94 protein-coding genes and 3 pseudogenes (1 of these 97 running past the window's edge) are annotated in these 115,343 nt (G+C 41.9%); 45 read left to right on the forward strand and 52 right to left on the reverse strand.

Annotated features, from left to right (window positions below):
* Both Xets_RS22575 and Xets_RS10630 read left to right on the forward strand, forming a co-directional pair.
* Positions 1–237 (forward strand): hypothetical protein (locus Xets_RS22575; RefSeq protein WP_222941566.1); only part of this gene is annotated, 237 nt, incomplete at its 5' end.
* A gap of 90 nt (positions 238–327) precedes the next feature.
* Complete coding sequence (locus Xets_RS10630) at positions 328–465, forward strand: hypothetical protein (protein ID WP_187651631.1); 138 nt, start codon at positions 328–330, stop codon at positions 463–465.
* 376 nt (positions 466–841) lie between these two features.
* Here Xets_RS10630 and Xets_RS10635 read toward each other — a convergent pair whose 3' ends face one another.
* Positions 842–1,876 (reverse strand): tyrosine-type recombinase/integrase, encoded by a 1,035-nt coding sequence (locus Xets_RS10635; RefSeq protein ID WP_187651632.1) that lies wholly within the window; start codon positions 1,874–1,876, stop codon positions 842–844.
* 1,307 nt (positions 1,877–3,183) lie between these two features.
* Between Xets_RS10635 and Xets_RS10640 the strand changes: the two genes are divergently transcribed.
* Positions 3,184–3,896, forward strand: a protein-coding gene (locus Xets_RS10640) for an IS1 family transposase (protein ID WP_222941567.1) whose coding sequence is annotated in 2 segments (ribosomal slippage) — positions 3,184–3,436 and positions 3,436–3,896 — 714 coding nt in all. Because the reading frame shifts where the segments join, the coding sequence is not laid out codon by codon here.
* A 593-nt stretch (positions 3,897–4,489) separates the two neighbouring features.
* Here Xets_RS10640 and Xets_RS10645 read toward each other — a convergent pair.
* The 7 genes and pseudogenes from Xets_RS10645 to Xets_RS10675 all read right to left on the reverse strand — a co-directional run bounded on the left by Xets_RS10645 (position 4,490) and on the right by Xets_RS10675 (position 9,669).
* Positions 4,490–4,831, reverse strand: coding sequence for a type II toxin-antitoxin system HicB family antitoxin (locus Xets_RS10645; protein ID WP_187651633.1), 342 nt, complete (start codon positions 4,829–4,831; stop codon positions 4,490–4,492).
* The gene (locus tag Xets_RS10650) at positions 4,828–5,076 is read right to left on the reverse strand and encodes a type II toxin-antitoxin system HicA family toxin (RefSeq protein WP_187651634.1); all 249 of its coding nucleotides are present in this window, start codon (positions 5,074–5,076) and stop codon (positions 4,828–4,830) included. The genes Xets_RS10645 and Xets_RS10650 overlap by 4 nt, the downstream gene beginning before the upstream one ends.
* 221 nt (positions 5,077–5,297) lie before the next feature.
* Positions 5,298–5,723: pseudogene (locus Xets_RS10655) on the reverse strand (IS6 family transposase); the annotation flags it as partial.
* Between the two features lie 54 nt (positions 5,724–5,777).
* Positions 5,778–6,230: pseudogene (locus tag Xets_RS10660) on the reverse strand (IS6 family transposase); the annotation flags it as partial.
* A 111-nt stretch (positions 6,231–6,341) separates the two neighbouring features.
* Positions 6,342–7,412, reverse strand: coding sequence for a UvrD-helicase domain-containing protein (locus tag Xets_RS10665; protein ID WP_187651635.1), 1,071 nt, complete (start codon positions 7,410–7,412; stop codon positions 6,342–6,344).
* Complete coding sequence (locus Xets_RS10670) at positions 7,405–9,006, reverse strand: ATP-dependent endonuclease (RefSeq protein WP_038221668.1); 1,602 nt, start codon at positions 9,004–9,006, stop codon at positions 7,405–7,407. Before Xets_RS10670 ends, Xets_RS10665 begins: the two co-directional genes overlap by 8 nt.
* Positions 9,007–9,033: 27 nt before the next feature.
* Positions 9,034–9,669: a recombinase family protein gene (locus tag Xets_RS10675; RefSeq protein ID WP_038221667.1), complete on the reverse strand. Its 636-nt coding sequence runs from the start codon at positions 9,667–9,669 to the stop codon at positions 9,034–9,036.
* Between the two features lie 120 nt (positions 9,670–9,789).
* Here Xets_RS10675 and Xets_RS10680 point away from each other — a divergent pair, with 120 nt between their 5' ends.
* Positions 9,790–12,768, forward strand: coding sequence for a Tn3 family transposase (locus Xets_RS10680; protein WP_187651636.1), 2,979 nt, complete (start codon positions 9,790–9,792; stop codon positions 12,766–12,768).
* Between the two features lie 61 nt (positions 12,769–12,829).
* On the opposite strand, the gene Xets_RS10685 is transcribed toward Xets_RS10680, so the two are convergent.
* The 10 genes from Xets_RS10685 to Xets_RS10730 form a co-directional block, all read right to left on the reverse strand.
* Complete coding sequence (locus tag Xets_RS10685; protein WP_255430607.1) at positions 12,830–13,210, reverse strand: hypothetical protein; 381 nt, start codon at positions 13,208–13,210, stop codon at positions 12,830–12,832.
* Between the two features lie 49 nt (positions 13,211–13,259).
* Positions 13,260–14,219: a fatty acid desaturase gene (locus Xets_RS10690; RefSeq protein ID WP_187651637.1), complete on the reverse strand. Its 960-nt coding sequence runs from the start codon at positions 14,217–14,219 to the stop codon at positions 13,260–13,262.
* A 128-nt stretch (positions 14,220–14,347) separates the two neighbouring features.
* A complete protein-coding gene (locus Xets_RS10695) occupies positions 14,348–15,439 on the reverse strand; it encodes an amidinotransferase (protein WP_099132204.1) in 1,092 nt (363 codons plus the stop codon).
* Between the two features lie 151 nt (positions 15,440–15,590).
* Complete coding sequence (locus Xets_RS10700; RefSeq protein ID WP_187651639.1) at positions 15,591–16,481, reverse strand: DMT family transporter; 891 nt, start codon at positions 16,479–16,481, stop codon at positions 15,591–15,593.
* Between the two features lie 119 nt (positions 16,482–16,600).
* Positions 16,601–17,524: a tyrosine-type recombinase/integrase gene (locus Xets_RS10705; RefSeq protein ID WP_370588227.1), complete on the reverse strand. Its 924-nt coding sequence runs from the start codon at positions 17,522–17,524 to the stop codon at positions 16,601–16,603.
* 484 nt (positions 17,525–18,008) lie between these two features.
* Complete coding sequence (locus Xets_RS10710; RefSeq protein WP_370588225.1) at positions 18,009–18,137, reverse strand: IS1-like element transposase; 129 nt, start codon at positions 18,135–18,137, stop codon at positions 18,009–18,011.
* Positions 18,121–19,356 (reverse strand): HlyD family secretion protein, encoded by a 1,236-nt coding sequence (locus Xets_RS10715; protein WP_187651641.1) that lies wholly within the window; start codon positions 19,354–19,356, stop codon positions 18,121–18,123. Before Xets_RS10715 ends, Xets_RS10710 begins: the two co-directional genes overlap by 17 nt.
* On the reverse strand, positions 19,349–20,800 hold the full coding sequence (locus tag Xets_RS10720) for a TolC family protein (RefSeq protein WP_187651642.1): 1,452 nt from the start codon (positions 20,798–20,800) through the stop codon (positions 19,349–19,351). The genes Xets_RS10715 and Xets_RS10720 overlap by 8 nt, the downstream gene beginning before the upstream one ends.
* A complete protein-coding gene (locus tag Xets_RS10725) occupies positions 20,793–21,989 on the reverse strand; it encodes an ABC transporter permease (RefSeq protein ID WP_099132209.1) in 1,197 nt (398 codons plus the stop codon). The genes Xets_RS10720 and Xets_RS10725 overlap by 8 nt, the downstream gene beginning before the upstream one ends.
* On the reverse strand, positions 21,982–22,719 hold the full coding sequence (locus tag Xets_RS10730; protein WP_187651643.1) for an ABC transporter ATP-binding protein: 738 nt from the start codon (positions 22,717–22,719) through the stop codon (positions 21,982–21,984). Before Xets_RS10730 ends, Xets_RS10725 begins: the two co-directional genes overlap by 8 nt.
* Before the next feature lie 356 nt (positions 22,720–23,075).
* Here Xets_RS10730 and Xets_RS10735 point away from each other — a divergent pair, with 356 nt between their 5' ends.
* Positions 23,076–23,351, forward strand: a complete 276-nt coding sequence (locus tag Xets_RS10735) for an LCI fold-containing protein (protein ID WP_187651644.1) — start codon at positions 23,076–23,078, stop codon at positions 23,349–23,351.
* A gap of 425 nt (positions 23,352–23,776) precedes the next feature.
* Positions 23,777–24,457 carry a M91 family zinc metallopeptidase gene (locus Xets_RS10740; RefSeq protein WP_187651645.1) on the forward strand — a complete coding sequence of 227 codons (681 nt, stop codon included), beginning with the start codon at positions 23,777–23,779 and terminating at the stop codon, positions 24,455–24,457.
* Between the two features lie 153 nt (positions 24,458–24,610).
* Here Xets_RS10740 and pntB read toward each other — a convergent pair whose 3' ends face one another.
* Together pntB and pntA are read right to left on the reverse strand one after the other, a co-directional pair.
* A complete protein-coding gene (gene pntB / locus Xets_RS10745) occupies positions 24,611–25,999 on the reverse strand; it encodes a Re/Si-specific NAD(P)(+) transhydrogenase subunit beta (protein WP_187651681.1) in 1,389 nt (462 codons plus the stop codon).
* Between the two features lie 27 nt (positions 26,000–26,026).
* Positions 26,027–27,562: a Re/Si-specific NAD(P)(+) transhydrogenase subunit alpha gene (gene pntA / locus Xets_RS10750; protein WP_187651646.1), complete on the reverse strand. Its 1,536-nt coding sequence runs from the start codon at positions 27,560–27,562 to the stop codon at positions 26,027–26,029.
* A gap of 386 nt (positions 27,563–27,948) precedes the next feature.
* Here pntA and ydgH point away from each other — a divergent pair, with 386 nt between their 5' ends.
* The 6 genes from ydgH (at position 27,949) to Xets_RS10780 (ending at position 36,645) form a co-directional block, all read left to right on the forward strand.
* Positions 27,949–28,902 (forward strand): DUF1471 family protein YdgH, encoded by a 954-nt coding sequence (gene ydgH, locus Xets_RS10755; RefSeq protein WP_187651647.1) that lies wholly within the window; start codon positions 27,949–27,951, stop codon positions 28,900–28,902.
* 548 nt (positions 28,903–29,450) lie between these two features.
* The gene (locus Xets_RS10760; protein ID WP_099132214.1) at positions 29,451–30,842 is read left to right on the forward strand and encodes a basic amino acid/polyamine antiporter; all 1,392 of its coding nucleotides are present in this window, start codon (positions 29,451–29,453) and stop codon (positions 30,840–30,842) included.
* Between the two features lie 853 nt (positions 30,843–31,695).
* Positions 31,696–32,226, forward strand: coding sequence for a fimbrial protein (locus Xets_RS10765; RefSeq protein ID WP_099132215.1), 531 nt, complete (start codon positions 31,696–31,698; stop codon positions 32,224–32,226).
* Positions 32,227–32,288: 62 nt separating this feature from the next.
* Positions 32,289–32,993, forward strand: coding sequence for a molecular chaperone (locus Xets_RS10770; protein ID WP_255430609.1), 705 nt, complete (start codon positions 32,289–32,291; stop codon positions 32,991–32,993).
* Between the two features lie 137 nt (positions 32,994–33,130).
* Complete coding sequence (locus Xets_RS10775) at positions 33,131–35,581, forward strand: fimbria/pilus outer membrane usher protein (RefSeq protein ID WP_255430610.1); 2,451 nt, start codon at positions 33,131–33,133, stop codon at positions 35,579–35,581.
* A gap of 65 nt (positions 35,582–35,646) precedes the next feature.
* Positions 35,647–36,645 (forward strand): fimbrial protein, encoded by a 999-nt coding sequence (locus Xets_RS10780; protein ID WP_187651649.1) that lies wholly within the window; start codon positions 35,647–35,649, stop codon positions 36,643–36,645.
* Positions 36,646–36,789: 144 nt separating this feature from the next.
* Here Xets_RS10780 and hrpA read toward each other — a convergent pair whose 3' ends face one another.
* Positions 36,790–40,710: an ATP-dependent RNA helicase HrpA gene (gene hrpA, locus Xets_RS10785; protein ID WP_099132218.1), complete on the reverse strand. Its 3,921-nt coding sequence runs from the start codon at positions 40,708–40,710 to the stop codon at positions 36,790–36,792.
* Positions 40,711–41,007: 297 nt separating this feature from the next.
* Here hrpA and Xets_RS10790 point away from each other — a divergent pair, with 297 nt between their 5' ends.
* A complete protein-coding gene (locus Xets_RS10790) occupies positions 41,008–41,646 on the forward strand; it encodes an FMN-dependent NADH-azoreductase (RefSeq protein WP_187651650.1) in 639 nt (212 codons plus the stop codon).
* A gap of 240 nt (positions 41,647–41,886) precedes the next feature.
* Here the strand turns inward: Xets_RS10790 and Xets_RS10795 are convergent, their stop codons facing one another.
* From Xets_RS10795 to Xets_RS10810, 4 genes are all read right to left on the reverse strand, one after another.
* The gene (locus Xets_RS10795) at positions 41,887–42,969 is read right to left on the reverse strand and encodes a hypothetical protein (protein WP_187651651.1); all 1,083 of its coding nucleotides are present in this window, start codon (positions 42,967–42,969) and stop codon (positions 41,887–41,889) included.
* A gap of 782 nt (positions 42,970–43,751) precedes the next feature.
* Positions 43,752–44,072 carry a YdbL family protein gene (locus Xets_RS10800; protein WP_099132227.1) on the reverse strand — a complete coding sequence of 107 codons (321 nt, stop codon included), beginning with the start codon at positions 44,070–44,072 and terminating at the stop codon, positions 43,752–43,754.
* A gap of 10 nt (positions 44,073–44,082) precedes the next feature.
* Entirely contained in the window at positions 44,083–44,268 is a 186-nt protein-coding gene (locus Xets_RS10805) for a YnbE family lipoprotein (RefSeq protein ID WP_099132317.1), read from the reverse strand.
* 35 nt (positions 44,269–44,303) lie between these two features.
* The gene (locus Xets_RS10810) at positions 44,304–46,928 is read right to left on the reverse strand and encodes a YdbH family protein (RefSeq protein WP_099132228.1); all 2,625 of its coding nucleotides are present in this window, start codon (positions 46,926–46,928) and stop codon (positions 44,304–44,306) included.
* Positions 46,929–47,156: 228 nt separating this feature from the next.
* On the opposite strand from Xets_RS10810, the gene Xets_RS10815 reads away from it, so the two are divergent.
* A complete protein-coding gene (locus tag Xets_RS10815) occupies positions 47,157–48,152 on the forward strand; it encodes a 2-hydroxyacid dehydrogenase (protein ID WP_099132229.1) in 996 nt (331 codons plus the stop codon).
* A gap of 142 nt (positions 48,153–48,294) precedes the next feature.
* Here Xets_RS10815 and Xets_RS10820 read toward each other — a convergent pair whose 3' ends face one another.
* The 5 genes from Xets_RS10820 to Xets_RS10840 form a co-directional block, all read right to left on the reverse strand.
* Positions 48,295–49,614: a phosphatidylinositol-specific phospholipase C gene (locus Xets_RS10820; protein WP_099132230.1), complete on the reverse strand. Its 1,320-nt coding sequence runs from the start codon at positions 49,612–49,614 to the stop codon at positions 48,295–48,297.
* Between the two features lie 511 nt (positions 49,615–50,125).
* Positions 50,126–50,563, reverse strand: a complete 438-nt coding sequence (locus Xets_RS10825) for a YcgN family cysteine cluster protein (protein WP_208638583.1) — start codon at positions 50,561–50,563, stop codon at positions 50,126–50,128.
* 18 nt (positions 50,564–50,581) lie between these two features.
* A complete protein-coding gene (locus Xets_RS10830; protein ID WP_187651653.1) occupies positions 50,582–51,238 on the reverse strand; it encodes a fumarylacetoacetate hydrolase family protein in 657 nt (218 codons plus the stop codon).
* A 37-nt stretch (positions 51,239–51,275) separates the two neighbouring features.
* Positions 51,276–52,361 (reverse strand): lytic transglycosylase domain-containing protein, encoded by a 1,086-nt coding sequence (locus Xets_RS10835; protein ID WP_099132233.1) that lies wholly within the window; start codon positions 52,359–52,361, stop codon positions 51,276–51,278.
* 46 nt (positions 52,362–52,407) lie between these two features.
* A complete protein-coding gene (locus tag Xets_RS10840) occupies positions 52,408–52,689 on the reverse strand; it encodes a YcgL domain-containing protein (RefSeq protein WP_099132234.1) in 282 nt (93 codons plus the stop codon).
* A 159-nt stretch (positions 52,690–52,848) separates the two neighbouring features.
* On the opposite strand from Xets_RS10840, the gene minC reads away from it, so the two are divergent.
* From minC to minE, 3 genes are read left to right on the forward strand one after another with little or no spacing between them, the layout of a single operon-like run.
* Complete coding sequence (minC, locus tag Xets_RS10845; protein WP_099132235.1) at positions 52,849–53,532, forward strand: septum site-determining protein MinC; 684 nt, start codon at positions 52,849–52,851, stop codon at positions 53,530–53,532.
* Positions 53,533–53,555: 23 nt separating this feature from the next.
* Positions 53,556–54,368 (forward strand): septum site-determining protein MinD, encoded by an 813-nt coding sequence (gene minD / locus Xets_RS10850; RefSeq protein ID WP_099132236.1) that lies wholly within the window; start codon positions 53,556–53,558, stop codon positions 54,366–54,368.
* A 3-nt stretch (positions 54,369–54,371) separates the two neighbouring features.
* Positions 54,372–54,641 carry a cell division topological specificity factor MinE gene (gene minE / locus Xets_RS10855; protein ID WP_047770052.1) on the forward strand — a complete coding sequence of 90 codons (270 nt, stop codon included), beginning with the start codon at positions 54,372–54,374 and terminating at the stop codon, positions 54,639–54,641.
* 178 nt (positions 54,642–54,819) lie between these two features.
* Here minE and rnd read toward each other — a convergent pair whose 3' ends face one another.
* The 5 genes from rnd to Xets_RS10880 form a co-directional block, all read right to left on the reverse strand.
* Positions 54,820–55,950, reverse strand: coding sequence for a ribonuclease D (gene rnd, locus Xets_RS10860; RefSeq protein ID WP_187651654.1), 1,131 nt, complete (start codon positions 55,948–55,950; stop codon positions 54,820–54,822).
* Between the two features lie 102 nt (positions 55,951–56,052).
* The gene (gene fadD / locus Xets_RS10865) at positions 56,053–57,744 is read right to left on the reverse strand and encodes a long-chain-fatty-acid--CoA ligase FadD (protein ID WP_099132238.1); all 1,692 of its coding nucleotides are present in this window, start codon (positions 57,742–57,744) and stop codon (positions 56,053–56,055) included.
* Positions 57,745–58,218: 474 nt separating this feature from the next.
* Positions 58,219–58,803 (reverse strand): Slp family lipoprotein, encoded by a 585-nt coding sequence (locus tag Xets_RS10870; RefSeq protein ID WP_099132239.1) that lies wholly within the window; start codon positions 58,801–58,803, stop codon positions 58,219–58,221.
* Between the two features lie 120 nt (positions 58,804–58,923).
* Positions 58,924–59,619, reverse strand: a complete 696-nt coding sequence (gene tsaB / locus Xets_RS10875) for a tRNA (adenosine(37)-N6)-threonylcarbamoyltransferase complex dimerization subunit type 1 TsaB (protein ID WP_099132240.1) — start codon at positions 59,617–59,619, stop codon at positions 58,924–58,926.
* 80 nt (positions 59,620–59,699) lie between these two features.
* Positions 59,700–61,616: an ATP-dependent DNA helicase gene (locus Xets_RS10880; protein ID WP_187651655.1), complete on the reverse strand. Its 1,917-nt coding sequence runs from the start codon at positions 61,614–61,616 to the stop codon at positions 59,700–59,702.
* Positions 61,617–61,718: 102 nt separating this feature from the next.
* Here Xets_RS10880 and Xets_RS10885 point away from each other — a divergent pair, with 102 nt between their 5' ends.
* Positions 61,719–62,063, forward strand: a complete 345-nt coding sequence (locus Xets_RS10885) for a RidA family protein (RefSeq protein ID WP_187651656.1) — start codon at positions 61,719–61,721, stop codon at positions 62,061–62,063.
* Between the two features lie 93 nt (positions 62,064–62,156).
* On the opposite strand, the gene mdtI is transcribed toward Xets_RS10885, so the two are convergent.
* From mdtI to zwf, 3 genes are all read right to left on the reverse strand, one after another.
* Positions 62,157–62,489 carry a multidrug/spermidine efflux SMR transporter subunit MdtI gene (mdtI, locus tag Xets_RS10890; protein ID WP_099132243.1) on the reverse strand — a complete coding sequence of 111 codons (333 nt, stop codon included), beginning with the start codon at positions 62,487–62,489 and terminating at the stop codon, positions 62,157–62,159.
* A 1-nt stretch (position 62,490) separates the two neighbouring features.
* Positions 62,491–62,916, reverse strand: a complete 426-nt coding sequence (gene mdtJ, locus Xets_RS10895) for a multidrug/spermidine efflux SMR transporter subunit MdtJ (protein ID WP_099132244.1) — start codon at positions 62,914–62,916, stop codon at positions 62,491–62,493.
* A gap of 659 nt (positions 62,917–63,575) precedes the next feature.
* Entirely contained in the window at positions 63,576–65,051 is a 1,476-nt protein-coding gene (gene zwf, locus Xets_RS10900; protein ID WP_099132245.1) for a glucose-6-phosphate dehydrogenase, read from the reverse strand.
* A 471-nt stretch (positions 65,052–65,522) separates the two neighbouring features.
* Here zwf and Xets_RS10905 point away from each other — a divergent pair, with 471 nt between their 5' ends.
* The 3 genes and pseudogenes from Xets_RS10905 (at position 65,523) to Xets_RS10915 (ending at position 68,497) form a co-directional block, all read left to right on the forward strand.
* Positions 65,523–66,371 carry a MurR/RpiR family transcriptional regulator gene (locus Xets_RS10905; protein WP_187651657.1) on the forward strand — a complete coding sequence of 283 codons (849 nt, stop codon included), beginning with the start codon at positions 65,523–65,525 and terminating at the stop codon, positions 66,369–66,371.
* A gap of 231 nt (positions 66,372–66,602) precedes the next feature.
* Positions 66,603–68,045 carry a pyruvate kinase gene (gene pyk, locus Xets_RS10910; RefSeq protein WP_099132246.1) on the forward strand — a complete coding sequence of 481 codons (1,443 nt, stop codon included), beginning with the start codon at positions 66,603–66,605 and terminating at the stop codon, positions 68,043–68,045.
* Positions 68,046–68,169: 124 nt separating this feature from the next.
* Positions 68,170–68,497, forward strand: a pseudogene (locus Xets_RS10915) (IS1 family transposase).
* Between the two features lie 130 nt (positions 68,498–68,627).
* Here the strand turns inward: Xets_RS10915 and lpxM are convergent.
* The 3 genes from lpxM to znuA all read right to left on the reverse strand — a co-directional run bounded on the left by lpxM (position 68,628) and on the right by znuA (position 72,016).
* Entirely contained in the window at positions 68,628–69,596 is a 969-nt protein-coding gene (gene lpxM, locus Xets_RS10920; protein ID WP_187651658.1) for a lauroyl-Kdo(2)-lipid IV(A) myristoyltransferase, read from the reverse strand.
* 123 nt (positions 69,597–69,719) lie between these two features.
* Positions 69,720–71,036, reverse strand: coding sequence for a murein DD-endopeptidase MepM (gene mepM / locus Xets_RS10925; RefSeq protein WP_187651659.1), 1,317 nt, complete (start codon positions 71,034–71,036; stop codon positions 69,720–69,722).
* 20 nt (positions 71,037–71,056) lie between these two features.
* Entirely contained in the window at positions 71,057–72,016 is a 960-nt protein-coding gene (gene znuA / locus Xets_RS10930) for a zinc ABC transporter substrate-binding protein ZnuA (RefSeq protein ID WP_099132318.1), read from the reverse strand.
* A 52-nt stretch (positions 72,017–72,068) separates the two neighbouring features.
* Between znuA and znuC the strand changes: the two genes are divergently transcribed.
* Positions 72,069–72,851: a zinc ABC transporter ATP-binding protein ZnuC gene (gene znuC, locus Xets_RS10935; RefSeq protein ID WP_099132249.1), complete on the forward strand. Its 783-nt coding sequence runs from the start codon at positions 72,069–72,071 to the stop codon at positions 72,849–72,851.
* Positions 72,848–73,633, forward strand: coding sequence for a zinc ABC transporter permease subunit ZnuB (gene znuB / locus Xets_RS10940; protein WP_099132250.1), 786 nt, complete (start codon positions 72,848–72,850; stop codon positions 73,631–73,633). The genes znuC and znuB overlap by 4 nt, the downstream gene beginning before the upstream one ends.
* A 233-nt stretch (positions 73,634–73,866) precedes the next feature.
* On the opposite strand, the gene ruvB is transcribed toward znuB, so the two are convergent.
* From ruvB to Xets_RS24660, 8 genes are all read right to left on the reverse strand, one after another.
* Positions 73,867–74,874 carry a Holliday junction branch migration DNA helicase RuvB gene (gene ruvB, locus Xets_RS10945; protein WP_099132251.1) on the reverse strand — a complete coding sequence of 336 codons (1,008 nt, stop codon included), beginning with the start codon at positions 74,872–74,874 and terminating at the stop codon, positions 73,867–73,869.
* Positions 74,875–74,890: 16 nt separating this feature from the next.
* Positions 74,891–75,508, reverse strand: a complete 618-nt coding sequence (gene ruvA / locus Xets_RS10950) for a Holliday junction branch migration protein RuvA (RefSeq protein WP_099132252.1) — start codon at positions 75,506–75,508, stop codon at positions 74,891–74,893.
* Positions 75,509–75,586: 78 nt separating this feature from the next.
* Positions 75,587–76,108 carry a crossover junction endodeoxyribonuclease RuvC gene (gene ruvC / locus Xets_RS10955; RefSeq protein ID WP_099132253.1) on the reverse strand — a complete coding sequence of 174 codons (522 nt, stop codon included), beginning with the start codon at positions 76,106–76,108 and terminating at the stop codon, positions 75,587–75,589.
* Positions 76,109–76,227: 119 nt separating this feature from the next.
* A complete protein-coding gene (locus Xets_RS10960; RefSeq protein ID WP_099132254.1) occupies positions 76,228–76,971 on the reverse strand; it encodes a YebC/PmpR family DNA-binding transcriptional regulator in 744 nt (247 codons plus the stop codon).
* A gap of 30 nt (positions 76,972–77,001) precedes the next feature.
* The gene (nudB, locus tag Xets_RS10965; protein WP_099132255.1) at positions 77,002–77,436 is read right to left on the reverse strand and encodes a dihydroneopterin triphosphate diphosphatase; all 435 of its coding nucleotides are present in this window, start codon (positions 77,434–77,436) and stop codon (positions 77,002–77,004) included.
* Positions 77,436–79,205, reverse strand: a complete 1,770-nt coding sequence (gene aspS / locus Xets_RS10970; RefSeq protein ID WP_099132256.1) for an aspartate--tRNA ligase — start codon at positions 79,203–79,205, stop codon at positions 77,436–77,438. Before aspS ends, nudB begins: the two co-directional genes overlap by 1 nt.
* A 499-nt stretch (positions 79,206–79,704) precedes the next feature.
* Entirely contained in the window at positions 79,705–80,283 is a 579-nt protein-coding gene (locus tag Xets_RS10975; RefSeq protein WP_187651660.1) for a hypothetical protein, read from the reverse strand.
* 489 nt (positions 80,284–80,772) lie between these two features.
* Positions 80,773–80,904 (reverse strand): hypothetical protein, encoded by a 132-nt coding sequence (locus Xets_RS24660; protein WP_255430612.1) that lies wholly within the window; start codon positions 80,902–80,904, stop codon positions 80,773–80,775.
* Positions 80,905–81,265: 361 nt separating this feature from the next.
* Between Xets_RS24660 and Xets_RS10980 the strand changes: the two genes are divergently transcribed.
* From Xets_RS10980 to cmoB, 3 genes are all read left to right on the forward strand, one after another.
* A complete protein-coding gene (locus Xets_RS10980) occupies positions 81,266–81,664 on the forward strand; it encodes an MAPEG family protein (RefSeq protein ID WP_099132258.1) in 399 nt (132 codons plus the stop codon).
* A 208-nt stretch (positions 81,665–81,872) separates the two neighbouring features.
* Positions 81,873–82,658, forward strand: a complete 786-nt coding sequence (cmoA, locus tag Xets_RS10985) for a carboxy-S-adenosyl-L-methionine synthase CmoA (protein ID WP_099132259.1) — start codon at positions 81,873–81,875, stop codon at positions 82,656–82,658.
* Positions 82,655–83,626, forward strand: coding sequence for a tRNA 5-methoxyuridine(34)/uridine 5-oxyacetic acid(34) synthase CmoB (cmoB, locus tag Xets_RS10990; protein WP_187651661.1), 972 nt, complete (start codon positions 82,655–82,657; stop codon positions 83,624–83,626). Before cmoA ends, cmoB begins: the two co-directional genes overlap by 4 nt.
* A gap of 102 nt (positions 83,627–83,728) precedes the next feature.
* On the opposite strand, the gene cutC is transcribed toward cmoB, so the two are convergent.
* Together cutC and Xets_RS11000 are read right to left on the reverse strand one after the other, a co-directional pair.
* On the reverse strand, positions 83,729–84,481 hold the full coding sequence (gene cutC, locus Xets_RS10995; RefSeq protein ID WP_099132261.1) for a copper homeostasis protein CutC: 753 nt from the start codon (positions 84,479–84,481) through the stop codon (positions 83,729–83,731).
* A gap of 110 nt (positions 84,482–84,591) precedes the next feature.
* Positions 84,592–85,146, reverse strand: coding sequence for a VOC family protein (locus tag Xets_RS11000; RefSeq protein WP_099132262.1), 555 nt, complete (start codon positions 85,144–85,146; stop codon positions 84,592–84,594).
* 191 nt (positions 85,147–85,337) lie between these two features.
* Between Xets_RS11000 and argS the strand changes: the two genes are divergently transcribed.
* A complete protein-coding gene (argS, locus tag Xets_RS11005; protein ID WP_187651662.1) occupies positions 85,338–87,068 on the forward strand; it encodes an arginine--tRNA ligase in 1,731 nt (576 codons plus the stop codon).
* A 152-nt stretch (positions 87,069–87,220) separates the two neighbouring features.
* Here the strand turns inward: argS and murJ are convergent, their stop codons facing one another.
* Positions 87,221–88,759 carry a murein biosynthesis integral membrane protein MurJ gene (gene murJ, locus Xets_RS11010; protein WP_187651663.1) on the reverse strand — a complete coding sequence of 513 codons (1,539 nt, stop codon included), beginning with the start codon at positions 88,757–88,759 and terminating at the stop codon, positions 87,221–87,223.
* A gap of 1,305 nt (positions 88,760–90,064) precedes the next feature.
* Here murJ and Xets_RS11015 point away from each other — a divergent pair.
* The 18 genes from Xets_RS11015 to tssH all read left to right on the forward strand — a co-directional run.
* Positions 90,065–92,275, forward strand: a complete 2,211-nt coding sequence (locus tag Xets_RS11015; protein WP_187651664.1) for a type VI secretion system Vgr family protein — start codon at positions 90,065–90,067, stop codon at positions 92,273–92,275.
* A gap of 56 nt (positions 92,276–92,331) precedes the next feature.
* The gene (locus Xets_RS11020) at positions 92,332–94,917 is read left to right on the forward strand and encodes a DUF2169 domain-containing protein (RefSeq protein WP_099132266.1); all 2,586 of its coding nucleotides are present in this window, start codon (positions 92,332–92,334) and stop codon (positions 94,915–94,917) included.
* On the forward strand, positions 94,914–95,999 hold the full coding sequence (locus Xets_RS11025; RefSeq protein WP_099132267.1) for a pentapeptide repeat-containing protein: 1,086 nt from the start codon (positions 94,914–94,916) through the stop codon (positions 95,997–95,999). Before Xets_RS11020 ends, Xets_RS11025 begins: the two co-directional genes overlap by 4 nt.
* Positions 95,996–96,616 (forward strand): DUF3540 domain-containing protein, encoded by a 621-nt coding sequence (locus tag Xets_RS11030; protein ID WP_099132268.1) that lies wholly within the window; start codon positions 95,996–95,998, stop codon positions 96,614–96,616. The genes Xets_RS11025 and Xets_RS11030 overlap by 4 nt, the downstream gene beginning before the upstream one ends.
* A 12-nt stretch (positions 96,617–96,628) precedes the next feature.
* Positions 96,629–97,021 carry a DUF4150 domain-containing protein gene (locus Xets_RS11035; RefSeq protein WP_099132269.1) on the forward strand — a complete coding sequence of 131 codons (393 nt, stop codon included), beginning with the start codon at positions 96,629–96,631 and terminating at the stop codon, positions 97,019–97,021.
* A gap of 33 nt (positions 97,022–97,054) precedes the next feature.
* Positions 97,055–97,633: a type VI secretion system lipoprotein TssJ gene (gene tssJ / locus Xets_RS11040; RefSeq protein WP_244208718.1), complete on the forward strand. Its 579-nt coding sequence runs from the start codon at positions 97,055–97,057 to the stop codon at positions 97,631–97,633.
* 4 nt (positions 97,634–97,637) lie between these two features.
* Positions 97,638–98,984, forward strand: a complete 1,347-nt coding sequence (gene tssK / locus Xets_RS11045) for a type VI secretion system baseplate subunit TssK (protein WP_099132270.1) — start codon at positions 97,638–97,640, stop codon at positions 98,982–98,984.
* An 8-nt stretch (positions 98,985–98,992) separates the two neighbouring features.
* Positions 98,993–100,213 carry a DotU family type VI secretion system protein gene (locus Xets_RS11050; RefSeq protein WP_099132271.1) on the forward strand — a complete coding sequence of 407 codons (1,221 nt, stop codon included), beginning with the start codon at positions 98,993–98,995 and terminating at the stop codon, positions 100,211–100,213.
* Between the two features lie 12 nt (positions 100,214–100,225).
* A complete protein-coding gene (gene tssM / locus Xets_RS11055; protein ID WP_187651665.1) occupies positions 100,226–103,897 on the forward strand; it encodes a type VI secretion system membrane subunit TssM in 3,672 nt (1,223 codons plus the stop codon).
* Positions 103,898–103,946: 49 nt separating this feature from the next.
* Positions 103,947–105,029, forward strand: coding sequence for a type VI secretion system protein TssA (tssA, locus tag Xets_RS11060; protein WP_099132273.1), 1,083 nt, complete (start codon positions 103,947–103,949; stop codon positions 105,027–105,029).
* Between the two features lie 95 nt (positions 105,030–105,124).
* Positions 105,125–105,655: a type VI secretion system contractile sheath small subunit gene (tssB, locus tag Xets_RS11065; protein ID WP_099132274.1), complete on the forward strand. Its 531-nt coding sequence runs from the start codon at positions 105,125–105,127 to the stop codon at positions 105,653–105,655.
* Positions 105,656–105,658: 3 nt separating this feature from the next.
* On the forward strand, positions 105,659–107,161 hold the full coding sequence (gene tssC, locus Xets_RS11070; protein ID WP_099132275.1) for a type VI secretion system contractile sheath large subunit: 1,503 nt from the start codon (positions 105,659–105,661) through the stop codon (positions 107,159–107,161).
* 168 nt (positions 107,162–107,329) lie between these two features.
* Positions 107,330–107,821 (forward strand): type VI secretion system tube protein Hcp, encoded by a 492-nt coding sequence (locus Xets_RS11075; protein WP_099132276.1) that lies wholly within the window; start codon positions 107,330–107,332, stop codon positions 107,819–107,821.
* Positions 107,822–107,952: 131 nt separating this feature from the next.
* Entirely contained in the window at positions 107,953–109,518 is a 1,566-nt protein-coding gene (locus tag Xets_RS11080) for a type VI secretion system-associated FHA domain protein (protein ID WP_099132277.1), read from the forward strand.
* A 17-nt stretch (positions 109,519–109,535) separates the two neighbouring features.
* Positions 109,536–110,090 (forward strand): type VI secretion system baseplate subunit TssE, encoded by a 555-nt coding sequence (locus Xets_RS11085; protein ID WP_187651666.1) that lies wholly within the window; start codon positions 109,536–109,538, stop codon positions 110,088–110,090.
* A 144-nt stretch (positions 110,091–110,234) separates the two neighbouring features.
* Complete coding sequence (gene tssF / locus Xets_RS11090) at positions 110,235–112,112, forward strand: type VI secretion system baseplate subunit TssF (protein ID WP_099132279.1); 1,878 nt, start codon at positions 110,235–110,237, stop codon at positions 112,110–112,112.
* Positions 112,113–112,122: 10 nt separating this feature from the next.
* Complete coding sequence (gene tssG / locus Xets_RS11095; RefSeq protein ID WP_370588226.1) at positions 112,123–113,178, forward strand: type VI secretion system baseplate subunit TssG; 1,056 nt, start codon at positions 112,123–112,125, stop codon at positions 113,176–113,178.
* Between the two features lie 63 nt (positions 113,179–113,241).
* On the forward strand, positions 113,242–115,343 hold the 5' portion of the coding sequence (tssH, locus tag Xets_RS11100; RefSeq protein ID WP_099132281.1) for a type VI secretion system ATPase TssH. Its footprint extends 535 nt past the window's final position; the window shows 2,102 of its 2,637 coding nt (coding positions 1–2,102); its start codon is at positions 113,242–113,244; the stop codon falls past the right edge of the window.

The raw sequence follows: 115,343 nt of genomic DNA on the forward strand, positions 1-115,343 counted from the left end.
ATCACCCTGAAAATGGCGACCATGGAAAGGATTCATACGCCGCTCCTTCGGAAAAATGGGTATCTTAGCTTACTACCATCGACTATTTGCAACAGTGCCCGATGCAGCGTGTCGCATTTGTCGCTGTTAGGCCAGGAGCCTGGCGATTATATCTGGCGTAACCACCGGACACCGGCTTCCGATAAGTTTCGCCGCCTGCGGCCAGCTAAAGTCGAAAAGTACAAAAAACAGGCTTAACGAATGAAAGGGACTTCCCCTCGATGGGGTTACTGTCTTGATTTTCCGTGCCATCATGGGGAGTCACCAAACTATGACAGGGGCATGATTATGACCATCGTAACTATTGGTGTTTTTGATACAGGAATGCACAATGACTGGTCGCAGCGCGAAAAGCATACAGGGTGTTCCAGCAGGAATTGGGGGCGGCATTGGGGATTAATCCTGTACAGGCTATTGGCCGGATGAGTCGGTATGAGCGGGGGGGGTCAACGCCTGCACCCAAAATCGTCCGTCAGGTAGCCCAGATTTTGAAGATGCCCTCGTGGTATTTTTATCCTGAAGGGGATGATTTTGCTGAACGGGTCCTTATCCTATACAGAGAAAGCCATCCTAACCGGCTTTTAATCCCCCCACGACAAGAACAAGGACGGGCACCCGAGTATCAAGCGTATACGGCGACGCCCAAAGAGAGACCGGAGATTGTCCGTTCTCAAAAAAACCGTTACTTTATCGCATGATTTATGGTCATTCCGTGTTTTTATTGAGAAAGTTAATTTAACTCCCTCCGCCTCCTATCTACCACTCGGGCCAGAATGACCGGCCCGGCCGGCCTTCACCCTGTTCAGCCCACGAGATCCATCATCACGCTCTTTTTCGCCTCAAGATGGCGGATATAGCCCAGGACCGTCTCCGGTTTTTTCCAGGTGCCCTCGTGCATGATCTGCGCCAGCGAATAACCCGATTCTGTCATGTCCTGCGCCGCTCCCACCCGCGCACTGTGGCCGGTCCAGGTGGTGTACCGCCCTTTATTGCCTTTCATCCGGGTATCCCCGTGCACCTGCCCCCACGCCTCCGCAAAAATCCGTTCGACATGCCAGCCCGATAAGGGCGCGTCCGTCCCGACGCGCGCGTGATTCCAGCGGTTCACCGGGCAGAACAGGTAAGCGTCGGGATGGTCCAGCAAACCGGACACGTGGAGCCACTGTAACAGACGGGCGGAGGCCCGGGGACTCAGGGCTTTGGTGAGGCCGTGCCCGTCCACAATAGTTTTGGTGTAACCCACGTTCAGCAGCACACTGCCATCCCGGTTAAGCACCACATCCCTGACTTTCAGCCGGGCAATATTGGACAGCCGCAGCAGGGTATTGTAGGCCACAAACAGGAAGGCCAGATTGCGGAGCTCTTTCAGCCGGCCTGAGGTTTTCCAGGCGGTATCCATCTGATCCAGATCGGCAATCCGAAAGGGGATGGCCTGCCCCACGGTTTCGCCCTGCAGGAGGGCGGTGCGGTGAATTTTTTTCAGCGCCCGTTTCACGGTCTGGCTGTGACCCGCCGGGATTAAGCCGGCCTGGCGGTGCAACAAATTCAGCATCGCCACACTGTTACTGATCGTGGCCGGGGCCCGCCCGTTGTCATGCAGCTCCAGCAGGTAATCCCGCAGGGAGTCCGGGTCCACCGGCAGATAAGGGCGCCCCTTGGCCACACACCAGCGGCCCCATTGGCGCAAGACCTTGGTCAACTGTAGCCAGGTGTTGTCCGCAAACGCCTCTTTGTCCTTGATAAACGCATTCAGATTCCTGAGGATTTCCTCATTCAGATCCGGGTTATCGGGGATCAGGGCCGCATCGCGACCCACCCGCGCCAGTCCGCCTGCCATAAAAAACCTCTCTGTCTGTTGGTCGCGCTACGTGAAAAGTCGGGCACTGTGCCCCACAAAACGTCGCAGATTTCACGTAGACGCATCATTCATTAAAACCGCCTGCAACTCATCACTGCAGTAACGATATTCGGCTGTTATCAATAAAGAGCCCTCTTAGTGATGATCACGACGGTAACTCTCACCCCCTCCGGGACGCACGTCTCGTGCCGATCCTCAGTCTAGCACAGTCAGAGTGGGATAACGCTAATTTATCCCACCCTGATAGGTTCAGGCCCGGCTTGAGAAACGTTGAACCGTTTTTATTTCGCCGGGTGGCCCAACACCCTGCAATAGGTACGAGCCCTAAAGGTTAGTTTCCAACTGGTTGGTAACTTATTGGTGTCAATCCGGCGTGACGAACCGCGTTCAGTTTACAACGTGATTGTCACTCTCAGGTTTTGACCAACGGGAAAGCGCGGCCTGTAGGCCGATCCAGTTAACCCCTTAACCTTGGTGACTATTTTGTCCTGCCACCGCGGCGGATTGGGGTGATCTAGACCGTCCGGTTTTTCGGTTCAGCTAACTATGCCTCACTTATTTATGAAAAAACACAATGACGTAATGCAGAAAAAAATGAAAAAAGATAATGAGGAATAATGATATTAAAATAACTGAGAACAGCGAGAGAATAACGACAAAAACAGCACTTAATTTAAACTATTCTTTATAATCATTTCTGTTTTTTGATTGAATGCTCATCTGTTTTTTATTTGGTTTTTTTTCCAAAATAGAAAATAATGTGAGCAAAAATGAGACAATCATCAATATAGTGGGTGATACACTAAATAGTATTTCATAATGCTGCTACACATAGTGCCTTCAACCATTTGAATACAAATGGCTTACGTTATACAAGGTGTAGCACTATTTTGGAATGTTATTTAGGAAAGATCAGCTTACCTAATATTAAAATCAAAAGTAAACCACCTAAAAATATATTAATAATACATAGGGCAATGCTTTTGTTATTCATTCTATAATATCCACAATTCTTTCTACGATACCAAACAGCGCCACTACGAGAGAAAATAACCATATTTTATCTTTTTGTAATAACTAACGATAATAATGGCTAATAAAGATAAAACAACCAACCAAATAATATTCAACATTTTAAAATCCCTTCCCAAATTGATGACATAATTAATTATACACCCTAAGTTGTTGTGGCACCTTAATTTTAGGGTTCTGTTGCATTAACAAAGAAAGGTCATGACTTCAAAGCGTTAATTTGATATTCTTGTATTTTTTAATGGGATATCATCATGACTGTTACGATAGAAGTGACTTGTCGATATTGCGACCAAGCTGAACCTGTACGCAAACACGGAACAGGTAAGGCTGGCTTCCCTCGCTACTATTGCAAAGACTGCCAAAGAACCTTTCAACTCAACTATTGTTACAACGGCCATAAACCGGGTATGAAAGAAAAAATTGTGGATATGGCCATGAATGGCTCTGGCGTGAGAGACACAGGCCGTGTGTTAGGTCTCGGTATCAATACGGTGATGCGGACATTAAAAAACTCTCGCCAAAACAAGTAACATCGCGACAGATCGCTTATGACGATGTCACACTTATCTGTGAATTGGATGAGCAAGGGTCTTTTGTAGGCAATAAAAAACAATGTCATTGGCTTTGGTATACTTTTGATACGATAAGGAAACAAGTCATCGCCCATGTCTTTGGCCCCCGAACGGATGCAACCTGCCGAAAATTGCTCAACTTATTAGCGCCTTTTAATATTCGTTTCATCACGACCGATAACTGGGGAAGTTATGCCAGAGAAGGGGTGCCGGAAAAGCCTCTGGTAGGCAAAATTTTTACCCAACGTATAGAGCGGCATAATCTCAATCTGCGAATTCATATCAAGAGGTTGGCAAGAAGAACAATTTGTTACTCACGTTCAATGGAAATCCACGAAAAACTCATTGGCGCATATATTGAAAAACATCATTACAACCCTTTGGAGTCATGACCTGATAGGAATATCATAAAAACAAATCCTCCCCTACCAATTTTTATCTCAAAGGATAAGGTTGGATTAGGACTATTTAAAACATCATTAAACAACTTATTTAAGTTTGTAAGATTAAACATTCAATCACCACATGAGTTATTAGAGAATTTGAATTTATTTTTCATAGCATTAAATCAGTTCCTTAAATCTAATCCACTAACTGGCTGTTGATTAAACTTAAATTCTTTTCCTAAGTTAGTGATCTGTTGTTTGGTTCCCATTCCATCGAAAAGCTCCAAAAAATTCCTGTACGGGCTGAAACTAAACTTTAGAGACAGAAAAAATGAGCATTTAGAACCAAAAGAGATGATTTTTTTCATTTGCAATTAATGTAAGCCGAAAAATAGGTTTTGATAGGTTAGTTTACAAATTTAGAAAGGGCTAACAGGTCCCTATTTTGTCCCTATTAAAAGGGGTAGACCCAACAGTCGTGTCACTAGCCGCCACTTAGTGAATATGGATCAGAATTGTAAATGGGTGGACTATATAAGTTTTGCTTGAAAGGTGACTGATCCCCGCCCGCACTGGGCGAGGTTTTACGGCTAATTTTGTTAACGGACGTATCTACTTATCTCATTCTCAAGAGCTTTATTCACCACAGCATTGATGGTCAAACCGCTTTCATCCGCGATTTCTGCAAGATGACGGTGCATCTCAGGATGAACCCTCACATTAAATGAGCCTTTAAACGGAGTATCCGGTTTTTTATTCAATTCCTGGCAGTCTTCGAGATACAGCTCAATGGATTTTTTGAATTCATCTTCTAGTTCTTTAATTGTCGTCGCTTGATAAGTGACTAAATCACGGATATATGCCAGCTTTCCGAAAAGATAATTATCCTCGACATCAAATTCAATCGTTCCGATATAACCTTTATAAGTAAGGTGTTTCATAGCAAACCTACCTCTTTTAATGTGTCTTTCACCGCTTTAAGTGTCCCGCCCTTAATATAATTTTCAGGATGTGGGCGATGCATCATAATGGTGTGATTGATTTCCTTGTTGTAAAAGCGTACCCGTGAACCCTGCATTTCTTTTTTTTCATAGCCCAGCTGATTAAGTAATGACACCAGTTCTGACCATGCAAATGTTTTTCGGCTCAGTAAAAATGTCTCTTTCAATTTGTCCAGCTTACCCATTAGTACGCCCTCCTTTTGTGACTAATTTTAGTTGCAAAGGTCTGGGAGGTCAAGATCCTGAACTCAATCTTTTTACTTATAGTTTGAACATTATCTGATAATGACTCTATTCCTCAGCTAATAGCGTTTCTTCCTCTAGACCATTAGTAGACTCGTGATCACATTTTCCGGTTCTGTCGCATTAACAGAGAGATCGCGAGCAAAATCATCTTGAGTGATTTTTACGCAGTGAGTTGATAGAAAAAAGCGGCAGGTGAAATTGGGTATTCCGGTTCTTGTGGGTATTGTCCCTTACGCAACATACTGACCCGTTCAATCCCGGCTAACAGGGTCTGAGTCCCCCTAAAGTTTTTGAATCCCAGCATAGGACGTGTTCGCCGTTTGACGTTGCGATGATCCTGTTCAATCAGGTTATTAAGGTACTTATTCTGTCTGATATTAATCGGCTTATTTTTCGGTTTTTCTTTGTTTATTTCGTCCAATGCCGCTTTATTGGCACCGCTTTTATCAAGAGTTACCACGTCAGGTTGTCCAAGTTGACGCATCGCCTTTTTGAAGAAACGCAATGCCGCTTTTTTATCCCGATGGGCGGTCAGCAAAAATTCAACCGTATTACCATCTGAGTCTACAGCCCGGTAGAGGTAACGCCGGTTCTGTCGCATTAACGACGGCAAATTAGCAAAAATTGCGGTGATTATTTTTTAGGCGAGCAGTAGATAGAAGTATTCCGCGGGAGAAATCGAGATCCCGTACTGTTGCACATACTGACCTTTGCTGAGCATGCAAAGCAATTCTATACCCGCCAGCAGGGTCTGTGCCCGCCGAAAATTTTTGAACCCCAGCATCAGGCGGATACGCCGTTTAATCCGCCGATGATCCTGCTCTATCAGGTTATTCAGGTATTTGCTTTGCCGAATTTTGATACGATTTTTCTTCGGCTTGCCCGCATTGAGGCCAGCCAGCGCCGCTTTGTTGGCACCGCTTTTATCAAGAGTTACCCCGTCAGGTTGTCCATGTTGACGAATGCCCTTGTTGAAAAAGCGACGGGCGGCATCGGCATCCCGGTTGGCGGTCAACAGGAAGTCTACCGTATTGCCGGCCGAATCCACCGCCCGGTAAAGATAGCGCCACTGGCCTTTAATTTTGATAGAGGTTGGCTAGGCGTAAGGATTCGTGCGTAAATGTGTAAGATCGTGCTCTAGCCCTTGCCATATCTACGTTGCCAAAATCTAACTTCATATAACTGGCAGTATCAATATATGAGTTTATGGTCGCCAACACGGAAGTAATGAGTTGCCAGGCTTATCGACCACAATAGCTACACTCTGTTTCGCCCTTGTGACTGCTACATAAAAACTTGCCGCGGGCCCAGGTCCCAGAGGATCACCTGTTTGAATAAACTTGAGAATCCCTGCCGTAGGCACGATTAGTACCCGCTCATGTGTTGAACCCTTGGAAATTTTAAAATTCATGAAGTTAAGATAAAATTCTTTTCCTGAGCTGGCCGTATTCCGCAAACACTGAGGTTGATATTTTGCAACATAATCGGCAACGTACCTTTTAGGCACAAGGAATACACCATCATGACCTGTGACTATCTCGTTCCTAGAGTCAGTTGTAGGAAACAGCCAGCTTTTATCAAAAATAGTGTCAGAGAATGCAGCAATATTGGGATGGCAACGCCATGTCGTGGCACTCTCTGTAATATTTATTAGTCCTTTGGCTTGGCGTTCACGAAACCATGTTATTACTTCTGCATAAGCGTATTTTTTATTTTTTGAGCTGCGTGGATTAGTCGAGAGTACAGATTGGCGAATATCGCCAACCATTCGAATATCAACCGATGAGCTAAGACACACATCGATAATTTCCCAATCATGACTGCTAAGATCTTGTACTTCGTCGATCAGAATTTCATCATATAAACATTCCAGTCTATGTATTAACGCTCCTTCACTTTCTGAAACAAGTTCGTGAGCAAGACGACCAAGCTCACATGCATAAACTGCTCCGCTTGAATCTAAAAACCGGTTAACCCCTCTAGCCTTCATCATTGGCCTACCATCAAAGTTGAACCCAAGAACGCGTTTGCTCGGAAATTTAAATGGTAGGAAAGGTTTGGCGAAATGGCGAAGTAGAAATGTATACCAACCCATTACTTCTATTGCTGTATGATCACCTGCAGAGTTTGCCAGACGACGACTTAACTCATCTTGGTTCGTTTTAGTATATGTCACTACCAATGCCCGCCGAGTTTTTGGCAAACAGGTGCAATGATCAACGATTCCTTGAGTTTTACGAGAACCTGCAACAGCAAGTGTTAGATAGTTAGCCATGAATGAACCTTGCAGCATCTTGCATATAATCGGGAGGAGTAATGCTTTGAGAAGCACTTGCAATGCGAAGTGCAGTTTCCGTTTTTTCCCGATTCATCCATATTGTTAAATCTGCAGCTTGAGTTATTCCCAAAATTGCCCGAATGCTAGTTTCACTATTGTGGTGTACCAGCTGAGGTTCAAGGGTTGTCCCACTTTCCACGCTGCCAATAAAAAGCTCTCTTCGACCCGCAGCAAGCCAATTTGCTACTGGCTCACGTAATAAAATAGGGTCAATGCCATCATTATCTCGGAGAACTGCCACATTTTTGTCGAGCGCTGCGCATAATTCTAAACAACGGCCTAAAGATAAGCCTCGCATACTAATAACATCAACGCCAAACTCCATTGGGCGCTTTCCATATAGGTCCTGAAAAATTCGTTCAAATACAATCTCATCAGAGGGCCCCTCGACGAGGACAACTTTATTTGCCAATGCCATTCTAAGAGTGTCATATCCTGGAAGCTTCTGAAAATATGATACTGTATCAGGATCCAGCTCAGATATTTTACTCACGGAGTCGTGCCCAATAAGTAGCAGGGAACCCAGCCCTAGCCTATTGAGTACAAAGGTGCTGTGAGTTGTGATGAATAATTGTTGTTGTTCACCTGCTAGAGTTTCTAGGCGAGACAAAAGAATCGTCAGACTTGTATGAGAAAGGTGATTTTCAGGTTCTTCAATCATCACAAAATTTGCCTGCCCTGAGTGACGACTCATTGCTAGTGATATCTTAATTGATGCCTGTTGGCCCTGCCCTGACATTGAGAATGGGACGTTATTGACATGTGGAGTAACGGCCGCTTCCCATGAGGTTCGTGAACTTTGATCCATTGCTAAAGCAATTGACTGATCATATAAAGATGCATGTAGTGTACCTATGCGTTTGTTTACATCCTCTAGCGCAGTATCGGACATTGACGCTTTTATTTCTCGATATAAAAGAGAAATTGAGGCTTTCTCGGCAGGTTCAAGGTGATCACTAAGGATCTGGCGTAGATGAAAGTCGATACCAGATGACGAGCGGACTGTTCGGGAGTCAATTATCGCAGTCACAAGTTGTTTTGGTCGATTGGTGAGCTTGTTGTCTGCAAAAGAACGCCAGTCCACAGAATAATATTCAACTGGAAGTAATGGCGAAGGGTTTTTCATCCATTCATCTAATTCGTCAGCGTATTCTGGGTTAGGAATAATATTTAACGACACACCAGGACAAGCATTTGTTGGCACATCACTGTTAATTGCCCCGCACAATATCTGTAATTCAGATCTATTCTCAAAGAAAAGTTCAATACGAATTTCAGGTAAAGCTACACGTTGACCGCAAGCACGCTTATGTAAAAACTCTGAAATTAAGTTAGTATTAAACCAGTATGAATTGAGTTCTTCGGATGCACTCCGTCCATTAATTCTTCCTGTTAACGCAAGAGTAATGGCTTCCATGAGTGTTGACTTTCCAGCTTCGTTTCCCCCCACAATAATATTCATTCTTGGATTAGGCGTTAGCATGAGTTCTTTATAGATCCGATAGCCATGTATTTTTATCTTTGTTATCATCGTAAATTACCCTTTAAATTAACGATATTAGAGTCCGCTATTTTTAATTAACATACTTTCAACTTTTTCTCGTTCTCGTTTGACTATTGCCATCACAGTATTTTTGCTCAAGTCTAACTGCCGCCCAATTTGTCTGTAGGAACAACCTTCAGCTATAAGAGCTAATACTTTAGGTGTTAGCTTCTCTGATTTTATCCGCTGCCCAGGCCTTCGCCCAAAAATGACGCCCCTGGCTTGCGCTGCCTGGACACCAGACCGGACACGTTCCCTCAGTAAATCCCGTTCAAATTCGGCAAAGCCTGACATCAGGGTAGCAATCAGCTTTCCCTGTGGAGTGGATAAATCAAACTGTAAGCCTGTTTGGGCAATAAGTCCGACGCCCCAGGATTGCAGGTCATTCAGTGTATGAAACAAATCCAGCGTCGAGCGGCTCCACCGGGTCAGTTCCGTCACCAGAACCAGGTCAATTTTTCTAGCCTGCGCCATATTCAAAATTTTTTGACGTTGCTGGCGATCGCTTTTACTACCGGAGGCAGTTTCTTTCCAGATACCGGCTATGGTATAGCCAGCTTTACCGGCCAGCGCGAGAAGCTCCGTTTCCTGACGCTGACAATCCTGATCGCCCGTCGACACGCGGCAATATATCGCTGCAATCTGTCCCAATTGAACCCTCCTCACAAAACTGGCCTGCAACCCGCATTCCAGCGTGACAGAATGGCGGTACTTTTATAGATTACTTTAAATGATACACGGAAGACCCTTTTCGACAAGGAGTCAAAACACGTGCAACCCCACGATACGGCTTACCCCCGGTTCAAAAGTCGCCTGACGGCGTCAGAGCTGGAGCGGTTTTATACGCCAACTGAAGATGAACTGGCATTTTGTGCCACGGCGGCGCGTTCACCAACCACGCGTCTGGGTTTCGTCGTTTTGCTGAAAACGTTTCAACGGCTCGGATATTCTGTTCTGTCCAGCCAGGTTCCTGAGCCACTCATCAGACATATCGCTCAGTCCATCAGGCGTAATGCCGACCTCAGAAATTTAAACCACTATGATAAATCGGAAGCCCGGCGAAAACATGTCGGTATAATACGTCGCTTTCTCGATGTAAATCCGTTCTCTGCAACAGGTAAATCGCTACTTAGAAACACATTCATCGATGCCGCACTGATTAAGGAAGATGTCGCTGATATTATCAATGTGGGCATTGAAGTACTGATACGCCACCGCTATGAATTACCCGCCTTTGATTCTCTGGTACGGACTGCCCGCTCAGCGCGTGCAGAGGCTAATCAGGCACTGTATTCGCAAGTGCAGACTGCGGTAGGTGAAGAGGGGGCCGCCTTTCTTGACGCTCTGTTTATCGTCGGGGACGATCCCAGGCGGGTTAGTGCCTGGAATGACCTGAAGCAAGACCCGGCCAGACCTACCGTTTATGGTATGAGAGATTTGTTGGCTCGCTTTAAGCTTTTAACTGATCTGGCGGGTTACAACCGGGCGCTTAAAACCATTCCTGTCGTCAAAGTCAGCCAGTGGGCGCTGGAAGGCAATGCGCTCGATGCTGCCAGTATGGCAGATCTGGTGCCTGCAAGACGGTATGCGATAACACTGGCGGTGATCCAGCAACGTCTCGGCGTGGTAACGGATGACTTATGCGATATTTTCTGTAAACAAATGAATAAGGTATCCCGCGTAGCAGAGGCTGAATTACAACAGTATCTTGATGATAACCAGGGGAAAACTGACGAGATCCTCCGCCGCTATGCTTTACTTAACACCGTACTTCATTCGACTGAATCTGCAGATAATCAGTTAAAGATAATTCGTGAAACGGTATCTTCCCGCCCTGACTTGTATGAATTTTCACGTCTTCATATTGAGTTCGGCGGCAAGAACGAATGCCGGTTTATGCTGAAGGCGTTCAGTCAGCGTCGGGCTGAATTATTACGCATTCTGTCTACGCTGAATTTTGTCTCAACCAGTCAGGATACAAGCTTCGAACGGGCTTTGGCATTGATGTTGTTGCAACGCCGAGGTCGCACTGAGTGGATCACACTGAAAAAAGGAACGGAAAGCGATCTCAGTTTATCTGACCTTTCGTGGGTTCCTGATAAATGGTGGAAATTAATCACAGGCGATCAGCAAAGAAAAGCACCTGAACAGCTTTCTCGCCGGCAATTTGAGGTCTGTGTCTGTACGCAGATGGTCCGCGAATTGAAATCAGGTGATCTGTGCGTGACAGGCGCGAACGTTTACTCCGATTACCGTGATGAGCTGGTCCCTCTAACGGAGTGTGCCGAAACCCGGGATACCTATGGTCAGGAAGTGGGCCTGCCTCTTGAAACCGACGCCTTCATTGAGCATGTTCAGGATCTCCTGATCACTGCGGCTCAAAAAGCAGATAATTTCTATCCGGATAATCCCTTTTTCCAGATTATTAATGGTCGCCCCAAGCTGGCTACGTTAAAGAAAAAGCCCATTCCTGATGGGTTTAAGGCGCTGGATGCCGCCGTCGGAAAAAAACTTAATAAACTGGGACTGTCTTTGCTGGATATCATTTCTGATACCACCCAGTGGCTTCACTGGGATAAGCATATTGGCCCACTGAGTGGACATAAGGGAAAATTAAAAAAATCGACGCGCAGAAAAATCATCACAACCTTTGCTTATGCCACAGGCCTTGGTCCAATGCAGACATCCCGTACTATCGCCGATATCAGCGCCCGACAAATTTCGTTTGTTGACCAGCGGCAGGTGACGACGGAAAAGCTGGAAGCGGCAACAGTTGACATAATTAATGGTTATAACCAGTTCCAGTTGCCCCGGTATTGGGGAGAGACAAAACGTGCTGCTGCAGACGGAACTCAGTGGAATCTGTATGAAAACAACCTGTTATCCGAACGGCATATTCGCTACGGAGGTTATGGAGGCATTGCTTATTATCACGTCAGTGATACTTATATTGCCTTATTTTCACATTTTATTCCGTGCGGTGCGTGGGAAGCAATCTACATTCTGGATGGGCTCACCAAAAATAAGTCAAATATTCAGCCCGATATTTTACACGGTGATACACAGGCGCAGAGCGCCCCTGTTTACGGGCTGGCTTTCCTGTTAGGTATTAAACTGATGCCCAGAGTTCGGAACTGGAAAGATTTGAAATGGTTTAAAGCTACACCAGATGAAATTTATCAGCATATCGAGACACTATTCAGTAAAGAGGTCATAGACTGGGCGCTGATTTCCTGCCACTTACCCGATATGTTGCAGGTTGCCCAATCCATCAGGGCTGGGCGGCTTTCGCCTTCAACTATTCTGCGAAAACTGGGCACTGCCAGTCGGAAAAACAAACTGTACTTTGCATTTCGCGAACTTGGTCGGGTGATCAGAACGCTGTTCCTGCTGGAATATATTGGTGATGACGAACTGCGCCGTGTTATTCAGGCAGCGCAAAACAAATGTGAAGGATTTAACCAGTTCACCCAATGGGTTCATTTTGGGGCCGATAAAATCACGGATAACGTACGTGATGAACAGCTGAAGGTAATAAAATATAATCATTTGGTCGCTAACCTTGTGATTTTTCACAATTGCCAGACGCTTACACAGGTTCTGAAAGAGCTGGAAGCTGAGGGGATGGTTTTAACCCCCGAACTTCTGGCCACATTTAGCCCGTACCGTACACATCATATCAATCGCTTTGGTTTATCCGAGGTAAAAGAGCGTCATCCCCCACCTGCTAGCTATGACATTAAATTCTGACAGAGCAGATGGGGCAAGGGCTTACAGGCGATCTTACACATTTACGTACGAATCCTTACGCCTAGCCATTTAATTGCGCTATAAAATACGCCTGAGGATTAAGCGTCCCCTGAAAAAGTTGAGTAATTGCTGGACGAAAATATTCAACCTCTTTGAAATACTCAAGCGTTGTTTTTTCTATGTGAGAAGCACCAAGGAAATACCCCTCTACTCCATCTATTCCGTCACCATATCGGGGTTTTCTTGCTGTAGATAACCAAAAATTATCAATGATTTTTTGTCGTTGTTCCCACGGTAAGAAATGACGGATTCGACATGCTGCAAGATGACCATCCAGAAGAGCATCAACAGCACTTTTTTCTATGCGGCCTTCAGTTTCATGTATAACAAATTCTGACTCTTCCAGCTTCACTCCTGAGAGTGATAAATTTTTGTGCGTCATGACTATTCCTTCAATATATTAAATTATATTTCGTTTAATTTATTTTTGGTTATTTTGGAATTCTCGCTTTTATCTCTTGAGTTTTATGTAACATTTTCCGTTTCCTATGCAAAAAGCCTACAATTGCAGGAACAGGACTTACTATTCTCTCCTGTTCTTTAAACTTAGAAGCATATCTTTCCCGCAATTTAGGCAGAAGACTCCAGTGTGTGCTACCTGAAATATGGTGTTCTTGATGGTGACCATCATTAAATGTTAATAAATTGTACAATCTCCCATAATAACTGACTGAATTGGAAAATTGATTTTCTGGATTTGCTCCATAATGTTCATAATAGTTTTGAATATTAACAAAAATAAAAGCGACTAATAACGATGGTAAATAACAAAGCAATGTCCATTGCCAAGATAAGATAAAGAAAAAAACTAGTCCAACAAACATAGCAAGCCGATCCAAACGCAATTGGATAAGTTCTTTCTTCTTATTAATTTCAATTTTTGAAATTAATTTTTCAAAACCACGATCATATTGACTGAAAGGTTTTCTCCATGAAAACATTGCCCATAACATATGAGGAATTATTTTATAAAGGGTATTGAATCCACCTAAGATAGCATAATTCAATAATGTATTATGTTTCCCATCTTTACCACCCAAAAATGTTGACGAACTATCCTGAATAGGATCACTATTATCATTATGATATTTATGGTGATTTCTAACATGTGTAAATTTATAAGCTTGGATTGATTGCCCTATATTGATAGAGTTGAGCATAGAAACAAAACCATTCATAGTTGGCGATATAAACCATGGCGTATGACTAAAGAAATGTGAAATCACTATAATATTGTATGTGGCTATAAATGAAAGAATAGCCATATTAAATAGCCAATTTGAAATTGAAAAACCACTCCAATATAATGCCAACATTATACTTACAATGATATTTAACAAGCTAAAAATAAACATGATGGAATCTTTAGTGGAATATTTCCAGATTTTCATATTTACCTCATTGTGAAAATTTCAACAATGAATATACTTTGACATTAATACTTAATTGTAAAAAATATGATGATTTATTTTTCAATATATTCACTGTCAATGATTTTTTATTAGGGGTTTGTTGATTATTAAAAATAAGATTGCAAACTGCCTCGGCGCCTGACATCTAATGTTGCACAATGGAAAGAACCACCAAAGCTATTGAAGTTTCTGAAATTACAAGGGATAGGCGTGAACCCCCAACGTTTCATTGCGGCTATCATGGGTTCATCTTGCTTTTCTACGATCACTCGATTTTCATCCAACATTAGGATATTCATATTAATCCATTTACTGGTCATATATAAAGGATGAGAATCTGGAATAATCGGTTTTGGTGCATGTAATACGTCCCAGCCTTTAAATAACTCTGGAATTTTCGATACTTTTTCAGGGTTAATCAGTAACTTCCCTGGTGCAATAGGAACAAAAGTTGCGTCAATATGCATTGGGTTTGGATCATCAAATTCAAAAACATGTATACGATATTCATCTCCAATATGTCTTCTTAGCCATTCAATTCCAAAATCATTTGTTACATGGCTTTTCTGAGCAATTATATCTCTGCCACAACGATAAAAATCAGCCGCGTCAAAAGTGGGTTCAAACTCTGTTATTGCAAGAACGAATTTTTGTTGTTCTATACTCTCTTTTTCCCAATTAAAATTATATTGTTCATCAGTCAATTGCGGTTTAGGGGCAGCACTCCATTTAGCACCAGCCTTAAAATATTCTTTCAGCAAAGATTTATAGGCCGATGCTTCAAAATAACGAGAACGCCATGCCAATGGGCATTCGATAATATTATCACCAATAACAAAAAGTATATCCCTAGGCATGGCACAATATAATCCTGTACTTGCCCATCCTGGTGCACCGAATACTTGTGATTGATCTTGAGCATCAGGACGACGAACTTTGACTCCTTCACTTGCAAGAATATGAACAAATTCTTCTAACTCTCTAGAAGCTGCTTCAATACGTTCTTTAGGAAAAGAACGTCCCGCATTCCTTTGGAAATTAACAACCTGATTATCTGGTAATACAGGTTCTAGTGCCATATGCCATGTAGGAAACCTGGCACCATCAACAATACCAACAATCACTTCTTCAAGTGGATCCCACTCGGTAAATGCATTGACGGGTGACTTAGGTGATTCTAAATGAGATAATTTTTTCATGTTGCCCCCCATTTTGTTATTTAATGTTATTCATTATTTCCGCCTGTTGAGATTAATCAAATTTTAAAAATTAGCAACTCTGGTGATCTTTAGTTATTTTATTATTGTTAGCCTGCAACATAATAATCCATATAAATAGTAATGATTTTAGTCATTTGAATTTATTTGAGATTATTAATTTCATTTGCTTTTTTTTACGAAAAACCAGAGCCAAACCGGTTATTATCGCGAACATCCCAATGATACTTAAAATAGATAACGCATTACCTAAAAATAAGTAATCCATTATTGCTGTTACCCCTGGAACAAGGTAAAACAAACTAGTGACATTAACTAAATTACCTGTTCTGATAAGTCTATAAAGTAATAATTGAGCTACTACAGAAATCACTAAACCAAGCCATAATGCAGGTACAATAAAACCAATGACAGGTTCAATATGGAAGGGTTTGAAAGGTATAAATAACAGGCAAAGCAATAAACTTACACCATATTGTAATGGTAATACTTCGGAGGGCGCTTGCTGGATTTGTTTCTGAAAGATGGCTCCGATGCTCATACAAGTCAGTGCAGCTAAAGCAAAAAAAGTCCCTGAAAAAGAAAACTTCGTCAAAACCAATCCTTGAAATACAACAAGCACTAATCCGATGAACGACAGGAACAATCCTATTAAACGGCGAGCTGTGAAATTTCTTTCCATCACCCAAAGTGTAATAATTGGCTGAATCCCCATTACCGTAGCCAAGATGCCGGGGGTTATTCCATTTTCTAACGCCAGAAAATAAAAAATCGAATATCCTCCAATGATCAATAATCCCACCGCAGCAACTTTATTCCTACTTCCATAAGCTGGAAGGAAACGTTTTTTGAACATGCATAATGCTAACAAAAATAGAAATGCAATCGCAAAACGCACGGCCAAAATAGCAAAAGAAGAACTATGATCCAATCCCCAACGAGAAAAGATTGCGCCACTACTCCATAATAAAACGAAAAGGGAAGTTGAACCGTAAGCACTCCAAAGTGTTGTTTTTGAGGCCATACAAATACACCTGTCATAGTTATTTAAGAAAGGTAAATAATTAACATTGAATGAAGCAATCTGTCGAACAATATTTATTTGCTCGCAAAAATAGAGCAGTATAACGGCGATCTTCCCTGTCAAAAATTCAGATTTCTGGCGGCATTTCTTAGACGTTCATCTCCACGTCGATCATACTTTTGGGTTGTCGTAATGCTTGAATGTCCCATCGCATCTTTGACTGTTACGATATCTTCACCATTGTCCAGCATGGCTGACGCAAAAGTCCTGCGCAGATCATGCGGGGCAAATTTTTCCAATCCGCTTTCTATTCTGCGTGTTTCAAGAATGTGATAGATGGCTTGATCTGATAAACGGTTATCAGTGACATCATCATGACGACGAATTCGGGTAAAAAGTGGGCCAGAATGATCTCCACGCACTTCATCTACCCAACGATTTAAACGTTCCCATGTTCCTTCCGGCATATAGGACAACCGCTCTTTATTACCTTTTCCCATCACTCTTAATGCTTGCTCGCGACGAATAATGTGCTTCATATCGAGTGAAACAATTTCTGAACGACGAAGCCCGCACCCCACAAGCACACCAATGATAGCTGCATCACGTAACCCTTTTGTGCTGATATCATTTTCGCAGGTAAAGAATAAAGTTTTTATTTCATAACGCTCAAGTGCCCTGCCCTTTGGCAATCGATTTCCTCTGACAGATCGCACCTGTTTTATATGTTGAAAATTGTCGGTGTCGAGTTGTTGCATTGACCATGCTTCCAACGCAACTCCTTTCAAGGCAGAAAGATAAATATTAATTGTTGCGGGAGCTTTACCCGAATCTGAAAGCATTTCCATAATTGCTTGAACATGGTGGCGACGAAGTGCTTGCCAAGTACAGTCTTGTACATTTTGGTATCCCAACATTTTTGCCACTATATCCAGAAATGATTTCATAGTTTGGCGACTGCGTTTTGAACCAAGGCTGACAAGATAGGCAATTGCGGGATTGTCATATATCTGTCTTCCCGCTGCTGGCAGCGACATCAGCATACCCTGTTCTTGTTGAGAATCGTTCGGCACAATCAATGATTGTTTATCTCTGTTATTTTCATGGTCGAACGGAACAGACATTTTCATTTTCCTTATGGTTTATTTTTGTTCAATTTGGAGGGGCTTTGATAGTTGCGCTCTGTAAAAATTACGGCTAATTACCCACGCCATCTTATTCAATGAATCTTACTTTTTCAAATGTATATTTTAATAAGTAGAAGGGTTGTGATAAAAATCACTTAACTAATCACGCATAACCATTTGATATTGTTGTATTATTTTCAGATCACAAAAACTGCTGGGTCAGCGTAGTTTGTTTTGATTGTTTGTTTTGATTAGGAGATCAGCCTATTTTGGGGTAAAAATTATTTTACTCGCAGGGCAATTATCTGACTTGATGCTATATGTAATTGCACAGGTATAACAGTCCAGACTACAACCTTCCCCAGCCATCCATTGATTGCCGCCTGCATTTGGCGGGGATTTACAGGTAAGCACGGTCAGTATCACAAATACTTGAGTTGTTCATAGCAAGATCAACGAATTGTTCTTTTATACCCGCCTGACACGCTCGATAGGCGTATACGGCTGAAAAATCAACGCGGCAGTGCAATAAATCCCTCTTCTAGCCCATGGACCTCTATACCTTCTGGCATAGCTTCCCCAACGGTTATCTGACGGGATATAGCCTGACGTTTTAAATCCGGGCGCCAATTTATTGTTAATTGTCCATTGCTAGCGCGAGTTAGCGCTGCTTCTGGTACAACAATTCCTTGTTCATTGCGATAAATAACAATATTGACTTTGGCACTCATTCCAGGTCTGATGGGATGACTTTGATTCATGGATGAAGTCACTTTAATCACAACATCATAATAAATTGCTGATCCTGGTTTATCCGTACTCACGCTTTGCATCGCAATGGTTTCAATTTCTCCATCCAGAGGGTTCTCAGAAAACCCTTCACCACTGATTTTTACTGCCTGCCCTTCTTTAATTTTGGCGAGATCGGTTTCTTCTACCTGCGCCAGTACCTGATATTGGGTTGTGTCCATAATTTCCAGCAATGGCATCCCTTCGGTCACTCTAACTCCTGTCTGAATCGTCAAGAGTTTCTTACTTTCTCCCTGTGCAGCCCTAAGTATGACACCCGAAAATGGCGCTTTGATTTCTTTATGCAAGTATTGTTCTTGTAACGCCTGATAACGGCTTGTTGCATTCTGAAGCTCCATTTCTGCAACGCGCACGTTATTAATGCTTCCTTTTTGTCGAATGGATGCAAGATCGTCCTGTACTGAAGCAAGTTCCGTTAGTTGTCGGCGAAGTTGCTGCTGGAGGGTTTCCACTTCCATTTTTGGCACAATGCCCCGTGAAAACAGAGCTTGTGTTTTGGCGAGATTATTTTTTAGTTCTATAACCATGTGGTTTGCATTTTCGACATTTCTTCTGGCTCGGATGACCTCCTGGCTGTTCTCCCAGTCATGTAATTGGTCAACGATTGATGAGGCTTTGATCATTTCAACTTGCGCTTGCCGAAGATCAATATCAATCTTTCGGGTATCAAGCGTCACTAATGTCTGACCAGCTTTTACCCACTGTCCTTCTTTAACCAAAACTTGTTTGATAATTGCATCAAATGGAGCAGGTATAGTTTCAAGACGTGCAGATTGTAGATGGCCGACCAAACCAAGTCGTTTTTCTATAACAGCTCGTTTTACCTCAATCCATTGTACTGACTCCTGAGCTGGTGGTTGCTTTAAGGATAAAAAGGTAAAAAAACAAGCCGCCACAACAAGTATGCCAGCGATGGCCCATCGATAACGTTTAATCATTGAGTGTTATCTCCCAACTTTCCAGTGTTGTGCCAAGAAGGTGATCCAGTTCAGCCTGAGCATTGAGATACTGAATAAGTGTATTCAGGCGTGCATTTTCGGCATTTCTTAGGTCGGTTTCAAAACTCAGAACTTGAAAGTTGCTGGATAGGCCAGCCTGTAATTTTTCCTGTTCAATTTCGAGTTTTTTCTGAGAAAGTGAACTGGCTTTTATCGCTAATTGATATTCCTGCCAGCGTGATTCTGTATCACGGATTGCATTGATTATTTTTTGTTCCAAATTTGTTTTTGCCTCTTCCAGGTGTAAGGCTTGTTTCTGGACATTTACTTTAGCTTGAACTTCTGCTTGTTTCTGGGTCATATCTCCGATTGGAATATCCAGTTTTATACCTACAAAATTTTCCCAGTTTCGGGTTTCAGAAGATGATGAACGTTGCTGAGATACACCGCCAACCAATGATAAATCCCACAGCCGATTATTTCGGGCTTGCAATAATTGAATGTCTGCTGTTTTTGCAGAAAGTAATTGAATAAGGTAATCAGGCTGTTGTGCTTGCGCCTTTGCAATTGATTGTTCGATATTCAGACTTATATGCGTTCCTTTTAGCGTATCTGTAGCATAGATGGGAGTTTTATGGTTTAGAGCGAGTAACTTAAGTAATGCCAGCTTCGTGGAATGTACATTATTTTCTGCCTCTTTTGCCGAAAGCTCCTGCATGGCCAGATCAGCCTGCGTTTGTATTATATCTGTCTGGGCCATCCTGCCTGCATCAATCAACTCTTTATTAATCTCGACTAATTTTTGCATACGCTTAAGGGAAGCGACTGATAATGATTGTTGCTCCTGAGCACGGAGTAACGCATGGTATGCGAAGATAATTTGCGTGATTGAATCGGAAATAGTCGCTTTTAAATTCAGTCGATTGATTTGTTCCTGGAGTTTAGCCAATAAGATCGGAGCATTATTAACATCGGTTCCTGCTCCTCGTAAGAGAGGCTGTATCACAGTAATACTTGCACCATCATTGTGAAAGTTATTTACCCTAGATCTCGTGTTTTCACGAGTCCAAGAAAGAGTAAAACTCGTTCCCAAAGGAGTAAGCAGTGTGGCATTCGGGGAAAGTTCAGTTTTCCTGAAAGTTGCATCCTGATTTTTGCCCGCAGTGTAACGCCCGCTTAGCTGTAGCTTTGGTGTAAATCGATCTTCTGCCACCCGTAAATCAAATTTCTGGGCGATACGATCCAGATAAACACTACGTATCGCATAGTTATTTCTTAAACCAAGCGATATTGCATCACTTAACGACAAGCCTATAGCCTCTCCTGAGGCTTCCCACCGCAAACTGTAATCAGGTTTTCGTTCCTGTTCAGATACAGGCAGTCCTGTTTGAGGAAAAAGGAGAAACAAGGTCAGAGAGCCATAAAGAAAATATTTTTTAATCATCACGTAATGCCTGTACGGGTTCCATTTGAGAGGCTTTATGTGCGGGATAAAAACCGGAGATAAGTCCCGCCATGATTGAACTACCTATCCCTAGAGGAATAGATAAAGGGGCTAAAGAAAATGACCAGCCAGAATAAAGGACAAAAAGAAAGGAGACGATAATACCTGTCAGTGTACCAAGGATTGCACCGGCTAAAGTCAATGCAGCGGCTTCATACAAAAAAAGGCGCCGGATATCCTGAGTTCTTGCGCCTAAAGCCATACGTAACCCGATCTCTTTTCGTCGGGCTGAAACGTTCATCAACATCACATTTGAAATTGCAATGCCGCCGGTAAGCAGCGAAATTCCCGCCAACCCGATCAACATAAAAGAAAAGGTTTTACTTTGTTCTGTCTGCCCTTTCAGTAATTGCTGGGCTACCCGAACATCAATATCAACCGCCGGAAACTTGTGTTTGAGCAACGCCAATAAATCCTTCGCATCGCTCTCTGTGGTTGCGGTCGTTATAGTGCGAGCGATGATGCCATTCAGATCGGTATTAGGTGAGATTTTCCGCATGGCATTGATAGGTGCAATCATCACCGAATCCAACGAAAAAGGAAAGATAGGGTTTTGCCCTTTTATATCGAAAATGCCAATCACGGTGTATAAATAATTGCCAAGCTGAATCTGCTTGCCAAGTATACGGGATGGCTCCCCTTCACCAAGGGTAACGGCGACTTCATTACCAATAACCACATAAGGAGAGTGCTGATCATAATCAGTGATAAATCGGCCATAACGAAGTCGCAATTGCATGACTTCTTCAAGTTCCGCAGAGGAGCCTATCATGGTAAACGTTTCTGTTTTTCCGTTATAGCGCCCAGGAGAAGGATAATAGATCCAGGGGGCGGCGGAAGATAAACCAGGAATCGCTGTTGTCAGGTCGGCCATTTTAATTGACTGATTATCAACGCCATGATTATAGGAGTTCAAGTCTGCTGTAATGACATTGATATCAAGCCCGCTGAACATCTTCAACGCAGCAAGTGTAGCGTTATGTCCGGTATTAACAAATGCCACAACAGAAGCGCAACCAATAGCAATACCCGATAAAGCAAGTAGAGTACTTCTCCCCGTTGCCATTAAATTACGCCAGGCTTCTCTCCAGATCATTAATATCGACATGCCATAGTTGCTATCATGCATGTATTGTCATCCCTCTGGTTTCATGCAACTGACCGTCAATGATGCGTAATTCACGCTGCATATGGTTCGCAACCATAGCATCATGGGTTATTACGACCAGCGTCATCGCTTTGTCTGTATGAAGAGAAGAAAGTAGCAATAAAATTTCTTCTGCTGTTTGTCGATCCAGATTGCCGGTAGGTTCATCAGCCAGTAGTAACGAGGGTTCTCCGGCCAATGCTCTGGCGAGTGCCACTCGTTGTCGCTGCCCGCCGGATAAGTCTGCGGGATAGTGAGCTGCACGATGTGATAGGCCAACCAAATGTAGTTTTTCTCTGGCAATTTTATAGGCTTGTGAGGCAGAAATACCGCGGTAAAGAAGCGGCAGGGCGACGTTCTCTGTCGCTGTCATTCCGGCTAATAAATGAAAACTTTGAAAAACAAAACCAATTTCTTTATTGCGCATTCTGGCTCTGAGGTCAGTATCTGCTGTTGACATATCAACACCACAAAGAAAATACTCACCTGAGGTGGGCTTATCCAGTAAGCCAAGGATATTCAATAAGGTGCTTTTACCTGAACCTGATGTTCCGACAATAGCACAGCTTTGACCAGCATAAATTTGTGCCGTTATATTTTTTAGAATCGGGACTTCCCCCTCTCCACCCTGTTGATAAACACGGGTTAATCGCTGCATATTGATAACCGGCGATATTGGTATTGTGGGATAAATCGAATTTATAGTATCCATTATTTTTATAATATCCCCTTGCTTTAATATCTATCTTTATAAAATAGATCCAATTTTCAACTTAATTAATAAGCGGATAATTAGATTGCATTAAATAAATATTGTTATTGTACATGACATTGCAATTACCAATAATTTATTCTCCTCATGAAAATAATAGCCAAATAATTATTGATCATAAATTATGATAATAGAGATTATATTTCTAATCCAGAATATAAAAATATAATCAGTTTTTAAATTTTGAAATTGCAATGTCATCAGGTGGTGATTTAGATTTAGTGTGCGTTATCAAATAAGACTTCATAAGTAATGTATTTAAATAGCAAATTCTAAAATATTACAGGAGAATGTTTATGTTTAAGAAATTATTGACGGTTGGGGCGTTGGCCGCAGGTGTTTTGTTGAGTAGTAATGCAATGGCATTAAGTAAATGTGAGAATGCAGAAAGACCAGTAAATATTGGTGGTAACCTGTATCAAATGTATGTTGTTAATCCTACAAGTAATTTTGCAAATTACTTTGAAAAGTATGGTATTAAATGGTATTTTAAAGGAAAAGTCGGACAAACTGGGGCGTGTGAATATAATGGAAAGACAGCCTATCAAGCTTATTATGAAGGAAGAAAATAAATTAATTCTCTAGAAAAAATTATTATAATGGTAATGCATTAGCATGCGAAAAATTATTTTTTTAGGAGAAATCATATAGTATTCTGGTATATTTGAGGTATGTAGTTAATCCTCAAGATGCTTTTGTTAATATATGTAATATGCGCTACATTCAATATATGAATGTAGCGCATTACATTTCAATTCTTATAAAAAAACTCCATTTACAGAGTAACACCAGATACCCAAACGATTTTGATGGCCGAACAGAGCTAATATTTTTTGGTCACACCAATTTTTTTGAACTGGGTCTAAGTAAAAGTTACACACCTATGACATCCTAGTTGATATTTTTGTAATATTGGATAAAAAATATTAAAAATCAATTAAATAAAAGAAAATTTCGTTCCACCCAGAATTTGGGGTAGTTAAGGAGACACATATATATGCAACGTCCTACTGTTTTGAAATTATCATTGCAACCGCACGAGAATGAAATTCATCATCAAGAAAGATTCAGGATGAAGTGGTTTTATAATAATCAAGGTGTTTCTTTTGTTAGCTATAATAATGAACAAATGAAGTGGCTTAATGAGGCAATGGAAGAAATAGAATCATCGTTGACAGGCCGTCAGTTGCTTCAGCGTATCGACGCAGCATTAAGAAGTAAACAGCTCAAGTTATCTATTCATCTCAGTACCCAGGATACAGGCGTTAAAGCACATAAAGATCATTACGCTGACAGTTATCTGGGAACGGGATCTGATTTTTATTGCAATCTTAGACAAAATAATCAAATGCGAGAGAACGAAAGGATAAGAGAAAATGCATGTATTGTATTTCATGAGCTGCTCCATGCTCTTCATAATCTAGAAGGAAGACGTCTCAAAAACAACGAGTTAGATCAAGGTTTCCACCCTCTCCTGCTTGAGGAAGCAAAAACAGTTGGCTTAGGGAAATACTCTGCTGAAAACCTTTCAGAAAACGCATTCAGATATGAAAAGGGATATCCCCGCAGAACCTTTTATCAACATTATAATGATATTACTATAAATGACGATGGTACTGTAAGAAAAGGACCAGGCAATCATATATCCAAATTACCACCTCTTTACTTTAAAAAGTAGATATTTAATCTTTGAAATGACTCATTATTATTTGATATCCCGTTAATACGACAGAACTGCAATAAGTACACCAACGCCTACATTTCAACTTCAATCAAGGAAAAGAGCTTCGTGTTATAACACGAAGCTCTTAGGATTTTGAGATTGTTTGAATTATAAAGCCCGAAGGATGGCTTCTACACTATCTTTCGCATCACCAAACAACATTTGAGTATTATCTTTAAAGAATAATGGATTTTGTACTCCGGCATATCCCGTATTCATCGAACGTTTAAATACGATGACATTTTGTGCTTTCCAAACCTCCAAAACTGGCATGCCAGCAATAAGGCTTGAAGGATCTTCCTGAGCGGCTGGGTTTACGGTGTCATTGGCTCCTATCACTAAAACCGTATCCGTTTCAGAAAAGTCGTCGTTAATTTCATCCATTTCCAAGACAATATCGTAAGGAACTTTAGCTTCAGCAAGTAATACGTTCATATGACCTGGCAACCGTCCCGCAACGGGGTGAATGCCAAAGCGAACATTTATGCCCTTCTCTCGTAATTTGGCTGTAATGTCATGCACAGGATACTGCGCTTGAGCAACTGCCATACCGTAGCCTGGAGTAATGATAACGGAAGTGGAATTTTTCAACAGTTCAGCGACATCTTCCGCAGTTGTTTCGCGGTACTCTCCTAGCTCTTGATCATCCCCTGAAGAACTGCCATCTGTACCGAAACCACCAGCAATGACACTGATAAAGGAACGGTTCATCGCCTTACACATAATATAAGAAAGGATTGCCCCCGAAGAACCCACTAAAGCGCCTGTGACGATCAACAAGTCATTACTTAACATGAAACCGGCTGCCGCAGCCGCCCAGCCTGAATATGAGTTCAGCATGGAAATAACGACCGGCATATCTGCACCGCCAATCGAGGCAACTAAATGCCAGCCAAAAGCGAGAGCGATAACTGTCATCACCAGTAAAGTGAAGACTTGCAAGCCAACACTTTCTGTTTTGATAAAGGTGAACATTAAGATCAAGGATACAACCAATGCTGCCAGATTAAGTTTGTGCCGATGTGGCAGCACCAATGGCTTGGATGAGATTTTCCCACGTAATTTACCAAATGCGACAACCGAGCCAGTGAAGGTTACAGCACCAATAAATACCCCAAGGAAAACTTCTGTCAGATGAATATTTTCCATAATGGAGCTGGCAAAATTCTCATGGGTGATAAAACTATTGAACCCAACCAGAACCGCCGCCAATCCGACAAAACTGTGCAGGATAGCCACCAATTCTGGCATTTCAGTCATCTCCACTTTTTTGGCAAGACGAATACCAATAACTGCCCCGATGACCATCGCTAAAATAATCCAGCCAATTTTGCCAGTATCAGGCCCTAAGATTGTGGCAACCAGCGCAATTGCCATACCAACGATACCAAAAATGTTACCGCGTCTGGCGCTTTCGTGGCGGGAAAGTCCGGCAAGGCTGAAAATGAACAAAATGGCGGCAACAATATAGGCTGCTGTCACTATTCCGTGCGATATTACTCCGTTCGACATAAGTTTTACCCCTTATCCTTTACGAAACATTTTCAGCATACGTTGAGTGACAGTAAAGCCACCAAAAATATTGATGCTGGCAATTAACACAGCAATGAATGAGAAGAAACTCACCCATCCCCCTTCACCAATTTGCAGTACAGCACCAACTACAATTATCCCTGAAATAGCGTTGGTGACGGACATTAATGGCGTATGCAACGAATGGCTGACATTCCAGACAACGTAATATCCCACCACACAGGACAAGGCAAAAACAGTAAAATGAGATAAGAATTCTTTCGGTGCAACATGTGCTAACCAGCCATACAAAATTATTACTAGCGCGAGCGCTCCATACTTCAGCCATGGAGATTTGGGCTTTTCTGCTGGTTTCTCCTCTTTTTTTACTGATGTCGGCTTGGTAGTTATTGATTGCGCTGAAACCTGGATAGGTGGAGCTGGCCATGTGATTTCACCTTGTTTAATGACAGTGACGCCACGTACAACAACATCATCAAAATCAATGATGATTTCTCCATTTTTTTCTTTGCACAGTAGTTTCAGCAAATTGACTAAGTTTGATCCATAGAGTTGTGATGATTGGGTGGGCAATCGGCTGGGCAGGTCGGTATAGCCAATAATTTTCACCCCATTTGCTGTAACGACAAGCTTATTGGCTTGCGTATATTCACAGTTACCGCCATTTTGGGCAGCCAGATCAACAATCACGCTACCAGGTTTCATGGAATCAACCATCTCTTTTGTGATAAGTCGTGGTGCCGGCTTCCCCGGAATCAATGCTGTTGTAACGATAATGTCTACTTCTTTTGCTTGTGCAGTAAACAGTTCCATTTCTGCTTTGATAAAAGCTTCTGACATTACTTTTGCATAACCGTCACCACTGCCTGCTTCTTCTTTAAAATTCAATTCTAAGAATTCAGCTCCCATGCTTTGAACTTGTTCTTTGACTTCCGGTCGTGTATCAAAAGCACGGACAATCGCACCCAAGCTACCGGCAGCGCCAATTGCCGCTAATCCGGCAACCCCCGCGCCAATAATCATGACCTTAGCTGGTGGTATTTTGCCTGCCGCTGTAATTTGCCCTGTGAAAAAACGACCAAATTCATGGGCGGATTCGACAATAGCGCGATAACCAGCAATATTTGCCATTGAACTGAGAGCATCTAAAGATTGTGCGCGGGAAATGCGTGGAACTGCGTCCATAGCAAGAACAGTTACCTTGCGTTCTGCTAATTTTTCTATTAATAGCGGATTTTGTGCTGGCCAAATAAAACTAATTAGTGTGGCACCTTCTTTCATTAAAGCAATTTCATCATCTTCAGGGGCGTTTACTTTTAAAATGATATCTGATTGCCAAACTTGATGGATTTCCGCTATATCAGCTCCTGCTTTTTTATAAGCAACATCATCAAAACTAGCAAGTTGCCCTGCTCCTGTCTCAACTGTGACGTTAAACCCCAATTTCTGCAATTGCTCCACGGTTGATGGTGTGGCAGCAACGCGTGCCTCATTGGAAAGTCGCTCTTTTGGTACACCAATACGCATAATGTTTCCTTCTTTAAGAATGAAATATTGCTGATTATTACCTTGTTGATGCCTATTTAACGATTAGATTGACTTTATTGCTGCTATCAGCAAAACCTATAAATAGAATACCAAATAGTAACTTAATGAAAATAATGTCAAAGAATTATCATAAAATCAGAAAAACAAAATGACCTTTTAATGTAAACAATTATTTAGATCGTATAACTTACTATATTTATTAAAATTCTTAGTGTCATCTACTAAAAGCTAGCAATCGTTTCTTTATAGGGCATAATTTCTTGCGACAATTGGCATTATTACATGTAATAATTGCGTTCTATGTGATGCATAACAATGTTCAGCACGTTATAAATATTTTAATGCGCAAGGCGAAAGGATTTTTTATGAAGCTGAAGACAACGATCATCGCGACTGCGGTGTTCTCACTAACCACGATGACCGCTGCACATGCGGCTAAAGAATTAACTCCAGAACAAGCGGCAGAGCTTAAACCTTTTGAGCGGATCTCAGTTACTGGTCGTTTTAATGCAATTTATGAAGCTGCGGATGCGGTTTCCCGTCAGGCCGATAAAAAAGGCGCTGACAGTTTTTATATTCAAAGTCTTGATGATCTTAATGGACGAGGTAATTTGCGTGTTGTCGCCGATTTGTACTATAAAGATGCGGAAAAAGCAGATAAAACACCTAACTATCGCATCTATCGTGGCATCAAAGAGTTACCTAAAACTGAAGCCATTACTTTAGAGCCTTTCGATACTGTCACAGTGAATGGTTATTTCCCGACTGATCCTGACCTGAAAGAAGCTATCGCTAAGGCGGCTAAAAAGAAAGATGCAGCATCTTTCTTTATTGTCCGTGACATTGCACCAAATAATGGTGGAAACCAAATAGTCACAGCGTATGTTTATAAAGAAGATGCGCCCAAGCGTAAGGTTCAGTCTAGTGAAGCTGTGATCCCAGCCGATTCTGAAGCAGGACGCCAAGCTCTGGCTCAAGGTGGAGAGGAAGCCAAGAAAGTCGAAATTCCAGGTGTTGCTTCTTCAACTTCAACAAGCAATGTGGTTGGTCGCTTTTTTGAAACCCAGACATCAAAAGGTGGTCGTTACGCTGTAACTTTACCTGATGGCACAAAAATTCAAGAGTTGAATAAAGCATCCGCCGCTCTGATGGCTCCATTTGATTCCGTCACCTTTTCTGGTTATTACACTACTGCACCTGAAGTTTCTTATCAGGTTGCTAAGCGTGCAGCAGAGAAAGGCGCAAAATACTACCATATCACACGAGAATGGCAATCTAATGGTGGTAACGTTACCATCAGTGCAGATTTATTCAAATAATCATACATTATAGTTCAGCCATTCTTGAAAAAGGCACAAAGAACACTTGTGCCTTTTTTATCGGATTTCTTTGGTATTTCATGATTCATTGGCCTCAATAACCTCCTATAAATTAACAATTCAATAACGTTATAATGGCGGCATGATTTGCAGATTATCCTGTTTATTCTTCCTTTCCATTAATACCATTTACATAATTGTTTGTTATTTGTTTCAATAGCGTAAAATATACAAATAATATTTCCCAAAGTGCTTATCCTGTAATCATCTCCATGTTTATTAAGGTAATAACACACATTAGAAAAATTATCCGTAATTTGTTTTCTTACTCCTCTGCATAATTTTATGCATAAAATTTATATTTTTTTGCATAGTAAACCATTGCATACAATCCTTTCACTCCGTAGAATCGCCCTGTTTTTAGATTTATCGACTAAATCCGTTCTGCAATCCATCGCATGGATGCAATAAATGTCCAATATGTGTTCGATATTCAGAACAAGTGTTCTGGCTAATCGTGTCGATTATATTTTTTTAGGAACGTATCTTTGGAAAAGAAATTAGGCCTTACGTCTCTGACCGCACTGGTACTCAGTTCTATGGTCGGTGCCGGCGTATTCAGTTTGCCGCAAAACATGGCGCAAGTAGGCAGTCCTGCTGCATTAATGATTGGTTGGGGAATAACAGGCATAGGTATTCTCTTTTTAGCCACTTCCTTACTTTTACTTTCACGACTGCGCCCTGATTTGGATAGCGGTATTTTTACTTACGCAAGAGAAGGTTTTGGGGAGTTAGTTGGATTCTGTTCTGCATGGGGATATTGGTTCTGTGCCATTATTGCCAATGTTTCTTATTTAGTTATTGTCTTTGCTGCGTTAAGTTTTTTCACTGATACCGAACACTCAGTAATTTTTGGTGATGGCAATACTTGGCAATCGTTAATCGGTGAGTCTATTTTACTTTGGTTTGTTCATTGGCTGGTATTGCGTGGTGTACAAACGGCTGCGGGAGTTAATTTGCTAGCGACAATGGCAAAATTATTACCATTGACCCTATTTATTATCTTAGCTGTCATCGCTTTCAAAATGGATGTATTTTCTTTTGATTTCAGCGGCATTGAGATGGGCGTTCCTGTTTGGCAGCAAGTTAAAGACACGATGCTAATTACACTGTGGGTTTTTATCGGTGTTGAAGGTGCAGTTGTCGTTTCAGCCAGAGCCAAAAGACGCCAGGATATTGGTATCGCAACTGTACTAGCTGTGATTTCAGCATTAGGGGTATATGTGCTGGTTACGCTGCTTTCACTAGGGTTAGTCACCAGACCTGAATTAGCGGTTATGCGTAACCCTTCTATGGCAAGTTTGATGGTCGGGTTAATAGGTTCAGCGGGTGAAATTGTGATTGTTGCTGGTTTGATCATCTCTGTTTGTGGTGCTTACCTAAGCTGGACAATCATGGCAGCAGAAGTACCATTTATCGCTTCCTTACACGGTTCATTCCCTAAAGTATTCAAAAAACAAAACAGCAGGAAAGCACCTGAGTCATCACTTTGGATCACAAATGGTGCGGTTCAACTCTCTTTGGTTTTAATTTGGTTAAGCGGCAGTAATTACAATACATTACTCTCTATTGCTTCTGAGATGATACTTGTCCCCTACTTTCTTGTCGGGGCATTTTTAGTGAAAGTTGCCTTTCAACGTGGTAGCCGTGCTTTACTCTTTATTGCTCTTGGTTCTTGTACTTATGGGTTATGGTTACTTTATGCTTCGGGGCTCATGAACCTCTTACTTTCGGTAGTACTATACGTTCCCGGATTGCTGGTTTTTCTGTACGCTCGCAGACAAAATCAGGAAAGAGTACCATTAACGGTTACAGAAAAATCGACTATTGTGGTTTTGTTCTTGATAGCGCTCCCGTCTACATGGCAATTAATGCACTAATTTGGCTTCCAAGGCAACAGGTTTCCCAATCGCGAAAATCGCCGCAAAACTTAAAAAATTAACTATTCCAAAGAATCCGGCCTTTGTGCCGGTTTTTTAATGTCCCTTTTTCCATCTTGAAAAGATAATGGTTGATTATGGACGAAAAAAAGAATTGATAAGTATGTTGTAACTAAAGCAGTAAGACTCAGATCATTTTGTAACCAAACCATAAAAATTAATTCTGCTTTTATATCTATATATTCTTCAAATATATAGAACTTGAACTATGGCAGAGTATTTATCATAAAGGCTTTATCAATAAAAAGTTAACTTTAAGCAAATGCAATTCATTTTCATTTAGCCTAAAAATAGATTTAACGTCTTACATTATTAAAATAATCAGATACAAAAATTAAAGAACAAAAGACTCGTTACAAATAAATAATAAATATATAATATTTATTTAAAATTTTAACAAAAAAGTAAAATTCAAATATATTATATGTCTTGCATCATTTTTATTTTTACAAAATGTCAGTAAATAATAATTAATCTTATAAAACAGAATAAAAACTCATTGATGTTCAGAAAAAAATCTATGTTATGCATAACAATTCTATTAATTTTCGCCCAATAGCTTAAAACTTCAAATTATGAGATTAGTCAAGTTATTATTTTGATCTTTTTTAATTACTCGCTACTATATTTTTTACCTCATCTGCTGATGAGAAAATATTAACTGTTGTTTCTTTGTTATTTTTTAGAAGTAAACCTAGGCAATCCGTTGCTGTATTTATATACGGAACAAACATTAACTCAATAATCTGTTTCTCTGTCGAATAAGTTCTTCAGAGGTGGGATGCATTAAAAAATGAAAACCAAGTTAATTATTTCATCTTTATTTGTTTCATCGGTATTTATGTCCACGGCTCATGCTGCTGATGGGCAAATTAAATTTACGGGAAAAATTACCGCCACTGCCTGTAAAGTCGATTCAAATTCAGCTAATCAGACCGTAAATATGGGAACTATCAGCTCGAGTTCATTTGCTGGGGCTTATAGTACTTCTGCCGCTACCCGTTTTAGTATCAAATTGACTGACTGCCCGAAAGATTATCAACAAGCTCAGGTCAAATTTGACGGCCAGCCAGATAGAGCCAGTAGCAGACTTTTAGCGTTAAACAGTAATGGAGGAGAGAATCCTGCCCAAGGTATCGCCATTGCACTTTATGAAGATGACAGTAATACCATGATCAATCTGGCAGAAAATTCACGTCCTCAGTATTTCTCGCAGAGAAAGACAGAGGAATTGAAATTCGTTGCCAAATACATGGCAACGGCTGAAACCGTGACTCCAGGTGCGGGTGACGCAGTCGCTAACTTCACTATTATCTATAACTAACTACCTATAACCAAAGGAAGTTATGGCAGGGAAGCCAAAACAATATCACTCTGGTCTAAATATTGTTTGGAGCGACCACTTTGAAATACTTTCGCATTTTAATTTTTATTCTTATCTGCATTTTTAATACGAATATCTCTTTTGCTGGAGTCGTCATTGGCGGCACACGTGTTGTTTATATTAGTGACCAGAAAGAAACCTCTATTTCTATTAGCAATCCAGAAACTGACATCTCTTACCTCATTCAATCGTGGGTTCAAGGTGAAGATGATGAAACTAAAGCCCCTTTTATTATCACTCCCCCACTTTTTAAATTAACAGCTGAGAATGAGAATGTTTTACGAATTGTTAAAATTGGCAATGAATTACCTGATGACAAAGAATCTTTGTTCTGGCTCAATATTAAGTCTATTCCTGCCACAACCAAATCAGAACAGAATCAATTGCAAATCACGGTAAAATCCCGGTTTAAGTTATTCTATCGCCCTGCCAACTTAGCCGGCAATGCCGGTATTGCTTATAAGGCTCTGAAGTTCAAAACCAATGGACACAAACTCATTGCAGAAAATCCAACGCCCTACTATATCTCTTTTTCTGCGTTGACCACCGGCAATAATGTAGAAAATTATGAGATTAAATCTGCGGGGATGATCCCACCGTTTCAACAAGAGAATTGGGATATTCCTATTAAAAATATCAATCGAGTGACCTGGAAAACGATTAATGATTTTGGTGGCGTAACACCAGAAGAAAGACGTGAGTTGTAGGATAGTAGGTATATCAAAATTAAAAATTTATTATGAATAACTATCGTCATTATCTTCAACAAAATAGTCCTCATAATTGGACGTTACTTATCAAGCTAAGCTTGCATTGTCTATATTGTAAGGTGCCTCTTTGTGCATTGTTAACCACATCTCTTTGGATGTATAACAATAAGGCTCACGCTGAAGAGTATTTCAACATCAATGCACTGGAAATCCATTCAGGTTTTGAAGATATTGATCTATCTATCTTTACTCAAGATGATCAGCAGCCTCCCGGACGTTATTGGGTAGATATTTATCTTAATCGAGAAAAAGTAGATACGGGGAATGTCGATTTTATTATCGTCAATAACAAGCTATTTCCCAAAATTAAGATACAACAACTCAGAGAAATGGGGGTGAATATTGAGTCATCCCCCACGCTGCTTACTTTGTCGCCAGAAACGGAACTTGCTGATCTTGGTCAATATATTCCATCTGCATCGACGTCTTTCGATTTCAAACATCAGAGGCTGGATATCAGTATTCCCCAGGCAGCCTTGAAGAGTCAGGCGAGAGACTACGTGCCACCTCATTTGTGGGATCAGGGATTAACGTCCCTGTTAGTCAACTATAGCTATAGTGGCTCCATGACTTGGCAGGATGATCAAGTAGGTTCAACAAAAAACCATTTTCTCAACCTTAGAACGGGCGTTAATTGGGAAGCATGGCGTTTGCGCAATTATTCCACTTACAGTAGTCAAGATAGAAAATGGCAGAATATCAATATATACCTTCAGCGAGATATTCATGCACTGAAAAGCCAATTAGTATTTGGAGACAGTTACACACCTTCACTTATATTTGATAGTTTTCAGTTTCGCGGTATGCAATTGTCTTCCGATGACAAGATGTTGCCCGATAGCTTAAAAGGATTTGCGCCGATAATTAGAGGAATTGCCCAAAGCAATGCCCAAGTCACCATCAAACAAAATGGTTACATTATCTATGAATCCTACGTTTCTCCAGGTCCTTTTGTTATCAATGACCTCTATCCAACAACTTCAACCGGAGATATAGAGGTCATTGTCAAAGAAGCTGATGGAAAAAAACATCGTTCTGTGCAAACTTTTTCCACTGTGCCAATTATGTTACGGGAAAATAGCCTGCGACATTCGCTGACTTTGGGAAAATACCAATCTAATTCTCACCATGGGAAAGCACCCTATTTCATGCAGGGTACGGTGATTTATGGTATTTCTAATCATGTCACTGCCTATGGTGGAACCACGATTGCAAAAGATTATCAATCCGTTGCTTTGGGTACAGGCTATAGCCTCTCTGACTGGGGTTCCCTTTCCTTTGATGTGACCTACGCCAAAACTCATTTAATGTCGAAACCCAACAATTATGGTCAATCTTACCGTTTCCAATATGCCAAAGATCTATCTCAGACAGGCACTAACCTCACTCTCGCAGGTTATCGTTACTCAACACAAAGTTTTTACAATTTTAAAGAAGCAAATGAGTTGAATACTGCAATCGATGGAAGGAGCAGCAATAAACGCAGTAAATTGCAATTACATATTAATCAATCCCTTGGTGATTTGGGGACCATTTATTTATCTGCTTTTCAACAAGATTATTGGCATCAAAAAGGCTGTGAAAGGAATATCAGTGCTGGTTATAACACAAGTTACAATTCATTTAATTATAGCTTGAATTATTCTCACAGCGCTTTCCCCGGTTCAAATCGCAGTGAGCAAATCGTTTCATTCAGCGTGCAGGTTCCCCTTGATCGTTGGCTGAAAAACAGTTGGGTAAGCTATAACATGACCAGCAACAAAAGCAGTGATACGTCTCATCAAGTCAGCTTAAATGGTACAGCTTTTGAAGATAATAATCTGATTTATAGCATTCAGCAAAATTATACTGGCCGTAATCAAAGCGTTGGCGGAAATATCAGCGCTGAATATAAAGGAGCCTATGGTCAGGTCAACGCTGGTTACAATTACGACAAATACATCAGGCAACTTACTTATGGTTTAAATGGCGGGATTGTTGCCCATCCTTATGGTATCACCCTTTCCCAACCTTTAGGGGATACATCGGTATTAGTACGCGCCAATGGTGCTTCAGAAGTCAAAGTACAAAACCATACCGGTATCAAAACTGACTGGAAAGGCTATGCCATCGTGCCTTATGCCAGTAGTTATCGGAAAAACCGTATTGCGCTGGATACTCATTCAATGGGTAACAACGTTGATATTGATATCAATACGCAAACTATTATTCCAACCCAAGGTTCACTGACACTGGCCAATTTCCAAACTCGTATTGGTTATCGCGCTTTACTGACACTTTCTCATCAAGGCAGAGAGATCCCATTTGGTGCAACTGCGACACTGGAAAAACAGCATGATATTGATGCTCCTAACAGCGCGATTGTCAGTAATGATGGGCAAGTTTATCTCAGTGGTATTCCTAAATTTGGTCGGATATGGGTTAAATGGGGATATAAAGAAATACAAGAGTGTTATGCCAACTATCGACTCTCTGGTGAAGAGCCTGCTTCAGGTTTGTATATGGTTGAAGTTTCGTGCGAATAATCTTTTGCAAATGGCAATGTCGGTATATTTATTTGATATATAACAAAAATAGTGGAAATTATTCTATGGCCAACAAATTAAAATTATTATTGGCAAGTACATTTCTCATCGGCACGATGAGTAGTTTTTCTAGCTTAGCGAACTACTATTGCCAATATTCTGCGGGTTTTGTACCTGGTATGACTCCAGTTTCTTTTGGTACGATTACAATTCCCAGGAACCATCCTATCGGAACAACTATCAAAGAAATACGTCTGGATCAGGTGGATGAAAAAGGTAATATCGCCCTCTGCGATACTTCCTTGCCTACAATATGGGAACAACCTGATCTTACACCTGCAAGCTATAATCAGGATGCCGTTTATGAATCCGGTGTTCCGGGAGTTGGTATCCGTATTAACACCTGGGAGCCGCGTTATGGTATTGATTGGCTGCCCAGAACGGCGACCTATCCATTCACTTGCCCTTCACCGCTGCAATTTCAATGGAAAAAACAATATTGTGGTAAATCATGGGGTTATTTAACCATACAGTTGATCAAGATTGCACCAACAACCGGTTCAGGGGCCGTCAAGTCGGCGAAACTGACTCGTGCTACATTAGGTCACAGTATCCCTGTTCATACTTTCTATTTGTCGAATACCCATATCATGACCAAAGGTTGTTTTCTCAATCAAAAGATGATTGCAGTCAATATGGGTGATATTAAAAAAAGCGATTTCCGCGGCATTTACAGTACAGTGGGAACGCAACGTTTTGATATCAATATAAATTGCGATGCTAATGTAAATATTGGACTGACGCTGGATGGACGGCCTGCAAACTGGAATACCCAAGATATCTGGGCATTAGACTATAGTGACAACGTCACGGCAAAAGGGGTTGGTTTACAGATATTATATCAAAACCGCCCCGTAACGATGCGTACCCCAGTTGTATTTGGCTCCACTCAGTCTGGTGGAAATATAACCATCCCATTAGTTGCCCGTTATATCCAAACGGAAGCAGAAATTAAGCCGGGCAAAGCAGATGCAACAGCAACAATTACTTTTGTATATCAATAAATGAAGGTTATCCCCCTACTTAGTAATAATGTTGTTAAGTAGGGGGATTTGTTGGGTTAAAAAGTATGTTGTAACTAAAAAATAATAATGGAATTTTTGTAAGAGTTTTTGGGGCAGCTATAAACTACAACTGCTCCCTACTTATCACGACGCAATATTTTCCATCGCCTGTAAAATACGTTTATCTGATATTGGATATGCCGTGCCTAGTTGTTGGGCAAATAGGCTAATCCGCAGTTCTTCAATCATCCAACGAATTTCTTTTACTTCCGTTGACTGCTTCTGCTGAACAGACAGTTTTGCCAACCATTGTTGCCATTGACGCTGGATATGCTCAACCCTACTCATATGCACCCTATCCTTGTTAGGATCTACCGCCAATTTTTCCAATCGACGTTCGATACCATTCAAATAGCGCAAAACATCTGCCAGGCGTTTCCAACCGTGGGAAGTCACAAATCCATTAAAGGCCAGCCCGGAAATTTGTTCTTTAATATCGGACAACGCCAGTGCAAGAGAGATATCCACCCGCCCTTTCAGGCGCTTGTTGATATTAAAGACTGCTGTCAGGATCTGCTCCACTTGTTTGGCAATATCAACCACTGCGTCATTCAAATTAGCACGAACTTTATCATGCAAACTGGAAAACGCTTGTTCATTCCAGGCTAGCCCACCATTTTCTGCGATCAATTTATCAACGCCACAAGAAATACAATCATCAATCAAATCCAATACTTTTCCATATGGATTGAAATACAGTCCCAGTTTAGATTTGTTCGGTAATTTTTCATGTAAGTATTTAATCGGCGATGGAATATTCAACAATAACAGACGACGTGTTCCTTCCCACATTGCATTCTGCTGTTCGGATTCGGTCTCGAACAGTTTAATACCGATGCTGTCTTTTTCGTCCACCAATGCCGGAAATGCCTTAACAGAATAGCCTCCGCGCTTCTGCTCATAACATTCAGGCAATGTCCCAAAGCTCCAGATATGTAACCCATTTTGTTCTATGCCATCATCCGCAACTGCCGAAAGCGTTTCCTGGACTTTTTCTTTCAACTTCAGTTTCAATGCTGACAGATCTTTGCTTTCCGCTAGCGGTTTATTTTTTTCCCCTGTTTTTTTCTCTCCAATAATGCGGAATGTGATCTTCAAATGATCTGGCACTTGTTCCAACTGCCAGTCATCACGTGACACCGTCACTCCTGTCATGCGACGTAATTCTTTTTCAAGGCTATCCAGTAAAGGAGCCTGAGGTTGTGTCACACGCTCCAGAAATGCTTGCGCATAGTTAGGTGCCGGAACAAAATTACGACGTATTGGTTTTGGCAATGATTTAATCAAGGCAACAACCAATTCATGACGAATTCCCGGAATTTGCCAATCAAATCCTTCATCTTTAACTTGGTTCAATATCGGTAAAGGGATATGCACTGTTACGCCATCAGCATCGGTTCCCGGTTCAAATTGATAACTCAAACGGAATTTCAAGTTACCTTGATGCCAATAATTTGGATAATCCAACGCACTGACTTTATTTGCATCTCCCTTGATTAACATACTCTTTTCAAAGTTGAGCAATTCAGGCTGATCTTTGCTGGCAACTTTCCACCAGCGATCAAAATGGCGCGAAGAAACAACGTCTTTACCAATGCGCTGATCGTAGAAACTGAACAAGGTTTCATCATCCACCAGAATATCCCGTCGGCGAGATTTATGTTCCAGTTCTTCGACTTCTTCACGCAATTTCAAATTAGCGCGGAAAAATGAATGACGGGTTTGCCAATCACCTTCTACCAATGCATGGCGAATAAATAATTCGCGGCACAACATGGGATCGATTCGGCTGTAATTGACCAGACGACCTGCCACAATCGGCAAACCATACAAGGTGACTTTTTCCATAGCCATTACCGCCCCCTGGGACTTCTGCCAGTGCGGTTCACTATAGTGCTTTTTGATTAAATGGGTCGCCAATGGCTCTACCCATTCCGGCTCGATGCGGGCGGCAATACGTCCCCACAAGCGGCTGGTTTCCACCAATTCAGCCACCATCGCCCATTTTGGTGGTTTTTTAAATAGTCCAGAGCCAGGAAAAACAGAAAAACGGGCATTGCGCGCACCAGTATATTCCTGTTTATCCGTGTCCTTCTGCCCAATGTGAGATAACAACCCTACCAACAAGGCAATATGGATACTGCGATAATCGGCTTCCTGACTGTTAATCGGCAAGCCAATTTCTTTCACAACTTGCCGTAGCTGAGTATAAATATCCTGCCATTCCCTAACACGAAGATAATTCAGATAATCCTGCCGACAAAGTTTGCGGAATTGGGAGCTGGAAAGCGCTTTCTGCTGTTCCACCAGAAAATCCCATAGCTTCAGGAAGGCGATGAAATCTGAATCCTTGTCCGCAAAACGACGATGTTTTTCATCAGAAGCCTGCTGCTTTTCCAACGGTCTTTCCCGTGGATCTTGAATTGACAATGCGGAAACAATTACCATCACTTCACGAACGCAACCATGTGCCTTGGCTTCCAGCACCATACGCGCCAAACGAGGATCAATAGGCAACTGAGCCAATTGCCGTCCCATTGGGGTTAGCCGATAAGCTCCTTCTGACAATGACTCCGGATCGATAGCCCCTAACTCTTCCAACAGGCGAACCCCATCCTGGATATTACGTTTATCCGGTGCTTCAACAAATGGGAACGCACTGACATCTCCCAAACCAATGGCGGTCATTTGCAAAATAACGGAGGCCAGATTGGTGCGCAAAATTTCCGGATCAGTGAATTCCGGACGCGACAAAAAGTCCTCTTCCGAATAAAGACGAATACAAATTCCGTCCGAAACACGGCCACAACGCCCTTTTCGCTGATTAGCAGATGCCTGCGATATCGGTTCTATCGGCAGGCGCTGCACCTTAGTGCGATAACTGTATCGGCTAATACGTGCAAAACCTGTGTCGATCACGTATTTGATGCCAGGTACGGTCAGTGAAGTTTCCGCCACGTTGGTTGCCAAAATAATGCGGCGGCCAACATGAGACTGAAAGATTCTGTTCTGCTCGCTGTTAGACAACCGTGCAAAAAGTGGCAAAATCTCGGTATGTGGGAAATTTTGTTTATTGAGAGCATCCGCTGTATCACGAATTTCTCGTTCACCGCTCATGAATACCAATATGTCACCTGAGCTTTCACGCCCTAATTCATCAACTGCATCAATAATTGCTTCAAGCTGATCGCGATCACTGTCATTATCACCACCAGCCACGGGACGATAACGTACTTCTACCGGATAAGTACGTCCAGATACCTCAATAATCGGGGCATTGTTAAAATGACGGGAAAAGCGTTCAGGATCGATGGTTGCAGAGGTAATGATAACTTTCAAATCTGGGCGTTTTGGCAGTAATTGGCGCAGATAACCGAGGATAAAATCGATATTCAAGCTGCGTTCATGGGCTTCATCGATAATTAACGTATCATATTGCAATAACAAACGATCTTGCTGCAATTCTGCCAATAGAATACCGTCAGTCATCAATTTGACCAGCGTATTTTCACTGACCTGATCACTAAAACGAACTTTATAGCCGACCGTCGAGCCAAGCGGTGTTTCCAGTTCATCCGCAATGCGATTAGCAACCGAACGTGCTGCCAAACGACGGGGTTGGGTATGGCCGATCAGCCCTTTGACTCCCCTTCCCAATTCAAGGCAGATTTTAGGGATCTGAGTTGTTTTACCTGAACCGGTTTCCCCGGCAATGATAACAACCTGATTATCCCGAATAGCTTTATAGATATCGGCTTTCTTCTGGCTAACCGGCAGGTTTTCAGGATATTGAATCGAAGGACATGCAGCCTGGCGATTCATGACTTTCTGTTTTGCGGTCGCTATATCCGCAGCGATGGATTGTACTACAGCCTGCAAGGAGACTTGATTCTTAATTTTTGCTGCTCCATGCAGACGTTTTTTTAAACGGAATTGATCGCGCAGCGGTGTGTGATCAAGTTCAGCGAATAATTCAGCAAATGGTGCTGTCAAAGGTGATTCCACGTGATAAATCCTTGTGACGTTTTTTAACTGAGTAGCGCTGTCTTTGCAGGCTCAGAGGATTATTTTTTATGACATAACAATATTAGAAGTGTAACATATCTTGTGCGATCTCACGTACTTCATATATCCCCCCTCACCAATTCATCGTTTGATTCAATGAATTTGAATGAATATCTCAAAATATTGAGCTATTGATTGAACAATTCCCTATATAAAATATGATGCACAAACGACATTATCAATGAAGTTATTAGTATCTTAGATAACTTGGGTTGTAGATAACTGAGGAAGTAAAGAATGAGTAAAGTACTGGTTCTGAAATCCAGCATTCTGGCACAATATTCCCAAAGCAATAAACTGGCCGACTACTTTGCTGAAAAGTGGTTGACTGACCATTCAGAGAGCAACATTACCACACGTGATCTGGCTGAAAACCCGGTTCCAGTACTAGATGGAGAATTAGTTAACGCCTTGCGAGCGAGCAATGCAGAATTGACAGAACGTCAAAAAACAGTATTGACCCTATCAGATGAGTTGATTACAGAGTTAAAAGCACACGATGTTATTGTCATCACTGCGCCAATGTATAACTTTACTATACCTACTCAATTAAAAGCCTATTTTGATCTAATTGCCCGTGCCGGCGTGACTTTCCAGTACACTGAAAAAGGCCCTCAAGGGTTACTGAAAGGCAAACAAACTGTTATCTTGACTAGTCGTGGTGGTATTCATAAAAATAACCCAACAGATTTGGTGACTCCGTACTTACGTACCTTCCTCGGATTTATCGGTATCACAGATGTAGAATTTGTATTTGCTGAAGGTTTAGCTATGGGCGCAGAGTCCGCTAACCAGACACATCAAGATGCTCGCAACGCGATAGATGATATTATAGCGAGAATGGGACAGAAGCAATCTGAACAAACCGTTGCTTAATATTGTTCGATAAAATGTCACGTAATTAAGATCAGATAGCGCGCCAAATGGCGCGCTAAAATATATGGTCATACTCAGAAATAATAAAAACTCATTCATAAGCAAAAGTCCAAACATCCCTGTCTTTAAGCGAACCATCCTGGTATAGAAATGAATTGGAATATCGGATGGCAGGACTACCTCCACAGGAGGCGGTTTTTAGTTAAGAATAAATAATCATTACAAACCTGCATCTTGAAGTTAAATTGATATATATGTAAATTCGAGAGAGTATGAAACCAATCTATCCGAATTTTCCTTAATAACACTATAGTAAAAATTAACCTTTTCTTTATTTTTGTTGAAAACACTATAAGGTAACGTTATAAAAGGTGTTCCAAGATGATCTGGATCCAACAAACGGTAAGGATTATCAATCATTTTCCCATTAATAAAGAAAAATATTGTATCACTCCCTGCGGCATTATCATATGGTGGTATGTTAACAGAGAAGCCAAAAGAGCTACCATCGTTATGTAAAATGTTATTATTGATTTCAACAATAACCGGAGCCGATAATGAATCCATTGAATTGATATCCGTTTGATCACTATCCAGAATGTATAACGTTTTATCGGCTGAAATTTCGCCTGTCACACCAAATATTTGCGAATAAAGTGTCAGAACAACAGAACTTTTCTGTTTGGCATAAATATAAAAATTTAATTTACCGTGAGGATCTGTGTTAATGATGAAACCTCTTTTACTGCCAATCTTCCTGATAGGGATTTTTGTGTGTTTATCATCCTGATAAAAATCCACTTTATCAAAACTCCTGTCAGGAGTATCAAGTATATTCACAGGTGTACCGGATAATTTGGCTGTGTTATCCTTGTTTAGGATTGCGTTTTTTACTGTGCCCACTTTCACAAAATATCGTCCACCTGGTGGATCATTAATTTCAGTTGGCATATCTAAATAATCAGCACCGACAGCCAGTTGTACTGACGAGATATCAACCGTTTGGGCATAATAAAAGACACTGGTTTTTTCAAACCCTGTAGCGGATGAATTTGGCTGAATATCTAATTGAATTTTATAGTTTTCAACGACATTATTATCAACACGTAATTCAACAGAAATCGTTCCCTTTTTATTATTATCAGACAGCACTATTGGAGGAATATTTCTATGTAACCCTATACCGCCATAAGGTATCAGTTCAACACTTGCGTCACTCGAAATAGGTGAGTCAGACGTTAAAATGATATCAAGAATAAATAATTCCCCTATGACTAAATCTGAACCCGATTCTATAGAAGTCGTAATTTTATTAGATGCCATTATTTTTCACTCCATAAAATTTCATAATAATTAATATATAAAAGATGAGCTGAGTCCACTTCTATCACTTCTATTAGTCACAGACAGTTTCTATTTGGCTATAATAATAATGACTGTATTGCCTCACACCTTCATTATCAATGTAATATTCAAACTTGACTACCGCCGATTAGCGCAGCCAAGACTGACGACTGAGAGTCGTCAACTGTCCTGTCTAAACGCGCATACGTAAAAACATTTACTTTCAAGGTCACCGTCTAAAGATAGTGGTATCAGGCAGTACTGATAACTTCGCGTCTATAGTAGGGTGTGAATATATAAATATTATCTTAATCCTACTATATTAACAAAAATTTCAAATTAAATGTATAATGAAAAATGATTATCGGGTAATAACAAAAAGTTATTTTTATATTTTTTTCACTATAAGGTATTTAGGAGGATGGTTTCTGATCTAACTTATTTAATAATATTAATGAAATCACGCCGAAGAATAGATGACCCATTAATTAATATAAATGCAGTATAGATTAACACTCAATGTCAGAGTGTAATTGTTACCTATTAATATTGGGCTTGATGGTGTCGCTATTATTGGCATCTGTTCCGATTTGAAATCTACCGCCCGTTTTTCCTGAATCGGTTTTTGGTTTCCAATCGTGAGTGAAACGATACCCACTGAACGTGGTTAATGGTAGCTATATAGCACATAAACTTAGGATTTTAACAGCTGATTGATAAAAAATTTTAATGTTAGAATCAAGCCAAGCCAGTCATTACCCCTATTTCTGCACCCAATTACCATTAATACCAAACACATATTCTCCTGAAGCTGCACGATTTACCAATTTTTCTCCCGCTATTTTGGCAACTTGATCTGTCGTCATATTATTTTGAGCCGCGATTTCAGCATACTTCTTTTGCCGTTCACTGTTAATTCTTTTCACCACTGATTGGGCATCTTGGGTATTTTTTATCGGTTCCAGATAGCCACTAAAAGTCTCTCCCACCAGCCCCTGCTGTTTTGCTTCATTCAACGTCATACCCATAGCAAAAGAACTGAATAACAGGCTTAACAGAAGTATCATTCTTACTTTTTTCATGTCGTAGCCTTTAGAATAAATTAGAATTGTTTTTGAGCATATCTTCAATTTGCCTGTCGACCTTAATATGAATTTCATGCTCAATTTTGACATTCATATTGATGTTGATGGGCTTATCCGGTGTCGCCACTTCCAGTCTGACACAACCCACTAATGCCATACTGAATAAGGCTATACTGACCAACATTACACCCATTCTGACCGTTGGCAACTTGAATTCAACGTTCGTTATCATTTATCACCCCCACCCATTACAGATATATTTTTCTGCAACCATTCTTCTAAGTTACTGCCAAAACGCAGGCTACGCCATAATTGAAAAATATTCTCCTCGTGATGATAGTTAAGCCTGACTTCACGTTTTCTATCCACCACGGGATTTACTCCACTAATCTCTGAATGCAATCTCAAGATCCCCAAATTATCGAGCGTAACATAAGCTTTTGAATGGTCGATTTCTAAATAACGCAACCAATCCATTGCCATACCTGCTGATAAGTCATTTTTTCCTATAGAATCAACCGTATCTTTATCTAACCTTAATGTCAGATAACCCTCATTGGATACCCAGCCCCGTTGAATAATCCAACGTTTATTATTTAATAATACAGGCAATTCACCGCTAATTTTTCCTGACATCGCCATTTGTTTGACTTTCAATACGCCAAACAATTTACTCAAATTCAGCTTGTTAAACCGTAATACCGCAGCGTCTTTTTGGGGGATCTGTAATTGGTCCATGGCCAATTTACCATCCAGCATATCCACATTCACATTGCTCAACGTCAATGGCTGTTCGTCCGTTGCTGGATAGTAACCCAGCAGATCGGCTGTTACATTTTGCATATCAAACAGCCCTTTAATTGCCTTGATTCGCAACTGGACGGGAGATCCCAGCCCTAACTGCCACGTACGTTCCTGTAAACGCCATGGCAAAACAAAATTCAGGCCACTAACTTCCCCATTTTTCAGCCACATGCCCGCATTTTTGACCACCCAATGACCGCCCGCAAGTAATCCCTGTCCCTTTGCTGCGGAAAAAGCAGCCTGGGCATAAATGGTTCCACCAAGCACGGTAATACCCAAATCTGATGGAATTAAAGGTTGAAAAGCTAATAAAGATTGCCTGGGCCAGCGAGCTTCGCCCCTCAATCGCTCTCCATCCCAACGACCATAAAAGGGAATGGGGCCAATACCATTAGAGTACAGTTTACCATTTAACATAAAGTCATCAGGGGATTTTCCTGCAAGCGTGGCTTTAAAATCAAAAGCAGGCAAAAAAACACCAGAACGAAATTCTGTTTTCTGGGCAGACAATTGTAAATCTCCCGTTAAGTTAGGGCGATCTGCAGCCCTCTCCCAAATTAACGAATTTGTCAGTTTTAAGCGCGGCGCCTGCATCTTCACAAGACCATATTGGATAAGATCAAAGCCGGTATTTAATGTATCTACGGTTATCTTTGATTGATTCCAACTTCCCCTGCCCGCGATATCCCATTTGGCTTGTAACGGTGGTAAATGCCCATTCCCCCAATAACGCCAATTCCAATTTCCATGATCGGGTATAAAATCCTTTGCAGAACCCTCCAGATGTAGCTTAAATCTCCCCCAATAACGGTCTTGTGCCGTCACAATGGCTTGAAGACGACCAGTAAGGCCATTACGAGTCAAATAAGTACCCGCCAAAGGTAATCTGGCTTCCTTGACCGTCAATGTTTCACTGACCTTTCCCCATGCCCGAAACAGGGCACCTGGACGAAAAATAATTTTAGGATTAACCAATGGCCCTGTAATAACGGCAGGCAATGACATCGTCATAACCATCCTGCCGCTATTCATTTGCCCGGTAAACTGAAACGGAATATGAGCATTGGTTATATTGATTGGGGTTGGTTTCACGGAAAGAACAACATTGCCTTTACCCTGCTCATTTTGGGTAACCATATTTATCCACCCACTGACAAACATGCCTGACAGGCCTTTTTTCCATTGTTCAAACGTAATATTCACCCTTCCAGACAACGCTTGATTATTCTCCAACCATTGCCATTTCCCATTAACAATCTGGAACTGCGATTCGTCGAATGACCAGGGTAATTTTGCTAATACCTGCTGATTTTTTTCTTTAATAACGGTGAACAACCCGCGCTGCTCCTGCCAATTCAATGCCAGTTGCAACGGTTCAGGATATTGGCTCAGAGATAAGTGCGCTATGATTTGGCCTTGTTCTGGGAGCGTTGCAGTATTCAAGGGTAATGCGATATTTCCATTCAAGGAAATCACCTGTTCAGGCAACTTCACAATAAAACGCTGAACAATGAGTTCCTGTTTATCCGCAATATGCGCATTGAGTTTTAATTTTTCACCTTGATAAGAGAAAATTTTCCTCTGAGATGAGGAAATAAATTGAAATTTACCCGCAAACTCTGGCCAAGGCATAAGAGCCAGCCGATCAACGGTAAGATTAACCGAAGGTATTGTGGATAATATTTCTTGCACAGATCGTGGGGCTGTTTGCCCTTCTGCTACAGGTAATTGCACCAGGCATTGGCTCTGGCTGTCAATATTGGCGGCATGAATATTCCAGCGGCGATTTTCACTATTTTCCCCGGATAAATATTCCATAGATAGCCCAGAGATTTTGATCCATTCACACTCTTTTACCTGCAATGACAGTTCATCTAACCACAATCCACTGTTTTCCCATCGAGGTTGGCTCAAAGAAAAAGTGACGCCCTGTGGTAACCAATAACTGGCAATCAATGGTAACCAACGTGGAAGTGTATACCATCCCATCGACACCAGTAACGCCAGCAGTATTACCATCACTGCAAACACTTTGAGTATTTTTACCATTAAACCCTTATCTCTTCTTATCACCCTGAGAACAACTTCCTGTTATGATAATCTCATATCAGGCTCTAAGCCGATTATTATACAAGCTATCCCTATGAATAGCTTATCCGGCGATTTATTCGAGTATAGCGAAAGATAACGCTTAGAACCTTCAGGAGACGTCATTATTGCAGGCAGTTTTTGCAGGCTCGAATGATTCTATAGTTACTGTATAGTGGAGATGTTGTTATGAAACTGGTTGTTTACAGTACAAAGCAGTATGACCGTAAGCATTTTGAAATGCTCAACCAAAAACTTGGCTTTGATTATCATATCGAGTTTTTTGATTTTCCTTTGAGTCTACAAACTGCCAAAAATGCCGTTGGAGCAGATGCCATATGTATTTTTGTCAATGATGATGGTGGACGGGAAGTACTACAAGAACTGGCCGAGATGAACATCAAAATCCTGGCACTACGCTGTGCTGGATTTAACAATGTCGATCTGGATGCTGCGAAGGAATTAGGTATCCAGATTGTTAGAGTGCCGGCTTATTCTCCTGAATCCGTTGCTGAACATACTGTTGGATTGATGTTATGTCTTAACCGACGTATCCACCGTGCCTACCAGCGCACCCGCGATGCCAATTTTTCCCTTGAAGGATTAACCGGTTTTAACATGTATAAACGCACTGCGGGCATTATCGGAACAGGAAAAATCGGTCTTGCTACTTTGCGGATTTTGAAAGGCTTTGGTATGCGTTTACTAGCACATGATCCTTACCCAAATTCTGAAGCCTTGAATATGGGTGTGGAATATGTGGATTTGGATACTTTATATGCTGAATCGGATGTGATCTCCCTGCATTGCCCCATGACACCGGAAAACCACCATTTATTGGATGAAACAGCGTTCAACAAAATGAAAGATGGCGTGATGATTGTCAATACCAGCCGAGGTGCCTTAATTGATTCTGTGGCTGCTATTAATGCACTGAAACAACAAAAAATTGGCGCACTGGGTATGGATGTTTATGAAAATGAAAGAGATTTATTCTTTGAAGATAAATCAAATGACGTTATTCAAGACGATATCTTCCGCCGCTTATCTTCTTGCCATAATGTGCTATTCACCGGCCATCAGGCATTCTTAACCGAAGAAGCCTTAACCAGTATCAGTGAAATAACTTTGCAAAATATTCAGCAATTAGTTTCTGGAAAGGTTTGTCCAAATCTTGTTGAATAATTTTCAATAATCACTAACAACCGCTTCTACGGTTATGATTACTCAATATTAACTGGGTAATCCTTTTAACCAAAATACAACGCTACAAATCTCACGAACAGAAAACACAATGTATCCTGTTCGTGAGTCTTTTATGATAAAACTAATTGCCTGCTTTGTTTTCAAAAGTCATTTGCCACTCATCCTGTGCCACTGGATCACCCGGAGCCCAACACGGGACAAGTTTTCTGTTCTCTGTATATGAAAGACTGCTTTCATAGAGATAACATTCATAATATTCATTATAAATGTTACCATCTTTTATAGTCCAGACGCTTTCTCTCGTTGGCACACCATTAATCCAGGTAAACACAGTTCTTCTGTTATCCTCAATAAAAATACTGGCGTACAAAAACTCTTTATAATAGGTGTTGAATATATAATACTGATCATTGTCTTCATCGTAAGGAATTAACATCCAAAAACCGTTAATTACCTTATCTCCCGGAGCCCAATCAAAAACCTGTCTCCTGTCCTCTGCTGAGTCCATATATAAAGAAGCATAAAAATAATGCCTCCCATAATATTCGTTAAAAATAGAATATATCGACAAATTATATAGGTCTGTATTTTCATTCCTCTTTATTATCTCGGCAACCATTGCATTAGTATAAAAGTCCATTACAATGATCCCAATGTGTGGTGCCTCATTTTTTGAATTATCTACCCAATCACAACCCATCCCCCCTTTAAATTCATTGATCAGACTGCGTAGAATACTTATGGCATACGGCTCTGGATCCGAAATGAATGATGGTCCTGATGCACTATTACAGTGATTTAAATATATTTCAGATGTATCATTATTTCGATTTGATTTCGTTGACTCATTTACAAAGTTAACTATTTCTGATTTTTTAAGTTCTACATCAGCATAAATATCCTGAACCTTTATAGAACTATAGGGAATTCCTGGCAATGTAAGTACATCTGAAAGAATAACAATCTTTCCCCTTACTTCACCAAGTGTTGGAATAGCAGACTCCAGATACATGCTGCTATGATAGCCTGAATAATGTGTATTAAATATTTTTAAAAATTCACTATCAAGAACAGATGAGTTTTCTTGTTTTATTCTCATAACAATGGTTTCAGAACTATTATCCGCCAAAAAGGCAGTGCATTCATTTAAAACATCACCAAAGTTTATATTGAGATAAAACTTATCAAGATGGATGGTGAATACGTCATTAATTGCACAACATCTAATATCCAGATAACGGATACCATCTGCCAGTTGTTTTGTTATTGTGCAATCCGAATTTTGTGTAGCAAACGTTCTATCAATAAGAGATATTTGCCCCGACGCTCCTTTTCTGGTACAACTGGCGTGAGTTCCCGGAATAGATATGCACGCTAAACTTTTACCGTCATCGACGCAACTCATCCAGTTGTTAGTATTGCTTAATAACGAATATCTCATACTTACCTCCCCAAAAAATAATACTGAGATACCTTTTAATCAAAGAATCTAAGTTCTACTCAGCAGGCTGATGCTATTTCCCTATTATCGAGAAAGCTTAGAGAAATAGGTGATTAAGGAAAAAAATAAAGAATGGCTATTTCGTCCAGATAATCGGATATCATATCTGATTTCGCCATCCTTAAAGGCAAGATGATAGTTAGTATTAGATAGCTTATCTACTCCTGTTCATTCTTAACCTGGTTCATCTCTTCCTCGGACAATAATCGTTATATAGTCATTGTTCATGTTAATAAAAGTTTTCTGACCCAGAATGCTTACCAGAAAAATAAATAATGAACATGTGTAATTATAATAAAAGCAGCTTTAATAAGTGTGCTCAATTTCACAAAACTGCACAATTTTTCTTGATATTATAACGCCTTGCATTTAATAAGGTTTTCCCACATATGCCATGCCCCAAACATCCAATGCATGATATAAAATCCCTTTTATATCAAACAAAAGATAATTACATGGGTTTATTAAGGATATGCTCTTCCCAATCCACCACATCCACTTCACGCACAGCGATATGCCTGACAGAAATACGCTCTGCATGCATCGCCGATTTTGAACCACTGACCAGAGGGTGCCACGGAAGGAGTTTCCCCCCTTGGCCAATCAGACGATAAGCACACGTTTTTGGCAGCCATTCAAAGGTATTCATATTTTCACGGGTCAATTTGATACAGTCAGGCTCGTATCTGAAACGATCTTCATAATTCTTGCACTGGCAGGTTTTAATATTCAGTTGATTACAGGCAACATTGGTGAAATAAATTTCATCCGTATCCTCATCCATCAACTTATGCAGGCAGCACTGACCGCAGCCATCACATAGTGCTTCCCACTCTTGGTCTGTCATTTGTTCTAAGGTTTTCACCTGCCAGAAAGGTTGGGACATAATTTCTGTCATTCCTCGTGGTTAAATCACTCTGGTTGTCAAAACGTGCTCATTGAGAGAAACGTCTAAAATATCACCAGATTGCAATGACCCTACGCCTTCAGGCGTTCCCGTCAAGATAATATCGCCTGGACGTAAGGTAAAAAAACGCGACATGTAGCTAATCAACGGGATGATAGGCATTCGCATGTCACGCGTATTGCCGTTTTGGCGCAATTCGCCATTTACTGTCAAAGAAAGTTCGGCATTTTGTGGATCACCAAAAGCATTGACAGGAATAAATCCCGATATCGGGCATGACCTATCAAATGCCTTACTTTTTTCCCACGGTTGCCCCGATTGTTTAAATTCACGTTGCAAATCACGTAATGTCAAATCCAGCGCAACGGCGAAGCCTGCAATCGCCTGACTAACTCGCTCTTCATTGGTATTCTTAAGTGTCGAACCAATTAAAACAGCCAATTCTATTTCATGGTGCACAGCACCTAATTCCTGTGGAATGAAAACAGGTTGACGCAGATCACACAGTGCTGTTTCAGGCTTGATGAATATCACCGGCTCTTCAGTGGATTGGGAGCCCATCTCTTTCATATGTTTGTCGTAATTACTGCCGACACAAACAACCTTATTAGCAGGAAAATCCAACAATACACCCTGCCAATCCTGATGCTGGTACATAACATTGTTCCTTTATCTTGTTTTCAGGATCTGGTTTTCAGCGAGTAAGAAAATGAGTACGTTGCATAATACCGTCCGCCATCATACCAACACTGAGAGCAAAATAGTAAGAACGATTCCAATGCATGATAGTGCGGAAATTTTGTGTCACCCAAAATGCCCGTTGAACCGAATCATCAGGGATGACTATCCAGCCTTTGGTATCTGCAGACAGGTTAGCAAAATGTGGAGATGAAATCCCCAATGTCTGCCATTGGGCAATGGTTTTTCCCTGTTCGGGCTTAATGCCTTCTAAGGCGATATCAAAGCCTGTAGGCAATGAAATAGCATATCCCCAAGGTAAGCCCTGCTTCCATCCTTCCTTATGTAAGTAATTGGCAGTCGAGGCAAAGATATCTGCTTTATTGTGCCAAATATCAATTTGGCCATCACCATCGCCATCAGCGCCATACGTTAAGTAAGAGGTTGGCATAAATTGATTTTGTCCCATTGCTCCCGCCCAAGAGCCTTTTAACGTCTGATTTTCATCAATATATTGATATTCAATTATTTCTAACGCTGCCAGTAATTGTTTTATAAAAAACACTTCTCGGCGCCCCTCAAAGGCCAGCGTGGATAACGCCGAAATGACATCTTCATTTCCTTGAAATTTGCCAAAACCGCTTTCTAATCCCCACAAAGCAACGATATAGGCTTTGGGTACACCGTATTTGCGGCTGATCCTTGCTAACTGGGGTTTATTATCTTCATATGCCTTAATGCCTTGTTCAATTTTCCAGGCTGGCAAGACGCGGTTCAGGTAATCATCCAGAGTCACTTTTTTTTCTGGCTGGTTACGATCAGCTTTAATAACTCGCGGAATAAAATGGATATTGGCAAATGCCCGATCCAATGCTTTTTCACTGATCCCCTGCTCTCTGGCTTGCTGTTTCAGCAAAGCCACATAGGCGGGAAACTGTGAGGGTTCACGGGAACTCAATGGAAAATCTTGCTCCAGTGCCCTGGCTTCAGCTTGGGAGCGAGGAGTCAACACAGATGGATTGTACAATTGCTTACTACTTGATGTACTGCACCCTGCTAACAGAGTTGCTGTCAATAAAGTTAGCCCAGTGATTAATTTCATAAATCGGCTCCTCCTCAATTCAGGATCAGGCAGTTGCCAGCGATTTTTATTGTATAAGTGGCTTGTTTGATACCAAATGTCCACTGAGCAAACTTTCCACTGGCGGTGGTACTTGCAGGTAAAAACCTTGTTCACTCAACGCGGTTTTTACTTTTTCAATATCAGCATTAGCCAGTTTTTTTCTTTCAGATAACGAGATCATCATTGAATATTGAGGTTCACCAAATGCTTTTAACAGATCTTCAGGAACGCGCGAAAAATCACCTCTTCTTTCAATATACAGATATGTCTGGTCACGTTTTGGGCTTCTGTAGATTACACAAATCATTGTTATAAACTCTTTTAAATTAACTCGGTGACTTGCTTGAATAATTCACTAACTATAACATGCTTATTATATTTAAGAATATCGTCTCCCAGAGGCTATTTTAGGAAAATGTTTGTTAAACTACCTTGGGAAACTTAACCTTACTGAGTCAGAATATCGATGTCACAGTCGCCAATTGAGCTAAAAGGCAGTAATTTTACGCTTTCGGTCGTTCATTTATATGATGACCAGCCGGAAGTTATTCATAAAGCTATGCAGGAAAAAATGGAGCAGGCACCCGAATTCCTAAAAAATGCGCCCGTTGTCATCAATATATCTGCTCTCCCTGTTGATGCAGATCTCCTCGCACTCCACCAAGCCATTGAGTCAGTTGGGTTGCGCATCGTTGGCATCAGTGGTTGTCAAAACGAAAAGCAACGAGAAACTGCTCTAAAATGTGAACTTCCTTTATTGAAAGAAGGTAAAAGTCAGAAAGTTCTTACTCAAGAAAATAAACCGGCTGAACCTCTTTTCAAAAAAACTCGTATAATTAATACACCTGTTCGTTCAGGACAAAGAATTTATGCACCAAACAGTGATCTTATTGTGACAAATAATGTGAGCGCTGGTGCAGAATTAATCGCTGATGGAAATATTCATATATATGGTGTGCTGCGGGGACGAGTATTGGCAGGCGCATCTGGTGATCAAGAAAGCCAGATTTTCTGCACCCATTTAAACGCTGAGCTCACCTCTATTGCAGGTCAATATTGGCTCAGCGAGAAAATTCCAGAAAATTTTGTTGGCAAGGCAGCAAAATTACGTCTGGTAAACAATGAATTAACTATTGAAACTTTAGTCTAGCCCTTATAACAAGGAATCGCTTCATGGCACGCATTATTGTTGTTACATCTGGTAAAGGTGGCGTTGGCAAAACCACTTCAAGCGCGGCCATTGCTACCGGCCTCGCTCAAAGAGGAAAAAAAACCGTCGTTATTGATTTTGATATCGGTTTACGGAACCTCGACCTAATTATGGGCTGTGAACGCCGTGTGGTTTTTGACTTCGTGAACGTCATTCAAGGTGACGCCAGCTTGAATCAGGCAATTATCAAAGATAAACGCACAGATAATCTCTATATTCTGCCCGCATCCCAAACCCGTGATAAGGAAGCACTCACCCGAGATGGTGTTGAAAAGATTCTGAATGAATTGGATCAACAAGGATTTGAGTTCATTATCTGTGATTCACCTGCTGGTATTGAAAGCGGCGCATTGATGGCGCTCTACTTTGCCGATGAAGCAATTATTACAACAAACCCGGAAGTTTCTTCTGTTCGTGACTCTGATCGTATTTTAGGTATACTGGCATCCAAATCCCGCCGTGCAGAACAAAGTGACGAACCTATCAAAGAGCACCTTCTGCTGACGCGCTATAATCCAGGGCGTGTGAACCGCGGCGATATGCTGAGTATGGAAGATGTACTGGAAATTCTGTGTATTCCTTTGCTTGGCGTTATCCCAGAAGATCAATCTGTTCTCCGTTCATCCAACCAGGGAGAACCCGTCATTTTGGACAAAGATTCTGACGCGGGTAAAGCATACGAAGATACTGTCTTACGTTTACTCGGTGAAGAACGGCCTTTCCGTTTCATCGAAGAAGAAAAAAAGGGCTTTTTAAAACGCCTGTTTGGGGGGTAACGCATGGCTTTGTTAGATTTCTTCCTGTCGAGAAAAAAACCGACGGCCAATATCGCCAAGGAGCGGCTACAAATCATCGTGGCAGAGCGGCGCCGTGGTGACTCCGAGCCTGCCTATTTGCCCGACATGAAACGGGATATTCTGGCTGTAATTTGTAAGTATGTACAAATCGATCCAGATATGCTTTCTGTGCAGTTTGAGCAAAAAAATGATGATATCTCTGTACTAGAACTAAATGTAACATTACCTGAGGTTGAGGAATCGCCAAAATAGCAGGATCAAACGACGCTATTTAATTTAAGGTGGTGATTTTTGTAAAACAATTTGTTATTTAAATAATAGATCAGGAAATAAAGACAATTTTCCCTGCCTATATATCAGGCAGGGAATCAAATTTACATCTTAAGTACTACATCTCATAAATAAGACCATGATGGTGATTGAATTAACGCTATTCCTGCGAATAATTTGCCAATATTTCAGCGATAGGTTCAGCCAGTAACTTGCCTCGCCAGCCCCTGATTAACTCAGGTTGATATTCCGGCGCTTTCAATTTCCAATGCCAACAAAGTAATTGATTAATTTGACGGCGAGAAGCCAGCAGTTCGGCACTGAAATGATGGGATTCCCCCACCTGAGTGACCAAAGATTTAATTTCTTTAAACGCCTTACGATAACCAGGATAATCAACCAAATTCACAATTTGAGCCGGGCACTCTTCTGCTGGAATATCCCTGCTCTCCGCGACCATCGCCAACAACCGGCGACCATGACAACGAATTTCTTGTCCACTCAATCCCAAAGCGTCCAATTCAGCCAAAGAAGTTGGCATATAACGGGCAACCTGCCATAAATTTTCTTCGCGGATCACAAAATTAACTGCCAGATCACGCTCACGAGCCTGATTTAAACGCCATGCAGCCAGTTTTTTCAAACAGGCCAATTGCCTTGGGCGCAATTGCCATGCGTTACCAATATCCTTATAAGCATATTCCGGCATCAATACTTCTTTACGGCGTTGTGCTATCAAGTTACTTTCATCTCTTGCCGCATCCAAATATCCCACCTGCCCTGTTTTTTCCATCAAGATATCGGCCAGCGGTAATAAATAGTAAACATCTGCCGCAGCATATTGACATTGCTTTTCGCTCAACGGTCGAGCCAACCAATCAGTGCGGGATTCACTCTTATCCAATTCGATATGCAAATACTCAGCAACCAATGTCGCAAAGCCACATGACATAGGATGACCAATAAATGCAGCCAGTACCTGAGTATCAATCATGGGCTCTGGCAAGCACTGGAAACTATTACTAAAAACCTCTAAATCTTCACTGCCAGCATGAATAAATTTTAATACGTTCGGATCAGTCAATAGCTCCCTAAAGGGCTGCCATTGCGAAATTCCGAGGGGATCAATCAGAGAAAGCTGTTCACCATCAAACAGTTGTATCAAACCTAATTGGGGATAATACGTCCGTGTACGTACAAATTCAGTATCCAGTGCAATTCTTGCGTGTTTTTTTGCCTGCTCACAGGTTGACTGTAATTGGGCATCGGTAGTAAGCAACTGATAATTCAAAACATCATTCTCTTAACCATTCATAAGACATGCTCAACAACGCCGGTAAAACCGGCGCTGTTGATGTGCAATGGGATATGGCAATTTTGGCAATAAATAGGCTCAATTTGTAGCAGCATTATCCACTTTTGCCAACTCTTCATTGCGAAGTTCTCTGCGGAGAATTTTACCAACATTCGATTTTGGCAGTTCATCGCGAAATTCAATGAGCTTCGGCACCTTATATCCAGTCAGGTAACGACGGCAATGCGTTTTAAGTTCATCCTCAGTCAAACTGGGATCTTTGCGTACCACAAATATTTTGACAATTTCTCCTGAGTTCTCACTCGGAACGCCCAATGCTGCCGACTCTAACACTTTAGGATGGGAAGAAACAATATCTTCTATTTCATTTGGATAGACATTAAATCCGGAAACCAGAATCATGTCTTTTTTCCGATCCACAATGCGGAAAAAACCTTTTTCATCTACGCTGGCAATATCCCCAGTTGCCAACCAGCCATCTTTCAACACCTCATCCGTCGCATCAAGTCGATTCCAGTAACCTTTCATTACCTGTGGTCCACGCACCCACATTTCACCTACTTCGCCCGGTGAAACTTCATTACCATCATTCCCTACTAGCTTCATTTCTGTTGAAGCAATGGGGAAGCCAATGCTACCACTGTAATAGGTCAAGTTATGCGGGTTAGCTGAAACCAAAGGAGAACATTCCGTCAATCCATAACCTTCCAGTAGATTACGACCTGTCAGGTTTTGCCACTTTTCAGCTACCACTCGTTGCACAGCCATGCCGCCACCAACAGATAAACGTAATGAGGAGAAATTCAGCTTCTGGAATTCCGGATTATTCAGCCAGGCATTGAATAGCGTGTTAACACCCGATAATGCAGTAAAGCGATAACGCGATAGCTCCTTGACCGTACCGTTTACATCGCGAGGGTTGGTAATCAACAAATTCTGCCCACCCAATTCAATAAAGAACAGGCAATTTATCGTTAAAGCAAAGATATGATACAACGGCAATGCAGTTACCACTAACTCTTGCCCTGGCTTCAATAACGGAGAATAACAAGCCCTGGCTTGTTCGAGATTTGCCAGAATATTACGATGAGTCAGCATTGCACCTTTTGCCACACCTGTGGTTCCCCCCGTATATTGCAGAAAAGCCAAATCGTCGCTTTTTACATCCGGTTTGACATACTGCATACGGTAGCCTTTATGAATCGCACTACGGAACGAAATGGCATCCGGTAAGTGATATTTAGGCACGAGCCGTTTGACATATTTAACGACAAAATCAACAAGGGTTCCTTTGGGACGAGAAAGCTGGTCACCCATGCGCGTCAAAATAACGTTCTTGACTTGCGTATTAAAGACAATCTTTTCTAGGGTATGTGCAAAGTTAGAAACGATAACAATGGCAGATGTGCCACTATCATTAAGCTGATGTTCCAATTCACGCGGGGTATAGAGCGGGTTCACATTTACAACAATCATACCTGCACGCAGAATACCAAATAGTGCCACGGGGTATTGCAGTAAATTGGGCATCATTAATGCCACCCGATCCCCTCGTTTCAGCCCCAGACCATTCTGTAAGTAGGCAGCAAAGGCACGGCTACGCTCTTCCAATTTACGGAAAGTCATTACCTCGCCCATATTGATAAATGCGACTTGATCGGCATAACGCGCTACAGCATTTTCAAACATTTCAATCAACGACGAATAACGATCGGGATCGATTTCTGCCGGAACATCTGCCGGATAATGTTTTAGCCAAACTTTTTCCAAGTTGAATACTCCTGAAATCTAATTGCGATGTAACCACTGACCATAAAACAAACCTGACTTGTATATTTAACAAATTATTAACTCAGCGTACCAGTTTGCAAAGCAACAATGTTCAGGTTGGCGATACACATCACTAATTTAATACTATCAATTACTGCAAAAAAATAAGGCAGCTTTTGCCGCCTGATTATTTTTCATTACTTATCAACTAATTAGTTAAATTATTAGCACTTGGATTTATAATTAGTTAATTATACACCGATTTACTAATTTTTGGCCTGGAGTCTTACTATTATTCCAAATAGTTATAAATAAGATATGTCAGTTAAAGGATAATTCTTAGGTGTTCATGTCACAAAATAACGGAAAGTTGTCTCTTTTACAGACGGGATAACCCCTAGTATCCCAGTGGCAGGTTTGTTTTTGTTGGGGGACAAATGCCTGCCACCAAATACCCTTTGGTTGGCAAGAGGTTTATTCAGTTAAAATTGTTTCAACTGATACAGGCTGGAGTGGTGAATAACCGCGCCAAAACGGATCATAAGGGTTGCCATAATAGCTCCATGGATCAGTTCCTACAGCAGGAGGAAAAATCATTCTCTGAGATTCATACCAACGTTTCACTCCTGTTGCATTCATCACAACGTAATTATACGGGCTATTACCTACTTTTCCTTTTTCAAGACCAGTAATCAAACCTACAACAGTCACATAATGATCTTTAAAATCACTGGGTTCTAAAAAAGTATTCACGTAGGCATAAACTCGTCCCAAAGAAGGTACATCCAAACGTGGGGAAGCATTGCCTGCTAGTGGCATGGCAGATATTTCTAATCGAGTCTGGCTTTTTTCATTCAAGACACTAAGTACTTTGCCACCAAACCTCCCTTCATGCCCAATGTATAACTCAGGCATATTCTTGACAGAAAGCAGATTTTCCACTGGTGTTTTAGTCGTTCCTTTAATAACATCAGGAACTGACACACAGCCCACAAGTACCAGGGTTCCCAATAATGCCACCGCTTGCAGTATGCTTCGAGAGTATATTCCATTGAGCATAACGCCTCCAACGCAGAAAAATCTTATTAGACTAACCATCCATCTGGTTAGCCATACTCTGGCCCTTTATACTCATGGACACCGCTTTCTGCCACAAGTTGCATGAATTTTATAAGCGCCTTAACGGCCCGGCAATTTTTTCCATGTCACTTCATTACGTAAGTAAACGGGTTCAGCATGTTCAACCGCTGTCGCTTCCCCCGCTTCCCACATCTGAATGGCCAACGGCAGCATATCTTCCGCATGGGGTAAAGTAACATCGCTTGCTGTCAGCATTAAGTGGCTGTCTAATAATTGAGGATAGGCTTCCCATCCCGTTCCAGCAATTCCCCATTCGCCTGACAAGGAATTCATAATCTCTTGCACTTGTTCAGGTTTCAAAACCGCTTCCGTTTCATCGCCCTGCCATTCACCTTGTGAATTACGAATGTATTGTCCCCAGTAAACTTCCCCCATCCGCGCATCAATAGCAACCAAAACGTTTGTTGCTCCTTTTAAGCGAAAAGCCCCTTGCGCTATTGTTTTCAGCGAGGAAACACCAATCATCGGTAATTCAGCACCCAGTGCCAGCCCTTGGGCGATACCAACACCAATCCGTACACCGGTAAAACTACCCGGTCCACGGCCAAACGCTAACGCATCCAATTGTTGCAGGTTCACTCCACCTTTTGATAAAACCGCTTGAACCATCGGTAAAATACGTTGAGTGTGCTCCCGTGGGGAAATTTCAAACTGTGCCTCAATAGCACCTTCATTCCAAAGCGCAACAGAACAGGCTTCAGTTGCAGTATCAATAGCTAAAATTCGCGTGGACATGCCTTAACTCCGGCAAGATATAGGATTCAAAACAAGGGGCTATACTACCATAGCCCCAACATCATCGCCCCGACATTTTATTACCCAGACCGCAGTGGGCGTGAGTTCAAAAAAGCAATTGCTTTTGATAAATCACGGGTACGGGAAGCGGGAGGCAGGCTATTTAAAAAAACCTCACCATATGGACGCATCACCAGACGATTATCACAAATGACCACAACGCCATAATCATCAATATCACGGATCAGGCGTCCAACGCCCTGCTTCAAATCAATCACAGCATCGGGAAGCTGAACCTCGTGAAAAGCATCCCCGCCCTTAAGTTGGCAATCCTCAATACGGGCCTTAAGCAAAGGATCATCCGGCGCAGTGAACGGCAATTTATCAATAATAACACAGGACAATGCATCACCGCGGACATCCACCCCTTCCCAAAAGCTGCCGGTCGCCACCAGCAATGCATTACCCGCAGAGATAAATTGTGTCAGAAGTTGTGTTTTGCTCGTTTCACCCTGTACTAATACTGGCAATGTCATACTAGCACGGAACTCTTCCGCCAAACTGCGCATCATTTGGTGAGAAGTACAGAGAAAAAAACAGCGTCCTTTATTGCTTTCAATTAATGGTTTCAACATACGAGCCAGCCATTTTGCACCACCATTTTGGTTAGGTGATGGTAAATGACGCGGAACACACAATAACATTTGACGTTGATAATCAAATGGACTAGACAAGAGTAATGTCTGGGCTTGTTTTAGCCCTAAACGTTCAGTGAAATGATTTAGCTGTTCATTGACCGACAATGTTGCCGATGTAAAAATCCAACTACCTGATTGTTCACGGATCATCTCACTGAATTTGTCGGCAACAGATAACGGTGTTAATGCCAGCAAAAAATGCCGCCCATAACTTTCGAACCAATAGCTGTAATTAGGTATACTGACATCAATCAGACGCTTAAGGCGATTGCGGTAAACTGTTGCCCGTTCAAAAGCCGCATCCAACATGGCTGAACGCCCTAAAGAGAGCTTCATCACGTCATAACAAAGCTCAAGGGCATCATCCAACCGCACTAATGCGCGCTGAACTTGCTGCTGTTGCAAGGCCTCACGAAGATTACCCCGATAGCTGTTTTCACCTAATGACAAACGGAAATCTTGTGCACTTTGGCTGAGACGATCTGCGCTTTTTTGCAATTGTGCCTGATCCCGCACTTCAGTACGGTAAGCCATGATGATATCACGCGATAAATCCATCAATTGGCGGCTACTTAACTGCTGACCAAAATATTGGCTGGCAATATCAGGGATCTGGTGAGCCTCATCGAAAATCACCACATCAGCCTGCGGGATTAACTCACCAAATCCGGTATCCTTAACCACCATATCTGCCATAAACAGATGATGGTTAACAATCACCACATCGGCTTCCATCGCTTTTCGACGGGCTTTCAGAACGAAACATTCCTGATAGCATGGGCAATCACTGCCAAGACAATTGTCATTAGTACTCGTGACCAATGGCCAAACGGTACTATCTTCCGCCACTTGATGACAGGTGCTGATATCACCATCTTTTGTATGGCCTGACCAATGCTTCAATTTGATGACTTCCGCCAAGATTTCAGCTTCCAACTGGGAATTGCCGATTGTTTGTTGCTCAAGGCGTTCAAGGCATACATAATTTGAGCGCCCTTTTAATAGCGCCAGATTGCCTGTAAAACCTAACGCATCAACGATAGTAGGTAGATCTCGATTGTAGAGCTGATCCTGCAATGCCTTAGAACCCGTAGAAATAATCACTTTTTTACCGGAGCGCAAAGCAGGTACCAGATAAGCAAATGTTTTACCGGTTCCCGTTCCTGCTTCTACGACCAATTGTTGCTGTTTTTTAATCGCAACTGTAATAGCTGAAGACATTTCCCGCTGAGCATCGCGTGGCTTGAAACCTGGTATAGCTTTGGCTAGTATGCCATTTTTCGCAAAATCGTCTGACACAAACAGTCTCTTTCAATAAAAAATGTGGCAGAATTATGCCAATACTAAGTTGTAATAACTACTCAATTCAGCAAAAAACTGGATAAATTAACAGGAGATTTAATGACTATTAAACGCATTGATCCAGATACCCGTTGGTCAGAAGCGGTCGTTCACAATGACACTATCTATTATACCAGCGTGCCAGAACAACTGGATGGTGATATTACAGAGCAAACCGCCGATACTCTGGCAGCCATTGATACCCTGTTACACCGTCTTGGTTCAGATAAAAGCAAGATCTTAGACGCTACGATTTTTCTGGCGGATAAGGCTGATTTTGCAGGCATGAACGCCGTTTGGGACACATGGGTTGTTGCCGGAAGTGCTCCAGTCCGCTGTACTGTTCAAGCAGCATTGATGGACCCTAAGTATAAAGTAGAAATTAAAATTATCGCCGCTTTATAATCTGCACTTATCAAAAAAACATGGCATTGAATGAGTTATTGCTCGTTCAATGCCATGTTTACAAAATGAAGTTTAAGGAATGGAGAGTAAAAATTAAGCCATCTTAATAATAATCATGCCAATTAATAGCAACAAAATACCACTCCATCCCTTAAAATTCAGTCGTTGATTAAACATTATCCAGCCAGCCGCCACTGTAGCAATAATGCCAAATGCACCCCATAAGGCATAAGCGACGGAAAGTTCTATCCCTTTCACTGCCTGGGCCAACGCACTAAATGCGCCCAAAACAGCAACCAGAGACAAAATACCCATCCAGAAGCGCTGAAATCCATTGGATAATTTCAATAAAATATTTGCCACAATTTCCAAAACAACAGCCAGAATCAGGAACGCACCATGCCACCATTCAAATTGAGTTAGCATATCATGCCTCCCTGATTTGCTTGTTCGAAATATTGTTTAATGCTCTTAATGGATTATTTTGGGATGCATTGCTTTTTGTTGCATTGTTTGAAGCTTGGCCTTGGCTCTTTTTCTCCCCCATCTTGATCAAGGCAATTCCGGCTATCAACAATACCAATCCACTAATTTTCATCAATGACAGTGACTCGTTGAACCACATCACACTAAAAGTGGTAATAAACAGGATCCCAATACCTTCCCACAGTGCATAAGCCACGCCCAATGCCACTTTTTTCACAGCAACGGCCAGCAAAATATAAGAAGTTGTGATCATGGTGTACATCACGACCATGCCTGTAAAATCACCCGAAACACTGGCTTGTTTCATTGACAGAGTACCAATCACTTCTGTCACAATCGCCAATACAAGAAACACCCAATAAATCATTTTTTCTCTCCTGAACATACTAATAAGCATGCCAAGATATCAAGCTATAAAGGCCAACAAAGTCGGCTACAAATGCAATTACGCAATATCAGAATCAAACTGACTTTTTAGCGAAATATTTTGGCAAACAACAATTGCCGATGAAGAACCGGTTAGCAGGAGAAGGCCCTAAAGGGCGCCGCACCAGTAGTGCTCACTGGATAAGATAGTTGAGAGGAAAAAAACATGGGTACAACGTTGAATTTTGTTACTATGTTGAATGTTGACGCTTTTGGCGCTATTCATGATGTTTTATTCTTTCATCACACGATAACCATACAGCTATTATACAAACATCGCGTGATATACTACGAACCCTCATATAAGTAAATGAATGGCATATTTCTATCATAACCCAAAATAAAAAGCAACGATTTGTATTTGGTAAATCAAACTCCACTTTCAGTAAAAAAGTGGATTAACAGGTTATTTATCCTAAAGTTTCCTTATCCAGATATCAAATTTAGTATCTCGCTTAAGCAAAATAAGAGTTATTAACTTTCTTCCTTAAAAATTCCGCAAATGCTAAAGCATAAATATTTATACAAACATCAGCCGGACATTAGATCCGGCTATTATTTTATCAATAAGTAAATTAATGCGAGTTAAAAACACGCAGATTATTCAAATTCATTCCATGAACGACCATCACGCGTAATCATAGCGATAGAAGCCACTGGCCCCCACGTGCCTGCCTGATAAGGTTTCGGTGGTTCATTATCCGCCGCCCATGCATCCATAATGGAATCCACCCATTTCCAAGCTTCTTCCACTTCATCACGACGGACAAACAATGCCTGAATGCCGCGCATTGCTTCCAACAATAACCTTTCATAAGCATCAGCAAGATGCGTCTGGTTAAATGTTTCAGAAAAACTCAGATCCAGTTTGGTAGTTTGCAAACGGTGTTTATGTTCCAACCCTGGGGCTTTATTCAGCACTTCAATATCAATACCTTCATCTGGCTGCAAGCGGATTGTCAATTTATTTTGAGGTAATTGCTGGTAGGATTCAGCAAATAGGTTCAGAGAAGGCTCTTTGAAATAGACGACAACTTCAGAACATTTAGCTGGCAACCGCTTTCCGGTCCTCAGGTAGAAAGGCACTCCAGACCAGCGCCAGTCATCAATATCGACACGAATCGATACAAAAGTTTCCGTTTTACTGGCTTTATTCGCCCCCTCTTCTTCCAGATAACCGGGAACTTTCTTACCATGTACAAAACCTGCAGTATATTGCCCGCGAACGGTTTTTTCCCTGACATTGGTCTGATCAATCCGACGCAATGAACGCAGCACTTTCACTTTCTCATCGCGAATGCGATCTGCTGTCAGGTCAGCCGGTGGTGACATGGCTATCATAGTCAGAATTTGCAGAAGATGATTTTGGATCATATCGCGCATCTGCCCTGCCTGATCAAAATAGCCCCAACGCCCTTCGATACCAACTTCCTCAGCAACAGTAATTTGCACATGATCAATCGTGCGATGATCCCAATTATTGACGAAAAGCGAGTTGGCAAAACGCAACGCTAACAAGTTCAATACCGTTTCTTTCCCCAAATAATGGTCAATACGGTAAATTTGGCTCTCATTGAAATATTTTGCAACTTCATCATTAATCGCTCTGGAAGAAGCAAGATCTGTTCCCAGTGGTTTTTCCATCACCACACGGTTGGGTTCCGTATTCAGCCCCGCAGCGCCCAATCCATGACATACTGCTCCAAATGTACTTGGAGGCATAGCAAAATAGTGAATAGCGGGTAAGTCATCTTTATTAATTATTTTTGCCAATTCGGTAAAATGTCCTGTCTCATTTACGTCCAAATTACAAAATTCCAGACGCGAACGGAGCTTCTTCCACAATTCTGAGTCTGGTTTCTCGGACATAAATGTCACCAATGCTTCTTCAACGACTTTGGTATAGGCTTTTTTATCCCAGTCAGCTCGACCGACGCCGATAATTCGGGTATCAGGATGGATATAACCCGCTTTTTCCAACTGGTAAAGGGAAGGCATTAATTTCCGGCGTGCTAAGTCTCCTTTCGCCCCAAAAATTACCAAATTACAAGCCTGAGCTGTAGACGTCACCGCCATGTTGCATCTCCTCAATTACGGGATATTGTAATTTTTTTACAGAATCTGTGGGTAATGTACTCTTTTGGTTATATGCAGTAAACACTGATTATTCATGGGTTATTCATATAGCTCTTCGTATTTGACGTTACTGCTGGATTAGCGACAAAATGAAATCCATTGGACGCAGTCTATTAAATAACCGAACATCCGTTTTCTGTACACTGCTTTCACATCCATGGTAATTTTGTATTCACTAGCAACGTGGTCAGAATTCATACCGATTAGTAATTATAAACTGAAAATTTACAACGATTAAGAAGTAATCTTACCAAGTTGAAAGTTAGACACTTGTCATATTTTCATGAAAAATCCCATATTATCCGGTTATTGCCACTGCCAGCTTTCAATAACAAGTAGTATATTTTCATGAAAATGAAATAGATTTCTCCTGTTAATGAAATCGTTAAAACCGAGGTTAAACTTCGTTTTATGAACACACTGGAACGGCTCCAAAATAGTCTTGATGTTTTGAGTAAGTCAGAGAAAAAAGTTGCTCAGGTCATCCTTGCTTCACCACAAACTGCCATCCATTCAAGCATTGCCACTCTGGCTAAAATGGCAAATGTGAGTGAGCCGACGGTTAATCGTTTTTGTCGTCGTCTCAACACCAAAGGGTTTCCTGACTTTAAATTGCATCTGGCACAGAGCCTCGCCAATGGTACACCTTATGTGAACCGCAATGTGGAAGAAAGTGACAGCGTCACCTCTTATACAAACAAAATTTTCGAATCAGTAATGGCAAATCTGGAAACGGTTAAAAGTAATCTCGATATTGCAGCAATTAACCGAGCAGTCGACCTTCTGACACAAGCCAGAAAACTCTCTTTTTTTGGTTTGGGGGCATCAGCCGCTGTGGCCCATGATGCCATGAACAAATTTTTTCGCTTCAATATTCCAGTGACCTATTTTGACGATATCGTGATGCAACGAATGAGCTGCATTAGTAGTACCGAAGGAGATGTTGTCGTATTAATTTCTCATACCGGAAGAACAAAAAGCCTTGTAGAAATTGCTAAACTGGCCCGCGGGAACGATGCAACAGTGATCGCCATTACCTCGACAGGCTCCCCATTAGCGCACGAAGCAACCCTCCCCATTCTGTTGGATGTACCCGAAGATACAGATATCTATATGCCGATGGTCTCAAGAATTGCTCAATTAACCATCATTGATGTGCTGGCAACTGGTTTCACACTGCGCCGCGGCTCAAAATTCAGGGATAATTTGAAGAGGGTCAAAGAAGCGTTGCGTAATTCACGGTTTGATAAGCCCGAATAAACCAGAAAATAGACTGTGTTTTTGTTCACTATTTATCAACTCTCCAGACTGATAGCATATGTAGACTTTTCCCCACTGCATATTCGCAGTGCGGGGTTAATAATCAATAAATTAAATGGTTATCCTACGGTAATCGAAAACTCATATACCCAATGGATTTCAAGTTCCCCCCCCAACGATGCGGCAACTTGAAAAACAAAAGGTATGCTTCATAGGTCAACGGAGTAATACATGTCCAGACGGCTCAGAAGAACAAAAATTGTCACTACACTTGGCCCAGCTACAGATCGTGACGACAATCTAGAAAAAGTTATCCAAGCGGGAGCCAACGTCGTCCGCCTTAATTTCTCTCATGGCACTGCGGAAGATCATATCCAACGTGCTAATAAAGTGCGCGAAATTGCTGCTCGTTTAGGTTGTCATGTTGCTATCCTCGGTGATCTTCAAGGACCCAAAATACGCATATCCACCTTTAAGGAAGGAAAAATTTTCCTGAATGTTGGGGATAAATTCCTGCTGGATGCCAATCTAAGTAAGGGAGAGGGAGATAAAGAAAAAGTCGGTATTGACTATAAAGGATTGCCATCTGATGTAACGGCTGGTGATATCCTGCTATTGGATGATGGACGCGTTCAATTGAAAGTCCTGGAAGTTCAGGGGATGAAAGTCTTCACAGAAGTGACTGTGGGAGGCCCGCTTTCCAACAATAAGGGCATCAATAAATTGGGCGGCGGGTTATCAGCCGAAGCACTGACAGCAAAAGATAAGGAAGATATCATCACAGCAGCCAAAATAGGTGTTGATTATCTTGCGGTTTCTTTCCCTCGTTCAGGTGAAGATTTGAATTATGCTCGCCGTCTCGCACGAGATGCAGGCTGTGAAACCCAAATCGTTGCAAAAGTTGAGCGAGCGGAAGCTGTTAGCAGTGATGAAATTATTGATGAAATTATTCTGGCATCGGATGTTGTCATGGTCGCTCGTGGTGATCTCGGTGTTGAAATTGGTGACCCTGAACTGGTTGGTGTACAGAAGAAACTGATCCGCCGCGCTCGCCAACTGAATCGTGTCGTGATTACAGCCACACAAATGATGGAATCCATGATCACCAACCCAATGCCGACACGTGCTGAAGTCATGGATGTCGCCAATGCGGTACTGGATGGTACTGATGCTGTTATGCTCTCTGCTGAAACAGCTGCGGGGCAGTATCCTGCGGAAACTGTTGCCGCTATGGCACAAGTCTGTCTTGGTGCGGAAAAAATGCCAAGTGTCAATGTTTCCAAACATCGCCTGGATATTACATTTGATAGCATTGAAGAAGCGATTTCAATGTCTACCATGTATGCAGCCAACCATCTGAAAGGCGTCAAGGCAATTATCGCCATGACTGAATCTGGCCGCACGGCTCGCATGATGTCCCGCATCAGTTCTGGCCTGCCTATCTTCTCTATGTCTCGCCATGAATCAACCTTAAACCGTACCGCCCTTTATCGTGGTGTGACGCCAGTTTATTGTAGCTCACATACTGACGGGATCGCTGCGGCAAATGAAGCAGTGAATCGCCTGCGCGATAAAGGCTATCTCATCTCTGGGGATTTGGTACTCGTGACCCAAGGTGATCAAATGGGAACTATTGGCAGTACCAATACCTGTCGCGTACTTGAAGTAGAATAATCTCAATATAAATAATAAAATATAGGGCTGTACTATCACGGCCCTCTTCTTACTATAAGAACTACGGTCATGTATTCAATATGTTGTTCTTCATCTATAATGCCCTTTTTGCGAGATAACATACATGGCTACAGTGGAAGTAGTATGTCGATTTTGTCGCCAAACAAAGGACATTAAAAAAACACGGTATTGGCAAAGGTGGTCACCAACGTTATCGTTGTTTATCCTGTCATCGTACTTTCCAGCTCGATTATTCTTACCGTGCCTATAATTTACTGCCTTCAGCCAACCATCTGGTTGGAAAATATTTTACTCAACGTATCGAACGCGAAAACTTAACCTTGCGTAACCGAATAAAGCGCCTGAACCGTAAAACACTCGGTTATTCAAAATCCCCTGAAATGCATAACAAAATCATTGGCACTTTCATTGAACGTGAATATTATGTTTGAGGGTGATCAACGCTTTGAATACATGACCGGATAATTTAGTACTACCCCCTAATTAGAAGGCAATTATTTATTAGGGGGGATATAAGTTAATTCATAGAGTGAATTCAATGGTTATATGTTGTCTTTTCAATTATAGGTCCTCTCTTTTATAAGGCTCAATATCCCCTGCTTTCCGCGTCTTAAGTAATTTTAAGATCCAAGTGTATTGTTCAGGATTCGGCTTCACCAATTCTTCCAATTCCTCATTCATCCGACGAGCAATATAAGTATCATCCTGTCCTACAATATCCTCCATTGGTGGGCGGATATAAATGTGCAACTGATGGGTTTGGCAATTATAAACTGGAAATAACGGAACAATGGCCGCGCGGCAAACTTTCATTAAACGCCCAAGTGCAGGCAAAGTAGCCTTATAAGTGGCAAAAAAATCGACGAATTCGCTATGCTCTTCGCCATGATCCTGATCAGGCAAATAATATCCCCAAAAGCCTTCACGCACTGTAGAGATAAAAGGTTTAATTCCCGCATCACGGGAATGCAAACGACCACTAAAGTGACAGCGCGCCTTGTTCCATAAGTAATCAGACACGGGATTGCTTTGGTGGTGAAACATGGCTGACATTTTTTGTCCACGTGCCGCCAACAACATTGCGGGAATATCAACAGACCAGCCATGTGGAACCATAAAAATGACATTCTTGCCTTGTGCCTTTAAAGCCTGAATAATGTCTTCGCCATGCCATTGGGTTCGTTCAAGTGTCGATTTTGCTCCCCTGAGACAAAGCTCCGCCAGCATAACAAACGATTGAGGAGCGGTAGCAAACATGCGATCAATCAGCTCTTCGTGCTGTTGTTCCGTTAACTCAGGGAAGCAGTAAATTAAATTGATTTTCGCCCTGCGACGAGCACTTTTCGCTTTTCTTCCCGCCCAAATACCTATCTTGGCTAGGAATGGATCACGCCATTTTACAGGGACATAAGACAATCCTGCCAATATACCCACGCCGGCCCAAAGCCCCCAATAACGGGGATGTAAATAAGCTCGATGAAACCGAGGGACATATCCCAATTTACTATCTGTATCTTTTTCTTTATTCATGAGCTAACTCTGATGATCCCAATATTTGCTCTCAAGGCGAAAGTTTACAACAAAAAATAAGATAAAAGCGGATGATAGTAATCATCCGCTTTTATCTCTGTCAATAATAGGAGGTTGATGCACTTAATCTAGCAACAATTGAGGCTTAGTCTCTTGAACCATTGCTACATATTCTGCACGCTCTTTACCACCTAGCCCACCAGAACGCGGTAATTTTGCAGTGAGCGGGTTAACCGGCCTCTGGTTATCCCAGAATTCAAAGTGCAAGTGTGGGCCTGTTGAACGCCCCGTATTCCCTGATAGCGCAATACGTTCACCCCGTTTCACTTTCTGACCCGGTTTTACCAGTATTTTCCTCAAGTGCATGTATCGAGTTGTATATTGACGACCGTGCCGAATGGCAATGAAATTACCGGCTGCACCATCAAATTTGGCGACAACAACTTCACCATCACCTACTGCCAAAACGGGCGTTCCTACTGGCATAGCAAAATCAACCCCTTTGTGTGCTGTAATTCTGCCGGTTACCGGATTTAAGCGATGTGGATTGAAAGAAGAAGATACTCTAAACTGTTTAGTTGTGGGGAAACGCAGGAAACCACGCTCAAGACCGGAAGCATTGCTGTCGTAAAAACGACCATCATTGGCCCGGAAGGCATAATAATCGTTGCCACCACTCTGTAAGCGAACACCTAACAATTGACTCTGTTCACTTTTCCCATCAAGCAGTTCACGGGACATCAGCACAGAAAAACGATCGCCTTTACGCAATTTGCGGAAATCTATCTGCCATTGCAACGCTTTTGTCACTTCTCTGGCTTCGCTGCTTGTTAATCCAGCAATCAGGGCACTACTATTAAAACTGCCATCAACTGTACCTGTAATGACACTATTTTTCCATTCTCCCTTCTGGAACTCTTGCGTTTCGTTAAAAATATCCCCTTCGCGAGTATAAACGCGAGTTTCACGACGTGATATATCCCAAGTCAGTGTTTTTAAATTCCCATTATCGTCAGTAATCCACGATAATGACTGACCAATACCTAAATTACGCAACGACTTATATTGATTTGCTAACAAAGCAACATCAGAGGAATCAATTCCGAACTGAGTTAAAATCGAGCTCAGGGTATCACCACTGGAGACAACATATTGGTGCGGAACATTTACTGCTGTATCAACAGAACTGCCATCATCATCCCCAATGCCCTCATTGGGGAGTTGTTCATTAGCATCCCCAGCGACATCATCCGTTGCTTCTGGAATGCTATTGGGGGTACTAAGAATAATACTACCTGTCCGTTCTTCTCGTTCATGGTAAACAACAGGCCGCCATATCGCGATAGCCAAAGTAACCAGCGTTAAAGATCCAAGCATGATCTTGTGTGGTTTGGGCAGGTTGTTGTATACCAGAACGATAGTTTTAGCTATCTGCTGCACTAATAAAATTCCTTACTGTACTAATTCAGGCAGCTCGCGTATTGTTTTGATAGCTGAGTTATAAATTTCATGTAGCTATCTTTATCCAATACGATACCACTCCCTAAAGGGTCAAGTATTCCAATACGTACATCCGTACCTTTTGCTACGGCATGAATAACGGCTGGCTTAAATTGAGGTTCAGCAAAAATACACCTTGCTTTCTGCTCAACCAATTGTGTTCGTATTTTGTGTAACCTCTGCGCACCAGGTTGTATTTCAGGATTGACCGTAAAAACACCTAGCGGAGCCAATTGGTAGTGTTTTTCAAAATAACCATAGGCGTCATGAAAAACAAAATAACCCTGCTTTTGTGCAGGCTTTAAAACATAAGTAATATTCTTATCAGTTTGTGCAAGCTGTCCATTGAATTTACGTAGGTTTACTTCTAATTGCTGTTTTTGTTGAGGATATTGTTCAATAAGCTGATCATATATTGCCTGAGCGACTTTTTCCGCAATCTCTGGAGAAAGCCAAATATGCATATTATATTCACCGTGATGATGATGTTCGTGATCTTCCTCATGTTTATGCTGATATGATTCAGCATCAGGATCATTACCATCTTCACTATTCTTCAATAATAGTGGCTTAATAGTAGATAATTCAGTCAGTGACAGTTGCTTATTCCGTTCAATTTTAGCTATCGGTTTCGCCAGAAAGGTTTCCATATCTGGGCCAATCCAAACAACCAAATCGGCTTGATTAATTTTCTGTACATCCAGAGGCCGTAACGCATAATCATGTGGAGAAGCACCATCGGGTAAAAGCACTTGAGTCTTTGTTACACCATCAGCAATGGCAGCAGCAATAAAACCCAATGGCCGAATGGATGTGACAACATCTGCCTGCGCAGAGCCATTCACTCCTGCCACTAACACAGTAGCTAATGCGATTTTATGAAAAAATTTATGCGCGTATTTCTGTGAGTTGTGTAACATAATATGAATATTCCATGCAGAAAATTTAATTATGTTATAATATAACATTTCAATGATTCTGCAAGACACTTTTGACTCACCAACTATGATTACCTTAAAAAATATTACGGTTGAATTTAGTAACCGCAAGGTATTAAACAATATTTCGTTCAATCTCAAGCAAGGGAAAATTCTGACGCTGATCGGCCCAAACGGTGCGGGAAAATCAACTCTGGTTCGCGTCGTTCTTGGTTTAGTCCAACCTACTTCGGGCACTATTGAACAGAACTCCGCGTTGAGAATTGGTTATGTTCCGCAAAAACTTAACCTTGATCCCACTCTACCCCTGACTGTTAAGCGTTTTATGCTGCTAAGGCCCAATGTGAAACCAGCAGATATCATGCCGGTATTAAATCGGGTCAAGGCTGCTCACTTATTGGAGCAACCAATGCAAAAACTGTCTGGTGGAGAAACTCAGCGAGTACTACTCGCCAGGGCTTTACTGAACCACCCCCAGCTTTTGGTTCTTGATGAACCAACACAAGGCGTAGATGTCAATGGTCAACTGGCGCTTTATGACTTAATCAACCAAATCAGAACAGAGCTTAATTGCGCTGTACTTATGGTATCCCATGACCTGCACTTAGTAATGGCGAAAACAGACGAAGTTTTATGCCTCAATCAGCACATTTGTTGTTCTGGCACACCGGAAGTGGTGTCAATGCATCCAGAGTTTATTGCAATGTTTGGGCATCATGGCGCAGAGCAACTGGCAGTTTACCGCCATCACCACAATCATCAACATGATCTTAGAGGGAAAATTATTTTGAAAAATGTTGGGGAATCACGTCGATGATTGAATTATTACTTCCTGGCTGGCTTGCCGGTATTTTTTTGGCAATTGCCGCAGGACCTCTTGGTTCTTTTGTCGTTTGGCGCAGAATGTCCTATTTTGGCGATACACTGGCACACGCATCACTGCTCGGTGTTGCATTCGGTTTCTCACTGAATGTGAATCCATTTTATGCGGTTATTGCGGTTACACTTATCTTGGCCACTATTTTAGTTTGGTTGGAAAAACGCCCGCAATTGGCAGTTGATACATTATTAGGCATTCTGGCTCACAGTGCCTTGTCGTTGGGCTTAGTCGTCGTTAGTTTTATGACCAGTGTAAGAGTCGATCTAATGGCTTATTTATTCGGCGATTTATTGTCTGTGACTTATGAAGATCTCTGGTTGATTGCGGCCGGTGTCGCGATTGTTACTGGATTACTGACATGGCAATGGCGCACCCTGCTATCAATGACCGTTAGCCAGGATCTGGCTTTTGTTGATGGCATTAAAATTCAACGTCTGCGTATCCTGCTGATGTTAGTGACAGCATTAACTATTGGGCTGGCAATGAAATTCGTCGGGGCGTTAATTATCACCTCCCTGCTGATTATCCCTGCCGCTACCTCCCGTCGTTTCTCCCGCACACCTGAGCAAATGGCCGTTTTTGCAATTATTGTCGGTATGCTTTCTGTTACGGGAGGATTAACATTATCGGCGTTTTATAACACACCGGCAGGGCCTTCCGTTGTGCTTTGTTCGGCAGTGTTATTTGCATTGAGTTTAACGTTCAAGGCAAGAAACTGATTTTCTCCCCTTCACCTGTCAATCTGCTGCTTGTTAGCGACAACTCCAATACAACACAAGGGTTATAATTTAAATAAGTTATAACCCTTCATACTTATCCATAGGTCAAGCATAATAAGGCGTGCTCTGCCATAAGTATTTGCCTAAAAGGAAAATATATTGAATTTCTTTACAAGATAATAGATACACCCAGCTCCTGGTAATTAACCCGAGCTGGTATGTCAGGATGGTTATTATTCGTCTTCCTTACTCAATCCAAAATGCCGGTAAGCATGATGGGTTGCAATACGCCCGCGTGGGGTTCGTTGAATAAATCCTTGCTGGATCAGGAAAGGTTCCAGCACATCTTCGATAGTTTCTCGTTCTTCACCAATCGCCGCTGCCAAGTTATCCAAGCCAACGGGGCCGCCCATAAATTTATCAATAATGGCAATCAGCAATTTACGATCAAGATAATCAAATCCGGCCGAATCTACATTCAGCATATCCAGAGCTTGAGATGCAATATTGATATCAACTGTGCCATTACCTTTCACCTGGGCAAAATCACGCACACGACGTAATAATCGATTAGTAATACGGGGAGTACCACGGGAACGCATCGCGATTTGTCTTGCACCATCATCTGAGATGTCTAATCCCATATAACGTGCACTACGGGAAACGATGCTTTGCAAATCATCAACATTGTAAAATTCAAGGCGCTGTACGATACCAAATCGATCACGTAATGGTGAAGTTAAAGAACCTGCACGAGTGGTCGCACCAATCAAAGTAAATGGGGGGAGATCAATCTTGATGGAGCGGGCGGCTGGCCCTTCGCCAATCATGATATCCAGTTGATAATCTTCCATTGCCGGATAAAGTATCTCTTCCACAATCGGCGATAAACGGTGGATTTCATCAATAAACAGTACATCATGCGGTTCCAGATTAGTGAGCATAGCGGCAAGATCCCCTGCCTTTTCCAATACTGGCCCCGATGTGGTACGAAGATTAACTCCCATTTCATTTGCAACAATATTTGCCAGCGTGGTCTTACCTAATCCAGGGGGACCAAAAATCAATAAGTGATCCAGTGCATCACCACGCTGACGTGCCGCCTGGATAAAAATTTCCATCTGCTCACAAACATGAGGTTGCCCAACATATTCAGACAGAAATTTCGGCCGGATAGCACGATCAATGGCTTCATCATCTTGCAGAACGCCTGCTGAAACTAGACGGTCAGCTTCAATCATCACTTAACTCCTGTGATTACAGAGCCGCACGAAGCGCTTCTCGAATAAGGGTTTCACAATCAGCACCTGGCTTAGCAACTTTGCTTACCATTCGGCTTGCTTCCTGTGGTTTATATCCCAGCGAAACCAGTGCCGCTGCGGCTTCTGCCTCAATATCAGCAGCAGAATTCGCTTGTTTGCTGACAGCCGGCAAATTAACATCACTACTTTGGTTAAATAGATCGCCATTAAGCCCCTTAAAGCGATCTTTCATCTCTACGACCAACCTTTCAGCCGTTTTTTTGCCAACACCCGGCAATTTAACCAATGAAGCAATAGCTTCTTGTTCTATAGCGGTAACGAATTGCTGGGCAGACATACCCGAAAGGATTGCCAGCGCTAATTTAGGCCCAACACCATTGACCTTAATCAGTTCACGGAAAAGCGCCCGCTCTTGTTTATCATTAAAACCGTATAATAGCTGAGCATCTTCACGTACAATAAATTGTGTAAATAAGATAGCTTCCTGACCAATTTCAGGCAGTTCATAAAAACAGGTCATTGGCATATGAACTTCATAACCGACACCATGAGTTTCCAATAAAACCAACGGTGGCTGTTTTTCCAACACGGTTCCTCTCAAACGCCCTATCACTGTTTACCCCCTGAAAATAAAATAAATCGTTCCGCTAGCTTATAGCACAAAAAAAACTGGACGTATATCCAGCATCAACTATTTCAGGCGACCTCGCGTTAAATTTAACCGCGCATCACCTACCCGAAGCAAGTTTTGGCTGAGATGACAATGTGTAATAGCAATAGCCAACGCATCAGCGGCGTCAGCCTGCGGATTAGCAGACAATTTCAACATCGAACGTACCATGTGCTGAATCTGGCTTTTTTCAGCCGCACCTGTACCGACCACCGTCTGTTTAACCTGCCGGGCGGCATATTCAAATACCGGTATGGATTGGTTAGAGGCCGCGACAATGGCCACACCACGCGCCTGCCCTAATTTCAAGGCTGAGTCCGCATTTTTCGCCATGAACACTTGCTCTATTGCAAAAACATTGGGCTGGAATTGGGTGATGATTTCAGTAATTCCGGCGTAGATCTTCTGCAAACGACCGGGTAAATCATCTACTTTTGTCCGAATACAACCGCTACCGAGATAGATAAGTTGCCGTCCCTGCTGGCGAATAACGCCATATCCCGTGACTCTAGAGCCAGGGTCAATACCAAGAATAATCGCCATATCGAATTATTCACTTAAATTCCGCCTAAATCGGCTCGCCTGAGATATGGGATAGAAACGTTAGAGAAAGTGCCCTGATTTAAGGAACACTTTCTCTACGCTGTGAACCCTAATGCTAATTACAGCAGTGCTGCAACCTCATCAGAGATTTCACCATTATGATAAACTTCTTGCACATCATCAGAATCTTCAAGCATATCGATCAGACGAAGTAATTTAGGCGCAGTTTCTGCATCCAGTTCCGCTTTCGTAGATGGGATCATAGAAACTTCCGCAGAATCTGCCTTGAAACCTGCTGCATCCAATGCATCTTTAACATTTCCGAAAGACTCTGGAGTAGTATAGACGTCAATTGCACCATCATCATAAGTTTCAACATCGTCAGCACCCGCTTCCAACGCTGCTTCCATCACCGCATCTTCGTCCAAGCCTGGTGCGTAGGAAATAACCCCTTTCTTGGTGAACAGATAAGAAACAGAGCCATCAGTTCCCAGGTTACCACCTGCTTTGGTGAACGCATGACGAACTTCAGAAACAGTACGGTTACGATTATCACTCAAGCATTCAACCATTACTGCTGTACCGCCAGGGCCGTAGCCTTCATAAATAATGGTTTCCATGTTATCTGTTTCGTCGTTACCAACACCACGGGCAATTGCGCGATTCAACGTATCACGGGTCATGTTGTTGGACAGCGCTTTATCGACGGCAGCGCGCAAACGTGGGTTGGAATCTGGATCACCACCACCCAGTCGAGCAGCCGTGACCAATTCACGGATAATTTTTGTAAAAATCTTACCGCGTTTGGCATCCTGTGCAGCTTTGCGGTGTTTCGTATTGGCCCATTTACTATGACCTGCCATGTAAATATCTCCGATAAAACGTCTTGTAGACTAAATTACAAATTCTTCAATTGCTTGCCGATTGCTCCACGACTTCGTCAGTTTGGCCGCTTCTTCCGCAGCCAACCATTGATAAGCCAGATGTTCAGTCAGCAAAATCTCTCGCTCCTCAGGTAACGCCAGAGAGAACCAATGTTCTTTATTCCGCGTTATCCCCGGGGCATATCGATGTCGTAGGTGCGAGAAAATCTCATAATAAAGACAGCGTTGACAATCTTTCAGTTCAAGATTTTCATTGATAATATCAATGCCTACCTCTTCCTGTACTTCACGTAACGCCGCCTCCCACGGTTTTTCGTCCTTTTCAAGGCTACCTGTCACAGATTGCCAAAATTCAGGATCGTCCCGTCGCTGTAGCATCAGCACCCTTTTGCTGTTAACGGCGTAAATCATAACCAGTACAGATTCAGGGCGCTTATAAGCCATTATTCGTTCTCTTTTTTAACGACTGAAATAGCCAGTTCTTCCAACGCCGCTGAATTCGCCGGGCTTGGTGCATCAGTCATCAAACATGCCGCTGCCGTTGTTTTCGGGAAAGCGATCACATCACGAATATTATCTGTATCAGTCAGCAACATGACGAGGCGATCCAAGCCGAAAGCCAAACCTGCATGTGGCGGTGTACCGTATTTCAGAGCGTTCAGCAAGAAACCAAATTTCTCCTGCTGTTCCTCCTCGTTAATACCCAGAATGCGGAATACAGACTGCTGCATTTCATTGCGATGGATACGGACAGAACCACCACCTACTTCATAGCCATTGATAACCATGTCATAAGCGTTCGCAATAGCAGATTCTGGATTACTTTCCAACTCAGCCGCCGACATGTCACGCGGAGAAGTAAATGGATGATGCATTGCCGTCAAGCCACCTTCTCCGTTTTCTTCAAACATAGGGAAATCAATAACCCACAGCGGTTTCCAACTTGCCAAATCTGTGATATTCAAGTCACGACCCAGTTTCAGGCGCAGTGCTCCCATCGCGTCAGTAACAATGTTTTTCTTATCAGCACCAAAGAACAGGATATCACCATCCTGAGCATTAGTACGGGACAACAGGCCCTCAACTACCTCCGCAGACAGGAACTTAGCAATCGGGCTTTGTACCCCTTCCAGGCCAGCAGCACGGTTGTTAACTTTCATCCATGCCAAACCCTTCGCACCATAGATGCCAACAAATTTACCGTACTCATCAATTTGCTTGCGGCTTAGCTCTGACCCGCCAGGAACGCGAATAGCCGCAACACGGCCTTTTGGATTGTTTGCTGGTTCTGCAAAAACAGAGAATTCCACGTCTTTAACCAGATCGGCAATATCCATCAATTCCAGAGGGTTACGCAAATCTGGTTTATCTGAACCAAAGCGGCGCATGGCTTCTTCGAATGTCATAATTGGGAAGCTGCCCAAATCGACACCTTTCACATCCAGCCACAGTTCACGGATCATTTTTTCCATGATCTCGCGAACTTGTTCAGCGGTCATAAACGAGGTTTCAACGTCGATCTGAGTAAATTCTGGCTGACGATCGGCACGTAAATCTTCATCGCGGAAGCACTTCACAATCTGGTAATAACGGTCGAAGCCAGACATCATCAACAACTGTTTGAAAAGCTGCGGAGACTGCGGCAGTGCATAAAATTCACCTTTATGCACACGGCTTGGCACTAAATAGTCACGCGCACCTTCTGGTGTTGCCTTAGTCAGCATTGGTGTTTCAACATCAATGAAACCCGCAGTATCCATAAAACGACGCACAAAACTGGTGATCTTCGCACGGGTTTTCAGGCGCTGTGACATTTCCGTGCGACGCAGATCAAGATAGCGGTATTTCAGACGCTGTTCTTCGCTGTTATTCTGGTTGCTGTCCAGAGGCAATGGCTCCGAGCGGTTGAAAACCATCAGGCTTTCTGCGAAAACTTCAATTTCGCCGGTTGCCATATCTTTATTGATTTGGTTATCAGGGCGCGCACGCACAATCCCTGTAATTTGAATACAAAATTCATTACGCAGTTCAGAAGCCTGAGCAAAGACCTCTTTCTGATCTGGGTCAAAAAATACCTGAACGATACCCTCGCGATCTCGCATATCAATAAAGATCAAGCCACCTAAATCACGGCGACGATTTACCCACCCACAAAGAGTCACTTTCTGGCCTTCATGGGCCAGGTTCAACTGCCCACAATAATTAGTACGCATACAATATCCTTTTACTCAGCTCGTTATGCTTTCTGCTGCGGAAATTTTGGCATTGTTTTTAGGAAGAGTGTTATATTTGATATAATCCAATTAAAACATGTAATTAAATAAAACACACACTTGATAAAATAACAAATGTACACCAGTATGTACAAACAGAAAACATGCTCACTATAGCATATAGCAATGGATTTTACGCTCGTTAGATAGGGAAAGTATAGGGTCATAGGGTGAGGATAAGGATGAGAAGGAAAGCTGGTCACTATGGGCAGAGATCTGCCCTTTAACATCTAGGAATCACCTAAAGAATTCTCCGATTTGAAATCGGGAAATCCCCCCAGAGGAGGGCTTGAATCTAAGCTGTCCAATAAATTTAGCGTAACCTATTGATTTTTTAATTCCCGCTCAAGAACGGAATCCAGTCAAATCAAGGGGTTAAAAGAGGAGGATTCTCCTCTTTAGATAGCCTCAACTCCCCTGAAAAAACAGATAATTACATTCAAAGTTTGGTATTTTCTTTCTCTTCAAAAACGATATTTATCCTATCAGTTTCAAAACCGCCCACATGTTGTGTATTCCCCATAGAACAATTATTCAGATCTGGACAATAATTATAACAATTCTGATCTGGGCACGTTGCATTTATAATAAAGTCTTTGCATGTGCTCGTAACTGCCGTATGCCATTGAGGAGCAACAGGTATTGTCCAATAGAGAGTGACACTCCATTGCAATAAACAAGCGTTAAGATCCAGGCTGGCCGGATCATTTTTCGTACTCACCGCCCAAATTATTTTTTTCTGCCTCCCCACACACGTCGTGCTGGAGTTAATATCCTGAACGGGTATATCCAGCTTTGAGGATTGGTCAAGCTTGAAATTTAATGGACCCGGTTTAGCTATACACGAGTCATTTATTCTGGAAAAATAATAAACATTATCAGCAATTGGTTTAAGAGGTACATTAAGGCTTTTAGATGACTTCTGACTCATAAAGCTTATATTATAATCCTGCCAAGCCAACGCTGGCTGTATGATTAAAGATAAAATTGTTAAAACGGTACTAAATAAAAGTTTCATATCGCCCCTCCCTTCTCATGAAATCACTCAAAATAACTCGGCAATATTTTTGCTTCGTTATTACTTCACCGTGAATGGAGTACTAGTACTGAAATGATAATCGCCAATATCATATAGGTTATTCACCTATCCGCTTTAGTATAAGTAAGCAGCCTTAATGACCATAACTCAAAATCCAACAGACTATTAAGGTTGTTCAACCGGCAACTTTCTGCGAGTTTAGAGACGCGGTGAAACTCAGATACAAAAATGCCACCAGCCCGTGTCCGTTGGGTACGCGATGAGAACGGCTAGCAGCATGGATTATTTCTGTAACCACTCAAGGGAACGGGCACAGAAATATTTCATTTAGTTTCAGATGGTAACCAATTGTTAAGCATTATTCGCTTGTTATTGGGCGAAAATGGGTTTATAGGTTTTCGTATTGTTGCTGTAATGTTGCATTAATGTTAATTAGGCGAAATATGGGGAATAATAAAATGAAAAAATTCATTCTGCTTTGCCTGTTGGCAAGCACAACTCTTTTAGCTTCAATGCAAACTTATGCCATAATGTGCTCGGTGTTTCCTCCAGATAGCCCAGAATGGCAAAAGTGTGTAAGTCAGTGCGCAGTATACCCACAGATACTAAGCCCAATCTGTTTATAATAAAATCTAAAATCGAGGAGGACGGCGCATTCCTGCCCCCCCAATATCATTTGCTCTGGGGTGGCAATTTGTCATTTTCTATTTCCCGTATCGCCCGTTTATCCAGATTGCACTGTTCAATGACCGTCAGTAACTGCTCATTCAAAATGAGTCACTATATACTGGAAATTCTGACCGGAGATAACGCCATAACACCGTTCTTGACAAGACAATTTTTTGCTATCCACTAACATTCATAGAATTTATGATTAAATACTATGATTTATAGCGACAGTTTTCTTTTTGCGGTTTATTATCATTTGGCCGTTTTTTGGTTAGGCAATTGGAGTTAAAAAATGGTTAGCTCGCTTTATATCGTACTGGGCGCACTACTGTTAATTAAGCTGTCTCTGGATGTAGTCAAATTAAGAACGCAATATCGGGTCGCTTATGGTGATGGCGGTTTTTATGAATTGCAAATAGCCATTCGGGTTCATGGTAATGCAGTTGAATACATTCCAATTTCAATGTTGTTATTGATTGTGATGGAGATGAATGGAGCACCCGTTTGGATGCTGCATATTTGTGGATTGGTATTACTATCAGGCAGAATACTACACTACTTTGGCTTGCGTCATCGAGAAATGCGCTGGCGACGTATGGGCATGGCAGCAACCTATATCTCAATGATAATCATGATTCTCAACAACATCTACTATTTACCGTGGGAACAGATCTTTTCTCTCTATACATAATCTATTCCCTATATGAATAGTTCCCCACATCTTCTGCATATTTTGCGTTGTAGCTCGATGGCAAAAACGTTGTAAGCATAGTGATTAGAGTCATCCCGGGGCGGTGTGTTGCCGCCTGAGGATCTATCTATTGATTATCTCCCTTTCTGCCTTTTCCTGCATTCTGTTAGAATAACCGCTTCTTATTGTTTCCAAAATCAATGCTGTTATGTCAAATCAAGAATCTCATAATCAACGGGATAGCCTGTTCTCTGCCCCAATTGCCAATTTAGGTGACTGGAATTTCGATGAACGGGTTGCAGAAGTCTTTCCTGATATGGTGAAACGCTCAATTCCCGGTTATTCCAATATCATTTCCATGATAGGTATGCTGGCAGAACGTTTTGTAACGCCAAATAGTCAAATTTATGATCTCGGTTGTTCCCTTGGTGCAGCCACGTTATCAATCCGCCGTGCTATTAGCGCCGAAAATAATAGTGTCAATCCCCATACAGAGGGTTGCCATATTATTGCCGTCGATAACTCACCGGCAATGATCGAGCGCTGCCGCCGCCATATTGACTCTTTCAAAGCCAACATCCCCGTTGAAGTCATCGAACAGGATATTCTTGATACCGACATTCAAAATGCATCAATGGTCATTTTGAATTTCACATTACAATTCCTGCATCCTGATGATCGCCAGAAAATGCTGGATAAAATCTATGCCGGTTTAAAACCTGGAGGCGTTTTGGTGCTCTCGGAAAAATTCAATTTTGAAGATGAGCAGATTGGCGAGTTGCTATTCAACATGCACTATGATTTCAAGCGAGCCAATGGTTACAGCGAACTGGAGATCAGCCAAAAACGCAGTATGCTGGAAAATGTCATGCGGACAGATCCTGTTGAAACTCACAAATCACGTCTCAAACAAGCAGGATTCCAGCACGTTGAAGTCTGGTTCCAATGTTTTAACTTTGGCTCATTATTAGCAATAAAAGGAGCTGAACAATGATTGATTTCAGTAACTTTTATCAATTAATCGCCAAAAACCACTTAAGTCACTGGTTGGAATGCCTGCCTGCACAATTAAGCCATTGGCAACAAGCCTCATTGCATGGTCAGTTCAGTTCATGGATAAAAATTCTGGAAAACCTGCCTGAAATTAACCCCACCCAGCTTGATCTGAAAAATGGTGTCATTGCGAACCATGAACCAAAGCTAGCAAACGGTGAAAAAGCCCGTATTCAAAATATCCTAAAGCTATTGATGCCGTGGCGTAAGGGACCTTTTTCACTGTACGGCGTGGAGATTGATACCGAGTGGCGTTCTGACTGGAAATGGGATCGCGTCCTTCCCCATATTTCTTCTTTAGAAGGCAGAACCGTTCTTGATGTCGGCTGTGGCAGTGGTTACCACATGTGGCGGATGGTGGGTGAAGGTGCTCATTTAGTTGTAGGTATTGACCCAACCCAGCTTTTCCTATGCCAATTTGAAGCTATCAGAAAATTACTGGGCAATGACCAACGCGCCCATCTTCTGCCTTTAGGCATTGAACAATTACCAGAACTACAAGCCTTTGATACAGTGTTTTCAATGGGCGTGCTTTATCATCGCCGTTCACCTCTCGATCATCTATGGCAACTGAAAAACCAGTTAGTTTCCGGCGGTGAATTAGTTTTGGAGAGCTTGGTTATTGAAGGTGACGAACATCAATGCCTTATTCCAGGTGAACGTTATGCACAAATGCGGAATGTCTACTTTATTCCGTCTGCCAAGATGCTAAAAGTTTGGTTAGAAAAATGTGGTTTTATTGATGTCCGAATCGTTGATCAGGCGGTCACAACACTGGATGAACAACGCCGGACAGAATGGATGAAGACTGAATCGCTGATCGATTTTCTTGAGCCAAACGATCATAGTAAAACGATAGAAGGCTACCCAGCACCACTGCGGGCTGTCCTTATTGCCCGCAAACCATAATCTTTCTTTTTTATCTTTTAGGTTGCTTTTTGCTGGCTGATTACCCCAGTTACATAGTCAATGATGTCACTGGGGATTCAGATGAAACACATACAGAGTATTTTAGTTTGTCCGTTGAACCAAACTAATCACTCCCTTCATCGACTCAACTAACTGCCCATCAACACAATGGTAAGCATATTCATCTACACCACTGTCGTCAGAACTCATTGTCACGCCTGCTTTTCGATATTTCATGGCAGAAGGCACGATCTTACCTGCTGAACTGTGAACTTCTGTTATTCCAATTTCCAGAAATTTACAGATATTACTCATTCTGACACCCGCCCCAGGCATAATAATCGGCCCCTGGCTGGCCTGTAACAATTCTTTTAACAAAGGTAATCCTAACTCAGCACTTTGTTGCTGGCCCGAAGTTAAAATACGCTGCACACCGAGCTCTGTCAGTTGCTCCAACGCAACATGTGGATTGAAACACATATCAAAGGCACGATGAAAAGTGACTTCCATATTCCCTGATAATGACATCAATTGCCTCATGCGAAGCCGATCGATATGACCTTCTTCGTTTAACACACCAAAAACGATACCAGGAAATCCCATATCACGGATACGAGCAACATCATTTTTCATCACTTCGAAATCGGTATTGCTGTAACAGAAGTCTCCCCCTCTTGGCCGTACAATGGGATGCACAGGAATTGATAAACGCTGTAATGCGTGCTGCAATGTCCCGAAACTCGGTGTTACCCCGCCTTCCGACGGACTTGCACACAATTCAATGCGATCTGCGCCCGTCTGTTGTGCAACCAAAGCACAGCTTATGCTATAACAGCAAATTTCTAGTTTTATCATTCAAAGCTCTCCCTCGAAATAGTTCATTCAAATATGGCGCACTACAACGAGCCTATCGCCACACTGAATTGCAGCACTACGATAAAGATCACAAAAAGAACACTATTCATTTACAACTCACTTTTGATGATCTCTTTGAGAGAAAAAGGGTGAAATTTGATTGTAATTTCACCCTTCGTCACCGCTAACGTTGGGTTTGGTAACCTTTCATTATCCCCTTTTGGATGACTCTCTTTTGTGATAAAAACAATGGGTAGCGGATAAGGCAGTAATTTATAGGCTTCGTGTATCAGTTGTTCTGGTGGCACAGGCAGGACAAATTCGACATGCTCCCAACCTTCGTGCAAATATTGCTTTTTACCCGGATAAGGTAACTCGACACAATCAATTTGCCAGCCAAGTAAGGTGATTGGCTGGCTTAACTCAAATAAGCTGATTGGCCGGCCATTGATCCAGCTTTCAGACAACAATTGACCACATTGCAGAAAACCTTGACGCCAGCGATCAGCGATTGAAATATCATTACAACGCAGGGAAATATGATCCGCTGCATATTGCGTAAGTTCCAAGCCAAGATATTCACCAAACTGCTTTAACTTTTGCTCAAACTGATATAAATCAGTCACCAAATCCTGTAATTCAGAAATTGTTGAAAAGTGTGTCATCTTTCCCCCAGCAAAAAACTATCGCCTGAAAGGCGAGCTGAAAACAAAAAGTCATACCGCAAGCGGCGGCTGATGGTAGCATGCAGGATGCTGAATATGGTATAAAACCTGTTATTTTGTCTAACCCACACGCTTGAAAGTATTTGCACAGTTCAAATGCAGGGCTTTTGTGCGTAATTTAAGGTAACTCGGTGAATATTCAGGCCATTCTTTCAGAAAAAATCAGCCATGCGCTGATTGCTGCTGGTGCTCCAGCCGACAGTGAAGCTCACGTTCGTCAATCTGCAAAAGCTCAGTTTGGTGACTACCAGGCAAATGGTGTCATGGCGGCAGCGAAAAAAGTGGGAATGCCACCCCGACAATTGGCAGAAAAAGTCGTCAGTTTGCTGGATCTGCAAGGAATTGCCAGCAAAGTTGAGATTGCAGGCCCTGGTTTTATCAATATCTTTCTGGATAAAACATGGGTTGCTGCCAATATCGAAACTGCGCTGAAAGATGAAAAACTGGGTATCACTCCGGTAGCACCGCAAACCATCGTTGTCGACTATTCTGCACCGAATGTGGCAAAACAAATGCACATTGGACACATTCGTTCCACGATTATTGGCGATGCCGCAGCACGTACCCTTGAGTTTTTAGGTCACAAAATCATCCGAGCCAACCATGTTGGTGACTGGGGTACTCAGTTCGGGATGCTGATTGCCTATCTGGAAAAAATCCAGAACGAAGATGCCAGTGATATGGCATTGGCCGATTTGGAAGCCTTCTACCGTGAAGCGAAGAAAACTTACGACGAAGATGAAGAGTTTGCTGTTCGTGCCCGTAGTTACGTAGTAAAACTGCAAGGTGGTGATGAATATTGTCGTACCATGTGGCACAAACTGGTTGATATCACCATGTCACAGAATCAGGAAACCTATAATCGCCTGAATGTGACTCTGACAAAAAAAGATGTTATGGGTGAAAGCCTGTATAACGATATGCTGCCTGGCGTTGTTGCCGACCTGAAACAACGTGGGTTTGCCGTTGAGAGTGATGGTGCTATCGTGGTTTACTTTGATGAGTATAAGAACAAAGAAGGCGAGCCAATGGGTGTTATCATCCAGAAAAAGGATGGGGGCTATCTTTATACCACCACGGATATCGCTTGTGCCAAGTACCGTCATGAAGTCTTGCATGCTGACCGTGTTCTTTATTACATCGATTCACGCCAACACCAACATCTGATGCAGGCCTGGGCAATAGTTCGTAAGGCAGGTTATATTCCTGAGTCCATGTCACTCGAACACCATATGTTTGGCATGATGTTGGGTAAAGATGGTAAGCCATTCAAAACCCGTGCAGGTGGTACTGTAAGGCTGTCTGATTTGTTGGACGAGGCCATTGAACGTGCAGACACTCTCATCCGCGAGAAAAATCCAGATATGCCGGAAGACGAACTGAAAAAAGTTGTCAACGCGGTAGGTATTGGTGCGGTGAAATATGCGGATCTTTCCAAAAACCGAACTACCGACTATGTATTTGACTGGGATAACATGCTCGCCTTTGAAGGTAATACCGCACCTTATATGCAATATGCATATACCCGCGTAAATTCTATCTTCAAACGCGCAGAAATCGATGAAAGCAGCCTGACCCACCCTATTCTTCTGAACGAAGAACGTGAACAAACCCTGGCGACACGCCTGTTGCAATTTGAAGAAACAATCACAACTGTTGCCCGTGAAGGCACTCCTCACGTAATGTGTGCTTACCTCTATGATCTGGCTGGCCTGTTCTCTGGTTTTTACGAACATTGTCCAATCCTGAATGCGGATAGCGAAGAGGTGCGCCAGAGCCGCCTGAAACTGGCTTTGCTGACGGCAAAAACCTTGAAGCAAGGTCTTGATACTTTAGGTATCGAGACGGTAGAACGGATGTAATCACCTTGTCCCAAACTGGCATGATTTAGTCATGCCAGTTTTTAATCAGGGCTAAAAAACATCGGTAATGATACCGCCCAATCATTCATTGAGCGGTATAAATCATTAAACAGTCGTTTAATGAAAATGTAATTAACTAATTGACCAGTTAGTTACATCGATCCTCGCTGGGCAAAATCCTTCAATCGGAACCCCATCAAAGCCAGAGCAGCAAAATAACTACTTGCACCCGCAATCACAACCCCCATCAACCGTAACAGACGCAATGCCATATTGCCCTGATCCCAGGCAGGCATAAACCACAATATTGTCAGTAATACCCCAACCATGACTACGATTGCCATCGCCAACTTCAATAGGAAGAGACCCCAGCCAGCCAGCGGTTTAAAAATCTCACGCTTACGCAATTGCCAATAAAGCATACTGGCATTGAAACAGGCAGCCAAACCGATAGAAAGCGCCAATCCCGCATGTTTTAATGGGCCAATAAAAGCAAGGTTCATTAACTGAGTCAAAATCAGGGTTGCAATCGCAATCTTAACTGGGGTTTTAATATCCTGACGAGAGTAAAAACCAGGAGCGAGAACTTTAACCACAATCAATCCCATCAAGCCAAAGCAGTACGCAATTAATGCGCGTTGTGTCATTTCTGCATCGAAGGCAGAAAAATTGCCGTATTGAAAGAGTGACACAGTTAAAGGCTCTGCCAGAATACCCAACGCCACCGCGCAAGGTAAAGCCAACAAAAAGCAAAGGCGCAATCCCCAATCCATTAACCTTCTATATTCTAGGTGATCCCCATTGGAAAAACTTTTTGCCAGTGAAGGCAGAAGGATCGTGCCTAACGCCACTCCCAGCACTCCCGAAGGTAATTCCATTAAACGATCGGCGTAATACATCCACGAAACCGAGCCAGAAACAAGAAATGAGGCAAAAATGGTATTAATGATCAATGAAATTTGACTGACTGAAACCCCCAAAATAGCAGGCCCCATCTGACGAATAACACGCCATACACCACTGTCAAAAAAAGAAATTCGTGGCAACACCAGCATACCTATTTTTTTCAGGTGCGGAAGCTGGTAAGCCAATTGCAAAATACCACCGGCGATCACTGCCCAACCTAATGCCATCACAGGTGGGTTACAGTAAGGTGCTACAAACAGCGAAAAGATGATCATGCTGATATTAAGCAATGTTGGTGCAAAAGCGGGCACAGAAAAGCGATTCCACGTATTGAGAACCGCTCCCGCTAACGAAGCCAGAGATATCAAGAAAATGTAAGGGAAGGTAATTCTGAGTAGATCACGGGTTAAAGTGAACTTATCCGGTGTATCTGTAAAACCCGGTGCCGTAACATAGATGATCCAGGGCGCGGCCATCACCCCTATCACTGTGACTATCGCCAAAATCAGCGTCAACATCCCTGATATATAAGTAATAAAGGTGCGTGTCGCTTCATCCCCCTGCTGATTTTTATACTCAGAAAGTATAGGAACAAACGCTTGTGAAAAAGCGCCCTCAGCAAAAATACGGCGCAGTAAGTTAGGGAGTTTGAAGGCAACGAAAAAGGCATCTGTCGCCACACCCGCACCAAATATACGAGCAATGATGGCATCACGAATAAAGCCCAGAACGCGGGAAAACATCGTCATTGAGCTGACCGCGGCCAGTGATTTCAGTAAATTCATGGTATTTTCTAAGATTGATTTTTATGAAACGAATATAAAAGATGTAAAGCAATTAGGCCAAAAAAATCAAGCTAATATTGTGGAATATTAATAATTTCTATTCATTTCAAAGCTGGGGAGAATGGCAAACAACCTCAACCTATATGCAACCTACAACCAGATGGCTTTACAAGGTGTTACTTTTTTGCGCATTAAATGTTGCCAAAAATCTTCATTTATATCCCATTAATTAATTTTATGTTTTGGTGTTCATCCATGATTAACATATAAAATTACTCAACCGCCATCCCAGTATATTCTTTACCTATATTAATCCAACTTGCATCTTCAATCAGCATTACATCTTGATTAGTTTTTATATCAATTATAGGCGTTATAGTATTTAAAAAGCCAGGCAAGGGGACATTATAATGAATTGTATTATGAGGGTATTTTCCAGAATCAGGGAATAGTAATGGCTTAAAAGATTTATTTTTATATTTTCCTATAGCTCCATAGTAATCCCATTATTTATCCGCCTTTTCTTTACTTACCAAAATAATTATTAGAAAAATTTTAGCATAGATCATCTATTATAGCCTCATACTAAAAAACAAACCTCTGTATAATATGATGATAATTAACATATTAACTACATCCCCAAACTGTCATATATCGTAGAGAAAATAGATATCATCATAAAACGACTTTCTAATCCACATAAAAAATGAATTTATTGATTAATTACTCTAAACTTTATGTTTACTTTACTATCTAATTATCAAAGAATTTTTTATGACGGAAATTACATTAACCAGCTCAAAAAAACATTCTTTCCGAAAGAATGTTCAAGGTTAGAATAACCACTTTAATCTATTGAATATAGATTATGTATTTCAATATCTCAAAAATGAGTCTCAGTCTAAACATTTAAGTAATTATAGAAAAAAACAAACCGTGTATTTTAAAACTTTTTATATAATATAAACATAAACATAAACATAAATAAACATAAACATAAACATAAACATAAACATAAACATAAACATAAACATAAACATAAACATAAACATAAACATAAACATAAACATAAACATAAACATAAACATAAACATAAACATAAACATAAATAACTAGAATAATGAAATTCAACAAAAAAATAAAACTATATATTTCATAAATAAGGGAGCACCTATAGATTGCAAATACCAAACATTATGCTTAAACTCATATCAGAGAAACTATCGCCCTACATTCCCACTTTTGTATGTTCCTTAACCCTGCAAGGAATATGCGGTAGCTTTAACCAAAAGCAAGGATATCCTTATGGAAAGACAGTTTATCGCACATACCTCATCATCTGATAATACTTTATATTTCAAATCCCTTAGAGGGATAGAAAGGTTATCTGAGGCCTACCAGTTTGAGATTGAATTATTGAGCGAAAAGAGGTTATCAGATCCAATATCGCTACATAAGACGATACTAACTGTAGAAATAAAGAATAAATCAGCACAAACAAGATACTTAAGTGGTTATATAGAAAAAATATCCTATGCCCCATTCTATAAATATGATGACAGGCTTTATTTATATACGGCCACCGTCAGACCTAAATTATGGGAATTAAAACAAAGTATTGGTTATAGTATATGGCAAGATAATACTGTACCCGATATTATCGCCGAAGTACTCAATAAAACTAATATTCTATTTGAAAATCAGCTTGTTGAAAAATATCGCACATGGGAATATTGCGTCAAGCATAATGAAACTGATTTCGATTTTATCCATCGCCTGATGGAACATGAAGGAATTTACTATTATTTCAAACATGAAATGGGAAACCATACCATGATCCTGGTTGACGCGCCTCAATCACATGAGCCAATGCCTGGATATAAAAATATTTACTATATCAACAAGGGTGATTCACCGAAAACACACATCAAAGAATATATCTACAATTGGAATGTCTCCAGTATCACTATACCAAATACTTACAGCCTTGATGACTACGACTTCCGTAAACCACGGGCTGAACTATATACAGCTACCCAGACCCCAATCAGCTCTATTGATAATACAGAAATATTCATTTGGCCCGGGCGCTATGTAGAAAATGAACAAGGGCAATTTTATGCCCGAGTTCGCCAGCAAGCTGCTGAAGCAAAAAGTGAGCTGATTAATAGCAAAGGAAATGTGCTGGGAATAGCTCCGGGACATATTTTCACACTATCTCTACCCAATGACATCAAAGGCGATGATCATGGTGACTATTTAATTATAGGCGCACATTACTTTCTTTATGAAAAACCTTACATAGCCAGTTCTCCTGACGGTGCTTCTGATATCGTTACTGACAATATCTTTAACGCACTCACTAGTGACCTTCTTAATTCAGACGCAGATAAAAACAAAAACACGATTCAATTTGAGGCAATTCCTGCCAGCACTCATTGGAAACCGCTGACAATGACGCCGTGGCCAAAAGTGACTGGTCTTGAAACCGCCGTCGTTACCGGCCCCAAAGATAAACAAATATGGACTGACAAATACGGCCGTATAAAAGTGAAATTCCGTTGGGATAAGGATCGCAAAAAAGATGATACCCGCTCTTGCTGGGTACGTGTTGCGAGCCATTGGGCTGGCTGGCGTTATGGCAGTATATGTGTCCCTCGTGTGGGCGAAGAAGTGGTTATCAGCTTCGTCAATGGTGATCCTGATAAACCTTTAGTTATTGGCAGCACTTATAACAATGAGAATATGCCTCCATGGGAGCTACCTAAATATGAAACCCGTGTCGGTATTATGTCGAATACCAAGGGAGGTAAGCATGATCAGGCAAATTATCTCTTTTTAGATGATGAACCGGATAAGGAATTATTTGATCTGCATGCAGAACGGAACATGAATATCTCGGTGGAAAAAGATAAAAAAGTCACTATTGATGGAAGCCGTACGACTGAAATAAAAAAACAGCAAAAAGACACAGTGACTGGAAATGCTAACTTCACCTATAAGGCAAACCATGAAACATCCATTCAAGGCAAAGATACATTAACGATCAACAACGGTCAGCAAGAAACCATCAAAAATGGACGAAAAACCGAGATTAATGGTGGCGATACTTACACACTTAAGGGGAATTTAAACGCAAAAATTGATGGGAATTGGGTGCAGAACATTACAGGAGTGACGGCAATCTCAAGCCCCAACCTTATTACGATAAAAAGCGATACCAATGTGGTAATAGATTCCCCGAACTCTGTGTTTTCAGCTAGTATTGCCTCTATATCCACGACAGCGCTCTCACTGAGTGCGATCGAACAATCATACAGTACCGGCCTCTTTTCGGCGAGTATGAAAACGATGAACCAATCATTTAATGTCAATGAATTCAGTAAGACAATATTTTCCAACAGCCAAACAAGTGTAGCTATAGATAAAGCGGAGCTGGCATTGGACGACTCAACGATTTCAATTGAAAACTCAAATACCAATATTTCAAATAGCAGCTTACATATCCTTAACTAATGACTATCTTCTAATAACTATCCCCATGAATAATTGCCAATACTTCCAGGGTTGTTATGAAAATCATCAAACCGTTGCGCCTGAGTGTACTTTATCGACCTTATCGTTGGTTGCAAAGAAACCACCTCGGAATTTCCATTATGGCACTGGCAGATATGGGATCGACTCCACGCTTACGCCCGGAAATAGAGCTTTGGCAACTTGCAGAAAATGAGTTGCAAACCTGTAATGGCGTTATCGATCTCGCTATGCCGAAACCTTGTGCTGAATTTTTGGCCACAGGATATGCCTATACCCACCATCAGGCTGATAAAACCACCTGTGCTGCGCGTATTCAGATTGGGCAGTTGGACAAGACATTAGTTGCTTTCGGTGATCGCTATTGGATTGATGATTTTCCTTCAAAACCCCAATCTTTTGCGCAAATGCGATTAGATTGGAGTCGAGCGTTTGGAGGGGAAGGTTGTGACGAAAACCCACACGGAATCGGTTTCACCCCAGAAGAACTGGATAACAGACTAAAAATTCATCGACTGCCCAATGTTGAAGCCCTGCATCATCGCTTAATGTCACAGCGGCAATTGACATCACAACAGGAAGTTCCCATTCCGGCAAGTTTTTGCCCTTTAGATTTTATATGGCCACGCCGTTTTACCCGTATTGGAAAAAAATACGACAAAGCCTGGTTGGAAAATGAATTTCCCGGTTTTGCCAATGACATTGACTGGCGGATATTTAATGCCGCCCCCGAGGATCAATGGTGGGAAGAAAATACCACACTGCCAGAGAAAGCAGCGTGGCGCATTTGGAATATGCATCCAGAAAAACCTGTTCAGGAAGGCATCTTGCCCACATGGAATGCACGTTGCTTTATCAAACGATTGCGTCTTGATGAGGAGATTTTTGAAGAAGTCGTCATGCGCAACACAACTGTATGGTTCTTTCCCCACCTGGAACAAATGGTTCTGGTTTGGCATGGCAACGCACAAATTAATGAAGATGATGCCAGGGATGTCTTGCAAATGATATCGGCACTGGAATTAAGCGATAATCCTCGTCCGCAGGAACATTACCTGCATGTCCTTGAACAACGGTTGGATAAAGAAAAAGGCGCCCTATACACTTTTCGGGAAAAAGATCTTATCGCCGAAGAGATGATTGGCCCGTGGCTAGATACAGAACAACCAGAAAATAGCTCACCCTTGCGACAAAATTTGCAAAATCGTGAAAAACGCCTGCGTGAACAGCAACAAGAACGCTTGTCTGAGTATGGCTACGATATCAATACAATACTGCCTGTTGATACAGAACAACCCCCTCCTTTTCCAAAACTGGATGAGTTACCGGAATTCATGGAAAAAATAGAACAATATGCCACTGAAAAAAAGGCTGAGGCTGAATTACAGAAAGAAAACGCCATTGCTTTAGCCAAAGAACAAGGCATTGATATTGAAAAACTAACGACAAAGTCAGCACCCAGGGGGCCAGAAAACCTGCATCAGATACGGGATATGCTACAAAAGAACCCAATAGGCTTCAATGATAAAGAACTGGCACAAATCGAGCAAACAGTACACTCGATGTATTTATCTTCAGTACAGGCACAAAGCCCTGCCCTGCGCTTAACAGGCAGCCTGTCACAGATCATTCGCAAAAGAGTCCAAAAAATCATGCTGCAAGGGGGGAATTTCACTGGCATGGATTTTACTGGCGCGGATTTGTCAGGCATGGATCTACGGGGGGCTAATTTCACTCGCACCTTATTGGAAAGCGCATGTTTAAACCATTGCCAGCTGGACGAAGCAAATTTCAACGAAGCCATGCTGGCGAGGACTGAAATTTGCAACGCTTCATTACGTGGAGCCAAATTAGATCATGCCAGCCTGTCGCTGGCTAAATGTGAACAGAGTGACTTTTCTTCCGCAAGTTTCACTGAAACCCAACTACAAGAAACTCGATTTGACCATTGTCACTTTGACAATGCCATATTTACAGAACTATTCCTGCAAAAAATATTTATTACGCATTGCCAATTCCAATATTCACAGTGGAAAAACTGTACATTTATAGAACTGGAACTCCCTGCTCTTAGGTTTAATCACACAAACCTGAATAAAGTTTCATTTATTAAGTGCAAGCTAAAACAAGCAATTTTTGATTATGCAAAACTGGAAAGTTGTTCATGGGTGGAAACTGAAGCAAACGGTATCCGATTTCATTCAGCCAAGTTGCTGACCTGCGCATTTGCTATGGACAGTGAGCTTAATCAAGCCGATTTCAGCCATGCAACATTGACAGAATGTAACTTGCGCCAAATGCCTTTGGTCAAGGCAAAATTCTATGCCACAACCTTGAATAACACCGATCTCAGTGAATCCAACTGCCAGTCGGTTGATATGCAGTACCTTAATGCAGAAAAAAGCCTGTTTATTAGGACAGATTTCCGGGGTGCCTTACTGAATAATGCCAACCTGATGAGCGCATTTATGCAGAAATGTAACTTCAATAATGCAGACTTACAGGGCGCCAATCTATTCCGTGCTGATATGTCCCAATCAATCATTAGCGATTCAACCTCAATTACAAATGCTTATATCAAGCGTACCAAGACCTTGCCCAAACGAGATAAGGATGTGATATGAGTTCACTGACAGCCGATGAATTAACAGACAAAATCAAGCAAGGTGAGGTCATTGAAAAAATCAGTTTGCAGAATATTTCCCTGACCGGATGTGACTTATCCGGTGGAATTTTTAGAGAAGTCGATTTTGCAGGTGCTGATTTTTCTCGTACTTTAATAAAAGAAACCTGTTTTACCGAGTGCCAGGCACAAAGAGCAATTTTCGACTCGGCTATACTTGAGCAGTGCACTTTTGAACAGTGTAATCTGAGGCTCGCAATCTTTAATAAAAGCACATTAACAGACAATGTATTCCATCAATCTGTTTTGGAAAAAACCCAATTTACAGCGACAAAACAGAACAATACCCAGTTTGCATCTTGTTCATTGCAATATGCTGATTTCAGTCACAGTGACTTTGAACGAATCACATTTCTTGCGTCATCAATGGATCAAACAAGATTTAGCCACGGTCATTTTCTTTTAGTCACTTTTTTTCGGCAGGATTTACGAACAAGCGATTTTTCTGCCAGTGAATTTAATAAAACCGTTTTTTTTGAATGCGATCTGCGTAAGCAAAATTTCCATAAACAAACCCTTAAAATGTGTCAATTTATGGATAGCCAGCTTGAATCCGTCAATTTCAATCACGCCATACTGACTAATTGCAATTTCAAAGGTGCCATTTTAAAAGATGCCTTACTATCAAATGTCAATGCAACCCAGGCATTATTTACCGAAGCAGATTTAACCCGAGCCCGTTGCAAAAACAGCTTGTTCGAACAAGCCCTTTTTATTGATGCATCCCTTGAATCTGCCGATTTTCGGCACAGTAACCTGGCATTGGCAGTCATGCACAAAGTACAGGCAATGAATGCACAATTCACCGGTTGTAATATGCCTTACACGGATTTTTCCTATGCAAACGTCAACAACAGTGATTTTCGCACTGCTCAATTTATGAGAACACTTTTTCATCGTGCTCAACAAATTGGAACACTATTTTCTGACCGCCAAGGTATTCTGGAAAATGATCCTGAACTATTTGCCGCTGAAGAGTGGAATACACAACATAACAAGATTTCATCAGGAGAATCAAAATGACGAAGCCCGCTTATGCACTTTCCTCATTCACCCTTAATACTGAGCCATTACAGCAGATGACCGGCCAGATTGTTAACGTTCTTCCAGATGGTAGTTTTATGGCGGAAAGCCATGACAACCGTGGCTGGCATTGCCGACAAGCTGTCAGCTGTTTATTGACACCCAGCATGGGGGATACGGTATTAATTACGAAAACCAACAATCAACTCTGGATATTAGCCATATTGGAACGGACAGAACAACAGCACATTGCTGAAATCAGCGTCCCAGGTGATCTCACAATCACCTCACAAGGGAACCTAAGTATGCACAGCAACGGATTCGCTATCACAGCCAATAATGGGAATTGTCATATCAATGAAATGCAATATAGCGGGGAATCCCTGTCTGCATGGATCTCAATAACTCGTCTGGTTGGTAATCAGTTCGAATCTCTTTGGAAAACAGTCACACAACTGAGTCATCGTCTATTTCGTCATACCACACAAACAGAGCAGGTTCGTGCAGGTCAATTAGATATGCAGGCTGAAAATTATGCCCGATTACATGCCCAACAGGCTATTGTCTCTGCAAAAGCCATGACCAAAATCGACGCTGAACAAATTCATATCGGCTAAGGATAAGACTCTATGTTTGCTAACACTCAAGGTGGTGGAATGGATATAGCCGTTCCCGATGTTTGCCTGACACCAATGTTTACACCTGTACCTGTGCCTTATCCTAATATGGCACAAGGCACTACCGGTATAAGCAATGCCACCAATATCTTATTTATGGGTTGTCCAGCCCATAATTTGGCAACAACCATACCCATGACAACAGGAGATAATTCCGGCGTCAATGGTGGTGTAGCTGCCGGCACCGTAATGGGTAATGCCCGCCATGTAATGGGGGCCAATTCCGTCTTGATCAAAGGCTCTCCGGCAACCCGGATTTCCAGTTCTACTATGCAAAATTCGACTAATGCCATGGGTTCACGCATTGTACCCAGCCAAACAAAAGTTCTTATCACGGCCGCTTAACTTTTTGACTTTTTTATTTATTAACAGTGCATTATGCCTAAATATGCTTTAACAAACATGATGACCATGTTTCTTTCACCCAGTAAAAAAGTGGCAAAAAGTGGCTTCCTATCCATAGTATCGATAACCACCGCATTGATAGCCATAACGGGTTGCTCATCAAAAGCAAATTTGCCGCCCTATAAACTCATCTTCAATACAGAATCTAATGTAAATGATTCCGCACCCGTGAAGGTAGATGTCTTTTTACTAAAATCGAATGAAGAGTTTATGTCTGCCGATTTTTTTTCCCTGCAAGACAAAGCTCAGAATACGTTAGGCGATAAACTGGTTAATAAAAACCTATTGTTTATACACCCTTTTCAACCTACGCATTGCCTGTTGGAAAAAAACCAACCGGAAGCTAACTACATCGGACTTATCGCTGAGTATAAAGAATTGAACGGCAAGAAATGGCGTATTTCATTTCCCGTTCCTGTACCTGAAAAGCCCTCTTTTTACGAATTTTGGCGCACTCCTTCTGACGAACTACGTCTATGCGTAAAGGTCACTAACACTGGCTTAAGTCTCATCAAAGAATGCAACTTGAGTTGTGTGACAGGAGATAAATAAGATAATGAATAAATCAGAAAAAGTTATCTGGACAGAAGGCATGTTTTTACGCCCCCACCACTTCCAGCAGGCTGAAAACTACCTGGAAGCCTATATCCGTGAATGGGGAATAGCACAAAACCCTTACTATTGGGGTTTTTTAACTCTCGAATTGGATCAGGAACTGCTTAATCGGGGTAAAGTCAGCCTTTTCACAGCCAGTGGTATTTTCCCTGACGGAACCCCCTTTAGTTTTGATGCCACCAATGCACCCACGCCCTTACAGCTTGGTGAAAACCCGTCTGATAACCATGTTGTTCTGGCTTTACCAACTTGTCAGCGAGGGAAAGAAGAGGTCATTTTCAGTGAAAAAAGCGATTCCCTGGCCCGCTTTGTTAGCTTTGAAGCTGAAGTCAACGACTTTAATGCCATGTCTGTTGGCAATGCTGCGATACAATTTGGCAAAATGCGTTTGCGCCTGATGTTGGAATCTGATTTAACTCCCGAGTGGACCGCATTGGGTCTTGTATATGTCATAAATAAAACGAATGACAAGAAACGCTATCTTGACTCGCGATTTATTCCGCCCCTGCTCAACTGCCATGTGAATCCACAAATAGAAAGTTTTATCAATCAAATACAAGATTTACTAGAACAGCGCCGCCAACAAATTAGCCAGCGCCTGTTACAGTTGGGGCGATACAATGATTCTGAGATTATGGACTTTCTCTTGCTGTCACTTTTAAATCGCTATAGCGGCCAGATGAACCATATGCAGAACCTGTCGCTATTGCATCCAGAACGGTTATTCAACGAATGGCTACAATTTGCCACTGAATTGGCGACATTCTCCCAACGCCGTGTACCGGAAGAAAATTTACCTCTCTACAATCATGACAATTTAACACAGTGCTTCAACCAACTTATGTTCCAACTACGCCAAGGGTTATCAATCATTCTTGAAGAACATGCCATTCAGTTGCCATTAACGGAATACTCTCATGGCTTGAATATCGCAACGTTACCCGACGCCAATATGATACATACGTTCAGCTTTATTCTGGCCATCCATGCCGATGTTGCAAATGATATGCTCATGAACAAATTCCCTGCCCAAATGAAAATTGCCCCCGTTGGTCGTATACGTGAATTGGTTCAATTGCAATTACCCGGCATCTCACTACGATCCATGCCATCTGTGCCCAGACAAATTCCCTGGCATTCAGGTTATGTCTATTTTGAACTAGAAAAAGAGGGTGACTTATGGAAACAGATGGAGAAATCCAGCGGTTTTGCCTTACATCTGGCCGGTGAGTTCCCTGGCTTGGACATAGAATTTTGGGCGGTCCGTAATCAGGAAAAATCGAGGTAACGAAGCCAATGACGCAGGAAAAGCAGAAAACTGAACATAAAGTGCTTTCTAATGATACCAATCGTAACCCGTTGGTTTCTGCCGCAAATCCATTGTTAAATACTATTCCCCAGATCCGGCATTCAATTGTTCACCCTGATCCAACCCATTTACGCCAGCAACTGATCAATGAAATCCGGCGCTTCGAAGTGGAATGCCAACAAGTCAACGTGCCCTATAACGTGATCATTGGTGCCCGCTACTGTCTATGCACCGCATTGGATGAAGCAGCAGCACTCACTCCTTGGGGGCTGCGCAGTGTTTGGTCTGGCAGTGGCCTGCTCGTCACTTTTCATAATGAGACTTGGGGAGGCGAAAAATTTTTCCAGTTATTAGCCAAGTTATCACAAAATCCCAGGGATAATTTGCTTCTATTAGAGCTCATTAACTTCTGTCTCCTGCTTGGATTCGAAGGGCGTTATCGTGTCATCGATAACGGCCGTACCCAATTGGAAACCGTGAAACAACGCTTATTCCAGTTAATAAGTTCAATTAGAGGTAATAACCCCATTGAATTATCAAAAAAAATACAAGCCATTACCTTGCCGAATAAACCCCAACACATTTCCTTACCAGTATGGATCTCTATAGCGATATTAAGTTTTCTGGTATGTATCTTGTATATAAACCTGAACTGGCAGTTGAATGATAGGGTTAATCCCATTTTGGCAAAAATCTACCAGACTAATTTGCCCAATGTAACGGTCAGCGATAGGGTATTTCCGTCTGCACCACTCCCCCTGAACCTGCAAAGCAGGCTACAGGATGAAATAACTGCGGGATTATTGGACGTCACTGACATGCCTGATAGAAGCGTGATCACGCTAAAAGGAGATGGTTTATTCAATACCAGCTCCATTCAGATCAAAAGTCGTTATTTGGATGTCATCAGGCGGATTGCTGAAGTATTAAACCACTTTAACGGAGAAATCCTGGTTGTCGGGTATACCGATAATATTCCCATTAATACCCGTTTTTCCCGTTTTTCATCCAATAATGCTTTATCACTAGCGAGAGCCAAGTCTGTGCAAAAAGAGCTACAACGTTACCTAAACCAGCCAGAAAGAGTCAAAACAGAGGGAAAAGGTGCCCAAAATCCTTTAGTTCCAAATAATACTGCCAGTAATCGAGCCAAAAACAGACGAGTCGAAATCACACTGTTAGTTTCTCCTGTAAGCCAAACGATGTAAGGAAATTAAGACATGCTGAATGCACTTTTTTCTATCATCACCAGCCGGTTAACATGGAGTTTTCTTGGAGTAACGGCTATTTCTTTTTTCATCTGGTTCATTGGTCCCATTATTTCTATTGGTAATAAGTTACCTTTTGAAACAAAGACAATACGAATCATTACCATTGTTTCTTTTTACTTGCTCTGGTTATTAGTCAAAGTAATGCCGCGGTTATACCAATCATGGCTTAACCAAAAGCTGGCCAAGAAATTGAATATCACTAAAGATGAAAACAAAGAAAATAAGCAGAATGAACAATATATTACATTGGCAGAACGTTTCTCTGATGCTGCCAGATTATTGAAAAAAGCCTATTTTTCTGGTTGGTATAATAAAAACAAACCGGGCTGGATAAACTTTTTCAGCCGACAATATATATATCAATTACCCTGGTATCTGGTTATCGGTGCCCCCAGTTCAGGCAAAACTACAGCCCTGACAAACTCTGGCCTACATTTTCCTCTGTCGGACTATCTGGGTAAATCCGCACTGTACAGTATGCAAGACATGAATAGCTGTAGCTGGTGGTTCACCAATAAAGCCGTTCTACTAGATACTACAGGTCGCTATGTCACACAGGATAATTTTCACCAACAGGAGGCTGAGGAATGGAAAAATTTCATCCGACTGTTGAAAAAATACCGGATACGCCAACCACTTAATGGAATTATTATCACTATTAGTGTGGAAGATTTACTCAATCCATCCACTGAAAAACGGGATCAGCAGGCTTATATGCTGCGCAAACGCCTGTCAGAGTTACATGAACAACTTAAGATACAGTTCCCTATTTATATCATGATCACCAAGACTGATTTATTAAAAGGATTTAGTGCTTATTTTTCCCATTTTGACAAAAAATCCCGTGAGCAAATTTGGGGATTTAATTTCCCATGGAATAATTCTTCACGGGGCAAATGGAATAAAGGTCTTGATTTTGATTTGAATGAAATTCTTAATCAACAATATAGCCAATTAGAATTGCGGTTACATGCTGAATTACCTTCTATTCTCTTAAACGGACACAATTCACAACAATGTGCCGAAAGTTATTTGTTCCCGCAAGAATTTGCATCCCTGCGCCCGCTGATCGCACAATATCTTGAAATCGTATTCGCAAAGTCGGGATTTGAAATACCCTACTATCCACGAGGGCTCTATTTTACCAGTGGAACACAAACAGGATTTCCCTTTGACAATGTCATGGAGAAATTTAACCGCAATTTTCAGTTACCAACAAATAACAATAGTGAGGCCATGTCATGGGAGAATAATAAAGGAATTGTTCATCCTACCCCGACCAGCCAGGCTTACTTTATAAAAAATTTACTGGAAAATATCTTCAATGAAGCGGGAATTGCCGGTTATAACCGCTGGTGGATATACCGCAAACGCTTTCTGGGAGGGTTGGGATATGTTGTTTCAGTGGCAATACTGGCATTGGTGGCTAATTTACTTTTGACCAGCTACAACAATAACAAAGATTATCTGATGGAAGTGCAAGCCAGATTTCCAGCCATTGCAAAACAAAGCACTGACTTAAAGAAAAACGCCAATGATATTTATGCGTTGCTTCCTATTTTAAACAGTTTGGTTCATTTAGATAAAAGCCAACGTTTTTCCTTAAATGATCCTCCCTTATCCTATCGAATGGGGTTGTATTGTGGTGAACAAATCAGTGATGCCAGCCGTTTTCTATATAGAAAAGCACTACAAACATTATTGTTGCCCCAGATAGCAACAATCATCACTAACCAGATGCATGATGACAATCACGATGACATAGAGAACACCTACAATACACTAAAGGCTTATCAAATGTTATACCAGCCTAAGCATTATGATGGTAAGTTTCTGCATAACTGGGTCATGCAATATTTGGAAACCCAATTAAAAGCAGACACAACCCAACAGCATTTGCAACAAATCGAGGAACATATCGGCCAATTGTTAGATAACCAGGTTGTCACATCCCCTTTCATTCGTGACGACGCTCTGATCGAAAAAAAACAGCAATTAATTAGCAGAATCCCACCAGCACAACGTGCTTATAATTATATGAAGGACAAATTAATCAATGATCCCAATTTAGCTCCCGTAAATCTGGAATCACTTGCTGGCCCCCAAGCTGAATTGGCTTTCTCACGCATCAGTGGCACACCCATTACAGATGGTATATCGGGGATGTTTACCCCTGCTGGTTATCAACAAGGTTTTGAAAAAAAACTCAATACTTTTCTAACAACCTTATATTCACAAGACAGCTGGGTGCTTGGTAGCTATGCCAAAAAGCAAACCGATAAGGAAATAAAATCCTCCGTTAAGCAATTTTATATTAACGACTACATATATCAGTGGACCGAGTTTCTGGCGGATATTGGTTTGAGAAATATCGATAGCCTGGAGCAACGGATCAACACTTCACGCCTGTTGTCTTCTTTTGGTTCACCTATGCGTAACCTTTTAATTAATATCAGTAAAAACGTCATACTGAATGAAAGTAGCAATAATATCAGACAACTCAACAATATTGTGAAGAGCCGTGTTGTGAAGAACCAATCAGATAAGTTAACGAAATTAGTGCCCAAACAAATAATGCCAGATAATAATCAACCTACACCAGAACAAGAATTAGAAGAATATTTTTCACAAATTATTGCGTTAGCAAAAAGACCAAATAAAAACACCCAAAGTATCCCCTTTGATAAGACCTTAAAAGACATTGGCGAGTTATACCTTTATTTAACCTCAGTACAAAATGCAACCAATGCGGGAATGCCCTTGCCTCCTGGTCAGATTATCACGCAGCTACAAGCAACATCAGCCCTCCTGCCTATGCCGTTCAGGAGCATAGTTTCTTCACTCGCAGTTGGAGCCAGTAGCGATACCCAGCTTAGTGACATGAAAAATGTCGGTAAGCATCTCAGTACAGAAATCGGCAGTTTTTGCAACCAAGCGATTGCCAATCGCTATCCGTTGAACCCTAACGCAAGGCAGGACATCAAGCCCGATGACATGGCACGAATGTTTGCCCCAGGAACAGGCTTAATGGACAGTTTTTTCCAGAAAAGTTTAGTGGGTAAAGTCGATACGGCCCTCCCAAGATGGCAATTTATGCCCGGTGTGAATGGCAAGCCCTTGCCAGGGGGGGAAAAGCTGCTTAAGCCTTTCCAACAGGCCCAGATTATCCGCAATACGTTATTTACCAACGGAACCCCAACGCCATCATTCCGCGTCATGGTTCGTCCTATCAACATGGGTAACGATATATTGAGTATGGTGCTCGATGTAGATGGACAGATATTAGAATACAGTCACGGCCCGCAACTTTCACAACTCATTAGCTGGCCTGGCCCTGCCAATATCAATCAGGTTCGTATTCAATTGAACCTAACTAATGGTACAACCGCAAACTTATCAACGTCAGGTTTCTGGGCACTAAATCGATTGCTGGATCATGCAAAACGTACCTGGCGTGGTAAAACAGAGAACCCAACCAATATCGGTGATATGAGCTTATGGGCAAGATTTAATATTAGTGGTCATACTGTCTTGCTGGAATTTACCCCGAACAGCATTTTTAGCCCGTTTAATCTCCCTGCTTTCTCGTGCCCAAATCCAGAACTGTTTCAAGCAGCATGATTGATATCCTTACGGTGAACTTGTTAACTGAATATAAGCTGAAAATACCATGAATATTGATGCCTTACTCACCCCAATCAGTGTGGAATTTCCTTGCGGGGAAGACCTCGAATACGATGATGAATTTCTGGCATTAGAGCAGAACCTAATCGAAAAGCCGGAACAGCAGTTTGGTGATGTACTCATCCCTGCTGAGCCACCCAACTGGATAGAGGTGGAAAAAAAAGCCACTCACCTACTGTCCCGTTCCAAAGATCTGCGTGTCATCATCGCCCTTATGCAAGCATGGTTAAATATTCGAGGAGTATGTGGGTATGCCGATGGACTGAGTTTACTACGCCAAACCCTGGAACGTTATTGGGAAGATGTGTGGCCAAAATTAAAGTTTAATGGTGAATATGATCCCTTATTCCGCCTAAACACGCTGGCCATCATTGAAGATGGTTCACCATGTACGATAAAAGCTCAAAACTCGATTCTACTCAGGAGTGCTTCAACGGAATTGTCATTACAGGAAATTTGTTTACTGCTTAATGGTACGGTAACCGAAATCAAAGATTATACTGGCGGACGCACTAGATTAATTAACGAATTACACCAACAATCTAATAGCCCTGAAATCTTGGCAATCATCACCATTCATGAGCAACTTACTGCCTTGATTGAAATTATTCGCCATAATTTATCCGACAATTACATACCCGAATTGCCACAGTTTTTAAAACAGTTGGATACCATCATCGGATTTTTTCCCATACATAAACCAGGAACAGGTATTCCGGGGCATTCTGGCGGCACAAGAACATTTGAGTCCGAACCTATGCAACAAAACAGCGCAGCGGAGCAAATAACTTCCCCAACCACAATCCTTGAGTCCCTTGAAAAAGGGGCATTTTCCCATTGGCGAGAAATCGAAGTCAGTAACCGTGATGATGCACGCATTTTATTAGAAAAAGCTAAAACTTATTTTCTTCAACATGAGCCAAGCCATCCTGCGCCTATGATGATTGACCGCATCCTACGGCTGATTGACAGTGATTTTATTAATATCATCTACGATCTTGTTCCTGAAGGATTAAATCAGCTTGAGAGCGTTTTTGGTCGCCCCAATAACCCTGATGTGGTGGATTAAATTAGTCGGAATATGTGTACGTTACTTACCAAATTGCGGCTTAAAGCTAAAAAGGGTATCAACTTAGTTATCCAGACAATAACGGAGAATGTGTTATGAAATCCAGTGGACAAAAATTTATCGCACGGAATCGCGCTCCTCGCGTACAGATTGAATATGATGTCGAGCTTTACGGTTCAGAGAAGACGGTTCAATTACCATTTGTTATGGGGGTTATGGCTGATTTAGCAGGAAAACCTGTAGAAGCCTTGCCAGATGTTAATGATCGCAAATTTTTGGAAATTGACATTGACAACTTTGATGAACGCATGAGATCAATCAAACCGCGAGCCGCCTTTCAGGTTGAAAATACCCTGACTGGTGATGGTAAGCTGAATGTCGATTTAACATTTGAAACTATGGAAGATTTTCAACCTGATGCTATAGCCAAAAAGGTCGAGCCATTGGCGCAATTGCTGGAAGCACGCACCCAACTGGCAAACCTGCTTTCTTATATGGACGGCAAAAATGGCGCAGAAAAACTGATTGCCGAGATATTGCAAAACCCCGCTCTGCTCAAATCCTTGGCTGAAACACCAAATCTTACAGATAGCGCTTCAGCAGAAGGTAATGAAGATAAGGAGTAATTGATGAGCCAAATTGAACAAGAAACCCAGATTCAACAGGCACAGGTAGCAAAAGAATATACCCCTGATGAACTAAGTACATTGCTGAATAAGGAGTTTCGTCCGCAAAGTGATCATACCCGTAGTGCCGTTGAAAATGCGGTGAAAACACTGGCACAACAAGCGTTGGAAAACACGGTCACTATTTCTGGCGATACCTATCGTACTATCCAATCATTGATTGCTGAAATCGATACCAAGATATCACAACAGGTGAACCATATTCTGCACCATGAAGAATTCCAGACCTTGGAAGGATCTTGGCGTGGTTTGCATTATATGGTAAGCAACACAGAAACCGATGAAATGCTGAAAATCCGTGTGATGTGCATTTCCAAGAAAGAGTTGAGCAACATACTAAAACGTTTCAAAGGTGTTAGTTGGGATCAAAGCCCAATTTTCAAAAAGATCTATGAAGCGGAATATGGTCAATTCGGTGGCGAGCCATTTGGCTGTCTGGTGGGGGATTACTATTTCGACCATACCGCACCGGATGTTGAACTTCTGCGCCAGATGGCACAAATCAGTGCAGCAGCACACTGCCCATTTATTTCAGGCGCATCACCAAGTGTTATGCAAATGGAATCCTGGCAGGAATTAGCGAATCCACGGGATCTCTCCAAGATTTTCCAAAACACTGAATATGCGCCTTGGCGCAGCTTACGTGAATCAGAAGACGTGCGTTACATCGGGTTGGCACTACCGCGTTTCCTTTCCCGTCTCCCCTATGGCGCCCTCACTAATCCCGTTGATAATTTCAATTTTGAGGAGAATACAGAAGGTCCAACGCATAATAACTACACTTGGGCAAATGCCGCTTATGCTATGGCGGTTAATATTAATCGTTCTTTTAAACTGTATAGCTGGTGTACTTCTATCCGTGGTGTAGAATCCGGTGGTATCGTAGAAAACCTGCCTTGCTACACCTTCCCTTCTGATGATGGAGGGGTGGATATGAAGTGCCCAACGGAAGTCGCCATTAGCGATCGCCGTGAAGCAGAATTGGCAAAAAATGGGTTCATTCCGTTATTGCATCGCAAGAACACAGATGTTGCCGCCTTTATTGGTGCCCAATCCCTGCAAAAACCAGCAGAATACTATGATCCTGATGCGACTGCCAATGCCAACCTTGCTGCCCGTTTGCCCTACTTATTTGCCTGCTGTCGTTTCGCCCATTACCTGAAATGTATCGTGCGCGATAAGATCGGGACTTTTCAGGAGCGTTCAGATATGGAACGTTGGCTTAATGATTGGATTATAAATTATGTTGATGGCGATCCCGTTAACTCATCACAAGGAACTAAAGCGAGAAAACCGCTAGCAGCAGCAGAAGTTCTGGTGGAAGAACTGGAAGGCAACCCAGGATACTATCAGGCTAAATTTTTCCTGCGTCCCCACTATCAACTGGAAGGCTTGACCGTTTCCCTACGCTTAGTTTCAAAACTCCCCTCACTAAAAGGAACCTAATATTAAAAAATTAAGGAATATTTTTTACCTATAGAACTTCTATCTATCCAAAACTTATTTACCCATCTTTGAATTTCAATACGTATATACCTTTATGCATAGCACCAATATGTATTTATTGGATGCACTTGTTAGTTTCATTCAACTCTCTATATTAAGGAGAAAATTATGTCTATTCCGGGCATTGATGCATATATTAACTTTACTGATGTTAAAGGAGAATCAGGCGATAATGAGTTCAAAGAGTGGACGGCTGTCAGGTCGTTTTCACTTGAAGTAATGAACAATGTTAGTTCGCACTCTCAAGGTTCTGGATTAGGTGCAGGTATCGTGGCAGTTTCTGGTTTGTCTTTGGATATTTTGTTTGACAAGTCTACCATAACCTTGCGCCAATACCTCGTTAAAGGGACACATATCAAGGAAGTGCAACTTAAAGTACGTAGACAAGGAGGTAAACAAGAGCCTTGGTATACATTGGTTTTGACAAATTCCTTAGTCGCTCAATCCAGCCTGATATACGGGGATGGTGGTTTTTGTTCTTCTATCTTCCTGGCCTTCCAAAAACATAAAGAAAGCTATTTCTCTCAAGAATATGGCTCAGGCGCTAAAGGTGCCGAAGTCAGCTATGAATGGGATTCTTACGCCAATAAAGGCGGTTAACATACACAAATCACACATATTAATGGCCTTCCTGTGGATACTCACAGGAGGGCTACCTTTTCAATTTCATTATTTCAAAACGTAATTATCTCTTAATTCATCGTTATCTATAACAATAGGTATCCATACTTATGAGATTCACCATTGTTAATCACTCTGGCTCAAGCTCCCCCCCACAACTGAGTCACGATTTTTCTCCCCCTGGAGGCACAATCGGTCGCAGTACAGAAAATAACTGGTATTTACCCGATGACGGACAAGCAATTGCCAGATTGCAAGCCATTGTGTCTATTTCTGCTGACGGAGAATGCCGGATAAATAATCAAGGCTCTGCCTCTGAAGTTTTACTGAACATGATACCCTTGGCTCCCAATCGCCAAGTTGAAATTCGTGATGGTGATATGCTGAATATTGGCAATTATCAGATCCAAGTTATTGATATCAATAAGAACCCATTACAACAGGCGACCACCCACGGGATCAATGTTGGGCACTCGCTAACTGCCAATGAAACAAAAATTCCCAGTGAAATCTGGGACGTCATTGAACATATTTCAACCACTTCTGCTACCCCATCTTCTTCTGATTCACCCCAAGCTAAACCGGAAATAAACGACAATAACCCTCTGGTAACAAGCCAATATGATAAAGAACGCAACCCAATTGATCCATTAGCAGAAATTGAGCCAACAACCGATTTTGACGCTCTACAATTGCGGGCAACAGATCCGATTGCCATGTTCAATTCAGATACCACTTTTCAACAAGAAGACATATTGGATGACCATACACCTACCACGTTATTGCCACATGATGAGGATGATCAAGATGATGATAAACAGGAGGTTGACCCACTGGCACTGTTTTCCGACAAACACATTAAGGCTGCACAATCCGCTAAAGATGATGATCTATTAAATCAAATATTGGATAACGCCATGCCATTGAAGGAACCGGCTAATATAGAAGAAACAGGAAAGGAAACCTTCCACGATTATGACCAAAATCAAGACATACACCATTACCAGGACACACCCGCTCATCAAAATACAAATAACCAAGATGCACACCAGCATCAAAACAATAGCGTCATCAAATTAGAAGGAAAATTACTGGCGGCGTTATTAGATGGTATGGGGCTAAAAGAGATCAACAGGCTGCAATTTGATGAACAAAAAATGTATCAATTAGGACTACTCGTCAGTCAGTTAACTCAGGGTATTATCACTCTCAACACCTTACGTACCCAACTGAACCACGAAACAAACGCAGCCATGCCCCAACCTCAGTCTAACGCCAACAACCCATTTAAACTTTTACCTTCTGGCCAGTCTATTTTGGTGCTGATGCTTTGTCATCATGTACCAGGGTTTATGCCACTTGAACTGGCAACCCGTGACATTTTGATCGAGTTGCAAGCACACCAATCGGGCATGATTGCGGGAATACGTGCTATTACGACAAATATATTGCATTTATTCCATCCCGCTACTCTTGAACGAAAAGCACAGGAAGACAATTACTTGCCGCGTTTTTCTTTGTCATTGGCTAACAACAAAGCCTCAATGTGGGAGTACCTCATCAAACATTACCAAGAAATAGAGAAAGAGTTTAAACAAGACTCTTTCCTGTTTGGTGAAAAATTCCTGCATGCCTATGAAGCAGAAGTTAACCGATATAAAAACTCCCAATTATAATAGCGAATAAGTGAATCATGAACGAGAATATAACTTTATTGCATGGTGGTTATCATAGTCGGAATAACGCTACGCGTATTACTGCCAAAGATAGAATGTTACCTTCTTTATTTGACAGACTCACCGATCATGAACCTGATAAAAAACAAGAAACAATCAGCAATTACATGCTGTCGCACACGGCCTTAAGACAAAATCTCCTAAGGGATTTGCAATGGTTACTCAATAACATCAACAGCGAATGCTCGGAAGATCTCACCCCTTTTCCAGAAATTCGCCATTCTGTGTATAACTTTGGTTTGCCCTCCTTAGCAGGTGAATGCATATCTGAAATAGAATGGGGGAATATCCAGAACAGAATCATTACAGCCATTCATATATTCGAGCCACGTATCATTCCCGATGGGCTGGAAGTCAGTTGTATATCCGATCCCCATACATTACCCCTATACAACACTTTATCCATAGAGATAAAGGGATTGTTGTGGTGCGTTCCCTGGCCACTGGAATTCCTGTTCCGCAGTGATATCGATCTTGAAAACGGTTACTTCACTATAAAAGAGGCTGGGTGACCGAGCTGAAAAAACGCCATCCGGCCTATGTGACCATTCCTTAACTTTTAACCACAAGGGTGAATGCAGAAAGATTGCTGAGGCAAGAGTAACGATGACAAAGTCATTTTTGTCTTGCAAACGAGATGCGTTCATATAAGGAATATGGATAATAAACTACTTGAATATTATAACCGTGAATTAGTGTATTTACGGGAAATGGGTAAAGAATTTGCCAAACTCTACCCTAAGGTTGCCAATCGCTTAGGAATGCATGGCATTGACGTTGTTGACCCCTATGTTGAACGCCTGATGGAAGGGTTTGCTTTTCTGACTTCCCGCATTCAATTGAAAATGGATGCGGAATTCCCCCACTTTTCCGAGCAATTACTGGAGATACTGTACCCTAACTATTTATCTCCTACACCTTCAATGGCAATCGTCGAACTCAAGCCAGATACCAGCAAGGGAGATATTAGCCATGGATTTTTAGTGCCGCGAGGCACAATCATGCACTGCCAAACATTGAAAAAGGATGGGATCAATTTCCACTACACCACCACACAAGATGTCACCTTACAGCCGCTGCATCTAAAGAACGTTGAACTTGGCAGGATCCCCGCTAACCTTCCGCTCGTGGCACTGAACCTTCATCAATATGGCGCCGTCAGTGCATTGCGCATTCACCTTGGCTGTCAAGGAAAATTTTTTCTCAATGAACTGGATCTCAGGAAACTGGTATTCTTTCTTTCCGGGCCAGATATTCAATCCCAACGGTTGTTGGAACTGATTATGGAACATTCTGTTGGCATAGTATGCCAGACGCTTGGTGATACCCCCCAATATCAGGTCTTGCCCGATATATTCCCGCATCATGAAGGATTTGATGATGATCAGTCATTACTACCCAATGACTCGCGTAATTTCAGTGGCTATCGACAGCTCCAGGAATATTTTGCTTTTCCGGCACGCTTTCAATTCTTCAGTATCAGTAGCATGGAATCTTTACTAAAACAGACAAAAGAAAAGAGTGAATTTGAGTTAATACTGCTTTTGGATCAAACCGACTCCGAACTGGAACGTTTGGTGGATGCCTCTTATCTGGCCTTGAACAGTACACCGGTAATTAATTTATTCCCTAAAATCACGGAACGAATCTCGGTGGAAGAAAGTACCAGTGAATACCATTTAGTTGTCGATAACATTCGTCCTCTGGATTACGAGATTTTCTCGGTACAACGCCTGCACGGCGCAAACATCAAACGTAAAGAAACACAAATATTCAGGCCATTTTGGTCTACTCTCAGTGATGACAATGGTAATTACGGCTCTTACTTTTCTGTGCGCCGTGAACCCCGTATCTTATCTGAACATACCCGTCACTACGGAACCCGAACCAGTTATGTTGGAACAGAATCCTTTGTCTCTATTGTTGATGAACAGAACTCCCCGTGGCTCAATGAGCTAAAATTCCTGACCGCTGACGTCATGTGCACCAACCGTGACTTATCCGCGATGTTGCGCCAACAGGATCTCAACAGTTTTGTCATGCTAGATTCGATTCCAATCAACCAAATTGTATTTCTCAAAAGACCCACCATTCCACGTCCTGCCTTAGCACAAGGCCCAACCTCTTGGAAACTAATTAGCCAGCTTCAACTTAATTATCTGAACTTCATGGATAAAGATGACGAGCAAGGAGGTACTCAGGCATTACGACAATTGCTGAGCTTATATGCCAACCTTGCAGAGCCAGCCGTCGTCCGCCAGATTAATGGCATCCGACACAGTTCATTAAAAACGATTTATCGGCGGGTTCCTGAGCCTGGTCCGATCGTCTTTGCCCGTGGTGTTAGTATTAGAATTGAAGTGAATGAACAAGAATTTGCAGGAACCAGCCCCTGGCTGTTGGGTAGCGTATTGGAAAAGCTCTTCTCACGACTGGTCACCATGAACTCCTTTACTGAAATGACGCTATATAGCCAGCAACGCGGCAATATCGGATTTTGGCCTGCCCGTATGGGCAACAAGAATTTGCTATAACAGGCAAGAAATGAATATGATGCAAAAAAATTCTATTTCTATTCATCAACTATGCCGTTTGCCGGATAACTTTTGGCAGCAACTCACCCAAACCCCCTGGCAATTCGACTTATTTCAAACCCTGCGCCGTATAGATGCCCAATCTGGGGCAAGTTATATGCTAGGTTTTGCCCCATTACCGAAATATGATCTACTGCGGTTGGGACAAAAAGCTTCCATGATTTTCGCTCCTTCTACTATTGCGGAAGTCAAGCAGCGAGAAAACTCGAAGCTGTATGACATGCTCATTTACAGTTTTGGCTTGTTCGGTCCCAATGGCCCATTGCCACTACATATGACCGAATATGCCTATACACGACAATATAATTATCAAGATCCAACACTGAATGCATTCGCTAACCTATTCCATCATAGATTAATACTGTTGTTCTATCGAGCCTGGGCCAATACTCAGCCAACCGTATCGCTCGATCGTCAGGATAATCAACGCTTTTGCCATTACTTCTCCTGTTTGGTGGGTATGGGTTTGCCTGCTCAACAAAAACCAGACACCCTCAATGATCACGCGCGTTATTTTTTATCTGGCCATTTATCCCGTCAAGGGCATAACGCAGAAGGGTTAGAAAAAATACTTTCCTGTTATTTCCATGTGCCGCTAAAAATTGTGCAAAATATTCCCCAATGGCTAAAAGTCGAAGTACAGGATCAAACCCAATTAAAAGCAGGACGCAACATGCCACGTTTGGGTAAGTCGGCTTTTTTAGGCCTTGCACTCTACGATGTTCAACATAAATTTCGCATTAAATTGGGTCCGCTAAAACTGGCTGAATACAAGATGTTCTTGCCGGAAGAATCCAAATCAAGGCAGTTGCGTGACTGGGTTTATCAATATTTGGGGATTGAATACGCATGGGATGTCCAGTTAATTCTCCACCAGTCAGATGTAAAAGGGATTTGTCTGTCTGAACCGATAAAATTAGGACTAAGCAGTTGGCTTGGAAAAATTAAGCTGGATAAAAATAAACAACCAACCCATCGCGGGGATTTAATTTATAAGCCGGAATGATCCCCCTCTCTTGCCTGCAAAACAAAACTCAATCACTGTCAACAATACTACGGATTATACACTATGTCAGAAATCAGTCGTTCTGTGCTCTTCGGCAAACTTAACCGCATCCTGTTCACTTCCTTAGAGAGTGCCACCACTTTTTGTAAACTACGTGGCAACCCTTATGTTGAATTAGTTCACTGGCTGCACCAACTCATGCAGCAACAAAACAGCGATTTACAGCAAATTATCCGCCACTTTTCACTGGACGAATCTGCGTTGACTAAAGACATTGTTACAGCGCTTGATCGCTTGCCACGTGGAGCCAGTGCCATCTCTGATCTTTCCGAACATATTGATAATGCCGTAGAACGCGCTTGGGTATACGGGTCGCTGAAATTTGGTGTCAATGAAATTCGCAGTGCCCATTTTCTGATAGGCATATTGAAAACCTTTAACTTACGCAATGCACTGAGATCTATTTCTCCCCAGTTTGACCATGTGAATGCAGATACTCTACTCAACAATTTCAACGGCATCTGCAACGATAGCGATGAATCCCAATCAAATGCATCACAGGGCGCAACATTACAGGGTACGGCAAGTTCTTTCCCACAACAATCTTCTCTACAACAATCGTCTCTACAACAATATGGACAAGAACTGACTGCTCGCGCACGCAAGGGTGAAATTGACCCAGTATCAGGGCGTGATGAAGAAATTCGTCAGATTATTGATATTCTGATGCGTCGCCGCCAAAACAATCCACTGCTGACTGGCGAGGCTGGTGTCGGTAAAACCGCCGTCATTGAAGGGCTGGCATTGAAAATTGTAGCGAAAGAAGTGCCTCCACCTTTGCTGGATGTCCAGCTTTGGTTGCTGGATATCGGTATGTTACAAGCCGGTGCAGGTGCCAAAGGTGAATTTGAGTCACGTCTACGCAAAGTGATCGATGAAGTACAATCTAGCCCGACGCCAATCATTCTGTTCATTGACGAAATTCATACCTTGATTGGGGCGGGCGGACAACAAGGAACCGGCGATGCTGCCAACCTGTTAAAACCTGCATTAGCGCGCGGGCAATTACGTACTCTTGGCGCCACAACTTGGTCGGAGTACAAAAAATATGTCGAAAAAGATCCTGCCCTTACCCGCCGTTTTCAAGTCGTTCAAATTCATGAACCCAATGAAAATAAAGCGCTGCTCATGCTACGCAGTCTGGCCAAGGCATTGGAGCAACATCATCATGTGCTTCTGCTGGATGAAGCCATTGAAGCGGCTGTACGCCTTTCACATCGCTATATTCCTGCACGCCAATTACCGGACAAGGCTGTGGCCCTATTGGATACCGCTTGTGCCAGGGTTGCAATCAGCCAATATGCAGAACCCCCCCAACTGGAAAATTGCCGCCATCACATAGATGCATTGCAAATCGAGTTGGAGATTGCCGAACGGGAATTTAAAGTAGGCATCGGTGATAAACAACGTCCGGCAACTATTCTGAACGAACTATCTGTGCTGGAAGCCCAAAAAAACCAATTACAAGAACGTTGGGAGCAAGAACTTTCCTTGATCGATAGAATTATTTCTCTGCGAACACAATTAGACGCAAACCAATACGACAACTTTGAAGTAAAACATGCCGAATTGTCAGGGTTACAGCAACAATTGAAAACCTTACAAGGTGAAGAACCTCTTATCTTTGCTGCTGTAGACAGCAATATTATTTCTTCCGTTGTTTCAGATTGGACAGGAATTCCACTCAATCGTATGGTAAAAGACGAAATCGATGCCGTATTACAGTTGGCTGATACCCTTAGTCAACGTGTTATCGGTCAGTATCATGGATTAGAGTTAATTGCAAAACGCATACGCACTTCACGCGCCAAACTGGATGATCCCAATAAACCTGTTGGTGTATTCATGTTGTGTGGCCCATCCGGTGTGGGCAAAACTGAAACAGCTCTCGCCCTTGCCGAAACACTATATGGCGGAGAGCAAAACCTTATTACTATCAATATGAGCGAATTTCAGGAAGCGCATACGGTATCAACGTTGAAAGGAGCGCCTCCTGGCTATGTGGGTTATGGTGAAGGTGGTGTACTGACGGAAGCTGTCCGACGCCGCCCTTACAGTGTGGTCTTGTTGGATGAAATAGAGAAAGCCCACCCTGATGTGCATGA

This window comes from Xenorhabdus sp. TS4 (assembly GCF_014467265.1).
In the GTDB taxonomy this organism is placed as follows: domain Bacteria; phylum Pseudomonadota; class Gammaproteobacteria; order Enterobacterales; family Enterobacteriaceae; genus Xenorhabdus; species Xenorhabdus ehlersii.

Bases quoted from the DNA above. Each gene is read 5' to 3' on its own strand.
- Xets_RS10630 (WP_187651631.1), top strand. From the start codon at position 328: ATGACCATCGTAACTATTGGTGTTTTTGATACAGGAATGCACAATGAC.
- Xets_RS10635 (WP_187651632.1), bottom strand. From the start codon at position 1,876: ATGGCAGGCGGACTGGCGCGGGTGGGTCGCGATGCGGCCCTGATCCCC.
- Xets_RS10645 (WP_187651633.1), bottom strand. From the start codon at position 4,831: ATGAAACACCTTACTTATAAAGGTTATATCGGAACGATTGAATTTGAT.
- Xets_RS10650 (WP_187651634.1), bottom strand. From the start codon at position 5,076: ATGGGTAAGCTGGACAAATTGAAAGAGACATTTTTACTGAGCCGAAAA.
- Xets_RS10665 (WP_187651635.1), bottom strand. From the start codon at position 7,412: ATGGCTAACTATCTAACACTTGCTGTTGCAGGTTCTCGTAAAACTCAA.
- Xets_RS10670 (WP_038221668.1), bottom strand. From the start codon at position 9,006: ATGATAACAAAGATAAAAATACATGGCTATCGGATCTATAAAGAACTC.
- Xets_RS10685 (WP_255430607.1), bottom strand. From the start codon at position 13,210: ATGACGCACAAAAATTTATCACTCTCAGGAGTGAAGCTGGAAGAGTCA.
- Xets_RS10690 (WP_187651637.1), bottom strand. From the start codon at position 14,219: ATGAAAATCTGGAAATATTCCACTAAAGATTCCATCATGTTTATTTTT.
- Xets_RS10695 (WP_099132204.1), bottom strand. From the start codon at position 15,439: ATGAAAAAATTATCTCATTTAGAATCACCTAAGTCACCCGTCAATGCA.
- Xets_RS10700 (WP_187651639.1), bottom strand. From the start codon at position 16,481: ATGGCCTCAAAAACAACACTTTGGAGTGCTTACGGTTCAACTTCCCTT.
- Xets_RS10705 (WP_370588227.1), bottom strand. From the start codon at position 17,524: ATGCTGATGTCGCTGCCAGCAGCGGGAAGACAGATATATGACAATCCC.
- Xets_RS10715 (WP_187651641.1), bottom strand. From the start codon at position 19,356: ATGATTAAACGTTATCGATGGGCCATCGCTGGCATACTTGTTGTGGCG.
- Xets_RS10720 (WP_187651642.1), bottom strand. From the start codon at position 20,800: ATGATTAAAAAATATTTTCTTTATGGCTCTCTGACCTTGTTTCTCCTT.
- Xets_RS10725 (WP_099132209.1), bottom strand. From the start codon at position 21,989: ATGCATGATAGCAACTATGGCATGTCGATATTAATGATCTGGAGAGAA.
- Xets_RS10730 (WP_187651643.1), bottom strand. From the start codon at position 22,719: ATGGATACTATAAATTCGATTTATCCCACAATACCAATATCGCCGGTT.
- Xets_RS10735 (WP_187651644.1), top strand. From the start codon at position 23,076: ATGTTTAAGAAATTATTGACGGTTGGGGCGTTGGCCGCAGGTGTTTTG.
- Xets_RS10740 (WP_187651645.1), top strand. From the start codon at position 23,777: ATGCAACGTCCTACTGTTTTGAAATTATCATTGCAACCGCACGAGAAT.
- pntA (WP_187651646.1), bottom strand. From the start codon at position 27,562: ATGCGTATTGGTGTACCAAAAGAGCGACTTTCCAATGAGGCACGCGTT.
- ydgH (WP_187651647.1), top strand. From the start codon at position 27,949: ATGAAGCTGAAGACAACGATCATCGCGACTGCGGTGTTCTCACTAACC.
- Xets_RS10765 (WP_099132215.1), top strand. From the start codon at position 31,696: ATGAAAACCAAGTTAATTATTTCATCTTTATTTGTTTCATCGGTATTT.
- Xets_RS10780 (WP_187651649.1), top strand. From the start codon at position 35,647: ATGGCCAACAAATTAAAATTATTATTGGCAAGTACATTTCTCATCGGC.
- Xets_RS10790 (WP_187651650.1), top strand. From the start codon at position 41,008: ATGAGTAAAGTACTGGTTCTGAAATCCAGCATTCTGGCACAATATTCC.
- Xets_RS10795 (WP_187651651.1), bottom strand. From the start codon at position 42,969: ATGGCATCTAATAAAATTACGACTTCTATAGAATCGGGTTCAGATTTA.
- Xets_RS10800 (WP_099132227.1), bottom strand. From the start codon at position 44,072: ATGAAAAAAGTAAGAATGATACTTCTGTTAAGCCTGTTATTCAGTTCT.
- Xets_RS10805 (WP_099132317.1), bottom strand. From the start codon at position 44,268: ATGGGTGTAATGTTGGTCAGTATAGCCTTATTCAGTATGGCATTAGTG.
- Xets_RS10810 (WP_099132228.1), bottom strand. From the start codon at position 46,928: ATGGTAAAAATACTCAAAGTGTTTGCAGTGATGGTAATACTGCTGGCG.
- Xets_RS10815 (WP_099132229.1), top strand. From the start codon at position 47,157: ATGAAACTGGTTGTTTACAGTACAAAGCAGTATGACCGTAAGCATTTT.
- Xets_RS10820 (WP_099132230.1), bottom strand. From the start codon at position 49,614: ATGAGATATTCGTTATTAAGCAATACTAACAACTGGATGAGTTGCGTC.
- Xets_RS10830 (WP_187651653.1), bottom strand. From the start codon at position 51,238: ATGTACCAGCATCAGGATTGGCAGGGTGTATTGTTGGATTTTCCTGCT.
- Xets_RS10835 (WP_099132233.1), bottom strand. From the start codon at position 52,361: ATGAAATTAATCACTGGGCTAACTTTATTGACAGCAACTCTGTTAGCA.
- Xets_RS10840 (WP_099132234.1), bottom strand. From the start codon at position 52,689: ATGATTTGTGTAATCTACAGAAGCCCAAAACGTGACCAGACATATCTG.
- minC (WP_099132235.1), top strand. From the start codon at position 52,849: ATGTCACAGTCGCCAATTGAGCTAAAAGGCAGTAATTTTACGCTTTCG.
- minD (WP_099132236.1), top strand. From the start codon at position 53,556: ATGGCACGCATTATTGTTGTTACATCTGGTAAAGGTGGCGTTGGCAAA.
- minE (WP_047770052.1), top strand. From the start codon at position 54,372: ATGGCTTTGTTAGATTTCTTCCTGTCGAGAAAAAAACCGACGGCCAAT.
- Xets_RS10870 (WP_099132239.1), bottom strand. From the start codon at position 58,803: ATGCTCAATGGAATATACTCTCGAAGCATACTGCAAGCGGTGGCATTA.
- tsaB (WP_099132240.1), bottom strand. From the start codon at position 59,619: ATGTCCACGCGAATTTTAGCTATTGATACTGCAACTGAAGCCTGTTCT.
- Xets_RS10885 (WP_187651656.1), top strand. From the start codon at position 61,719: ATGACTATTAAACGCATTGATCCAGATACCCGTTGGTCAGAAGCGGTC.
- mdtI (WP_099132243.1), bottom strand. From the start codon at position 62,489: ATGCTAACTCAATTTGAATGGTGGCATGGTGCGTTCCTGATTCTGGCT.
- mdtJ (WP_099132244.1), bottom strand. From the start codon at position 62,916: ATGATTTATTGGGTGTTTCTTGTATTGGCGATTGTGACAGAAGTGATT.
- zwf (WP_099132245.1), bottom strand. From the start codon at position 65,051: ATGGCGGTGACGTCTACAGCTCAGGCTTGTAATTTGGTAATTTTTGGG.
- Xets_RS10905 (WP_187651657.1), top strand. From the start codon at position 65,523: ATGAACACACTGGAACGGCTCCAAAATAGTCTTGATGTTTTGAGTAAG.
- pyk (WP_099132246.1), top strand. From the start codon at position 66,603: ATGTCCAGACGGCTCAGAAGAACAAAAATTGTCACTACACTTGGCCCA.
- lpxM (WP_187651658.1), bottom strand. From the start codon at position 69,596: ATGAATAAAGAAAAAGATACAGATAGTAAATTGGGATATGTCCCTCGG.
- znuA (WP_099132318.1), bottom strand. From the start codon at position 72,016: ATGTTACACAACTCACAGAAATACGCGCATAAATTTTTTCATAAAATC.
- znuC (WP_099132249.1), top strand. From the start codon at position 72,069: ATGATTCTGCAAGACACTTTTGACTCACCAACTATGATTACCTTAAAA.
- znuB (WP_099132250.1), top strand. From the start codon at position 72,848: ATGATTGAATTATTACTTCCTGGCTGGCTTGCCGGTATTTTTTTGGCA.
- ruvB (WP_099132251.1), bottom strand. From the start codon at position 74,874: ATGATTGAAGCTGACCGTCTAGTTTCAGCAGGCGTTCTGCAAGATGAT.
- ruvC (WP_099132253.1), bottom strand. From the start codon at position 76,108: ATGGCGATTATTCTTGGTATTGACCCTGGCTCTAGAGTCACGGGATAT.
- Xets_RS10960 (WP_099132254.1), bottom strand. From the start codon at position 76,971: ATGGCAGGTCATAGTAAATGGGCCAATACGAAACACCGCAAAGCTGCA.
- nudB (WP_099132255.1), bottom strand. From the start codon at position 77,436: ATGGCTTATAAGCGCCCTGAATCTGTACTGGTTATGATTTACGCCGTT.
- aspS (WP_099132256.1), bottom strand. From the start codon at position 79,205: ATGCGTACTAATTATTGTGGGCAGTTGAACCTGGCCCATGAAGGCCAG.
- Xets_RS10975 (WP_187651660.1), bottom strand. From the start codon at position 80,283: ATGAAACTTTTATTTAGTACCGTTTTAACAATTTTATCTTTAATCATA.
- Xets_RS10980 (WP_099132258.1), top strand. From the start codon at position 81,266: ATGGTTAGCTCGCTTTATATCGTACTGGGCGCACTACTGTTAATTAAG.
- cmoA (WP_099132259.1), top strand. From the start codon at position 81,873: ATGTCAAATCAAGAATCTCATAATCAACGGGATAGCCTGTTCTCTGCC.
- cmoB (WP_187651661.1), top strand. From the start codon at position 82,655: ATGATTGATTTCAGTAACTTTTATCAATTAATCGCCAAAAACCACTTA.
- cutC (WP_099132261.1), bottom strand. From the start codon at position 84,481: ATGATAAAACTAGAAATTTGCTGTTATAGCATAAGCTGTGCTTTGGTT.
- Xets_RS11000 (WP_099132262.1), bottom strand. From the start codon at position 85,146: ATGACACACTTTTCAACAATTTCTGAATTACAGGATTTGGTGACTGAT.
- murJ (WP_187651663.1), bottom strand. From the start codon at position 88,759: ATGAATTTACTGAAATCACTGGCCGCGGTCAGCTCAATGACGATGTTT.
- Xets_RS11015 (WP_187651664.1), top strand. From the start codon at position 90,065: ATGGAAAGACAGTTTATCGCACATACCTCATCATCTGATAATACTTTA.
- Xets_RS11020 (WP_099132266.1), top strand. From the start codon at position 92,332: ATGAAAATCATCAAACCGTTGCGCCTGAGTGTACTTTATCGACCTTAT.
- Xets_RS11025 (WP_099132267.1), top strand. From the start codon at position 94,914: ATGAGTTCACTGACAGCCGATGAATTAACAGACAAAATCAAGCAAGGT.
- Xets_RS11030 (WP_099132268.1), top strand. From the start codon at position 95,996: ATGACGAAGCCCGCTTATGCACTTTCCTCATTCACCCTTAATACTGAG.
- Xets_RS11035 (WP_099132269.1), top strand. From the start codon at position 96,629: ATGTTTGCTAACACTCAAGGTGGTGGAATGGATATAGCCGTTCCCGAT.
- tssJ (WP_244208718.1), top strand. From the start codon at position 97,055: ATGCCTAAATATGCTTTAACAAACATGATGACCATGTTTCTTTCACCC.
- tssK (WP_099132270.1), top strand. From the start codon at position 97,638: ATGAATAAATCAGAAAAAGTTATCTGGACAGAAGGCATGTTTTTACGC.
- Xets_RS11050 (WP_099132271.1), top strand. From the start codon at position 98,993: ATGACGCAGGAAAAGCAGAAAACTGAACATAAAGTGCTTTCTAATGAT.
- tssM (WP_187651665.1), top strand. From the start codon at position 100,226: ATGCTGAATGCACTTTTTTCTATCATCACCAGCCGGTTAACATGGAGT.
- tssA (WP_099132273.1), top strand. From the start codon at position 103,947: ATGAATATTGATGCCTTACTCACCCCAATCAGTGTGGAATTTCCTTGC.
- tssB (WP_099132274.1), top strand. From the start codon at position 105,125: ATGAAATCCAGTGGACAAAAATTTATCGCACGGAATCGCGCTCCTCGC.
- tssC (WP_099132275.1), top strand. From the start codon at position 105,659: ATGAGCCAAATTGAACAAGAAACCCAGATTCAACAGGCACAGGTAGCA.
- Xets_RS11075 (WP_099132276.1), top strand. From the start codon at position 107,330: ATGTCTATTCCGGGCATTGATGCATATATTAACTTTACTGATGTTAAA.
- Xets_RS11080 (WP_099132277.1), top strand. From the start codon at position 107,953: ATGAGATTCACCATTGTTAATCACTCTGGCTCAAGCTCCCCCCCACAA.
- Xets_RS11085 (WP_187651666.1), top strand. From the start codon at position 109,536: ATGAACGAGAATATAACTTTATTGCATGGTGGTTATCATAGTCGGAAT.
- tssF (WP_099132279.1), top strand. From the start codon at position 110,235: ATGGATAATAAACTACTTGAATATTATAACCGTGAATTAGTGTATTTA.
- tssG (WP_370588226.1), top strand. From the start codon at position 112,123: ATGAATATGATGCAAAAAAATTCTATTTCTATTCATCAACTATGCCGT.